We start from the raw sequence: 113942 nt of genomic DNA on the forward strand, positions 1-113942 counted from the left end.
TAAATGGCCCCTAAAAACACGTGCGTGTATGATACCCGAGCTCGTCTCCAATAAGCTAAATTCCTAGCTAAATCCGTGCCGTCCGGGGCTTTTCATGCAAGCGTACCAGCGCGACTTCATTCGTTTTGCCATTGAGCGCGGGGTTCTGCGCTTCGGTCAGTTCACCCTCAAGTCGGGGCGTACCAGCCCGTATTTCTTCAATGCCGGGCTGTTCGACAGCGGTCTGGCGCTGGCCCGGTTGGGGCGCTTTTACGCCGCGGCGGTGGTCGACAGCGGGATTCCCTTCGATGTGCTGTTTGGCCCGGCCTACAAGGGCATCCCGCTGGCGGCGACCACCGCGGTGGCGCTGGCCGAACATCATCAGCGCGATGTGCCCTGGTGTTTCAATCGCAAAGAGGCCAAGGATCACGGCGAAGGTGGCACGCTGGTCGGTGCGCCGCTGGCCGGTAAGGTGCTGATCGTCGACGACGTGATCACCGCCGGCACCGCGATCCGTGAGGTGATGCAGATCATCCTGGCCCAGGGTGCGCAGGCCGCAGGTGTGCTGATTGCGCTGAATCGTCAGGAGCGTGGTCAGGGCCAGCTGTCGGCGATCCAGGAAGTCGAGCGCGATTTCGGCATGCCGGTGGTGAGCATCGTGTCGCTCGAGCTGGTGCTGGAATACCTGGCAGACGATGCCGAACTCAAGCAGTATCTGCCGGCGGTGCAAGCCTACCGCGGCGAATATGGAATCTGACTCCTCGACCTAGGGTGCTGTCTCGATGCGCAAACCGACTCTGCTCCGCTGTTGGCTGTTGTTCGGTTCGCTGCTGCCGCTTGTTGTCGGCGCCACCGAGTTGTATCGCTATACCGATGATCAGGGCGTTACCGTGCTCGGTCGTCAGGGCGTGCCGCCGGAGTTCATCGGCAAGGGCTATGAGGTGCTCAATGATCAGGGGCGGGTGATCAAGGTCATCCCGCCGGCCCCGAGCGCCGAGGAAATGCAGCGTCTGCTGGCCGACAAGGCCCGCATCAGTTCCGATGCCCAACTGCTGCGCCTGTACAGCACGCCCGAGGACATCGACCGGGCCCGCGATCGCAAGCTGGTCGAGCTGGATGGGTTGATCGGTGTGGCGCGCAGCAACTTGCAATCGGCGCGCCTGCAGCAGGACAACTTGCAGAGCCAGGCGGCGGATCATGAGCGTGCCGGGCGGGCAGTGCCGGAGCACCTGCTGGCGCAGATCGACAACCAGAAAGATGAACAGCTGCGTCAGTACAAGGACATTGCCCGCTACCAGGAAGCGCGCAAACAGGCGCAGGCCAGCTTCGCGGCCGATCGCCAGCGGCTCGCCGAGCTGCTGGGCAAGCGGCGCTAGCTGGCGGTCCGAGCCGGCGATTTTTTTTGGCTCTTCGCATTATCGCGGGGACGTTGAGCTTGACACCGGACTGGCAAATAAGTGTGCGTTGCCGATGACTTGGCTCTATCCATTACCGTGCCGTCTGGCCTGATGGGTTTCGCCCCTCACGGGCGAGTCACTTTCTCTTGCTTGCCCAAGAGAAAGTAACCAAAGAGAAGGGCACCCCACCATCCGGCCCCGGCTGCGCCGGGGTTCCCTCTTTCCATCACCGCTCCAGGGGCACGCCGCGAAGGGCCATCCATGGCCCATCGCGGCTCTCGCGACATCCATGTCGCTCAACCCCTTACGCGGCGATTCCACTCGGCCTCCTGAAGGGGACTTGGGAGGTGTCTGCACGACCGCAGTTCAAGAACAAAAGCGCAGACGCCAGCAATCCAGTTCTTGCGCAAATCCTGCAAGCTCGCGACCCGGTCCCGTCAGCAGGCCGAGTGCAGGTGTTGCGCAGGGGGACGAGCCGCATGGATGCGGCGAGAGGCTTAATGGGCCAGGGATGGCCCTTGTAAGCCGGCCCCCGGAGCGGCGCCGGATGCCGGGTGCCCTTCTTTGGCACGCCTTTCTTGGGCAAGCAAGAAAGGTGTGGTGCCCGTGAGGGGCGCAACCCAAACGCCCAGTACACGCGATAATCGGCCATGCCGCGCCATTTGCCGCGCCGCACACAAACTTGCCAGTCCGGTGTCAACCGGCACTTTCCCCAAACTATGCGAAGAACCATTTTTTTGCAGCGTCGTAGCCCAATGAAAGAAGCCTGGGCGCAATCCGGGAAACCCTCTCCCGGATTGCGCTGGAGCTAATCCAGGCTACGTCTGCGCGAGCGGATGCGCTCAGCGACGCTTGCGGTTGCAGATCTGTGTGCCGACCCCGCTGTCGGTGAAGATTTCCAGCAGCACCGCGTTGGGCACCCGGCCGTCGATGATGTGCGCGCTGGTTACGCCACCCTGGACCGCTTCGAGGGCGCAGCGGATCTTCGGCAGCATGCCGCCGTTGATGGTGCCGTCGGCGATCAGGTCGTCGACCTGTTCGGTGGTCAGGCCGGTGAGCACCTCGCCCTGCTTGTCCAGCAGGCCGGCGATGTTGGTCAGCAGGATCAGTTTCTCGGCCTTCAAGGCTTCGGCCACCTTGCCGGCGACCAGGTCGGCGTTGATGTTGTAAGACTCGCCTTGCGCGCCGACGCCGATCGGCGCGATGACCGGGATGAAGTCACCCTTGACCAGCATGTTGAGCAGGTCGGTATTGACCCCGATGACTTCGCCGACGTGGCCGATGTCGATGATTTCCGGCTGGGTCATCTCCGGGGTCTGGCGGGTCACGGTGAGCTTCTTGGCGCGGATCAGTTCGGCGTCCTTGCCGGTCAGGCCGATGGCGCTGCCGCCGTGGCGGTTGATCAGGTTGACGATGTCCTTGTTGACCTGGCCGCCGAGGACCATTTCCACCACGTCCATGGTCTGCGCATCGGTCACGCGCATGCCGTCGATGAAGTGGCTCTCGATCGACAGGCGCTTGAGCAGGTCGCCGATCTGCGGACCGCCGCCATGCACCACCACCGGGTTGATGCCGACCGCTTTCATCAGCACGATATCGCGGGCGAAGTTGGTTTTCAGTTCGTCGCTTTCCATGGCGTTGCCACCGTACTTGACCACCAGGGTCTTGCCGACGAAGCGGCGAATATACGGCAACGCTTCGGACAGAACCTTGGCGATGTTACTGGCGGCATCACGTTCGAGGGTCATGCGGGGCTCCATGGCTAATCTCAATCAAAATGGCAAGGTGATATCGGGTGCAGCGCTGTACAGCTGGGCGCGGAAGACTTCCTTGATGCGCTCGAGCTCCTCCTCGCTGTCGGCCTCGAAGCGCAGCACCAGCATCGGCGTGGTGTTGGAGGCGCGTACCAGGCCCCAGCCCTTGGGGTAGTCGACGCGCACGCCGTCCAGGGTGGTGAGGTTGGCTTCGCCCCAGTGGCCGTCGCGCTGCAGGGTGTCGATGATGCTGAATTTGCTCTGTTCGGTAACCTGGATATTGATTTCCGGTGTGGATATATCACAGGGGAAGGCGGCGAACACTTGTTCGGCGTCACGCTTGTCCTGGCTGAGGATTTCCAGCAGGCGGGCGGCGCTGTAGACGCCGTCGTCGAAGCCGAACCAGCGCTCCTTGAAGAAGATATGCCCGCTCATCTCGCCGGCCAGCAGGGCGCCGGTTTCCTTCATCTTTTTCTTGATCAGCGAGTGGCCGGTTTTCCACATCACCGGTCGGCCGCCGTAGCCGCTGATCAGCGGGGTCAGGCGGCGGGTGCATTTGACGTCGAAGATGATGTCGGCGCCGGGATTGCGCGACACCACGTCCTTGGCGAACAGCATCAGCAGGCGGTCCGGGTAGATGATGGTGCCCTTGTTGGTCACCACGCCGACCCGGTCGCCGTCGCCGTCGAAGGCCAGGCCGAGGTCGGCCTGCTCTTCCTTGACCTTGGCGATCAGGTCAATCAGGTTCTCCGGCTTGCCCGGATCCGGGTGGTGGTTGGGGAAGGTGCCGTCGACCTCGCAGAACAGCGGAATCACCGTGCAGCCCAGGGCTTCGATCAGCTGTGGGGCGATTACCCCGGCGGCGCCGTTGCCGCAGTCGACCACCACCTTCAGCGGTTTGGCCGTGGCGATGTCGTCGCGGATATGATTGAAGTAGCGCTCCAGCACATCGACCTGCTCGACCGTGCCGACGCCGCTGACCAGATCGTTGTTGTCGATGCGGGTCTTGAGCGCCTGGATCTGTTCATTGGCCAGGGTGTCGCCGGCGATGACGATCTTGAAGCCGTTGTAATCCGGCGGATTGTGGCTGCCGGTGAGCATTACCGCGGATTTGCCCGCGAGGATATGGCCGGCGTAGTAGACCACCGGGGTCGGCACCATGCCGACATCGCTGACGTTGCAGCCGCAGTCGAGCAGACCCTGAATCAGTTGTTCGACCAGCTCCGGGCCGGACAGGCGGCCGTCGCGGCCTACCGCAATATTCGGTTCGCCCTGTGCCAGGCTCTGCGAGCCGATCGCGCGGCCGATCCAGTAGGCGGTTTGCGCGGTCAGGCTGCTGCCGACCACGCCACGAATGTCGTAGGCGCGAAAGATGTCGGCGGGCACTTTTGGTGCTGAATTTAGGCTGTTCATAACGGGGGGTTGCTCCAGTCCCAGGAGATCCTGGTCTTCGTCGAGAATGTCGATATCGAGGATATCGGTGTCTTGAAACAGCGGGTCGATCAACCCGGCCGTCTGGCTGGGTACCGCTGCGGGCGAAGCGCTGCCGGCGCTGTTGGGGTTTTCCGTTGTTTTGCTGGTGTGGCGCGAGAGGCGCGCCAGGGTTTTTACCAGGCTGTCGAGCGCCGGCAGGCTCAGGCTGAAAGCTTTGACGGCTTTACCGGCTGAGAGTTCTTTAACCAGTCGTTCGAGTTGCAATGCATCCTGATGCATGCGTCGTTGCTGGCCGCTGTACACCAGGTAGAGGCCGAGCAGGGCGCCCGCCAGTGCGAGCAGCGTCGCCAGGGCCGGCAAGGTGGGCGAGAAGGCCATCGCGCTCAGGCGCGGGCCGGGGGTGAAGCCAAGCTGCCAGTTCGGGTTGCCGCTATCGAAACGTTGTGCTTCGCCCTGGGCCTGGCCGCGTTGCGTCAACACCTGGTCGGCGTCATTGCCGAATTGCTGAAGCAGTTGCAGTTGGCCGACGTCGGCCGGTAGCGACGGCAAATTGGCCAGCAGGCGATTCAGCTCGACGGCCAGCAGCAGCGTGCCCTGCGCGGGTTGATCATCGCCCTGGCGCAGTGGCGCCACGCTGTAGACCAGCCAGCGCTGACCGATCTTGTAGGCCTCGGCAGCAGGCGTCTGGCCGTTTTCCGCGCGGCGCAGCATGTCCAGCGCGGCAAAGTTCATCGGCGCGTCCCGGCCCATGTCCTGAACAGCTTCGCCGCGGCCATTGAGGTGCGCATCGACCACGCCACCCCAGTAGCGCAGGTTGCGTTCGGCCGCCCGCAGCTGTTGGCTGTCCCGGCTTTGCACGGCCTGCAGCAACTCGGGATTGCGCGCCGCGGCGCCGGTGTCTGCGGCCAGTTGCAGCAACGCCTGTTGCAGCGCGGCGGCCTGGGCGCCTCCCCAGGCCTGGGTGAGTTGCTGCTGTTGCTGTTGCTGCACGTTGTTGAGCAGGCCGAACCAGAGCAGCGCGGCGGCCAGAGCCAGCCCGCCGATGACCGCCGGCAGGCCTGGCAACAGGGCGCTGGCGGTCTGTTTGCCGGTGCTGGTGGCGTTGGCATCCTTGGCAGTGCGCTTGAAGCGTTTCATCGAACGTCTCCCTGGCGGTTCATCCTGTTGGCGGTTCTTCCTGCCTGTTGGCGGTTCTTCTTGAAAGTGGTGCTCAGTGACTACCGGAATGGCCAAAACCGCCGCTGCCGCGCTGACTCTCGTCGAACTCCTCGACCAGCTCGAAGTGCGCCTGCACCACCGGCACCAGGATCAGCTGGGCGATGCGCTCGCCGACGGCCATGCTGAAGGCACTTTGCCCACGGTTCCAGCAGGACACCATCAGCTCGCCCTGGTAGTCCGAGTCGATCAGGCCGACCAGGTTGCCGAGGACGATGCCGTGTTTATGGCCGAGGCCCGAGCGCGGCAGGATCAGCGCCGCCAGGCCGGGGTCGCCGATATAGATCGACAGACCGGTGGGGATCAGCACGGTCTGCCCGGGCTCGAGGATCAGTTCCTGCTTGAGCATGGCGCGCAGGTCGAGACCGGCGGAACCCGGGGTGGCGTATTGCGGCAGGGGGAATTCGCTGCCCAGGCGCGGGTCGAGGATTTTGGCTTGTAAGGCGTGCATGTCAGGCTCTGCGGTCGGTGAATGGGGGCATCAGCTGCGCTGCAGGCGGTCGGCGATAAAGGCCAGCAGTTGGCGGGCGATCTTGCCTTTGCTGGTCTGCGCGAAGCTGCTTTGCTGGAGGTCGCGATCGATGATGGTGATGGCGTTTTCCTCGCTGTTGAAGCCGATGCTCGGGTTGGCCACGTCGTTGGCGACGATCAGGTCGAGGTTCTTGTCCTGCAGCTTGCGCGAGGCATAGCCCAGCAGGTTCTCGGTCTCGGCGGCGAAGCCGACGCTGAACGGTCGGTCGGTGCGTCCTGCCAGGGTGGCGAGGATATCCGGGTTGCGCACCATTTGCAGGAGCAGGCCGTCGCCGCTGGCCGGGTCTTTCTTCAATTTGTGCTGGGCAACCACTTCCGGGCGGTAATCGGCGACCGCGGCCGCGGCGATCAGCAGGTCGCAGGGCATGGCGGCTTCGCAGGCGGCGAGCATGTCGCGGGCGCTGACCACGTCGATGCGGCTGACCCGGTCCGGGGTCGGCAAGTGCACCGGGCCGCTGATCAGGGTGACCCTGGCGCCGGCTTCGGCGGCGGCCTCGGCGAGGGCGAAGCCCATCTTGCCGGAGCTGTGATTGGTGATGTAACGCACCGGGTCGATGTTTTCCTGGGTCGGCCCTGCAGTGATCAGCACATGCTTGCCGGTCAGGGCCTGATTCTGGAAACAATCGGCGGCGCATTGCGCCAGCTCGTCGGCTTCGAGCATGCGGCCGAGGCCGACGTCGCCGCAAGCCTGGCTGCCTGCGGCGGGGCCGAACAGACGGATGCCGCGCGCGCCGAGCAGTTGGGCGTTGGCCTGGGTGGCCGGATCGCGCCACATCGCCTGGTTCATCGCCGGCGCCAGGGCGACCGGGGCATCGGTGGCCAGCACCAGGGTGGTCAGCAAGTCATCGGCCACGCCCTGGGCCAGGCGCGCCATCAGGTCGGCAGTGGTCGGGGCGATCAGCACCAGGTCGGCCCAGCGCGCCAGCTCGATATGGCCCATGGCGGCTTCGGCGGCGGGATCGAGCAGATCCAGGTGCACCGGGTGGCCGGACAGGGCCTGCAGGGTCAGCGGGGTGATGAATTCGCGGCCGCCACGGGTCATGACCACATGCACGTCAGCGCCCAGATCGCGCAGGCGACGAACCAGCTCCGCGCTCTTGTAGGCGGCAATGCCGCCACCCACGCCGAGAACGATGCGTTTTCGATACAGCCGCTGCATAGGCCTGCCTTCTTATAGTTGGGTGGATGTGCGTCGCGGCGGTGACGCCTCCCCAGGCCCGTCGCCGCGTAAAAAGATGGGCTAAGATAGCACAGCCGCCGCAGTGGAAAAGCGGCGCAGGGTGCTTGCCGGACCAAGGCCGCAGGGCCGTTTCAGGTGGGCAGGCGCAGGGCTCGACAGGGAGGTGCTATGAGCATTCGTGATTGGCCCGCGGCGGAACGCCCGCGGGAGAAACTTTTGGCCCAGGGGGCCGCCAGCCTGACCGACGCCGAATTGCTGGCGATCTTCCTGCGCACCGGCGTGGCCGGGCAGAGCGCGGTGGATCTGGCGCGCCATCTGCTCGGCGATTTCGGCGGGCTGCGCGCCTTGATGCAGGCGGATTTGCCGTCCTTCAGCCGGCGTCTGGGGCTGGGGCCGGCCAAGTTCGCCCAGCTGCAGGCGGTGCTGGAGATGGCCCGCCGGCACCTGGCCGAACAGCTGCGGCGCGATTCGGCGCTGGAGAGTCCGCAGGCGGTACGCGACTACCTCAAGGCCCTGCTGCGGCATGAGCCGCATGAGGTGTTCGGTTGCCTGTTTCTCGATGCCAAGCATCGGGTGTTGGCCTTCGAGGCGCTGTTCCACGGCTCTATCGACAGCGCCAGCGTTTATCCCCGCCAGGTGGTCAAGCGTGCCCTGGCGCACAACGCCGCGGCGCTGATCCTGACCCATAACCATCCTTCGGGCGTGGCCGAGCCGAGTCAGGCGGACCGGGTGCTGACCAAGCGTCTGAAGGAAGCGCTGGAGCTGGTCGATGTGCGGGTGCTCGATCACTTCATCGTCGGCGACGGCGAGCCGCTGTCGATGGCCGAGTACGGCTGGTTATAGTCGGGGCTTGCAGCCCCTGTGGCAGCAGCCTTGGCCGCGAAATCCCTGAACTGCCTCGATTCGCGGTCAAGACTGCTCCAGCCGGGTTACTGCTGAGCGAGCTTGTGTGGGAGGGGCTTCAGCCGCGACACCCTGTTCGCGGCTGATAAAGGAGCGCCGCCCAGCCGCTCCCACAAAGGCAAGGCTATGGCGTGATCCGCACCTTGGCGAAATCCTGGCGACCGAAGGGACTGACCTGATAACCCTCGACTTCCTTGCGCAGCAGGGCGTAGGCGGTCGGGTGGGCCAGGGGCAGCCACAGTGCCTGCTGCTGGATGATCCGCTGCGCGTCCTGATAGATCTGGCTGCGCTGCGCCTGGTCGCTGGTGGTTTTGCCGGCGGCGATCAACTTGTCCAGTTGTGGCTCGCAGTAGCGGGCGAAGTTCAGCCCCGATTCGAGCGAGGCGCAGGCGAATTGCGGGGTGAGGAAGTTGTCCGGGTCGCCATTGTCGCCGGCCCAGCCCATGAACAGCAGGTCGTGTTCGCCAGCCTTGGCCCGGCGGATCAGTTCGCCCCATTCGATCACGCGGATCTCGGCCTGAATGCCGACTTTGCCCAGGTCGGCTTGCAGCAACTGGGCGCCGAGGCTCGGGTTGGGGTTGAGCAGGCTGCCGCTGGGGCGGGTCCAGATGCTGGTCTTGAAACCCTCGGGCAGACCGGCCTCGGCCAGCAAGGTGCGGGCCTTGACCGGATCAAAGGCATAACCGGGCAGTTCTGCGGCATAGCTCCAGGTGTTGGGCGGATAGGGGCCGTTGGCCGCCTCGGCGCTGTTCTCGAACACCGCTTGCAAATAGCTGGCTTTGTCGAAGGCTAGGTTGATCGCCTGGCGCACGGCGGTTTTATCCAGCGGCGCATGCTGGCTGTTGATGCCGACGAAGGCGGTCATGAAGGCCGCCGTGTGCACGCTCTTCAGCTCGGCATCGGCGGCGCTGGCTTGCACATCCTGCGGCTTGGGCGAGAGGGCGATATGGCATTCGCCGCGGCGCAGCTTCTGCAAGCGCACATTGGCGTCCGGGGTGATGGCGAACACCAGGCGCTCCACCGCGGGCTTGCCGGCAAAATACTCGGGGTTGGCGTCATAGCGCACCACTGCGTCTTTCTGGAAGCGCTTGAAGACGAAGGGCCCACTGCCGATCGGCTGGCTGTTGAGCCGCTGCGGAGTGCCAGCGGCGAGCAGCTGGTCGGCGTACTCGGCGGAATAGATCGAGGCGAAGCCCATGCTCAAGGTGGCGAGGAAGGTGGCGTCGGGGCGACTCAGGGTAAAGCGCACGGCGTGCTCGCCGAGCTTGTCGATGCTTTCGATCAGGCTGGGCAACTGCATCGATTGGGCGTGTGGGTAACCGCCGGGCGCAGTCTTGTGCCAGGGGTGGGCCGGGTCGAGCATGCGCCGGAAGCTGAACAATACGTCGTCGGCGGTCAGCGGGCGGCTGGGGCTGAAGTAGTCGGTTTCGTGAAAGGCGACATCTTCGCGCAAGACAAAGCTGTAGCTCAGGCCGTCCGCGCTGACCTCCCAGCTCTGCGCCAGGCTGGGCAGCAGCTGGCCGCTGCCGGCATCGAACTCCACCAGGCGATTCATCAGCACGTCGGCCGAGGCGTTGGTGGTGGTCAGCGAGTTGTATTGCACGACGTCGAAGCCGTCCGGGCTGGCTTCGGTACAGACACTGAGCGTGGCGGCCTGAACCAATAGCGGGCTCAGCAGGCCGGTCAATAGCAGCGTTTGGGTGGCGAGGCGCATGACAGACTCCTTGATAATGCGGTGTGCGCGCACCAGGCGCGCCGACAGAAGTTTCACCCTAGCCCATAACGCGCGGCCGCAACAGCAAACTTGTCGACGAGCGGTAGGCTGGCCCTGTCGCCTGCGCTGCCGGCCTGGAAGCCGCTGTTGCGCAGTCGGCGCATGCGGGTCGAAAGTGCGTTTAGCCTTGTTGCACCCTGGGCTTTCTGGTATAAAGCAGCGCTCTTTTGTAGGGGCCCGGTACTTGCGCTTTGCTGTGCAGCTGGTAAGACCCTCGAGATACGCGGCGCCGAGCGCCAATGATATTGAGTTTATGCGGCCAACCCATGCCGGGTTGGGCATGTGGTTTTAGAGGGCTGAGGCATGTCGAGAGTCTGTCAAGTTACCGGTAAGGGTCCGGTAACTGGGAACAACGTTTCCCACGCACACAACAAAACCCGTCGTCGTTTCCTGCCGAACCTGCAGCATCACCGCTTCTGGGTCGAGTCTGAGAACCGTTTCGTGCGTCTGCGCGTTTCTGCCAAGGGCATGCGTTGCATCGACAAGCGTGGTATTGACGTCGTTCTGTCCGAGCTGCGTGCTCGCGGCGAAAAGGTTTAAGGAGTAAGTCATGCGCGAACTGATCCGTTTGATCTCGAGTGCCGGTACTGGTCATTTCTACACTACCGACAAGAACAAGCGCACCACTCCGGACAAAATCGAAATCAAAAAATTCGATCCGGTAGTACGCAAGCACGTGATCTACAAGGAAGGCAAGATCAAGTAATTGATCCCCGCTCTTGTCGAAAAAGCCCGCCGCATGGCGGGCTTTTTCATGCCGGCGATTTATCGCCAGACTGCTTGGGTGGGTTGCGGCCGCACTGTCGCGCCCGCCATGCACAGGCGAAAAAAAGCCCGCTCAGCGCGGGCTAAAGGGTGACGCATGAATAGAGCCGGTCAGTGCGCTGCGGGTTCGAAGATCACGTAGACCTTGCGGCAGGCTTGCAGCACTTCCCAGGTGCCCTCGAACCCTGCAGGGATGACGAAGCGGTCACCGGCGCGCACGGTCTTGGCGTTGCCGCGCGCATCGCGCAGCACGGACACGCCCTCGAGGATTTCGCAGTATTCGTGTTCGCTGTAACTGACCGTCCACTGGCCGACCGCACCTTCCCAGATGCCGGCGTTGAACTGGCCGCACGGACTGCCGTAATGATTGCGCACACTTTGCTCGGGATCGCCCGCGAGGATTTTTTCCGGCGCCGGGTGGTAGTACTCGGGGGCGGTGCTGGCGTGGGCGAAGTCGAGGATCTGTTCGATAGTCATGCTGGGCTTCCGGGTCGGGGCGGTTAGCTGGCTTACTGGATCGAGGCTGCGAGATTTTCCACCAGGGTATCAAGCTGCGCCTTTGTCGCGATCAGTGCGGGTGAATACATGCCTTCGGTGCTGCCCTGCAGGCGTGGTTTGGCCTTGAATTGACGATTGGCGCTGAAGGCCGCCAGACCTCGTCGAGGTTGTTGGTTATTCTATTCACATGAGCGTTGTTGAGGGTCGTCATGCTAGTCGTCCAGACGCGCGAAGAAAGGGGCAGGTGAGCGATTTGGCGCAGTCTATGTTTAATAAAACGAACGTGACAAGGGGGTTTGCCACGCTTTGTAAAAAATATTGAAAAGGTGCAGCCCTCTGGTTTAGTGTGGCCGGCAGGATTTGGCCCTCGCCGGCCTTGCAGAATTATTGACAGTGCGCGTGCCGACGCCGCGGTACTTTTTACTGATAGAGGATGCTCGAATGACTAGCCTGACTCGTGCCGACTGGGAACAGCGCGGCAAAACCCTGAAAATCGAAGGCCGCGCCTTTATTCATGGCCAATACCGTGCGGCGGTTTCCGGGGCGACCTTCGAGTGCATCAGTCCGGTGGACGGGCGCCTGCTGGTAGCGGTCGCCAGTTGCGACCTGGCCGATGCCGAGCTGGCGGTGCAGGACGCTCGCAAAACCTTCGATTCCGGCATCTGGTCGCGCCTGGCGCCGGCCAAGCGCAAGGACGTGATGATCCGCTTCGCCGACCTGATCGAGCAGCATGGCGAAGAGCTGGCGCTGCTGGAAACCCTCGATATGGGCAAGCCGATCAGCGATGCCCTGAACATCGACGTTTCCAGTGCCGCCCGCTCGATCCGCTGGAGCGGCGAGGCGATCGACAAGATCTATGACGAAGTGGCCACCACCCCGCACGATCAACTGGGCCTGGTGACCCGCGAGCCGATCGGCGTGGTCGCCGCCATCGTGCCGTGGAATTTCCCGTTGCTGATGAGCTGCTGGAAGCTCGGCCCGGCACTGTCTACCGGCAACTCGGTGATCCTCAAGCCGTCCGAAAAATCGCCGCTGACGGGCATCCGTATCGCCCAGCTGGCCATCGAGGCCGGTATTCCGGCGGGCGTGTTCAACGTGCTACCGGGCTTCGGTCACACCGTCGGCAAGGCCCTGGCCCTGCACATGGACGTCGACACCCTGGTGTTCACCGGTTCGACCAAGATCGCCAAGCAGCTGATGGTCTACGCCGGCGAATCGAACATGAAACGCGTCTGGCTGGAAGCCGGCGGCAAGAGCCCGAATATCGTCTTCGCCGATGCGCCTGATCTGCAGGCCGCCGCCGAAGCCGCGGCCGGCGCCATTGCATTCAACCAGGGCGAAGTGTGCACCGCCGGCTCGCGCCTGCTGGTGGAAAATTCGATCAAGGAGCGCTTCGTGCCGATGGTGGTCGAGGCGATCAAGACCTGGAAACCGGGCAACCCGCTGGATCCGGCGACCAATGTCGGGGCGCTGGTCGACACCACCCAGATGAACAATGTGCTCGGCTACATCCAGGCCGGTCACGACGACGGCGCCAGGCTGGTGGCCGGCGGCAAGCGGGTGCTGGAGGAGAGCGGCGGCACCTACGTCGAGCCGACCGTGTTCGACGGGGTGAACAATGCCATGCGCATCGCCCGCGAGGAGATCTTCGGCCCGGTGCTCTCGGTGATCGGCTTCGACACGGCGGAAGAAGCGGTACAGATTGCCAACGACACACCTTATGGCTTGGCGGCGGCGGTATGGACCAGCAACCTGTCCAAGGCCCACCTGACCGCCAAGGCGCTGCGCGCCGGCAGCGTGTGGGTCAACCAGTACGACGGCGGCGACATGACTGCGCCGTTCGGCGGCTTCAAGCAGTCCGGTAACGGCCGCGACAAGTCGCTGCACGCCTTCGACAAGTACACCGAGTTGAAAGCCACCTGGATCAAGCTGTAACGTCGATAAGCGACAGGCGGGTAACTGCCTGAAGGTCCGCCCCTCGGGGCCGGCTCCTGATGAGCCACACCTGCGGCCGGGTTTCCTTGGGAAACCCGGCCGTTTTTTTTGTTCCGGGCCACGACATAAAGGAGTCTGGCAATGCGTTGGGGTACCTATTTCGCGGTCTGCTCGGCGGTCATCAGCATCGGTCTGGCCCTCGGGGTGACCATGCCGTTGGTGTCGCTGCGCCTGGATGGCTGGGGTTACGACTCCTTCGCCATCGGCGTGATGGCGGCGACTCCGGCGGTGGGCATCTTGCTCGGCGCGTCCCTGGCGGGCCGGCTGGCGGCGTACTTCGGCACCACCCGGCTGATGCAGCTGTGCCTGTTGGTCGGCGCCCTGTCCGTGGGGCTGCTGGCGCTGATGCAGAACTATGCGGTGTGGCTGCTGCTGCGCCTGCTGATCGGCGTGGCGCTGACCGTGGTGTTCATCCTCGGCGAAAGCTGGATCAACCAACTGGCCGTGGAGAAATGGCGCGGCCGCCTGGTCGCCCTGTATGGCACCGGCTATGCGTTGAGCCAGCTGTGCGGGCCGCTGCTGCTGACCGCGTTGGGCACAGCCACCGATAAGGGTTTCTGGTTCGGCGTCGGCCTGCTGATCGGTGGCTCGCTGCTCCTGCTGGGACGCACGGGCGCGCCGCGGGTGGATGGCCACAGCGCTTCGGGGCGTGGCCTGCTGGCGTTCTGCCGCAAGTTGCCGGCCATCGCCTGGGCGGTGATGCTGTTCGCCGGCTTCGAGGCGATGCTGCTGACGTTGCTGCCGATCTACGGCCTGCGTCAGGGCTTCACCCAGGAGGTGGCGCTGTTTATGGTCAGCGTGGTGGTGGTCGGAGATGCCGCCCTGCAACTGCCGATCGGTCTGCTGGCGGACCGCATGTCGCGGCGCAGCCTGTTCCGCGGGTGCGGGGTGATTCTGCTGTGCGCCAGTCTGGCGATTCCGCTGCTGCTGCACACGGCGTTGATCTGGCCGTTGCTGGTGCTGTTCGGCGCCAGCGCCGGCGGCCTGTTCACCCTGTCATTGATCCTGATCGGCGAGCGTTACCGTGACGATGCCCTGGTGCGCGCCAATGCCCATGTCGCGCAGCTGTGGGGCATCGGTTGCCTGATCGGCCCGCTGGCCACCGGTGCAGTCAGTCAGTGGGTCAGCGGCCATGCGCTGCCGCTGCTGATGGCGCTGGGCGCCGCCGTGTTCGTGGTGCTGGCCTGGCGCGGTCAGGGCGCCGACGACCAGTTTGGTTCGGCCGCGCCAGTGCGCGGCGATTAGCCCAGCTGCGCCAGCAGTTCGGCGGCGCTCTCGCCGACCCGGCGCACCGCCTGTTCGATCTCTGCGCTGGGCTTGGCCGCGTAGTTGATGCGCAGGCAGTTGCGGTACTTGCCGGCGGCGGAAAAGATGCTGCCCGGGGCGATCTGCACCTGGTGCGGGCGCAGCATTCGGTTCAGGCGTTGGCTGTCGAAGCCCGGGTCCAGCTCGACCCAGAGCATGAAACTCCCCTGCGGCCGGCTGACTCGCGTGCCGGGCGGAAAATAACGACTGACCCAGTCGACCATCTGCTCCAGACCGCGAGCGTATTGGCTGCGCATGCGCCGCAGGTGCGGCTGGTAGTGGCCGGCCTCGAGGTATTCGGCCAGGGCCAGTTGCGGCAGTTGCGCGGTGCTGCCGGTGCCCATGTATTTCATGTGCAGCACGCGATCCAGGTAGCGTCCGGGGGCGATCCAGCCGATGCGCAGGCCGGGCGCCAGGGTCTTGGAAAAGGAGCTGCAGAACAACACGCGGCCATCCTCGTCATAGGACTTGATGCTGCGCGGACGCGGGTAGCTGTAGGCCAGTTCGCCGTAGACGTCGTCCTCGATGATTGCCACGTCATAGCGTTGCGCCAGGGCCAGCAGGGCCCGCTTGTTGGCGTCCGGCATGATGTAGCCGAGCGGGTTGTTGCAGGTCGGCGTCAACTGTATGGCCTTGATCGGCCATTGTTCCAGGGCCAGCTCCAGGGCTTCCAGGCTGATCCCGGTGAGCGGGTCGGTGGGCAATTCCAGGGCCTTCATGCCGAAGCCTTTCAACGCCTGCATGACCCCGTGGAAGCTCGGCGAGTCCACCGCGACTATGTCGCCGGGTTGACAGATCGCGCGGATCGCGGCGGATAACGCTTCGTGGCAGCCCGTGGTGATGACGATGTCCTGATAGGGAATTTGGCAGCCCGAGTCGAGCATCAGTCGCGAGACCTGCTCGCGCAGGCCCTGGTCGCCATAAATGCAGCCGTAGGTGAGGCTGTTCAGGTCCTGCCTGCGGCCCAGGCGGGAAAGCGAACGCAGCAGGGGTTTGAGCGTCGGGCTGCTGACATCCGGGCGGCCGCGGCCCAGCTGGATCACCTCGCCGCCCGGCGGGACGCTGATCAGCTCGAGCACCTGATCCCATTGCGAGACATCCACCGGCCGTTGCGCCGTGCGGCTGACCATCGGCAACGCCGGCTTTTCGCGCGCGAGCGGCACGAAATAACCGGACTTCGGCCGTGGGATGGCCAGGCCCCGGTCTTCCAGGTAGCGATAGGCCTGTTGCACCGTGCTCAGGCTGACGCCGTGCTCGAGGCTGAGGGCACGCACCGAAGGCAATCGGTCGCCTGGGCGGTACAGACCTTGCTCGATACGGGCGCCGAGTTGGTCGGCCAGGTTGACGTAGAGGGTCATGACAGTTGCCCTGATTCTTTAGCGCTAATAAGACAAGCAATACAGATGCTGCATAAATCCACAATTCAGCGGCTTTAAAGCGCCACCTGTATGCAGTTAATAAGATATTTTTGAATCTGTCATGCTTTTTGTCCGGCGTTCATCATGATCTCCCAGGGTGCTTTCGAGCAGGAGAAAGGTGATGAACGGGCTTGGCGATGCAGGGCTGACAGTGGAGACGAATGAGCCGGCGAGCAGCCGTCCGGCGCCTGTGGCGGGTGAGTCGCGCTGGCTGCTGTTCTGGCGCCGGCTGGGTACCCGCCGGGCGCTGCTCAGGCTGACCGATGCGCAGCTGCGCGACATCGGCCTGACCCGGGTAGAGGCCAACCTCGAAGCCTTGCGGCCGATCTGGACGCTGTGGAAACCCTGAGAGGTTGTGAGCATCCCGCTCTGCAGCTTGGCAGGCGTACCGGCTGTGCCTACAACAGCTCCTTGAGGCGGTGCCAGAGCATGCCCAGGGCCAGCAGCGGCGAGCGCAGGTGCTTGCCGCCGGGGAAGGTCATGTGCGGCACTCGGGCGAACAGGTCGAAGCCCTGGCTGGCCTGGCCGGCGATGGCCTCGGCCAGCAGTTTGCCGGCCAGGTGGGTGGCGTTGACGCCGTGGCCGGAGTAGGCCTGGGCATAGTAGACGTTGGGCTGGCCCTTGAGCCGGCCGATCTGTGGCAGGCGGTTGGCGCCTATGCCGATCATCCCGCCCCACTGGTAGTCGATCTGCACATCCTGCAGGTGGGGGAACACGGCCAGCATTTTCGGGCGCATGTAGCCGGCGATGTCCGCCGGGTCGCGCCCCGAATAGTGGCAGGCGCCGCCGAACAGCAGGCGCCGGTCGGCGGACAGGCGGTAGTAGTCGAGCGCCACGCGCTGGTCGCACAGCGCCATATTCTGCGGAATGATTGCCCGCGCCTCTGCTTCGGACAGCGGCTCGGTGGCGATCACATAGCTGCCGGCGGGCAGCACCTTGCCGCCCAGGTTAGTGTTCAGTCCATTCAGGTAGGCGTTGCAGCCGAGCACCAGATGAGCCGCGCGCACCACGCCCTGGGCGGTGTGCACCTTGACCGTTGAGCCATAGTCGATGCGGCTGACCGCTGAGTCTTCGAACAGTTGCACGCCCAATGATTGAGCAGCGGCGGCTTCGCCCAGGGCCAGGTTGAGTGGGTGCAGATGGCCGGAACCCATATCGATCAGGCCGCCGACGTAGCGGTCGGAGCCGACCACCTCGTGCATCTGCTCCGGTTGCAGCAGGCGCAGCTCATGGCGATAGCCGAGGATCTGCAGCTCCGTCATCTCGGCGGCGAACGCATCGAGGTGGCTGGGTTTGTTGGCCAGGTCGCAATAGCCCCAGGTCAGGTCGCAATCGATAGTGTATTGCGCGATCCGGCGGCGGACGATTTCCACCGCCTCCAGGCCCATCAGTTTGAGTTCACGCACGCCGTCGGCGCCGATCACCGATTCGAACTGCTCGACGCCATGGCCGACCCCGCGAATCAGCTGGCCGCCGTTGCGCCCGCTGGCGCCCCAGCCGATCTTGTGCGCCTCTAGCAGCGCCACCGAAAAGCCTTTCTGCGCCAGTTCGATGGCCGTGTTCAGCCCGGAAAAACCGCCGCCGACGATGCACACATCGACGCTGAGTTCCCCGCGCAGCGGCGGGTAGGCCAGTTGCCGGTTGATGCTGGCGGCGTAGTAGGAAGCAGCGTGCTGGGTGTTGTGGACCGGTTGGCGAACGCGGGCGTTCATGTGTGAAATCCTGATTGTTATGTTTGGAAATTTTTACGCAGGATAAGCGCGGCCTTTGCTCGCCGCCAAGTGGGGAGAGGCAAAAAACATGGTTTCCGTCGGGATAACCGGTCATTCGGCGGCAAACTGACGGCAAGCGGGGTTAAGATGCGCGGAATTTCCACAGGACACTAGCGATGAGTTGTACCGGCCGCAAGATCGATCAGCTGCGTTTGCAGATTCCGCGTTTCGACTGCGTACCCGGCTGTCACGACTGCTGCGGACCGGTCACCGCCTCGTCCGAGGAGATGGCCCGCCTGCCGGTGAAAAGCGCCGCGGCGCACGACGCCGCGCTGGCCGAGCTGAACTGTGTGCACCTCGGGCCGCAGGGCTGTGAGGTGTATGAGCAGCGGCCGTTGATCTGCCGTCTGTTCGGCACGACTAAAAGCCTGCCCTGTCCCCATGGTCGCGGGCCGGAGACGCCGGTCGAGGCGCAGGTCGAGCGGCAGGTACATCAGCTGATCGCCAGCACCCGTCAGGTGCTGGTCTAGCAGCGGCCAGCCGCAAGCAATCAAGCGCGAACAGCTTGCGCCTGGATCACTCCGCAATCGGTAGCTTCAGCGATTCCTTGACCTCTTCCATGACGATATAACTCTTCGACTCGCGCACGTGTGGCAGCTTGAGCAGGATGTCGCCGAGCAGCTTGCGGTAGCTGGCCATCTCGTTGATCCGGGCCTTGACCAGGTAATCGAAGTCGCCGGAGACCAGGTGACACTCCAGCACATGCGGCAGCTTGAGCACGGCGCGACGGAACTCCTCGAAGGTGTCGCCGGACTTGTAGTCCAGGCTGATCTCGACGAACACCAGCAGGTTGGCCTTGAGGTACTGCGGGTTGAGGCGGGCGTGGTAGCCCATGATGATGCCTTCGCGCTCCAGGCGGCGTACCCGCTCGGTGCAGGGCGTGGTCGACAGGCCGACCCGCTCGCCCAGTTCGGTGAAGGATATGCGTCCGTCCTCCTGCAGCAGGCGCAGGATATTGCGGTCGATCTTGTCCAGTTCGCGACGGCTCTGGTGCTGGGTGCGCATGGGGGATGCTCCTCCGTTGAAGCGGTTATCGCCAAGAATTCTCGCCAAATATAGGCCTATATATAGTGAAAGGCACTGGTTAATGCTCAATATACTGCGCGCATCAACGCTCAATACAAAAAACGTCAGCGCATAGTCGCGGCGAGGAGATAACGATGCGGGTTCTGGTGCTTGGTAGTGGTGTGGTGGGTGTGGCCAGTGCGTATTACCTGGCGCGCCAGGGTTTCGAAGTGGTGGTGGTCGACCGTCAGGACGGTCCCGCCATGGAAACCAGTTGCGCCAACGCCGGCCAGGTTTCCCCGGGTTATGCCTCGCCCTGGGCGGCGCCGGGCGTGCCGCTGAAAGCCATCAAGTGGCTGCTGCAAAAGCACGCGCCGCTGGCGCTCAAGGTTACCGCCGATATCGACCAGTACCTGTGGATGGCGCAGATGCTGCGCAACTGCACCGCCAGCCGTTACGCGGTGAACAAGGAGCGCATGGTGCGCCTGTCCGAGTACAGTCGCGATTGCCTCGACGAACTGCGCGCCGAGACCGGCATTGGCTACGAAGGCCGCCGCCTGGGCACCACACAGCTGTTCCGCACCCAGGCCCAGGTCGACAACGCAGCCAAGGACATCGCCGTGCTCAAGCAGTCCGGGGTGCCTTTCGAGTTGCTCGACCGTGACGGTATCGCCCGCGTCGAACCGGCCCTGGCAGGGGTCAAGCACAAGCTGGCCGGCGCCTTGCGCCTGCCCAACGACCAGACCGGCGACTGCGAGATGTTCACCCTCAAGCTGGCCGAGATGGCCAAGCAATTGGGCGTCGAATTCCGCTTCGGCCAGACCATCGAGCGCCTGGATGTTAGCGGCGACCGGGTCAATGGCGTATGGATCGATGGCAAGCTGGAAACCGCCGATCGCTACGTGCTGGCGCTGGGCAGCTACAGCCCGCAACTGCTCAAACCGCTGGGCATTCGCGCGCCTATCTACCCGCTCAAGGGCTATTCGCTGACCGCGGCTATTACCAATGGCGATCTGGCGCCGACCTCGACCATTCTCGATGAAACCTACAAGGTCGCCATCACCCGCTTCGACAATCGTATCCGGGTGGGCGGCATGGCCGAGATCGCCGGTTTCGACCTGAGCCTCAACCCGAAGCGCCGCGCGACCCTGGAGATGGTCGCCGGCGACCTCTACCCGCAAGGTGGCGACTTCAAACAGGCGGAATTCTGGACCGGCCTGCGCCCGGCCACCCCGGACGGCACGCCGATCGTCGGCGCCACTGGTTTGCGCAATCTGTTCCTCAATACCGGCCACGGCACGCTGGGCTGGACCATGGCCTGCGGTTCCGGTCGTTTCCTCGCCGATCTGATGGCCTCGAAGCGCCCGCAGATCAGCACCGAGGGCCTGGACATCTTCCGTTACAGCAACTCCAAGGAGTCTTCCAAGCATGTCAGTCCAGCGCCTGCGCACTGAAACCCGTTACAGCGAAATCAACATCCACAACGGCACGGTCTACCTGGCCGGGCAGTTGGCAGATGATTACAGCGGCGACATCGTGCAGCAGACCCGCGAAACCCTGGCCAACATCGATGCGATGCTGGCCGAGGCCGGCAGCGACAAGTCGCGCATCCTCTCGGTGACCATCTACCTCAAGGACATGGCCCGCGACTACGCCGGCCTCAACCAGGTGTGGGACGCGTGGGTCGTACCCGGCGCCGCGCCGGGCCGCGCCTGCGTCGAGGCGGCGATGTATACCCCCGAGGTGTTGGTAGAAATGATGGTGGTGGCGGCCATTTAACAGGCTGTTGAAAAACTACCTGCGTTGCCGATACGGCGTTAAAAACAGGCTCGGAATGCTCATTTACAACTCGTAAACTCCGCTTCCTCGCCTGTTTTTGCCTTGTCTCGGCTGCCTCGCCTACGTTTTTCAACGGACTGTTAAGCCTGCGCTCGCCCGTTTTAGTTGGCTCTTGCCCGGCTGTCCCGCCGGGCTTTTTTAATCTGCAGTCCGTAGCCCGCGCGCCGGGTTGCCCCAGACTACCCTGCTACCCGGCCCACGGCCGATACTCGAGAAGACCATGCGTCCAGCCCGTGCCCTGATCGATCTGCAAGCCCTGCGTCACAATTATCAACTGGCCCGTGAAGTCGCCGGTGCGCGGGCGCTCGCGGTGATCAAGGCCGATGCCTACGGGCATGGCGCCGTGCGCTGCGCGCAAGCTTTGCAGGAGCAGGCCGATGGTTTTGCCGTGGCCTGCATCGAAGAGGCGTTGCAACTGCGCGAGGCCGGGATTCGTGGGCCCATCCTGTTGCTGGAAGGCTTCTTCGAGGTCGACGAGTTGGCGCTGATCGAGCAGCACGACCTCTGGTGCGTGGTGCATGCGCTCTGGCAGGTCGAGGCCATCGAACGCTCGGCCGTGCGCAAGCCGCTGACGGTGTGGCTCAAACTGGACTCTGGCATGCACCGCGTCGGCCTGCATCCGGCCGACTACCAGGCGGCCTATCGGCGCCTGCTGGCCAGCGGCAAGGTGGCGAAGATCGTGTTGATGAGCCACTTCGCCCGCGCTGACGAACTGGACTGCCCGCGCAGCAGCGAGCAACTGGCGGTGTTCGAGCAGGCACGGCAAGGCCTGGTGGCGGAAGTCAGCCTGCGTAATTCGCCGGCCGTGCTCGGCTGGCCCGGCATTCCCAGTGACTGGGTGCGCCCCGGTATCATGCTCTACGGCGCCACCCCGTTCGAGCAGGCGCAGGCCGTGGCCGCCCAGTTGCAGCCGGTCATGACTCTGGAATCGAAGATCATCAGCGTGCGCGAACTGCCGGCCGGCGAACCCGTGGGTTACGGCGCGCGCTTCGTCACCGAGCGGCCGACCCGGGTCGGCGTGGTCGCCATGGGCTATGCCGACGGCTACCCGCGGCATGCGCCGAGCGGCACACCGGTGGCGATCGATGGCCAGCGCAGTCGGCTGATCGGCCGGGTATCGATGGACATGCTCTGCGTCGATCTCAGCGACCTGCCGCAAGCCGGTCTCGGCAGTCGGGTCGAGCTCTGGGGCAAGCAGGTCCTCGCCAGCGACGTGGCGGCCTGCGCGGACACCATTCCTTATCAGCTTTTTTGTAACCTGCGCCGGGTGCCGCGGCTCTATTGCGAGGGCTGAGAGACCGGCTGGGCAGAATTTGCGATCAAGGCGTTGTAAATACTGAACGCTGTTGCCATGATACGGACACTTTTCCGTATCTTCCCGAGGGGGACTCCAGCATTGGACGTCGGTGTTCGACTGCAATCCATTCGCAAACTCAAGGGCCTGTCCCAGCGTGAACTCGCCAAACGGGCCGGCGTCACCAACAGCACCATTTCGATGATCGAGAAGAACAGCGTGAGCCCCTCGATCAGTTCGCTGAAAAAGGTGCTGGCGGGGATCCCCATGTCGTTGGTGGAGTTCTTCTCCCAGGACGCGGAGCCGGACAACTACCCCCAGGTGGTGTATCGCGCCGCCGAGCTCACCGATATCCACAGTGGTGCGATCAGCATGAAGCTGGTGGGCAAGACCCACCCGAATCGTGCCATTACCCTGCTCGACGAGACCTATCCGGCCGGCTCCGATACTGGCGACGATATGTACACCCATGAGGGCGAGGAAACCGGTCTGCTGGTGGAGGGGCGTCTCGAGCTGACCGTCGGCGCTGAGGTGTTCATCCTTGAGCCGGGCGACAGTTACTACTTCGAGAGCAGCAAGCCACACCGCTTTCGCAATCCGTTCGACCAGCCGGCCCGGCTGATCAGCGCCACCACCCCGGCGAACTTCTAGAAAGCCGTTACATGCTGCAAGCCACAAGTGAAGGCGTTCGACGCATGCTTTTACTTGATGCTTGTAGCTTGCCGCTGCTGCGCTGCGACAATCTGGGTTGTTTCAGCTTGGCAGGCTTCCCGTTATACTGTCGCCCGCTCGCGAAACCGTGGCCGCGGGCGTGACTAGCCACGATGAGGGTGTACCGTGAATCTGATTAAGAAAATGCTGGTAGCGCCGGCTGCCGTCTTGGCCCTGTGGGCAGTGACTGCTCAGGCCACGACCGATGAGGCCATTGCCGAGCGCCTGAAGCCGGTCGGTGAAGTTTGCATCATGGGTGAAGAGTGCAAGGGTGTTGGCGCCGTAGCTGTTGCTGCCGGCAGTGCCGCACGCTCTGCCGATGACATCATTGCCGCGCACTGTGGCGCCTGCCATACCGCAGGCGTGCTCGATGCACCGAAAATTGGTGATAGCGCTGCCTGGAAAGCGCGGGCCGAGGCCAAAGGCGGCCTGGATGGTATCCTCGCTACGGCCATTTCCGGCATCAACTCGATGCCGCCGAAGGGCACCTGTGGCGATTGCTCGGATGACGAGCTGCGTGCCGCCATCGAGAAGATGTCCGGCCTGTAAGGCGCCATCGAGACAAAAAACCGCCTGAGGGCGGTTTTTTTGTGCCTGGCGGCAGGGTACGCGGTGTTCAGCAACCAAGGCTACTCTGGTGCGCCGCAGCCCGGATCAGCCGTGCGCTGCGCGCCAGTGTCTCAGCTGTCAGGGCTCCGGGTTAGTCGAGAAAGCTGACCTGGCCGTTTTTGAGGGAGGCGATGCGCGCCAGCGATTCGACCCGGTAACCCTGGGCGTCCAGCTCGGCGCGGCCGCGCTGGAAGGATTTTTCGATCACTACGCCGATCCCGGCGATGCTCGCGCCGGCCTGCCGGATCAGGTCGATCAGCGCCTGGGCGGCATGGCCGTTGGCGAGGAAATCGTCGATCAGCAGCACATGATCGCTGGCCGTCAGGTGCTTGGCGGAGATGGCGATGGTGCTTTCGGTCTGCTTGGTGAAGGAAAACACCTTGGAGACATACAGATCGTCCTTGAGCGTCAGCGACTGGTACTTGCGCGCGAAGATCACCGGCACGCCCAGCTCCAGACCGGCCATGATCGCCGGAGCGATGCCCGAGGCCTCGATGGTGACGATCTTGCTAATGCCCAGGCCGGCGAAGCGTTGAGCGAACTCGTGGCCGATCTGCTGCATCAGGATCGGATCGATCTGGTGGTTGAGAAAGGCATCGACCTTGAGTACCTGCTCGGACAGCACGATGCCGTCCTGACGAATCTTCTGTTTCAGCGCTTGCACGTGGTTACCCTCGTTATGGGCTGCGGAATCGGTTTGTTTTTTATGGCCTGCCATCCCTGGCGGCCACCCTGCGGGCCGTCGCAAGCGACGTTAAAAATGGCTATGTACCAGTTATGTGTTGATGGCAATACGTAGGGTGGGCTTCAGCCCACCAAGGCGCCAATTTAGCGGCGGTGGGCTGAAGCGGATCGCCGCCCGGCCCACCCTACAAATCGGCTTACAACAGCTAACGAGTACAGAGCCTTAAAAATAGCTCCCGGTTATTTTTTCAGCATGGCGCGCATATTGGCCAGGGCCGAGTTGCCGGTGGCGGCCTTGACCTCCACCGGAGCATCGTCGATGCCTTCCCAGCGCAGGTCTTCGGGCGGCAACTCGTCGAGGAAACGGCTCGGCGCACAGTCGATGATTTCGCCGTACTGCTTGCGCTTGGCGGCGAAGGTCATGTTCAGGTTACGTTTTGCGCGGGTGATGACGACATAGGCCAGGCGGCGTTCTTCCTCGACGGTGTCGGCCTCGATGCTGGAGCGGTGCGGGAGGATTTCCTCCTCCACGCCGAGGATATACACGGAAGGGTATTCCAGGCCCTTGGAGGCGTGCAGGGTCATCATCTGCACGCCTTCGGCGCCTTCCTCTTCCTCCTGCTGACGTTCCAGCATGTCGCGCAGCACCAGCTTGCCGATGGCGTCCTCGATGGTCATCTCGCCGTCTTCGTCGCGCTCCAGGGTGTTCTTCAGCGCCTCGACCAGGAACCAGACGTTGCCCATGCGCGCATCGGCGACCTTGTCGTTGGAGGCGTTCTGCCGCAGCCAGTTTTCGTAGTCGATGTCCATGACCATGCTGCGGATCGCCGCGATCGGGTCGTTCTGCGCGCACTCCTGGCGCACCCGGTCCATCCACCTGGTGAAGCGCGCCAGGCGTTCGGTAAAGCGCGCGTCGAGGTGTTCGCCCAGGCCCATTTCGCCGGCGGCGGCGTACATGCTGATCTTGCGGCTGGTGGCGTAGTTGCCGAGCTTTTCCAGGGTGGTCGAGCCGATCTCGCGGCGCGGCACGTTGATTACCCGCAGGAAAGCGTTGTCGTCGTCCGGGTTGACCAGCAGGCGGAAGTAACTCATCAAATCCTTCACCTCCTGGCGGGCGAAGAAGCTGGTGCCGCCACTGAGGCGATAGGGAATCTGATGGTGCTGCAGTTTCAGCTCCATCAGCTTGGCCTGGTAGTTGCCGCGATAGAGGATGGCGTAGTCGCTGTAAGGGCGCTCGGTACGCAGGTGCTCGGTGAGGATTTCCAGGGCCACCCGCTCGCACTCGGCGTCTTCGTTCTTGCAGCGGATCACGCGGATCTCGTCGCCCATGCCCATCTCGCTCCACAGCTGTTTCTCGAACGCATGCGGGTTGTTGGCGATGAGGATGTTGGCGCATTTCAAGATGCGGCTGGTGGAGCGGTAGTTCTGCTCCAGCATCACCACCTTCAGCGAGGGGTAGTCCTCTTTGAGCAGCATCAGGTTTTCCGGGCGCGCGCCGCGCCAGGCGTAGATCGACTGGTCGTCATCACCGACCACGGTGAACTGGTTGCGCATGCCCACCAAGAGCTTCACCAGCAGGTACTGGCTGGCGTTGGTGTCCTGGTATTCGTCGACCAGCAGGTAGCGGATGCGGTTCTGCCACTTTTCCAGAATGTCGGGGTTGTCCTGGAACAGCTTCACCGGCATCAGGATCAGGTCGTCGAAGTCCACCGCGTTGTACGCCTTGAGCGTGCGCTGGTAGTGCAGGTAGACGATGGCGGCGGTCTGTTCCTTGGGGTTGCGCGACTCGGCCAGCGCCTGCTCAGGCAGGATCAGATCGTTTTTCCAGCTGCCGATGTAGTTCTTGATCTCGTCCGCGCCGTCATCGCCGGAGTATTCCTTCTGCATGATGTCCGACAACAGCGCCTTGATATCGCCCTCGTCGAAGATCGAGAAGCCCGGCTTGTAGCCCAGCGCCGCGTATTCCTTGCGGATGATGTTCATGCCCAGGTTGTGAAAGGTCGACACCGTCAGGCCGCGGGCTTCGGGGCCCTTGAGCAGGGTGCCGACACGTTCTTTCATCTCGCGCGCGGCCTTGTTGGTAAAGGTCATGGCGACGATATGGCGGGCCTGGATACCGCAGTTCTGCACCAGGTGGGCGATCTTGCGGGTAATCACGCTGGTTTTGCCGGAGCCTGCGCCGGCGAGCACCAAAAGTGGGCCGCCGACATAGTTCACGGCTTCCTGCTGCCGGGGGTTCAGTCGGGACATGGAGTCAATCGTCAGGCGGAATGGGCGCGCATTTTAACAGGCCTGGCGGTTTCTGCCGTGACCATCTGGAAGTGTGTCGCAGCGCACATAATGGCAAACCGCCAGGCTTGGTTAATTTTCCTAATCCAGTACTCTGGTGCCACTTTCGGGTCCTTGCCATGCCGCAGGGCGCGCGCCACTGACACAAGGATGTGCGTGATTAGACGTCGATTACGACGCATCCGAGCGGGTTCAATGCTCTTTATTTGTGCAGTGGGGGAAGTTGTTTGTCCGCGTTCGTCGAACCATTACGGTTGCTTTTGCTGGCGGAAACGCCGGGCTGGGCGCAATTGCTGCGCGAGCGTCTGAGTGCGCTTGGCAGTGGTTATGCGCTGATCACCGCACCGTCCTGGGAGGCGGCCAGCGCGCTGTTCGATAAACCCAGCAACGCCCTGCTCATGACCACCGCCAAATACCTGCCTGCCTCCGGGCGCTGCTCCCTGCCGATTGTCCTGCTGTTGGATGCCGAGCCCGCAGCCGAGCCTGAGGGCGTGTGCGACTGGCTGGTGCGCGACCAGCTCAGCGCCGAGGTGCTGCGCCGCTGCCTGCGCTATGCGCGCGAGCGCGGCAACCTCAACGACACCTTGCACCGCCTGGCCGAACAGGACGCGCTGACCGGGATTGCCAATCGCCAGGGCTTCCAGACCCTGCTGGCCGCGCGTCTGGCCGAGTACGAAGGCCGCGGCCTGACTCTCGGTCATCTCGACCTGGACAACTTCCGCCACGCCAACGATGCCCTCGGCTACCAGGGCGGCGATAGCCTGATTCTGCAGGTGGTGGCGCGGATCAAGGCGCAGTTGCAGGCTGGTGACCAGGTGGCGCGCCTGGGCAGCGATGAATTTGCCTTGTTACTCGACAGCCGCCGCGACCCACAGCGCGCCGAGCGTCTGGCCGCACAGATTACCGAAGCCCTCGGCGAGCCCTACTGGATCGACGGCGAAAGCCTGCTGATCGGTTGCAGCCTGGGCCTGGCGCATTCCCGCGCCGAGGGCAGCGCCGACCCGCTGATGTGGCATGCGCATATCGCCATGCAGCAGGCCAAGAGTCAGCAGGGCTGCACCTTTCATATCTATGACGAGCGGATCAACCGCAGCGCACGCAACCAGGCCGATCTGGAAAGCGAGCTGCGCCGCGCCCTGCGTCGCGACGAACTGGAACTGCATTACCAGCCGCGCCTGTGCCTGCAGACCGGACGCATAGTCGGCCTGGAAGCACTGGTGCGCTGGCGCCACAGTGTGCATGGCCTGCTGGCGCCGAATGAGTTTGTACCGCTGGCCGAGGAAAGCGGGCTGATCGTGCCGCTCGGTTACTGGGTGATCAGCCGTGCGCTACGCGATATGCAGTGGCTACGCGGGCGTGGCCTGCCGGCGCTGCATATGGCGGTTAACCTGTCGTTCCGCCAGTTTCAGGACAGCCAGCTGCTGCCGACCCTCAGCCGCCTGATCGAAGAGCGCGGGGTGGATGCGCAGTGGCTGGAGTTCGAGTTGACCGAAACTGCGGTGATGCGCCGCAGCGATCAGGTGCAGCAGACCATGCTGGCCCTCGGTCGCCTCGGCGTGCGCTTCTCGCTGGACGACTTTGGTACCGGTTTCTCTTCCTTCGTGCACCTGAACAACCTGCCGATCACCCTGCTGAAAATCGACAAGAGCTTTGTCGGCGGCATGAGCGAGCGCGCGGAAAATCGCCAGCTGGTGCGGGCGATGATCAACCTGGCGCACAACCTCAACCTGCAGGTGGTGGGCGAGGGCGTGGAAAACGCCGAACAACTGGCGCTGTTGCGCCAATACGGCTGCGATCAGGTGCAGGGCTACCTGATCAGCAAGGCCTTGCCGCTTGCCGAGCTGGCGCGCTTTCTGGTGTTTGGTATGCGTCAGCCGTTGTTTGGTCTGAGCAACAGCTGAGCTACTCGCTAATGCCAAAAGGCCCGCACTTGCTGCGGGCCTTTTTGTTTTCAGGCTTTACTGCGCAGCCTTGGCCTGGCGCTGCGCCAGTTTCTGCTGGCGGTAGCTGATGGCCGCTGGCGGCACAGCGGTGACTTTGCCGGTTTCCAGCCAGCGTTTGAGGCGGTTGGCGTCGGCCATATGGGTGTATTTGCCGAAGGCATCCAGCACCACGAACGCCACCGGGCGGTTATTCATCACGGTATTCATCACCAGGCAGCGGCCGGCTTCGCCGGTGTAGCCGGTTTTGCTCAGTTGTACGCTCCAACCGGGCTTGCGCACCAGGTTGTTGGTATTGCGAAAGCCCAGGGTGTAGTTGGGTTTGCGGAACGCCTGGGTCTTTTCCGAGGTGGTGCTGAACTGGCTGATCAGCGGGTACTGGCGCGCGGCTTTGAGCATCAGCACCAGGTCGCGGGCGCTGGAGACGTTGTGCTCCGACAGGCCGGTGGGCTCGACGAAGCGCGAATTCTTCATACCTAGGGCGCGGGCCTTGGCGTTCATCGCTGCGACAAAGGCCGCGTGACCGCCCGGGTAGTGATGCGCCAGGCTGGCTGCGGCGCGGTTTTCCGAGGCCATCAGGGCCAGCAGCAGCATGTCGCGGCGGCTCAGTTCGCTGCCCACGCGTACGCGGGAGAACACGCCGCGCATCTCATGGGTGTCGCGAATCATGATCGGCAGCTGCTGATCCAGCGGCAGCTTGGCGTCGAGGGTGACCATGGCGGTCATCAGCTTGGTTACCGAAGCAATCGGCACCACGCTGTCGGCATTGCGCTCGTAGAGCACCTGATTGGTCTGCAGATCGACCAGCAGCGCGCTGCCGGCGGCCAGGTCCTGTTGTTTGGCGGGGGCGGCCAGGGTGTTCGATGCAACTACAACGCAGCTGCAGATCAGCAGCAGGCTTACTATCGAATGGCGGATTTTCACGGAGAGCTTCACGGGCAGGTTGAAGGAGGGTGTAGCGCTGCCAAGTATACGGAAATCCGTGCCGGGGCTTGAGCCATGCTGGCTTAAATCGTCATGCACTCGCGCTATAGTGCGACCGTTTTTATCGCCGTGAGTTGCCCCATGTCCGAGTCATCAGTATCCACTGCACCGCCCGCGGTCAGCCTGGGCGAAGCCTTCTGGTTCTGGTTGAAACTGGGCCTGATCAGCTTCGGTGGGCCAGCCGGGCAGATTGCGATCATGCATCAGGAGTTGGTGGAGAAGCGCCGCTGGCTGTCCGAGCGGCGTTTTCTGCATGCGCTGAATTACTGCATGCTGCTGCCGGGGCCGGAGGCGCAACAGTTGGCCACCTATATCGGCTGGCTGCTGCACCGCACCTGGGGCGGGGTGATTGCCGGGGTGCTGTTTGTGCTGCCGTCGCTGTTTATCCTGATCGGCCTGTCCTGGCTGTATATCGCCTATGGTGATGTGCCGCTGGTGGCGGGGATTTTCTACGGGATCAAGCCGGCAGTCACCGCCATCGTCATGCAGGCGGCCTGGCGCATTGGCTCGCGGGCGTTGAAGAACAACTGGTTGTGGGGCATTGCTGGCGCGTCCTTTGTGGCGATTTTTGCCTTCAATCTGCCGTTTCCGTTGATCGTGATTGGCGCAGCCCTGCTCGGCTATCTGGGCGGTCGCCTGCTGCCGCAGCAGTTCAGTCTGGGCGGCGGGCATGCGCAACAGGGCAAATCTTATGGTCCGGCGCTGATCGATGATGACAGCGCGCCGCTGGCGCATACGCGCTTTCGCGCATCACGCCTGGCGCTGTTGCTGGCGGTGGGGGCGCTGCTTTGGTTGCTGCCGATGGGCCTGCTGACCTGGCTGTTCGGCTGGGACGGCACGCTGACGCAGATGGCCTGGTTCTTTACCAAGGCGGCGCTGCTGACCTTTGGCGGTGCCTATGCGGTGCTGCCGTATGTCTATCAGGGCGCCATCGGCCATTACGGCTGGCTAACCCCGACGCAGATGATCGACGGCCTGGCGCTGGGGGAAACCACGCCGGGGCCGCTGATCATGGTGGTGGCCTTCGTGGCGTTTGTCGGGGCTTATCTGCAGCCGGTGTTCGGCGGCGATTCGGGCTTTGTCAGTGGTGCGCTGGCGGCAGCGCTGGTCACCTGGTTCACCTTTTTACCGTCCTTTCTGTTCATCCTCGCCGGCGGGCCGCTGGTGGAATCCACCCACGGCGAGCTGAAATTCACCGCACCCCTGACCGCGATTACTGCGGCAGTGGTGGGTGTGATCCTTAATCTGGCGCTGTTCTTTGCCTACCACGTGCTCTGGCCGCAAGGCTTCGGCGGCACTTTCGACTGGCCGTCGGCGTTGCTGGCCATGGCGGCGGCGCTGGCGCTGCTGTACTTCAAACGTGGGGTGATGGAGGTGCTGCTGGTGTCGGCGTTGGCCGGGCTGGCGGTGTACCTGCTGCGTTGAAGTCGCGCGCCTGCTGCCGAGGCAACGGGCGCGCTGTTTGTTAGAGAAACCAGCGGTATTCCCGCGCACTGACTTCCTGCATAAAAGCTAGATGGTCCTGGCGCTTGTTCTCGCAGTAGACCATCACGAATTCCTCGCCCAGTCCCTGATTCACCACCGGATGATCGCGCATTGCGCTGACCGCGCCGAGCATGTCCTGGGGAAAGTCGATGCCGCTTTGGCGGTTTTCGTTCAGCGGCGCAATCGGCTCTTTACCCGCATCCAGGCCATGTTCCATGCCGGTGAGGATCGCCGCCAGCACCAGATAGGGGTTGGCGTCGGCGCCGGCCAGACGGTGTTCGATGCGCAGGTTCTTGCCGTCTGATTCGGGAATGCGGATGCACGCATCGCGGTCCTCAAAACCCCAGCTGGCGCGGCTGGCGGCGTTGACCATGGCACCGTAGCGGCGGAAGGCGTTGTGGTTGGCGGCGAAGATCGGCATGCAGTGCGGCAGCAACTCCAGGCAGCCGGCCACGGCGTGACGCAGAGGGCGCTGCTCGTCGGCGGCCAGCAGGTTGTGGCCGGCGGCGTCATACAGGCTGACATGCACATGCATGCCGCTGCCCGGCGCGTGCAGGTAGGGCTTGCTCATAAAGCTGGCGCGCTGGCCGTGCTTGAGCGCCACGCCACGGGTGCTGCGGCAGAACAGCGCGGCCCAGTCGGCGGCACGCAGGCCGTCGGCGCAGTGGCCGAAGTTGATCTCGAACTGGCCGGGGCCGAGTTCGGCGGTGATCACGTTGGCATCGATGCCTTGCTCATTGGCGGCGTCGACGATCTCATGCAGCACATCGGCAAAGCGCGACAGGCGCTCAATGTGCATATTCGGCTGGTCGTCGGCATCGCCGCACAGCGGGTCGCGGGGGAACTGCGGCATGCCGTCTTGCAGCTTGCGGTCGAACAGGTAGAACTCCAGCTCGAACGCCACCACCGGGCGGATACCACGCGCGGCCAGGCGCTTGAGCACGCGCGCGAGCACTTCACGCGGCTCGAACTCGATGGGTGCGGCGGTGCCGTCGGAGCTGATCAGCATCTGCCCCAGCGGCTGGCTTTCCCAGCGCACCGGCTTGAGCGTGCCGGGGATCAGCCGGCGCGGCGCATCCGGGTCGCCGTCGTTGAAGCAGTAGTCGCCAATCGGGTGCAGGCCGCCCTGCACGCCAAGTAGCACGCAGTTCTGTGGGATTTTCAGCGGGCTGCCGGCGGCGACCTTCTCGAGCATATCGATGGGGTAGCGCTTGCCGTAGAAATGCCCAGGTATATCCAGGCTGATCAGGTCGACATAACGCACTTCGGGGTGGGCGCTGCGGAAGGCACGGACTTCGCTGAGCAGGTCGGGGAATACTGTTGTTATTGTCATGGCGGCTATCTGCGCGGGTCAGGTGAAGACCCAGAGCACTCGTGTGGGGGAGTCGGAAAGGTTGGCGTAGCGAAACTGCGCATGCGGCGGCAGCTGGAAGCTGTCATTCGGGCCGAGGGTGACCGGCTCGGCGGCGTCGCCGTACCAGATCGTCAGCTCGCCTTCGAGGACAAAGCCGCCTTGCTCGGAACTGTCGTTCAAATGCCCGTCGCCGCTGGTGGCGCCTGGGTCCAAACGGCTTTCGAGCATGGAGAAGCCGCCAGCCATGGTTGGCGAGGCCAGCACGTCGGTGATGCCGCCGGCGTAATACAGCGTGCGGCGCTCGCCGGGGCGGGTGACCCAGGGCACGTCGCGCGGCTTGCTAAGGCTGTAGAAATAGGTGGTCGGCACGCCGAGGGTTTCGCTGATCGCGGTGAGGTCGGCCACGGTTGGGCGCGACAGGCCGCGCTCGACCTGGGACAGAAAGCCCACCGAACGGTCGATGCGCGCGGCCAGCTCGCCCAGGGTGAGGTTCTTGTGCTTGCGCAGGTCGCGGATCAGGATCGCCAGACCTTCGACTTCTTCCTGCATATCCATGGTCAACTTCCTTAAATTACATCGCGCAGGCGATACCAGGCTTTGCCCACGGCCTCGATCGGCGCCGCCAGCAGATCACCGCCGGGGAAGCGCGGGTTGCTCAGGCCCTGGTACAGATCGAGCAGGTCGGCGTCACCGAGGATCGCGTCGCTGACCGCGCGGGCGGCGGCCAAGGTCGGCAGGATGCCGTGGCCGGAGAAGCCCTGTAGCCAATACTTCTGCCTGCTGCGGCCGACATCCGGGGTGCGGTGCATGGTGCAGTCGATATGCCCGCCCCAGCCGTAGTCGATCTGCACGCCGCGCAGTTGCGGGAACACCCGCTCCAGATAAGGTCGTGTGGCTGCCGGCACGTCCGCGGGGATACCACCGAGGTAGGTGCAGCCGCCGCCGAACAGCAGGCGGTTGTCCGGGGTAACGCGGAAGTAGTCCGGTACGAACTGGTTGTCGATGGCGCAGGTGCCACGCGGGAACAGTGAGCGCGCCAGCTCCGGGTCCAGTGGCGCGGTGGCAACCTGGTAGGAACCGACCGGCAGCAGGCGTTTCGACAGTTGCGCATCGAGCTTGTCGATATAGGCATTGCAGGCCAGTACCAGCACATCGCTGCGAATTTCGCCCTGTTCCGTGCGGGCCAGGTAACCGTCAGCCGTTTCCTGATAGCTCAGCGCCTTGCTCTGCTCGAAGATTTTTCCGCCCGCCTTCTCGATGGCATCGGCCAGGCCCTGGGCCAGTTTCAGCGGGTTGAGATGCGCGGCGCCGCTGTCATGCAGGGCAGCGAGGTAGCGCGGGCTGGCGATCCACTGCGGCAGTTCGTCCTTGGGGATAAAGCTCAGCTGCGTATAGCCGTATTTCTGCTCGGCTTCTTCCAGGCTTTCCTGCAACTGGCGCACACGGCGCGGCAGCACGGCGGTGTAGATGGCGCCGGTGCGGTAGTCGATATCGAAGTTGTGCCGCTCGGGCAGCTCGCGCATTTCTTCGGCGGCCCAGACCATGCTGTCCCACAGGCGACGGGCGCGCTCCAGGCCTAATGCCTTCTCAAACGGCGGCATATCGCAGGACCAACCCGGCAGCGCCTGACCCCCGTTGCGCCCGGAGGCGGCCCAAGCCAGGCGGCTGGCTTCCAGCAGCACCACCTTCTTGCCCGCCAGCGCCAGGCGCAGCGCCGTGTGCAGCCCGCTGAAACCACCACCGATAATCAGCACATCACACTGCAACGCTTCCTGCAGGCGCGGGCGCAGGGGGATGGCGCCGGGGTAGGTGCCGGCGTAGTAAGTGCCGATATGTTGGGCGGATTGTTTGAACATGGCGCGCCTCATGAAATTATATTTGAATAATTTCATGAAAATCTACGCTATAAATTTCACAAAGCCAAGCGCGAAGACTTCTGGGCTCTAGAGATCAATGGCCAGACGCAGGCGATCCTTATGCTGCAACCCCTGCTCGAATAGCGGCTCGGGGTAGTGCTGAAGGAAGTAATCCGGCTCGACGGCGTACACCCGCAGGCCGGCGCGCTGGTAGAAGGTCAGCTGGTGGCCGAAGCTGCCGGTGGCCACTTCCAGGCGCGTAGCGCCCAGCTGTCTGGCGCTGTACAGGGCATGTTGCAGCAGTTGTGTGCCGATGCCTTGGGCCTGGCAGTGCGGTGCGACGGCGATATTCATCAGCTCCAGGGTGGCGGGGCTGCGCGCCTGTAGCACATAGACGCCGACGGCAAGGCCATCACGTTCGGCGAGGTAGCAGTGACCGTTCGCCAGGTAGGCTTGCACATACGGCAGATGCGGATCGGCCTCCAACAGCAGGTCCATGGGCAGCTGCGCGGCGTTGCAGGCGCGAATATCCAGGCTCATGGTCAGCTTCAGCGCACCTGATTGCGGCCGTTGTGTTTGGCCGCGTACAGCGCGCGGTCGGCCTTATCCAGCAGGTCGTCGGCACTCGCCGGGGCGTCTTCGGTGGAGGCAATGCCGGCGCTCAGGGTCACCGAGAACTGCTGGCCACCCGCAATAAAGTGCAGCTCGGCAAAGCGCTGGCGAATTTCATCGAGGATGCGCAAGGCCTGATCCGACGGGCAGTCCGGCAGCACCACGAGGAATTCCTCGCCGCCATAACGGCCCAGGCTGTCGATGCGCCGCAGGCGTTGGCGCAACAGGTTGGCCAGGGCGCGAATGACGTTGTCGCCAGCGGCATGGCCGTAGCTGTCGTTGACCTTCTTGAAGAAGTCGATATCCAGCATGGCCACGCTGGCCGGCTTGCCGCTGCGCTGCGCGCGCTCCAGCTCGACCGCTGCCTGTTCCTTGATATCGGCGTGTTTGAGCAGCCCGGTGAGGCTGTCGCGCGACAGTGCATTGCTCAGCAGGCGTGCGCGCTGGGCGCGGGAGAACACGGCGGCGACCAGGGCGTTGTCGGAAATCGGTTTGGTGACGAAGTCATCGCCGGCCTTGATCAGCGCGTTCATCTGCCGGTTGATATCGGTTTCCGCCGACAGGTAGACGATGGGCACGCGCAGCCAGTCGTCGTTCATGCGGATGATCTGCGCCAGCTCCGGGCCGGTGCAATCGGGCATGCTCACGTCCAGCAGCACCACCTCGGGGTTGAAGCCGCGCATACGGGCGAAGATCTCCGCCGGCTCGTGGAGCATCTCCACCAGCATATTGGCGCCGCGCAGAATCAGGCTGAAACGGCTGGCCAGCTCGCGGTCGTCGTCGATGATCAGCACTCGGTACGGCTCGCCCTGTTGCTGGGCGAAGCAGCGCTCCAGGCGGTTTTCCAGCTGCGGAATGTCCACCGGCTTGGTGAAAAAGCCCATGGCGCCGACGCGCACGGCCTCCAGGTAGGTGGCGAAATCATCCTGGGTGGTGATCACCAGCAGCGGCAGCGGCTCGTCCAGGCGTTGCTGCAGGCTGGCGGCATATTCCAGGCCGGTGAGGCTCTCGTCGGGCAGGTTGACGTCGACAATCAGCGCATCGGGCAGTTGTTGCTGCAGGGCGGCGTCGAGTTCGCTGATGCGGCTGAAGTGTTCGGCGTGGTAGCCGAAGTTGTTCAGCGTCAGGCGCATGTTCTCGCCAATCGACAACTGGTCTTCGAGGATATAGATGCGCCGCGCGCTGCTGTTTGGCCGTGGCGGCTTGACCGCGCGGGTGGCGGGTTCCTGGTTGCGTTCGGCGTGGAACTGCTGGCGCGCCAGTTGCTGCAGGCTGCGGCTGAAGTCTTGCAGGCTCTGCTGTTCCTTCTGCAGGGTTTCCAGCCATTGATCGGCTTCCTGCTCCAGCTCGCGGGCGCGCTGGCCAAGGCTGCTGAAACCGAAGGTGCCGGCGGCGCCAGCCAGCTTGTGCAGCTGGTCGCGCAGGCTCTGCAGGTGCTGCAGCTGCTCTTGCGGGTCGGCGGCGTGCAGCAGGCGTTCGGCGTTCTGCGCGAGGGCCGGCAGCTCCACCTGCAGGCGCACGGCGAAGGCATTGCTCAACTGCTGCAGGTGTTGCTGCAGCTCATCGGTGGCGCTCTTGCCGTTACTCATGGGCCAGGCTCCAGATCTTGCGCACCTGCGCGGCCAGCTGCATGGGGTCGAAGGGTTTGATGATCACATCGCGGGCGCCGAGGCTGCGGTAATGGGCGATTTCCGCCGGTTGCACCTTGGCGGTCATAAAGGCCACCGGCACCTGGTTGATGTCGATCATCCGGGCGATCTGCGCCAGGGTTTGCGGGCCGTCCATGTCCGGCATCATTACGTCCAGCAGGATAAAGTCCGGGGCAAAGCCCAGCAGTTGATCCAGGGCGTCTTGGCCGGATGAGCAGCTGAGCACCTGAAAGCCCCCCACCGCTTCCAGCGCCAGCTTGGCTACGGCCTGGATCGATGGATCGTCTTCCACGTGCAGGATGCGCTGTAGCTCAGACATGCTGGTTTTCCTCAGGGCTGGCCTCTAGGGCCAGGGTAGTCAGTTCGAACCAGAAAGTCGCGCCGTGGCCGGGACTGGAGTGGAAACCGATCTGCCCGCCCATGCGTTCGATGATTTCCTTGCTGATCGCCAGGCCCAGGCCGGTACCGCCTTTCTGCCGGGTGTCGGTGGCGTCGGCCTGGGAGAATTTGCTGAAAATCCGCGCCTGGAAACTTTCCGGTACACCGGGGCCGTGGTCGGTCACGCTGACGCGAATACGTTCGCCCAGCTGCTGCAGACTGATCTCCACGCTCTGGCCCTGGGGTGAGAACTTTGCCGCATTGGACAGCAGGTTGGCCAGCACCTGGGCCAGGCGCAGCCTGTCGACGCGCACCCGCGCTGGGGTCGCCGGGCCTTGCAGCTGCAGTTGCACCTGGTAGTGCTCGGCGTACGGCTGGTTTTCTTCGATGGCCTGTTCCAATAGTGGTTGCAGCGCTTGGTCGTGCAGCTCGAAGAGCATCTTGCCGGCCACCAGTTTGTCCATGTCGAGCAGGTCGTTGATCAGCAGGTTGAGGCGCTGGCTGTTGTCCTGAGCGATCTGCAGCATCTGTTGCATGCTCGCCGGCACCGCGCCGAGGGCGCCGCCGTTGACCAGGCCGAGGGAGCCGGCAATCGCGGTAAGCGGGGTGCGCAGTTCATGACTGACGGTGGAAACGAATTCGTTCTTCATCCGCTCGATGCGCTTGCGCTCTTCGATATCGCGAATCACCGCAATAAAGCGCCGCTCGCCCTGGTGGCTGATCTGCGAGATGGCCAGCTCGATGGTGAAGGTCTCGCCGTTGCTGCGCATGGCGGTCAGCTCGATTTCCTTGCCGAGCATCTGCTGGATGCCGGTTTTCAGGAAGTGGCTGAGGTAGCGTGCGCGCATCGAGCGCTGTGGTTCGGGCAGCAGCAGGGTCGCGCGGTGCCCGGAAACCTCCAGGTGGCTGTAGCCGAAGATGCGCTCGGCGGCATGGTTGAAGGTTTCGATATAGCCCTGCTGGTCGATGGTGATAATCGCGTCGAGCACGTTGTCGAGCAGGGCGCGTAGGTAATCCTCGCGCTCACGGATGGCCATCTCGGCGGCGATACGTTCGTTGAAGTCCTGAATCTGCACCACAAAGTGCACTGGCTTATCGTCGCTGTCGCGCACCAGCGATACGCTCAGCAGCACCCAGATGATCCGCCCCTGGCTGTCCAGGTAGCGTTTCTCCATCTGGTAGGAGCTGATCTCGCCGGCCAGCAGCTCCTCGACGTTCTGCAGGTCGGTCTCCAGATCGTCGGGGTGGGTGATCTGCTGGAAGTCGCTGCACAGCAATTGCTCGCGGCTGTAGCCGAGCATTTCGCAAAGCACTTCGTTGACCTCCAGCCACTGCCCTTGCAGCGACACCAGGGCCATGCCCTGCGGCGCGGTGCTGAAGGCGCTGCTGAAACGCTGCTGGCTGAGGCGCAGCTGGTCTTCCACGGCCTTGCGGTCGCTGATGTCCCAGATAAATCCGGAAATCCACTGCAGCTCGCCGTGGCTGTCGTATTCGCCGCGGCCTTTTTCCCGTACCCAGACGCTGTGGCCATCGGCGTGCTGCAGGCGGTAGGTCAGCTCGAAGGATTCCTGGCGCTCGATGGCGGCCACTGCGCGGAAGGTGATCGGCAGATCGTCGGGGTGCACCACGCTGGAAAAGCTGCGTACGCGGTTGTTGATAAAGTCGCTGGCCGGGTAGCCGCTGAGCGTCTGGATTTCTTCACTGAGGTAGCTCATCGACCAGCTTTCATCGTTGCGGCAGCGGTACACCGCGCCCGGCAAACTGCTGACCAGGCCGCGGAAGCGACTCTCGCTCTTTTGCAGGGCGCGGGTGGTCTGGTGCAGATCGTTGATATCGCTGGCGATCCCCAGGTAACCGGTGATTACGCCCTCGGCATCGTGCATGGCGCTGACGGTGAGGTTGACGATGCGCTGCTCGCCGTTCTTGCACCGGTAGGTCCACTGGCGGGTTTCCGGCTCGCCCTGGTCGGGGAGGCGGGTAAACACTGCAAAACCGCTGATTTCAGTGCCGAGTTGTTGGCTCAGTTGGCGGCCGCGGGCCTGGATTTCCTCGCTCAGGTGGAACATGGCCGGGCTCTGCTGGCCGATCACTTCCGCGCCGCGATAGCCCAGCAGGCGTTCGGCGCCGGAGTTGAACAGGGTGATCAGGCCGTCGGTATTGGTGGTGATGATGCTGACCCCGGTGGCCGAGTCGAGTACAGCCTGGAGGAAACGCCGTGCCTCGCGGGTCTGTTCTTCATGGCGCATGCGCTCCAGGGTGGCGCCGACCCAGCGGGCGAACAGGCGCATAAATTCTTCGTCGGCATCATCGAATGGCCTATCGCGCGCCGCGCTTGAGGCGAAGCACAGGGTGCCGAAGCGCTGGCCGGCGACCCAGATGCTGGTGCCGATATAACTTTCCAGGGCAAACAAGGGGTAGCAGGGGTGCGCGGCATATTGGCTCTGACCCATGGCGGCAATAGCCAGCACATCGTTGCTGCGCAGGGTGATGCTGCAGTAGGTATCGCCGAGGGTGAAACACTGGCCGTCCTGCAAGGTGTCGGGCGGCGACACCTGCACCCTGACCTGGTAACTGTCTGCATCGATCTGGCTGATGATGCCGATTGGCATGCCATAGAATTCGGCGCCCAGTTGCAGGGCCTGGCGCAGCTGTTCGTGGCTGCGCAGCTTGGGCAGCGCGGCAATCTCGTTGAGTGCGCGTAAGGCGGCTTGCTGGCGTTGCATATGTTGCTGGGTTTGCGCGCGCTGGGTATCGCGGCGCAGGGCTTCGAGCAACTGGCCGAGGGTGGTCAGCAGTGGTTGCAGTCGCGCGGCGAACTGCTCGTCGTAGCCACCTGCACGGTTGGCCAGGCCAAGCATGCCGCGCAGCTCGCCGTTGGCGTGAATGGGCAAGCCGGCAAACGCCAGCAAGGGCGGATGCCCCGGCGGCAGGCCGGCGCTGTGTGGGTGATGGCTCGGGTCGTTGCTGATCAGTGGCTGACCGCTGCGGATCACCTGGCCGAACAGGGTGTCGAGGTTGCGAAACTCCAGGCCCTGCGGCGCATGCTCGGCATAGAAGGCGCGGCTTTGTGCATCCCAGGCGATATTGCTGATGGCGAAGGTGCGCAGAAAGGGCGCGCCGGCATCGTCATGCAGGATTTCCCCGACAAAGCCGAACTGGCTGGCGCTGACTTCGAGAATCCGCCCGAGCAGGGTCTCGAAGGCCTCGCGCTGGTTGTCCGCGTTGATATAGGCCGCCTGCGTCTGGGTGATCAACGCCAGCAGCTGGCGCGATTCCTCGGTTTGCTGGTGCTTGTGCTGCAGCTCGGCGTGGTGACGGCGCATCACCTGCTGGCTGCTATGGCGGGTAGCCTGCAGCAGCAACAGCAAGAGCATTTCGGCGGCAAGCCAGGCCAGCAGCCATTTGACCACCAGCCAGCGTTTGTCGCGTTGGTGCAGGTTGTACAGCGCTGTGATGTCGCGCCAGGTCAGCGCCAGCAGCGGATTGCCGGTGCTGGCCGGGTCGGCCTGGTAGCCGTTCAAATTCACCTGATTGAGCAGATAGGTCTGGCCTTGATCGTCGAGCAGTTTGAAGGTGTTGCCCGCCTCTGGTGCGGGCAAACGATGTTGTGCCTGCCAGTGCTGCACCTGCACCTGGGAGAACCCGGCCAGGTGCCAGTATTCGGGTTCTGTAGTCGGGGTGCGCAGCGCTTCGCCGCTGCTGCCTGGCGTTTGTAGCTGGCGTTTGAGCAACAGGGCTACCCCGGCATCCAGTTCGCGGTCCAGCTGTTGCAGGTTGCTCAGCACATCCAGGCTGACCTCCAGTGCGCCGACATTAAGCAGGCCCTCGGGGCTTTCCACCTGCAGTGGCACGATGGCGCGCATGCTCAGGCTGTCGCCATTGGCCGCCAGGCCGGCGGCTGCCGAGCCCTGGCTCAGGCTGTCGAGCAGCATGGGCCGCTGTGCGGCGGGGAAGTCGGCAAACCACTGCGGCTCATGCACCCGCAGCAGCACTTCGGCGCTAGGCGCCAGGTGGATATACAGGGCGAATGGACGAATGCCTTGCAGGGTGCGCCAGCGCGGGGCGAGCCGGGTGTACAGCTGGCTGCGGATGGCGTTGAGGCTCTGCGTATCTACCGGTTGATGGCTTTGCAGCGCCTGGGCCTGGCGCACCAGCTCGACCAGCCAGGCGTCGGCGGCGATGGTTTCGGCCAGCAGCTGCGCCTGTTGCTGCAGCTCCTGCTGGCTGTTGCGCAGGGTCAGGCTTTGTAGCTCGTGCTGCTTGGCGATTTGCAGGTTCCACAGGGTTTCCCGCTCATTCAGGGCAAAACCGCCGAGCACGCTGAAGAAGATCGCCAGGCCCAGGCTGCCGAGGCCGACGATCCAGGTAATTGCCGAGTTATTCATCAATCAGGGTCCTGCGCGCCAAGGGCGCCATCAGGTCAGCCCCGCCAGCCGGCGTAGGCGGGCCTGCTCAGGGTCATCCGTTGCGTTGTTGAGTTCACAGGCGGCCAGGCGCATGAGGATATTCTCGCGTTTGACGTTGTTGGCCGGCAGGTTGTAGCACGCGCCGATCAGCTCGCGTAGCGGCATCGGTAATTGCCACTGCGCCTTGATGCTGATGGCAAAGGGGCTGCTGAACTGATCGAGCGCCTGCATCACCTGGGCCTCGTTGAAGCTCTGCCCGCTGTCCTGCCACGCCTGCGCCAGATAAAGCACACTGAGCTCGCCCATGCGGTGCAACAGGGCGGCGGTATGGAAGGGCGCAGGGTCCATGGCGCACTGGCGAGCAAGGTAGGTGCTGCGTTCGATCAGTTGCTCGGTGCTGTCCAGGTGCGCCAGGGCAAACAGGCGCAGCAGGGCGTTATCCAGCGCGCTGCATTGGCGCAATGCCAGACCCATGGCCAGATTCAGGCTGTTGGCCGCGCCGAGTTTGTGCAGCGCCTCAAGCAGGCTGGTGCAGGGCTTGCCGGCTTGGTTGTAGGCACTGCTATTGGCCACGGCGAGCAGGCGCGCACTGAGCGCGGGATCGTGTTGCCATTCGCTGGCCAGCTCGCGCAGGTCGATCTGCTCGCCTTTGAAACTCTGCAGCAATCGATCACGCACATGTGCCTTGAGCGGTAATTGCAAGGCGCTGCTGGGCAGGCTGCGCAGGTGATCGAGCAGGTCATGCGGGGTATCGCTGATCGGGCGTTGTTGCTCGCCGTTGTCTGCGGGCAGCAGGGTTTCCAGGCTGGCGGCGACATGCGCGGCTTGAAACGGCTTGCTGATAAAAGCGCTGATTTTCAGGGCGCGCACGGCCAGTACGCTGGCGCGGTCGGAGCGGCCGGTGATCACCACCAGCGGCGTGCTGCTGTTGTCGCGGCGCACTTGTTCCAGCAGGCGGGTGCCGGGGCCGTCCGGCAGGTTCCAGTCGCAGATGACCATCTGCGCCGGGCGCTGCTGCCATTCGCGCAGGGCCGCGCTGACGCTGTCCAGGCACACCACCTGGCTGCTGGGCCGCAGGCTGAGGACGATCTGCTTGAGCAGATCGGCAATCCAGCTGTCGTCCTCAAGAATCATTACTCGCATGCTGTCTGCCTTAGTCTGTCATTGCGACGCTGAGTGCCAGGTGGCTGGTCAGTTGTTCTGCCGGTTGCGGGCGCCCGAAATAGTAGCCCTGGGCGTGATCGCAGCCGAGTTGCTGCAGCAATTCGACCTGTTCGAGCTGCTCAATCCCTTCTGCCAGCACCTTGAGCCCCATGCTGTGGCCGAGGGCGATTACTGCGCGGGTGATGGCTACATCATCCTGATCATGCGGCAGGCCGCTGACAAAGCTCTGGTCGAGTTTGAGTTTGTGTACCGGCAGGCGTTTGAGGCGCGCCAGGGAGCTGTAGCCGGTGCCGAAGTCATCAATCGCCAGGCGAATGCCGAGGGCGCGCAGGCGTTCGAGCAAGGCCAGGGCTGCGTCGGGGTTTTCCATCACCGCGCTTTCGGTGACTTCCAGCTCCAGGTGTGCCGGGGCGAGGCCGCTATCGCGCAGCACCTCGGCCACCCGCAGGTCGAGCTCGCCACGGCTGAACAGGCGACTGGAGACATTTACCGCGACAAACCTCAGCTTAGATCCGGCGATTTGCCAGGCAACCATCTGCCGGCAACTCTGTTCCAGCACCCAGGCGTCGATGGCGCCGATCAATCCGGTTTCTTCGGCAATCGGGATAAATTCGCCAGGCGCAACCAGCCCGCGTTGCGGATGCTGCCAGCGCACCAGAGCCTCGACGCCGATCATCTCCTGGCTGCGCAGGCAGATCAGCGGTTGGTAATAGACGCGCAGCTCCTGGTGATCCAGGGCATGGCGCAGGGCGCTGGCCAGTTCGACGCGCTGGTGGGCCTGCTCGGTCAGCTCCTGGCTGTAGAACGCGTAGCTCTCACGGCCGCTGCTCTTGGCCTTGAACAGCGCTGAATCAGCGTTGCGCAGCACCTGGCCGACATCCGCAGCCTCAGCGGGGTAGAGGCTGATGCCAATGCTGGCGGTGACGAACAGCTCCTGCTGGTTGATGTTGAAGGCCTGGGTCAGGCACGCCTGCAGACGCTGCGCAATCACTGCCGCCTGTTCGGCGCTGCTGCAGCTTTCATCAAGCAGGCCGAACTCGTCACCGCCCAGGCGCGCCAGGGTCATGCGCTTACCGAGTTGTTGGCCGAGACGCTCGCCGACGTCCTTGAGCAGCAGGTCGCCAATGTTGTGGCCGAGGCTTTCGTTGATGTTCTTGAAATGGTCGAGGTCGATCAGCAGCACTGCGCCGCCTTGCTCATCGTTTTTTGCGCGTTCGAGGGCTCGCTCGACGCGTTCGGTAAACAGCAGGCGGTTGGGCAGGTTGCTCAGCGGGTCGTGGTGCGCCAGGTAATCCAGCTCACGTTGCGAGCGTTTCAGTGCGCTGATATCGGAGAACACCGCGACGTAATGGCTGATCTCGCCCAGTTCATCGTGAATCACCCGGATGCATTGCCACTGCGGGTAAATCTCGCCGCTCTTGCGCCGGTTCCACACCTCGCCGCTCCACGCGCCGCGGTTTTGCAGGGCACTCCAGAGGCTGTCATAGAAGCTTTTGTCGTGCCGTCCGGATTTCAGCATGCTCGGTGACTGGCCGAGGATTTCCGCCTGGCTGTAGCCGGTGATGCGGCTAAAGGCCGGGTTGCAGTGGACGATATGCTGCTGCGCATCGGTGACCAGCACGCCTTCCTGGGTGGCATCGAATACCGCCGCAGCCTGGCGCAGGCGCTTTTCGTGACGTTGCAGGGCCTGATGGGCCTGGCTGTGCTGCTGCCGATGAGTGCGCAGCACGGCATACAGCAAACCTGCGGTGAGCAGTACAAAGCCCAGCCCCTTGAGCAGTTGCGCACGTTCCAGTTGCGCCAGCGATAGCCCGATGGCGATCAGCAGGCCGTCGCTGAACAGCACCCAAAGGGCGGCGCCGAGCATATAGCCGAGAGTCAGGCGCCAAGCGCCTTGTGGAGCATTCATGGGATAAAAGTCAGTCCTTTGCCTAAGACCGGCAGTATAGATGTTGATAAGGGCGCGGCATTCTTATGCAAAAGACCAACTGGTTTTCTGATCCTGGTCAGGGATAATGTGTACAGATGTGCGCTAAAAAGCGGCCATGTCTTTCCTTTTCCATGAGGCACGTGATCCATGTGGTACAACGGTTTTCTTGACTTGTCGGTCTGGCAGTTGATCGCAGTCACCCTGCTGATGACGCATGTGACCATCGTCAGCGTCACGGTTTATCTGCATCGCTACTCGGCGCATCGCGCGCTCGAATTGCACCCGGCGCTGAAGCACTTCTTCCGTTTCTGGCTGTGGCTGACCACGGCGCAGAACACCCGCGAGTGGACCGCGATCCACCGTAAGCACCATGCCAAATGCGAAACCGTGGATGATCCGCACAGCCCGGTGATCAAGGGCCTGAGCACCGTGTTGCGTACCGGTGCCGAGCTCTACCGCGAAGAGGCGAAGAACCCGGAAACCCTGCGTATTTACGGCAAGAACTGCCCGGAAGACTGGATCGAGCGCAACCTCTACTCGCGCTTCCCGGTTGGCGGTGTGGCATTGATGGGCGCCATCGACCTGGCGTTGTTTGGTGCTGCCGGTATCACCATCTGGGCGATCCAGATGATGTGGATTCCGGTGTGGGCGGCGGGCGTGATCAACGGCCTCGGTCATGCCGTTGGCTACCGCAACTTCGAATGCCGTGATGCTGCGACCAACCTGCTGCCTTGGGGCATCCTGATCGGCGGCGAAGAGCTGCATAACAATCACCACACCTACCCCAACAGCGCCAAGCTGTCGGTGAAGAAGTGGGAGTTCGACATGGGCTGGTTCTGGATCAAGCTGTTCAGCCTGCTCGGCCTGGCCCAGGTGCAGCGTGTCGCGCCGATTGCCCACCGGGTGGAAGGCAAGCGCAGCCTGGACATGGACACCGCCATGGCCATCCTCAACAACCGTTTTCAGATCATGGCGCAATACCGCAAGCTGGTGATCGCGCCGCTGGTGCAGCAGGAGCTGGCCAAGGCCGATGCCTCGGTTCGCCATCACTTCCACCGCGCCAAGCGTCTGCTTTCGCGTGAGCCGAGCCTGCTTGATGAAACCCACCAGGCGCGTATCCAGCGCATGCTGGAGCAAAGCCAGGCGCTCAAGGTGATCTACGAGAAGCGCCTTGCCCTGCAGCAGATCTGGGTAAAAACCAGCGCCAATGGCCACGACATGCTTGAAGCCATCAAGCACTGGGTCAGTGATGCTGAAGCCAGTGGTATTCAGTCGCTGCGCGAGTTTGCCGAGCAGCTGAAGACCTATTCATTGCGGCCGGCAACCGCCTGACGGTCTGCAGCACCAAGGAAGCCCGCCTATTGGCGGGCTTTTTAATTTCTGGCGTATGCTGCTGTCATATCCCCGTTATCTGAGCGCAGCGGCGGTGTTTATGGATGAAGTCAGCAGACAGCAGCTCGAACAGGAAGAGTTGACCCTGGCGTTGTTGCACACCCGCGCCGAGGTGGCGCGTCTGCAGGAGCGCGAGCAGTTGTTCAGCACCCTGCTGGGCAGCGTCAATGCGGTGCTCTGGGCGTTTGATTGGGATGCCCAGCGGGTGATCTACGTCAGCCCCGCCTACGAGCGGATCTTCGGCCGCTCTGCCGCGCTGCTGCTGGCCGGCTACGAAGAGTGGCGCAACAATATCTACCCGGATGATCTGGATTACGCCGCCGAAAGCTTCGCCCAGGTGCTGGAAACTGGCGCGGTCGAGGCCCGCGAGTACCGCATTATTCGTGGTGATGGTCAGGTTCGCTGGCTCAGCGACAAGTGTTTTGTCAGCCGTGAAAGCTCGCCAGGCAAGCCACATATCATCGTCGGCATCGCCGAAGACATCACCGAGAAGAAGCAGCTGGAAGGCGAGTTGCACCGCCTGGCCACCACCGATGTGCTGACCCAGAGCAGCAACCGTCGGCACTTCTTCGAATGCGCTCAGCGTGAGTTCGAGCAGGCCCGCGAATACGGCAGCCCGCTGGCCTTTCTACTGCTCGACCTCGACGACTTCAAACAGATCAACGACCGTTACGGCCACCAGATGGGCGATCAGGTGCTGCAGCGCCTGGCCTACAGCGGCGCCACCACGTTACGCCGGGGTGATCTGTTCGGGCGTATCGGTGGTGAAGAGTTTGCCGCGCTGTTTCCACGCTGCGAGCCGGAGTTGGCCGAGCAGATTGCCGAGCGCCTGCAGCGCGAGGTGCGCCGCTTGAGTTTTAACCACGAAGGCACAACCTTCGGTGTGACCCTGAGTCAGGGCCTGACCAGCCTGCGCCCTGACGATGCCAGCCTGGATGCCCTGTACGCGCGCGCCGATGCCGCGATGTACCGGGCCAAACGCCAGGGCAAGAATCAGATTGTGCTGGACTGACCATGCGCCCTGGCCCGCCGTTGGCGCGGCCTGTTGGCGATAACCCGCCTTTTTGCTTTTTGCCATAGGCAAAAAACCGCTTATTGCCTCTTCAGTAGACCTGCAGAAAACCTCCTGTAAACCCGGAAATCCTTGTAATAGAGGCTTTGGCGGGCTGTTTTTGGTAGCTGGCACAGTATCTGCGTAGGGCTCAGCACATAACGGCCAGGGTTATTGGCCGAGAATAAAAACGAAGAGACCTGCGCCATGATTCTTACCTGTCCGCTGCTATGTCCTCATTCCCCAGCTCGCGCTGACTGCCTTCACGCGCTCACCTGATTTTCTGTATTGCACGGCCGGCCCCGGCTGCGGCGCTCGTTCGCCTGCCTGGCCTGCAATACATCCCGAATTCGGTGCGCGCCTGCCACTTCATAGGCTGAAGACAGTACCCGCGCCGATGTGCAACCACACACAACTGGAGAACACATAATGAGAAAGACCTCCCTGGCCCTGGCCGTCGCTGCCAGCACCCTGGGCTTGTCCCTGAGCCAAGTGGCCCATGCTGATTTGATCGGTGACAGCAAAGCCACGATCGAAGCGCGTAACTTCTACTTCAACCGCGATTTCCGTGAAGACGCAGGCCAGAATAAGCAAGAAGAATGGGCACAGGGCTTTATCCTGCGTATGGATTCCGGATACACCGAAGGCACTGTCGGCTTCGGCGCCGACGCCATTGGCATGTTTGGCTTCAAGCTGGACTCCGGTGACGGCACTGCAGGCAGCGGCCTGCTGGTTCCGGATCGTTCCGGTGGTTCCCAGGATAACTACTCTGGTCTGGCCGTAGCCGCCAAAGCCAAGGTCTCCAAAAGCACCCTGCGCGTCGGCCAGATGCAGTTCAAGAATCAGGCGATTGCCTCCAGCGACGGTCGTTTGCTGCCGCAAATTTTCCGCGGCGGTAACCTGGTATCCCAGGAAATTGACGGTCTGACCCTGGACGCGGGTTACCTTGACGAGGTTAACAACCGCAACTCGCAAGACTATGAAGACATGACCCTGAACACTTATACCCATAGCGGTATCAGCTTCAAGGGTGGCAGCAGCGCTAACAATGCCAATGAGTTTGTCTTTGCCGGCGGTAGCTACAAGCTCACCAAAGACCTGACTGCTGGTTATTACTATTCCAATCTGGAAGACCTGTACAAGCAGCATTCCTTCAACCTGGTACATGTGCTGCCGCTGGGCGACAAGCAAAGCCTGAAGACCGACGTACGTTATGCCCGCTCCACCGATGACGGCCTGAGCAATGTCGATAACAAGGCCTTTGGCGCGATGGTTACCTACAGCCTGAGTGCTCATAAGTTTGGCCTGGGCTACCAGAAGATGAGCGGTGACACGGGTTTCGCCTATGTCGGCGGTACTGATCCGTTCCTGGTCAACTATGTGCAGATCGGCAACTTCGCGGCCAAGGACGAGAAGTCCTACCAGGCCCGTTACGACTTCGACTTCGCTTCTGTTGGTGTGCCGGGTCTGACCTTTATGACGCGCTTCCTGACGGGCGACAACATCGACCGTGGCCGTAACGTTTCCGAGGGTAAGGAGCGTGAGCGCAACACCGAGCTGATGTACGTGTTCCAAGAAGGCGCCCTGAAGAATCTGGGTGTGCGCTGGCGCAATGCCACCGTGCGCAACAACTTCAGCCGTGACATCGACGAAAACCGTCTGATCGTCAGCTACACCCTGCCACTGCTCTGATTGTGGTCGTTTCAGGCTGAGCTGTTGCATCCAGCTTGGCCTGGCTCACACAAGAAACCCGGACTCTGTTCCGGGTTTTTTATCGCCTGCGATTTACCGCTGGGCGGTCTGAAGGGCGGGGGTTGTTATTCAATATATAAAAGAATAGATTGTTTTTATCTTAACTGAGCTACCTGCCATGACACCTGTACATCCGCCACTCGATATCCAGCAACTGCGCGCCAATGCCGATGCGGCGGGGCAGTTGCTCAAGGCCCTGGGCAATCCGGATCGCCTGTTGTTGCTGTGCCAGCTGTCCCAGGGCGAACGCAATGTCAGCGAGCTGGAAACCCTGCTGGGTATTCAACAGCCGACCCTGTCGCAGCAACTGGCGGTGTTGCGCCGCGAAGGGCTGGTGGCGACCCGTCGTGAGGGCAAGCAGATTTATTACTGCATCAGCAGCCCGGCCGCGCTGGCCGTGATCAATACCCTGTATCAGCTGTTCTGCGCCGGTGAGCATTGATGAGCATCGATTGGTACAACTTCACGCCCTGGAGCTCCCTGGCCGGCGGCGCGCTGATCGGCCTGGCAGCCAGCTTGTTTGTCGTGATGAATGGCCGGGTGGCCGGCATCAGCGGCCTGATAGGCAGCCTGTTGGAAAGGGGGGAAGGGTGGGGCGAGAAGGGCCTGTTTCTGCTCGGTGTGTTGCTCGCGCCGCTGTTCTGGCAGCTGTTTACTCGTCTGCCCGAGATTCACATCGACAGCGGCTGGCTGGCGCTGATCATTGCCGGTTTGCTGGTCGGCGTCGGTACCCGCTATGGCGCGGGTTGTACCAGCGGGCATGGCGTCTGCGGTTTGTCGCGGCTGTCACCGCGCTCCCTGGCCGCCACCTTGAGCTTTATGGCTGCCGGTTTCGTCACGGTGTTTGTCCTGCGTCATCTACTGGGGGCCTGAACATGCGCAAACTGATGGCGTTTCTTGCCGGGCTGATTTTCGGCATCGGCCTGCTTAGCGCAGGCATGGCCAACCCGGCCAAGGTGCTGGCGTTTCTCGACCTGGCCGGCGCCTGGGACCCGTCGCTGGCACTGGTGATGGTGGCGGCGATTGGCGTGGCGTTTCTGCCGTTCAGTTGGGCGCGCGCGCAGCGCAGCAGTCTGCTCGGCGCGCCGATGCAGTTGCCGGGCAAGCGTGAGCTGGATCGCCGGTTGATCGGCGGCAGCCTGCTGTTCGGTGTTGGCTGGGGGATTGCCGGTATTTGTCCGGGGCCAGCCGTGGCGATTCTGCTCACCGGGCGCTGGCAGGTGCTGCTGTTTGTGGCGGCGATGCTGGTGGGAATGGTGGTGTTTGCTGCGCTGGAACGCCGGCGCGGCTAATTGATGATCGGGAGATCACTATGCAAGCAAATGTTGGCACCCTCGACCGTAGCCTGCGCATTGCCGCGGGTCTGATTCTGATTGGCTTGAGCCTGAGCGGGGTGATCGGCCTATGGGGCCTGATAGGCATCGTGCCGCTGGCCACCGGCCTGTTTCGCTTCTGTCCGCTGTACCCGCTGCTGGGTATCAGTACCTGCAAGACCAAGACCTAACGCTGGAGTGCCGAGCGGCCTTTTGGCCGGTCGGCTGGAGCTGCCATGTCCCCGCTAATTCAGGCTTTTTTCGACCCTGCCAGCTCGACCTATAGCTATGTGGTCAGCGACCCGGCCACCGCGCAGTGCGCCATTATCGATTCGGTGCTGGATTACGACGCGGCTGCCGGGCGTACCGCCCACGACAGTGCCGACCGCTTGATCGCCTACGTGCGCGAGCAGAACCTGAGCGTGCAGTGGCTGCTGGAAACCCATGTGCATGCCGATCACCTTTCCGCTGCGCCCTATCTAAAGGCTGCTCTAGGCGGGCAGCTGGCAATCGGCGAGCAGATTCGCGTGGTACAGAACACCTTCGGCAAGCTGTTCAATGCCGGCAGCGAGTTTGCTGTCGATGGTCGGCAGTTCGATCAGCTGTTCCGCGATGAGCAGGCGTTTCAGATCGGTTCGCTCAACGCCCGTGCCCTGCACACGCCAGGGCATACCCCGGCCTGTATGACCTACCTGATCGGCGATGCAGCGTTTGTTGGCGACACCCTGTTTATGCCGGATTACGGCACCGCGCGCTGCGACTTCCCCGGTGGCGATGCGCGGGCGCTGTACCGTTCGATTGCCCGGCTGTTTGCCCTGCCAGACAGCACTCGGCTGTTTATGTGCCACGATTACCTGGCGCCGGGGCGCGAGCAGCATTGCTACCAGACCACAGTGGCCGAGCAGCGCGCGCATAACGTGCATGTGCATCAGGACGTGGGTGAAGAGGCGTTTGTCGCCATGCGTCAGGCCCGTGATGCCAGACTGGGCATGCCCGCGCTGATGCTGCCAGCGGTACAGGTGAATATGCGCGCCGGCCATCTGCCGCCCGCTGAAGACAATGGCGTGCGTTACCTCAAGGTGCCGTTGAATGTTCTCTAAGTGGCCATTGCTGAATACCTTGCGCGGTTATGACCGCGACCAGGCCGGTCGCGATCTGCTGGCTGCGTGCCTGGTCTGCCTGCTGCTGGTGCCGCAAGCGTTGGCCTATGCGCAACTGGCCGGTTTGCCGGCGGTGGTGGGCTTGTACGCGAGCATTCTGCCGCTGGTGGTTTATGCCTTGATCGGCGCCAGCCCTGGGGTGGCGCTGTCGTTCGGCCCGGTGGCAGTATTGTCGCTGATGACTGCAGCGGCCTTGGCCCCAGTGGCTGCCGCCGGTAGCGCGGCTTATCTGGCGGCGGCCACCAGCCTGACCCTGCTGGTCGGCGTATTGCTGTTGCTGATGGGCCTGCTGCGCATGGGCTTTGTCGCCAATTTTCTTAGTCATCCGGTGATTTCCGGTTTTGTCAGCGGCTCGGCATTGCTGATTGCGGTCAGCCAGCTCAAGCATCTATTGGGCGTGCGCGCCGACGGGCTGACGCTGTTGCAGGTGCTGCCCGCGCTGTATGCGCAGGTGCCGGCGCTGCACCTGCCGACGCTGCTGCTGGGCCTTGGCAGCCTGGCGTTGCTGGTGCTGCTGCGTAATCTCGGCCTGTTCGGCTTGCCTGAAACCCTGGCGCTGCGCATTCGGCAGTTGAGTGCATTGCTGCTGATGCTACTGGCAATGGCCTTGGGTGCGCTGCTGCAACTGGAGGCCTACGGCGTGCGCGTGGTCGGTACGGTGGCCGCGGGCTTGCCGCCATTGGCGCTGCCGAGCCTGGAGTTGGGCTTGCTGCGCGAGCTGCTGCCGGCGGCCGTGCTGATTGCCCTGGTGGGCTTTGTCGAGTCGGTGTCCATCGCCCAGAGCCTGGCGATGCGCAAGCGCCAGTCGATCAATCCTGATCAGGAACTGCTCGGCCAGGGTGCGGCCAATATCGCTGCCGCCTGCAGTGGCGGCATGCCGGTGGCGGCGAGTTTTTCTCGCTCGGCGTTGGCGCTGCAAAGCAATGTCGCTACGCCGCTGGTTGGCGTGTTTGCTGCGGGGTTGATGCTGGCAGCGGTGCTCGGCCTGGCGCCGTTGTTGCAGCACCTGCCGCAGGCGGTATTAGCCGCGAGCATTATCGTCGCCGTAGTCGGGCTGATCGACTTCACTGGTCTGCGGCGCACCTGGCGCTACTCGCCGCAGGAAGGAATGGCGCAGCTGGCAACGCTGCTCGGCGTGCTGCTGTACGGTGTCGAGGCCGGCATTCTGCTTGGGGTAAGTCTGTCGATACTGTTGTTTCTCTGGCGTACCAGCCGGCCGCATATGGCGGTGGTCGGCCAGCTGCCCGGCAGCGAGCACTTTCGCAATGTCGAACGCTATCAGGTGGTGGAAAGCCCCAGCGTGCTGTCGCTGCGCGTCGATGAAAGTCTGTACTTCCCCAATGCGCGCTACCTGGAAGAGCGCATTGCTGCGCTGATCGCCAAGCGTCCTGGCGTGCGTCATCTGGTGCTGATGTGCTCCGGGGTTAATCAGATCGATGCCAGTGCCCTGGATACCCTGGAGGCCATCAGCGAGCGTCTGCAGAGCGCCGGCGTGCAGTTGCACCTGGCGGAGGTGAAGGGCCCGGTGATGGACCGGCTGCTGCGCGCGGATTTTCTGCAACGCTTCGGTGGGCAGGTATTTGTCAGCCAGTACCAGGCTTTGCATACCCTCGATGCAGAAAGCACAGCGCGGGCCATGCGCTCGCAGTGAAACTGAACTAAATGTTAACCACCGCGTGTCGATACGCTGGTTGGATCAGGGATGAACTAACGTGCCGTGTGCCCTGAGCAAATATTGCCCTTTCTGAGGCGCTTCATATGTTCGGATCACAGCTTCGCAGTGAATTGCAGCAGTGCCTGGTGCAACTGGCAACCAGTCAACAGGTTATCGGGGCCATCCGACAAACCTTCGCCATGATCGAGTTCACCGCCCAGGGCGAGATTCTCGATGCCAACCCGCCATTTCTCGCCACCATGGGCTATCGCCTGGAAGAGATTCGTGGCCAACACCACCGTATGTTCTGCAGCAAAGAGCAGGTGGCGAGCCCTGCTTATGCGCAATTCTGGCGGCGCCTGGCCGATGGCGAGAGCTTCAGTGACCGCTATATGCGCATTGCCAAGGGCGGCCGCGAGATTTGGCTGGAAGCCAGCTACTTGCCGGTGCGTGATGCCCAGGGCAAGGTCATCTCGGTGATCAAACTGGCCGCCGACATCACCGAGCGCATGCATGCCGAGCATCAGCATGGCAGCTACCTGCAGGCGATCAACCGCTCCACCGCGGTGATCGAATTCAACCTGGCCGGCGAGGTGCAGGAGGCCAATGAAAACTTCCTCAGCACCATGGGCTATCGCATTGAGGAGGTGCGTGGCGTGCATCACCGCCAGTTCTGCACCCATGAAGATGCGGCGAGTGATGAATATCGGCGGTTCTGGCAGCGCCTGAATCAGGGCGAGTTTATTGCCGACCGCTTCAAGCGCGTTGCCAAAGGCGGTCGCCTGGTGTGGCTGCGCGCCACCTATAACCCGCTGTATGACGCTGCTGGCCGCCTGTATGGGGTGGTCAAGTTTGCCAGTGATATCACCAACCAGGTGGAGCACCGCGAGGCCGAATCGGCTGCCGCCCAGCTGGCTTTTGATATCGCTCGGGAAACCGATGAGAGCGCGATCAAGGGCGCTGAAACGGTCGAGGAGACTGTGCAGGTGGTGCGCGGCATCGCCGCTGAGCTGGCGCATGTTTCCGAGAATATTGGCGCTTTGAGCACCCAGTCCGAGCGTATTAGCAGCATTGTCCAAGTTATTCGCGGTATCGCCGAGCAGACCAATTTGCTGGCCCTTAACGCGGCCATCGAAGCGGCGCGTGCCGGCGAGCAGGGGCGCGGCTTTGCCGTGGTGGCCGATGAAGTGCGCAATCTGGCCGCGCGCACCAGCCAGGCCACGGTGGAAATCAATGAAGTGGTGCGCCTCAACCATGACCTGGCCTTACAGGCCGTTGGCGGTATGGAAGGCAGCAAGCAGAAAACAGAACAGGGCGTGCTGTTGGCTAACAAGGCTGGCGAGGTGATGCTGGAAATCCGCGATGAAGCGCAGCGCGTGGTGGATGCTATTGGGCAGTTTACCCAGGCCATGCAGGACTAAGAACGCCTGACCAGTCTCTGGCCAGGCGTTCGTTATCAGCGCTGTTGCGGCGCAGGTTGCTGCTGGGTGATGCAGTGGATATTGCCGCCGCCGAGCAGAATCTCGCGCCCCGGCACCATTACCACGCGGTGCTCGGGGAACAGGCGACGCAGGATTGCTTCGGCTTCGGCATCCTTGGGGTCGTCGAACTTGGGCGCGATGATGCCGCCGTTGACGATCAGAAAGTTGACGTAGGAGCCGGCCAGGCGGATCGACGGATCACGCTCCTGGGTGCCGGCCGCCAGATCGACCCCGGCGCATTCTTCATCTGTCGCATACAGCGGGCCGGGAATCGGCATCTTGTGCACGATCAACTGACGGCCCTTGGCATCCCGCACGCTTTCCAGTACGCGCATGGCCGCCTGGCAGCGCGGATAGTTAGGGTCAGTGGCATCGTCGGTCCAGGCCAACAGCACTTCGCCAGGGCGTACGTAGCAGCAGAAGTTGTCGACGTGGCCGTCGGTTTCGTCATTGAACAGGCCGTCCGGCAGCCAGATCACGCTGTCGATGGCCAGATGATCGGCCAGGTACTGCTCGATCTGCTCGCGGCTCAGGTGCGGGTTGCGGTTGGGGTTGAGCAGGCATTCCTCGGTGGTGATCAGGGTGCCTTCGCCGTCGACATGGATCGAGCCTCCTTCGAGGATCAGCTCATCGGTGCGATAACGCGCGCAGCCTTCGATCTGCAGAATCTTGCGGGCTACCTGGTCATCACGTACCCAGTTGGCGTACAGGCCGCCATTCAGGCCGCCCCAGGCGTTGAATGCCCAATCCACACCGCGCACTTCGCCGCTGTTGTTGGTGACAAAGGTCGGCCCGGTGTCGCGCACCCAGGCGTCGTCGGTGGTGATTTCCACCACACGGATATTGGCGTGGGTCAGGCGCTCGCAGGCGTTCTCGTACTGGCCGGCGGACACGCACACGGTCACTGGTTCGAATTCGGCAATCGCCCTGGCCACGGCGGTAAACGCGGCTTGCGCAGGCTTGCCGCCCAGGCGCCAGTTGTCCGGGCGCTCGGGCCAGACCATCCAGGTTTGGCTATGGCTTTCCCACTCGGCGGGCATGCGGAAGCCGTCGGCGCGTGGAGTAGTCGTCAGGGTTGTCATAAATTCACCAAAACATTGAGCGGGGACGGATGGGCATTAACGCTGCGCGTCGCCACCCATCTTATAGGGGCGTTCTTACAGGGGCGTTTTTACTCGGAGGCCAGATGGCCGTCGAGGGTTTTTAGCGGGCCGTAGAGGTTCGGGCGGCGGTCACGGAAGCTGCCCCAGGCGCTGCGAATATGCTCCAGCTGATCCAAATCGAAGCTGTGCATCAGCACTGCCTCGTCGGTTTCGTTGGCTTCCTGCACCTTGGCGCCGAACTGGTCGGCGATAAACGACGAGCCATAGAAGTTGATGTGGTAATCGCTCTGGTCTTCACGGCCGATGCGGTTGCTGGCGATTAGCGGCATCAGGTTGGCGCCGGCGTGGCCCTGCTGCACGCGCTGCCAATGGTCGCGCGAGCTGATGCTCGGGTCATGCGGCTCGCTGCCGATGGCGGTTGGGTAGAACAGAATTTCGGCGCCGAGCAGTGCCATGCTGCGCGCGCACTCGGGGAACCACTGGTCCCAGCAGATGCCCACGCCGATCTTGGCGTAGCGGGTGTTCCACACCTTGAAGCCGGTGTCGCCGGGGTTGAAGTAGTACTTCTCGTGGTAGCCCGGGCCGTCCGGGATATGGCTTTTCCGATAAATCCCGAGGTTGCTGCCGTCGGCGTCGATGATCGCGATGCTGTTGAAGCGCGCGCGGCCGGCCAGTTCATAGAAGCTGATCGGCAGCACCACCTGCAGCTCCTTGGCGATTTTCTGGAAGTGCAGGATTGCCGGGTTGCTCTCGGCCGGGGTGGCCAGTTGCAGATAGTCCGGGTTGGGCTTCTGGCAGAAGTACGGCGCCTCGAACAGCTCTTGCAGCAGGATGATCTGCGCGCCCTTGCCGGCGGCCTGACGCACCAAGCGCTCGGCGTTGGCGAGATTCGCAGCGGTGTCCCAGGAGCAGGCCATCTGGGTGGCGGCGACGGTAACGATACGGGGCATGGTTTGGCACCTCAAGAGCAGTTGGGGCGGTCATCTGACACTAGCAGAGGCCGGCGACTGTGCCATGCCTCGCGGGTGAGTCATGGCAGTGGATGGCCTATTTATATCCGATAAAAATCGGCTTTAAAAGCAAAATATACGGAGATAAACGATTTTTTACCGATTTATATCGAATAAAAATCGAACTATTCTGCGCGGGCAAAATGAAGGTCGATCAAAGGCAAGGCGATACGCCGCCGCGCAGGCTGAAGTGCTGTGGGCGTTAACGGTGTGGGCAGGTGAGGGTTAGAGCGAGGGATCAGGCGCTGTAGCGTTTGTGCAGCTCGAATTGCTCGTGGCCGTCGTCCCAGCCGGCTTCCCAGGCGGCGATCAGCACATCGGCGGCGAGCCCGCGCGGGGTGTTGGCTTGTCCGGTCAGCCCGGCCATGTAGCCTTGTTGGTAAGCCTTGTTGAGGCTTTCCAGGCTCCAGTGCTGGTCATCTTCCGTGTTGAGGTCGGCGCAGGCCATGGTGGCAGCTCGCAGTGGATTTACCTGTGCAATGCTAGCCGCATCGCCTGGGCAGGGCTGCGCCGCTGATCCCGCTTTTGCCACCGCTGGCGGTTTATGTGATGCAGTTGGCGAAATACCGGCTGCGCGCGAGCCGGCATTCTTCGCAGTTATACAGCTAACGCCAGAATGCTGGCCTGATAGGCCGCAGCAAAGCTGTCGAAGTCGCCTTGTTCCTGGGCTTCCAGTTCGGCTTGGTCCTGCAGCGACTGGGCGGCGCTGGCCTCAAAGGCCGCTTGCTGCTCGGCGCTTAACGGTTGGCTGCGGAAGTATTCGGCGTGCAGCTTGCTCTGGCGCAGGGCGAACTCGGTAAAGCTCAGGCCCTGTTGCAGTTGTGCCAGTACCTGGGCGGACGGCGTCAGGCTGGTATCGGCGACCTTCGCCTGTTGCGCCTGCAAGGCCAGGCTATGGGCATTGTCGCCCTGGTTCTGGTCGAGCAGTTCGGCCAGCGGGCGGATTTGTTCGAGCAACTCATCGGCCCAGGTTTGCAGCGCTACCGCTTGGCCATTGCGTTGCAGCTGTAGCCCCGGCCGGCGACCTTCCTTGACCACGGTCAGGAAGTTGTCGGTGCAGGCATGGCATTCGCGGTTTTCCAGCAGCGGGCTGTCGGCCAGCGCGCAGAACAGCAGGAAGGCGTCGAGGAAGCGCGATTCGCTCAGGTCGATGCCCAGCGGCAGGAACGGGTTGATGTCCAGGCAGCGCACTTCGACGTACTGCACGCCACGGGCCATCAGCGCCTGGATCGGTCGTTCGCCGCTGTAGGTAACCCGCTTGGGGCGGATATTGGAGTAGTACTCGTTTTCGATCTGCAGGATGTTGGTGTTCAGCTGCAGCCACTCGCCATCCTTCTTCGCGCCGATGTCCACATAGGGCGGGTAGGGCGTGCCGACAGCCTGGCGCAGGCTGTCGGTGTAGCTGGCCAGGTCGTTGTAGCAGGGCGTCAGGCCGGATTGGGCGGTGCTCTGGTAACCCAGGTCGCTCATGCGCAGGCTGGTGGCAAAAGGCAGGTAGAGGGTTTCTGCATCCAGCTCCTGCAGCTGGTGCGGACGGCCGCGCATAAAGCCTTTGTGCAGCGCTGGCGAGGCGCCAAACAGGTACATCAGCAGCCAGCTGTAACGGCGGAAGTTGCGGATCAACGCGATATAGCGCGCCGACTGGTAATCCCGCGCGCTGCGCGTATCGCCTTCGGCCTGCTGCTGCAGTTGCCACAGCGCTTCCGGCAGGGAGAAGTTGTAGTGGATGCCGGCAATGCACTGCATGGTTTTGCCGTAACGCAGGGCCAGGCCCTTGCGGTAGACGTACTTGAGTTCGCCGATATGCGAGCTGCCGTAACGGGCGATCGGGATCGTCTCTTCGTCCGGTAGGGCGCAGGGCATCGACGGGCTCCACAGGTATTCGCCATCCAGCTTGCTGTAGGCGAAGCGGTGGATCTGCTCCAGGTCGGCCAAGGTCGCCGCCGGATCAGGCTCGGCCGGAGTAATAAATTCCAGCAACGATTCGGAATAGTCGGTGGTGATCTGCGTGTGGGTCAGCGCCGAGCCGAGGGCGGCCGGGTGCGGGGTCAGCGCCAGCTGGCCGTCGCCATCGACGCGCAAGCATTCGCGCTCGATACCGTGCAGGCATTGGGAAAGCAGGGAGAGGTTGGCGCGCTCGCCAAGCTGGGCCAGGCGGCGGGGTAACAGGTCGCTCAAGATTGCATTCCTTCACGCATCGGTCGCCTCAATATGGGGACGACACGCATGCTCTACAAGGGGGCGAGAAAACCGCGCTCAGCGGTCGATAGCGCTTTATAACCCGAGGCGGGTGAAGAAGGTTATAGCTGGGCGCAGTGCATTTGCGTCAGGGCGACGCGGCAGGGGCGGGCGCGCGGCCCACGGACATAGTGCCTATGTCCGTGGGCGTTGGCTTATTTCTTCAGCTGCTTGGCATTGGCAAACAGCGCTGCCATGCCGCCGCTGGCCGGCGCCGGCTTTTCCTGGCTGGAATGGCGTTCGCTGCGCGGTGCGTTGCCGGCCGGCTTGCCGCCACGTGCACCGCCACGCGGGCCTTCGATCTTCTCGCCAGGCGTGTCACCCATGCGCATCGACAGGGCGATGCGGTTGCGCGGGATGTCGACTTCCATGACCTTGACCTTGACCACGTCGCCGGCCTTGACCGCTTCGTGTGGGTCCTTGATGAACTTCTCCGACAGCGCCGAGATATGCACCAGACCGTCCTGGTGTACGCCGATGTCGACGAAGGCGCCGAAGTTGGTCACGTTGGTCACCACGCCTTCGAGCATCATGCCCAGCTTGAGGTCGTTAAGGGTTTCCACACCTTCCTGGAACTCGGCGGTCTTGAACTCCGGGCGTGGGTCGCGGCCGGGTTTTTCCAGCTCGCTCAAGATATCGCCGATGGTCACCAGACCGAACTTGTCGTCGGTGAACTGTTTCGGGTCGAGGCGCTTGAGGAAACCTGAGTCGCCGATCAGCGAGCGGATATCGCGGCCGGTGTCGGCGGCAATGCGCTGCACCAGCGGGTAGGTTTCCGGGTGCACGGCGGAGGCATCCAGCGGGTTGCTGCCGTTCATTACACGCAGGAAGCCGGCGGCCTGTTCGAAGGTCTTGTCGCCCAGGCGCGGTACTTTCAGCAGGTCGGCGCGGCTGTTGAATGCGCCGTTGGCGTCGCGGAAGGCGACGATATTCTGCGCCAGGGTGGTGTTCAGCCCTGAGATGCGTGCCAGCAGTGCGGCGGAAGCGGTATTCACATCCACGCCGACGGCGTTTACGCAGTCCTCGACCACCGCATCCAGCGAGCGCGCCAGTTTCAGCTGGGATACGTCGTGCTGGTACTGGCCAACACCGATGGATTTCGGGTCGATCTTCACCAGCTCGGCCAGCGGGTCCTGCAGGCGGCGGGCGATGGACACGGCGCCGCGCAGCGACACGTCCATGTCCGGGAACTCCTTGGCAGCCAGTTCCGAGGCGGAGTACACCGAGGCACCGGCCTCAGACACCATGACTTTGGTCAGATTCAAGCCCGGCAGCTTCTTGATCAGGTCAGCGGCCAGCTTGTCGGTCTCACGGCTGGCGGTGCCGTTGCCGATGGAGATCAGGTCGACCGCGTGCTTGGCGCAGAGTTTGGCGAGGATCGCCAATGTGCCGTCCCAGTCATTGCGCGGCGCATGCGGGTAAACGGTGGCGGTTTCCAGCACCTTGCCGGTGGCATCCACCACCGCCACTTTGCAGCCGGTGCGTAGGCCCGGGTCCAGCGCCAGGGTGGCGCGCGGGCCAGCCGGGGCGGCCAGCAGCAGGTCGTGTAGGTTGCGGGCGAACACGTTGATTGCTTCGTCTTCCGCCGCTTCGCGCAGCTCGCCGAACAGGTCGGTTTCCAGGTGGGTGTAGAGCTTGACCTTCCAGGTCCAGCGCACCACTTCGCCCAGCCATTTATCGGCGGCGCGGCCACGGGCGCTGATGCCGAAGCGCTTGCCGATCATGCCTTCGCAGGGGTGCATGCTGCCTGGGGCCTCATCGCCGACCTTCAGGCTGGCGCTGAGGATGCCTTCGTTACGCCCGCGGAAGATCGCCAGGGCGCGGTGCGAGGGCGCGCCCTTGAGCTTCTCGTCGTGTTCGAAGTAATCGCGGAACTTGGCGCCTTCGTTCTCTTTGCCGGCAACTACGCGGGCGCTGAGGATGGCGTTGTCCTTGAGGTAGCTGCGCAGGCTGGCCAGCAGATTGGCGTCCTCGGCGAAGCGCTCCATCAGGATGTATTTAGCGCCTTCGAGTACAGCCTTGACGTCGGCAAAGCCTTTTTCGGCGTCGATAAAACGCTCGGCTTCGCTTTCGGGAGTCAGCTCGGGGTCGTTAAACAGTGCGTCGGCCAGCTCGCCGAGGCCGGCTTCCAGGGCGATCTGGCCCTTGGTGCGGCGCTTTTGCTTGAACGGCAGGTAGAGGTCTTCCAGGCGGGTCTTGGTTTCGGCCAGGTTGATCTCGCGGGTCAGCTCCGGGGTCAGCTTGCCCTGTTCCTCGATGCTGGCGAGGATGCTGGCGCGGCGCTCGTCGAGTTCGCGCAGGTAGCGCAGGCGCTCTTCCAGGTTGCGCAGCTGGGTGTCGTCGAGGCTGCCGGTTACCTCTTTACGATAGCGTGCGATAAACGGCACGGTGGAGCCTTCATCGAGCAGCGCCACGGCGGCGGCGACCTGTTGCGGGCGTACGCCCAGTTCTTCGGCGATGCGGTTGTTGATGCTGAGCATAGAAAAAGCTACCCACACTGAAACGAAAAACCAGCCACGCAGACCACGGGCCAGACACGAAAGCCGCGCATTATAAACACTGCCCGGCAGCGCGCCGGGAACCAGTCGGGGAAAAATCTGCTAACAATGGGCTGCACGTCGGCTGCGGCTCCTGAGCCATAATGCCGGCCATTGCACACTGCCAGCGCGTCCGCGCCCGGCGGATGCCCGGACAAGGAGCCCTGAATGAGCAGCACTGCACTTCCCGCTGAAGGCGAAAAAATCCTTATCGTCGACGACGACGCCCGCCTGCGTCGCCTGCTTGAGCGCTTCTTTGACGAGCAGGGCTACCGCGTGCGTGCGGTGGAAAACGTCGAGCAGATGGACCGTCTGCTGGCCCGCGAGCTGTTCAATCTGGTGGTGCTCGACCTGATGCTGCCGGGCGAGGACGGCCTGTCCGCCTGCCGCCGCCTGCGTGAGGCGAACAATCAGGTGCCGATCATCATGCTCACCGCCAAGGGCGATGAGGCCAGCCGCATCCAGGGCCTGGAGCTGGGCGCTGACGATTACCTGGCCAAGCCGTTCAACCCGCGCGAGCTGCTGGCGCGGATCAAGGCCGTGCTGCGCCGCCAGGCCCCGGTAGTACCGGGCGCGCCGGGCAGCGAGGACGAAAGCGTGAGCTTTGGCGAGTACGAACTGAGCCTGGCCACCCGCGAGCTGAAGAAGGGTGATGAGGTGCATATGCTCACCACCGGCGAGTTCGCCGTGCTCAAGGCGCTGGTGCAACACGCCCGCGAGCCGCTGACCCGCGACAAGCTGATGAACCTGGCCCGTGGCCGCGAGTGGGACGCCCTGGAGCGCTCCATCGACGTGCAGATTTCCCGCCTGCGCCGGCTGATCGAGCCGGACCCGTCCAAGCCGCGCTATATCCAGACGGTCTGGGGCGTGGGTTATGTGTTTGTGCCGGACGGTAATAAATAGATCTTGATGAAAACCCCTCTCTGGTTCCCGCAAAGCTTCTTCGCCCGCACGCTGTGGCTGGTGCTGATCGTGGTGCTGTTCTCCAAGGCGCTGACCCTGGTTTATCTGATGATGAACGAGGATGTGCTGGTCGACCGCCAGTACAGCCATGGCGCGGCGCTGACCCTGCGCGCCTATTGGGCGGCGGACCCGGAAGATCGCGCGACCATCGCCGAGGCCGCCGGGCTCAAGCGCGTGCCGCACGAGCAGGTGCCGGCCACCGAGCAACACTGGCCGTATAGCGAGATTTTTGCCCGGCAGATGCAGACCGAACTGGGCCCGGACACCGAAGTGCGGGTGCGCGCCAAGAGCCCGCCTGCGCTCTGGGTACATGCGCCGGCACTGGGCGAGGACTGGCTGCGGGTGCCGCTGTATCCGCATCCACTGCGTGGGCAGAAAATCTGGAGTGTGCTGGGCTGGTTCCTGGCGATTGGGCTGCTGTCGACGGCGGCGGCGTGGATTTTCGTCCGTCAGCTCAGCGCGCCCTTGAATCGCCTGGTGTTTGCCGCCCGGCAGATCGGTAAGGGCCGCAGCGTGCGCCTGCCAGTGGGCGATACACCGAACGAGATGGCCGAGGTGTACCGCGCCTTCAACCAGATGGCCGAAGACGTCGAACAAGCCGCGCGCGAGCGTGAACTGATGCTCGCCGGGGTGTCGCACGACCTGCGTACGCCACTGACTCGCCTGCGCCTGTCCATGGAATTTCTCCACACCGACTCGGAGCTGACCGAGGACATGGTCCGTGATATCGAGGACATGGATGCGATCCTCGACCAGTTCCTCGCCTTTATCCGCGACGGCCGTGACGAGCCGTTGGAGCAGCTCGACCTGCGCGAACTGATCAGCGAAGTGGTCGCACCCTACAACCAGAAGCAGGAAATGGTGCGCCTGTGCATGGAGCCGGTGCCGGCTTTCCCATTGCGCCGGGTGTCGCTCAAGCGGCTCCTGGTCAACCTGATCGAAAATGCCCTGCGTTACGGCGGCAACGCGGTGGAAGTGGCGGTGTCCTTGTCTGGCGACCACAGCGCGCCGTATGTGGTGCTGAGTGTGCTGGACCGTGGCGCGGGCATTGATCCGGCCGAGTTGGGCAGCATCTTCAACCCCTTTATCCGTGGCGACCGCGCCCGTGGCGGCCAGGGCGCCGGGTTGGGCTTGGCCATCGTCAAGCGCATCGCCGCCTTGCACGGCGGCAGCGTCGAATTGCGTAACCGCTCCGGCGGTGGCCTGGAAGCGCGGGTTTGCCTGCCGTTGGGGCTGCTGTTGCCGCGCGACGCGGTCTAGAGGGCACTGGCATACTGTCATCACTGCGCTGAACTATGCTTTATCAGCGCGATGACATGAGGTCAGCATGCCTGCAGTTCCCCACCGCCTCTCACCATGGACCTGGTTGCTGCCGCTGCCATTGCTCCATCTGGCCACCTGGCTTTCCCTGGCGACCCAGTTCACCGATGGGGCGGCGCTGTGGTACCCACCGTTTGCCCTGGCGCTGGTGTTTGCCCTGTGGTGGGGGCCGCGCGTATTGCTTGCGGTGTACCTCAATGCCGCGTTGTCGATTCCGTTGTGGGGCCTGGAATGGCAGTGGGCGCCGCTCTATGCCCTGCCGGAAACCCTCGGTGTAGCGCTGGCCTGGCTGTTGCTGCGGCAGCGGCCGTTTGATCCGGCGTTGCCCGACCTCAGTCATTTGCTGCGTTTTATGCTGCTTGGCGTGCTGCTGCCGATTGTGCCCATGTCGCTGGGTGTGCAGGGTAATCTCTGGTTGTTTGGTCATGCGCCACTGGAGGAATTGCCCTCGGGCAGCATGACCCTGTGGCTGGCCGATAGCCTTACCGCCCTGGCCATCGCCATTCCCTTGCTGGTGTATCTGACCCCCTGGTTGCGGCGCCACGGCTGGTTGGCAGGGCCCGTGCGCAGCGGCTGTGAGCAGGTGCCCGAGGTGCTGCGCCAGTTGCCGCCCTGGCCGCTGCTGGTGCTGCTGTTGATCGGCATGCCCTGGCTCCTTGGGGTGCTGCCACTGACCCTCAATCTGCCGCTGATTGGCGTGATGCTACTGGGCCTGGCGTTGGTCTGGGGTTTTGCTGGCGGTCTCTGTGGCGCGGTGCTCAGCGTATTGATGGTGTTGATCCTGCCGCTGCTGCGCGGCCTGGTGAATAGCGCGGCCTGGCTCGACCCGCAACGCATGGAGCTGCACTTCAGCGTGCTGCTATTTATGCTCGCCACCCTCCTGGTGGGGCGCAGCCTGAGCGATCTGCGCCAGGCGCTGGCGCGCAGTGCGCAGATGCAGCAGCAACTGGCCCTGGCCAACTTGGCGCTGGAGGCCAGCCCTCTGGGGGTGATCATTGCCGATGCGCGCCAGCCGGCATTGCCGCTGATCTACTGCAACCCGGCCTTCGAGCAGATTACCGGCTACAGCCGCGAGGAGGCCCTGGGCAACAATTGGAACTTCCTCCTGCGCGATGACCAGCAGCAACAGGGCTTGAGCCGCTTGCAGCAGGCCGTGCGCGAGGGTATGGGCTGCGATGTGGTGCTGCGTAACTACCGCAAGAACGGCCAGCAATTCTGGAACGAATTTACCCTGGCGCCGATGCGCGATGACCAGGGCATCAGCCATTTTGTCGCCCTGCAGAGCGATGTCACCGCCCGCGAGCAACTGGCCACCCAGGTGCGCTCACAGAGCGACGAGCTGCTCAAACAGAGCTATCTGTTCAGCCAGACCGAGCACATCGCCAACCTCGGCGGCTGGGTGCTGAACCTGCCAGAGCAGGATATGGACTGGAGCGCCGGCTGCTTTCGCATCTACGAGCTGGACCCGAAAAACGGCACGCCTAACCTCAATGGCGCCCTGAGTTACCTGGATGCCAGCGGCCGCGTGCTGGCCGAACAGGTGTTGCAGCAGTTGATCGATGGGCTGGAGCAATTCGATATCGAGGTGCGCCTGCTTACCGCCAAGGGCAAGACGCGTTGGCTGCGTATTCGTGGCATTACCGAGCGCGATGGCGCCGAGTTGGTGCGCGTGTATGGCGCGTTGCAGGATGTCAGCGCGCGTAAATACGCCGAACAGCAATTGCGCGAACGGGATGAGCGCCTGCGCCTGTTCTTCGAGGCGCCGCTGATCGGCATGGCCCTGACCAGCCCGAACTTTGCCTGGGAGGAGGTCAACCACAAGCTCTGCAGCATTCTCGGGCGTTCGCGCGAACAGCTGCTGGCGTCGAGCTGGGAAGAGCTGTCGCTGGAAGACGACCTGCACAACGAGCTGCCGCTACTCGACCAGGTGCTCAGCGGCCGCCGTGAAGGTTTTGAGCTGGAAAAACGCTTTCGCCGCGCCGACGACAGCCTGGTACATACCCGCGTCAGCCTGCGCGCGGTGCGCCACAGCACCGGCCGGGTGCGCATGTTTCTGCTGCTGGTGGAAGACATCAGCGAGCGCCTGCAGGCCGAGGCGCGCTACCGCACCATTGTCGAGAATGCGCCCGAGGCGATCATGCTGTTCGATCTGCACGGCACGCTGGTCGAGTGCAATGACAACGCCTTGCGCCTGCTGCGTTACAGCCGTGAAGAGATTGCCAGCAAGCGCGTGTTTGATCTAAGCCCGAGCAAGCAGGCGGACGGCCAGCTGACCGCCGAGCTGGGCCAGGTCTACCTGCAACGGGCGATGTCCGGCGAGGCGCCGGTATTCGACTGGCTGCACCGCGACAGCAAGGGCCGGCAGATTCCTTGCGAGGTGCGCCTGGTGCGCATGCCGGGTGAGCCGGTGCTGATTCGCGGCAGCGTCACCGATATTTCCGAGCGTCAGCGTTATCAGCGCGAGATCGAGCGGCTGGCCTTCAGTGATGAACTCACCGGCCTGCCCAATCGGCGTTTGCTGCTCGACCGTCTGCAGCACGCGATGGACCGCGAGCAGCGCGAAAATACCCTGGGCGCCCTGCTGTTTATCGACCTCGATCACTTCAAAACGGTCAACGACAGCCTCGGCCACCTGGTCGGCGATGGCCTCCTGCGTGAGGTTACGGCGCGCCTGGCCAGCGGCTTGCGCGCCGAAGACACACTGGCGCGGATGGGCGGAGACGAGTTTGTGGTGCTGCTCGAAGGGCTCGACAGCAACCCGCAACTGGCGGCGGAAGCGGCAGCAGTCACTGCAGAAAAACTGCTGAAAAGCCTGGTGGGCACCTGCTGGATTGATGGCCATGAGCTGTCGATCAGCGCCAGCATCGGCATCGCCCTGCACCCTTTCGGCAGTCAGGTGGCCGCCGACGTGCTGAAACAGGCGGACACCGCCATGTACCGGGCCAAGCAGGGCGGGCGCAACGCCTTGCACTTCTTCGCCCCGGAAATGCAGGCGGCCATCGACCAGCGGCTGCAGATGCAGAGCGAGCTGCGTCAGGCGGTGCAGCGCAACCAGCTGTATCTGGTGTTTCAGCCGCAACTGGCGCTGGCCACCGAGCGCATTGCTGGTGCGGAAGTGCTACTGCGCTGGGTGCATCCAGAGCGCGGCGAAGTGATGCCCGGCGACTTTATCCCGCTGGCTGAAGAAACCGGCTTGATCGAGGAACTCGGTGCCTGGGTGCTGGAACAGGCCTGCGCGGCATTAGCGCGCTGGTTACCGCAGTGGCCGCAGCTGGTGCTGGCGGTCAACCTCAGCCCGCGCGAGCTGCGCCAACGCAGTTGTGTGGCGCGCATCAGCGAGTGCCTGCAGCGCCATCAGGTGCCGGCCACGGCGTTGGAGCTGGAAATCACTGAGGGCGTGCTGCTGGAGGAGGTCGAGCAGTGCATCAGCAATATGCAGGCGCTCAAGGCGCTGGGCGTGCGTTTCGCCATCGATGATTTCGGCACCGGCTACTCCTCGCTGACTTACCTCAAGCGTCTGCCGCTGGATCGCCTGAAGATCGACCGCAGCTTTACCTGGGACATGGACGGTGAGGACGGCAGCGGCCTGATGCTGGTGCAGACCATTCTGGTAATCGCCCGCAACCTGGGCCTGGAATGCGTGGCCGAAGGCATCGAAAGCCAGTGGCAGCTCGACTGTTTGCGTCAGCATGGCTGTTCGCTGGGTCAGGGGTATTACTTTAGCCGGCCGCTAAAAGAGGCGGACTTCCAGGCTTGGATGGCGGCTCATCACGGTTAGGCGCGGTCGAGACAAGGTTCAGGTGTAGGGTGGATGACGTTTCACCCATCCACCAGCGGCTGTCTCATGGTGGATGAAAAGAGCGTCATCCACCCTACAGCCTGCAGCGTTTCGCAATTCTTGACCGGGCTTCGCCTATGCCCGGCTCACCCCTTGCCCTTAGTACGGGTTAGGTTCGGGCCGCTATTCTTCTCCAGATGCTGAATCACCAGGCTGGCGACATCCTTGCCGGTGGTGGTTTCAATGCCTTCCAGGCCCGGCGATGAGTTCACTTCCATCACCAGCGGGCCGTGGTTGGAGCGCAGGATATCCACGCCGGCCACCGACAGGCCCATCACCTTGGCGGCGCGGATGGCGGTCATGCGTTCTTCCGGGGTGATCTTGATCAGGCTGGCGCTGCCGCCACGGTGCAGGTTGGAGCGGAATTCGCCCGGCTTGGCCTGGCGCTTCATTGCGGCAATCACCTTGTCGCCGACCACAAAGCAGCGGATGTCCGCGCCGCCGGCTTCCTTGATGTATTCCTGCACCATGATGTCCTGCTTGAGGCCCATAAAGGCCTCGATCACCGACTCGGCGGCAGTGGCTGTTTCACACAGCACCACGCCGATGCCCTGGGTGCCTTCCAGCACCTTGATCACCAGCGGCGCGCCGTTGACCATGTCGATCAGGTCGGCGATGTCATCCGGTGAGTGGGCAAAACCGGTCACCGGCAGGCCGATACCGCGTCGCGACAAGAGTTGCAGCGAGCGCAGTTTGTCCCGCGAGCGGGCAATGGCCACCGACTCGTTAAGCGGGAATACGCCCATCATCTCGAACTGGCGCAGCACCGCGCAGCCATAAAAGGTCACCGACGCGCCAATCCGTGGGATCACCGCGTCAAAGCCTTCCAGCGGCTTGCCACGGTAGTGGATCTGCGGCTTGTGGCTGGCGATGTTCATATAGGCCCGCAGGGTGTCGATCACCACCATCTCGTGGCCCCGCAGCTGCCCGGCTTCGACCAGGCGGCGGGTGGAATACAGGCGCGGGTTGCGCGACAGCACAGCGATCTTCATTGGGCACCAGGGGAGTCAGCGAGGGTGGGTTTGTTCTGTACGTAGGTCAGCGCCGGGTTGACCAGCAACTGCCCGGCAATCAGCGCCTTGGAGCCAAGCAACACGCGGTAGCGCATGGTTTTGCGGCAGGTCAGGGTGAACTCCACCGGCCATTCGCGCTCGCCCAGAGTCAGGTTGGTGCGGATCACATAACGCGACTGCGTGTGGCCATTTGAGCTTTTGATGGTTTTCACAGAAACCAGCTGCGCCTCGCAGCGATGACGGCGCTGCACCAGGGTGCCGAGGTGCGCGGTAAAGCGTACCCAGGGTTCGCCATCGCGGTCGAACGGCTGGATCTCGCTGGCGTGCAGGCTGGAGGTGCTGGCGCCGGTATCAATCTTGGCGCGCAGGCCGACCATGCCCAGTTCCGGCAGGTTGATCCATTCACGCAGGCCGATTACGCCAAGTTGGTCGAAAGTCTTCAAAGGGCGATCCATGGTATTTGCGGGCATTCTAGTTGGCCCTTATGACAACTGCATCAGGCAAAATGTCCGCCTGCACAGTGGGCATCAGTGGGGATCAGATGAGCGATAAAGACGACGACAAGGTACGCCTGGATAAATGGCTGTGGGCCGCGCGCTTTTATAAAACCCGTGCCCTGGCCAAGGCGGCTATCGAAGGCGGCAAGGTGCACCATCGCGGTGAGCGCTGCAAACCGGGCAAGGAGCCGAGAGTCGGTGATGTCTACGTGATCCGTACCGGCTTCGAGGAGCGCAGCGTGGTGGTGCAGGCGCTTTCAGTAGTGCGCCGTGGCGCGCCCGAGGCGCAGGCGTTGTATGCCGAAACGGCGGAAAGCATCGAGCGCCGCGAGCAAGCGGCGGCGCAGCGCAAGGCAGGGGCGCTGGGTATGCAGACCGATGGCCGGCCGAGCAAGAAACAGCGCCGGCAGATGCACGACTTCAATGATCGGCAAGACGGCGGCCTGCGCCATCCCTGGGCTGACGAAGAAGCCTAGGGGCGTGGCGCCTTTATTTAGCGCCCGCTGATAACGCTCAGGCGGCCCAGCAGTGGCAGCTTGGCCAGGCTCTTGAGCAGCGGCTGGGTGACGTATTCCAGCCACTCACTGGTTTTGTAGGCAAACGGCGTAAAGCAGCCCCAGGCCAGCGCCAGCAGGGCGAGGAATACGCCGCCAACCAGGGCGTCCGAGCCCCAATGTGCGCCGGCTACCAGGCGCGGCAGCATAAAAATCACCGCCATCGTCCAGACCAGCAGCAGGCGCCAATTGCGCGCGAAGAAGCTCATAAACATCGCCCAGATCAGCAGCACCGAGGCGTGATCGCCAGGGAAGCTGCGGGTGGCGCTGTCCTTCATGTCCCAGCGCTCTTCCCAGGTTGGGAACAGCTCAGTCAGCCGCGCGGCGCCTTCCACCACCAGCGATGCACTTGGTCGCTGCCAGCCCATCAGCTTGACCAGCTCGGCGAAGCCGACGCGAAACAGCAACATCACGATCAGCGCCGCGAGAAAGGCATACAGCGCCTTGCGCACCTGAGCGCCGCTGAACACCAGGTCAGCCTTGAGCATCACGGCCAGCATCAGCACACCAACACCCATGTCCACCGGGCGCATGCTGCCGATTGCCCAGGTCTGCGCCCACAAGCCGGCGCTATGCACGGGTTCGTTGAGCAGGGTAAACAGCTGCAGATCGAACTGGTCCCACAGCGCGCGGCTGGGCGCCCACAGCCAGCTGGCGAGCAGCAGCAGGGCGACGATATGGCAGGCAACCAGCGGGCGGATACGCCACTGGTCGTTAATAAAAGAAGGGGTCATGCAGTGGCATCCTTGTCATCTGTAAGGGATTAAGGCGGCGGGCATGCTAGGTATTCTGTCTTCTGATTGCAAAGATTCGCTCTGCCTTTTGTCGGCAACTGTGACCCGGGTTGGTATCGATAGCTTCCGCCCGCAGCGCTGATAGATAAGAGGCGCTTGGTCGGACGGGCGTTTGCGCCTAAAATCGCGGGCCGAGTCACATTCAGTGAAGTTGGCATGTCTGATTTTTCCCAACGCTTCTTGTTCGACGACAGCGATATCCGTGGCGAACTGGTCGGTCTGACCGACAGCTACAGCCATGTGCTGGCCAAACACACCTACCCGCAACCGGTCGCTCAACTGCTGGGTGAGCTGCTGGCCGCTGCCTCGCTGCTGATCGGTACACTGAAGTTCGAAGGCCTGCTGATTCTCCAGGCGCGCTCCTCCGGTGCGGTGCCGCTGCTGATGGTCGAGTGCTCCAGCGAAGGCGAACTGCGCGGTATCGCCCGCTACCACGCTGAACAGATCACTGCCGATGCCAACCTGCGTGAGCTGATGCCCGATGGCGTGCTGGCCATGACCGTCGACCCGAAATCCGGGCAGCGTTATCAGGGCATCGTCGATCTGGAAGGGGACACCCTGGCCGATTGCCTGACCAATTACTTCGCCACCTCCGAGCAGTTGCCCACCCGTTTCTGGCTCAGTGCCGATGGCCAACGTGCCCGCGGCCTGTTGTTGCAGCAGCTGCCGGCCGACCGTTTGAAGGAAGCCGATGAGCGTGAAGCCAGCTGGCAGCACGCCATGGCCCTGGCCGATACCCTGAAGGCTGAAGAACTGCTGGGGTTGGATAACGAAACCCTGCTGCACCGCCTGTATCACCAGGAAGCGCTGCGCCTGTTTGACCCGCGCGCCCTGCAGTTCCGCTGCAGCTGCTCGCGTGAACGTTCCAGCCGCGCGCTGATCAGCCTCGGCCAGGCCGATGCCGAGGTGCTGGTGCAGGAACACGGCGGCAGCGTGGAAATAGATTGCCAGTTCTGCAACGAGCGCTATCTCTTCGATGCCGCCGATGTGTTGCAACTGTTTATCGATGGGAGCATCGAAGCTCCATCGGATACGCGCCACTGATTTACGATCTGCTGTGCGTCGGCCCTGCTGCGTTAAAAACAGGCTCGGAATGCTCATGTACAAAAGTACACTCCGCTTCCTCTCCTGTTTTTGCCTTGCAAGGCTCTAGCTCGCTAGATCGTAAGCAGGTTAGTGGGTAAATAGCACGTAAACCGTGCCGGAATGATCTGATCAGAGGCTGCACCCGCAGCCGGCTTTTTCTGGCATAATCCGGCGCACTTTTTTCGCTGTAGTAGTGCTTGATTTTCTACTACAAAACGTTCGGAAGACTCGGCCGCTTGGCCGACGGGGACCCACATGACGCAAGCCAACAACGCCGTGTACACCGACATCAGCGCTGCCCAACTGGTCGAAGAAGCCCTTCGTCGCGGTGAAGGCGAGCTGGCCGCCAACGGCTCCCTGGTCGTACGCACAGGCCATCGCACGGGTCGTTCGCCGGCAGATCGCTTCATCGTGCAAGAGCCGAGCACCGAGGCGAAAATCGCCTGGGGCGCGATCAACCGTCCGTTCCCGGCTGACAAGTTCGATGCCCTGTGGGACCGCGTGCAGGCGTTCTCCGACGCGCAGGACAGCTTCGTTTCCTACGTTCATGTAGGTTCTGCCGACGCGCACTACCTGCCGGTCAAGATGACCACTGCCACCGCCTGGCAGAACCTGTTCGGCCGTTGCCTGTTTATCAACCCGGAGCAGTACAACCCGGCTGGCAAAGGTGAGTGGCAAGTGCTCAACGTCGCCAACTTCGAGTGCGATCCTGCGCGTGACGGCACCAATTCCGATGGCTGTGTGATCCTCAACTTCGCCGCCAAGAAAGTCCTGATCGCCGGCATGCGTTACGCCGGTGAAATGAAGAAAGCCATGTTCAGCGTGCAGAATTTCCTGCTGCCGGACGCCGACGTGCTGCCGATGCACTGCGCGGCCAACATCGGTGAAGAAGGCGACGTGACCCTGTTCTTCGGTCTGTCCGGTACCGGCAAGACCACCCTGTCGGCCGACGAAAGCCGCTACCTGATCGGCGACGACGAGCACGGCTGGGGCGTGGGCGTGGTGTTCAACATCGAAGGCGGTTGCTATGCCAAGTGCATCGACCTGTCCGAGAAGAACGAGCCGGTGATCTGGAAAGCCATCCAGTTCGGCGCCGTGCTGGAAAACGTCGTCCTAGATGAAAACCGTGTACCGAACTACGCCGACGACAGCCTGACCCAGAACAGCCGCGCGGCTTACCCGCTGGAGCTGGTTGAGAAGCGCAGTGAGAAGAACCTCGGCGGCGAGCCGAACGCCGTAATCTTCCTGACCTGCGACCTGACTGGCGTACTGCCGCCGGTGTCGATCCTCAACGAAGAGCAAGCGGCTTACCACTTCCTCTCCGGCTACACCGCGCTGGTCGGTTCCACCGAAATGGGTTCGGGCGGCGGCATCAAGTCGACCTTCTCCACCTGCTTCGGCGCGCCGTTCTTCCCGCGTCCGGCTGGCGAATACGCTGAGCTGCTGATCAAGCGTATCCGCGGCTTCGGTTCTAAGGTCTACCTGGTCAATACCGGCTGGACCGGCGGCGGCTACGGCGTTGGCAAGCGCTTCAATATCCCGACCACCCGTGGCGTGATCGCAGCGATCCAGAGCGGCGCGCTGATCGGCACCGAAACCGAGCTGCTGCCGATCATCAACCTGAGCGTGCCGAAGTCGGTACCGGGCGTTGAAACCAACCTGCTCAACCCGCGCAACACCTGGGAAGACAAAAACGCCTACGACGAAGCCGCCAAAGGCCTGGCCAAGCTGTTTATCGAAAACTTCCAGAAGTTCGATGTCAGCGACGCCATCAAGAATGCCGGCCCGCAGCTCTAAGCTGTATCCGAAGCGTTGAAAAAACCGCCGTTAATCGGCGGTTTTTTTATGCATGGGAAATCAAGCATCAATCCGTAGGAGGCGCTTTAGCGGCGAGCTTTTAATAAGTTGTCGCGGCTAAAGCCCCTCCCACGGTGCTTTGCATGTGCGATAAGAAACGGAAAAGCCGCCCGGAGGCGGCTTTGGGTGCGTATCTGCTAACAGATCAGGCACGTTTGCGACGTGTTGCGCGTTGCACTCTTGCTCAGGTGGCCGCTCTGCACGGCCTGGCTGTTGCTATATGGCTGTCTCGGGCCACAGCGCTAACGGGGTTGGCAACTCAGGCGATTTCCAGGGCCATTGTCTGCGGCTGTCGACTTCAGCATGACTGGCGAGTGCCAGGTAGGTGTCGATATGTCGCGGGTGGCCGCTGGCGCTTTCGAGTTGTGTGGCGGCGTTAGGTCTATGGTTTGGCATAACTCACGGCGAACCTGAGTTGTCCCGCCAGACTGCGCATCGGCCTGTGGTTCGCATCAGCTACTCCGGTTCTTCCGGGGTCTATGCTGCGCGGCCATCTGGCCTGGGTGGTGAGCGATCTAGTGGGTAACCGGCAAGCTGCCGCTGAAACCAGATACCTGCATACTCATCTCCTTTTTTATTTGCATGGTTTGAATGTACGCCTGTGTGGCCCGTGGTGTTAGTTGGATTGGCAATAGCAGCGCGGCTTGTAGGAATTAATCATTGTTTGCCGCCAGTGCGGTCAATGGAGTGACAGCTATGAGTACCCTTGAGCGTGTGTTTGGTTTTCAGCAACTGCGTCCTGGCCAGGAGCGGGTGGTGACGGCCGTGCTGGCGGGCCGTTCGGCGGCGGCGATCTTCCCCACAGGTTCGGGCAAGTCGCTGTGCTACCAGCTGCCGGCGCTGCATCTGCCGCACCTGACGTTGGTGGTCTCGCCCTTGCTGGCGCTGATGCAGGATCAGTTGGCGTTTCTGCATAGCCGTGGCATCAGCGCCGCCAGTATCGATTCGGCGCAAAGCCGCGAGGAGGCCAGCGCGGTGATGACGCGGGCGAAATCCGGCGAGCTGAAGATTCTGATGATCTCGGTCGAACGCCTGAAAAATGAGCGTTTTCGCAACTTTATCGCCCAGGTACCGATCTCGTTGCTGGTGATCGACGAGGCCCACTGCATTTCCGAGTGGGGGCACAACTTCCGTCCGGATTACCTCAAGCTGCCGGATTACCAGCGCCAGTTCGGCATCCCGCAGGTGCTGCTGCTCACCGCCACGGCCACGCCGCCGGTGATTGCCGATATGCAGCAGAAGTTCGCCATCGCCGCCGATGATGTGGTCACTACCGGTTTCTATCGCGCCAACCTCAACCTGCTGGTCGAGCCGGTCAGTGGTGCTGACAAGCAGCGCCGTCTGGAGCAGTGGCTGGGTGCCAAGGCCGGGCAGCCGAGTATTGTCTACGTGACCCAGCAGAAGACCGCCGAGCAGGTGGCTGCGCGCCTGAGCCAGCGCGGCATTGCTGCCAGTGCCTACCACGCCGGTATGCCACATGAGGCCCGTGAGGCGATTCAGCGCCAGTTTATGGCCGGGCAGATCAACTGCATCGTCGCCACCATCGCCTTTGGCATGGGTATCGATAAGTCGGACATCCGCAATGTGCTGCACTTCGACCTGCCGAAATCCATCGAGAATTACAGCCAGGAAATCGGCCGCGCCGGCCGCGATGGTCAGCCCTCCGATTGCCTGGTGCTGGCCAACCGCGACAGCCTCAACGTGCTGGAAAACTTCGTTTACGGCGACACGCCGGAGCTGGACGGCATTCGTTGTGTACTGGATGAGTTGCTGGGCAGCACTGCGCCTGGAAACAATGGCAGCGGCGAATGGGAGCTGATGCTCAACCAGCTTTCCGAGCAGAGCAATATTCGCCAGTTGCCGCTGAAAACCCTGCTGGTGCAGCTGGAGTTACGCGGCATCATTGCTCCGCGTTACGCCTATTTCGCCGAATATCGCTTCAAATTCCTCTTGGAGCCCGAAGCGCTGCTGGAAAAGTTCGAGGGTGAGCGGCGGCAGTTTGTCGAGGCGCTGGTCGCTACCTCACAACGCGCACGCACCTGGTGCACGGTGGACTTCGACCAGCTCTACCAACAGCACCAGGCTGAGCGCGGCCGGGTGATCAAGGCCCTGGATTACTTCCAGGAAAAGGGCTGGATTGAGCTGGAAAGCAAGCAGATGACTGAGGTCTACGCGCTGCTCGACCCAGGCTTCGACCCAGTTGCCCTGAGCGGCGAATTGCACGGCTATTTCAGCCAGCAGGAAGCCAGCGAAATCCGTCGGATTCACGCCATGCTCGCGCTTTTTGCCAGCGAACAGTGCCTGAGCCAGCGCTTGGCCGCCTATTTCGGCGACGCCAACGCGCCGCAGCAATGTGGGCATTGTTCAGTATGCCGTGGGCAAGTGGCCCAGTTACCTGCGCCACCGGCCTTACCGCCGCTGGTGGAGAAGGATGTGCACGGGCTATGCGACGGCTTTGTGCGCAAGCATCAGGAGCTCAAAGGCAGCGCACCAAGCGCCGAGTGCCTGACGCGCTTTCTCTGCGGTATCAGCGTGCCGCTGTTTACCAAGCTCAAGGCGCGCCAGCTCGGCGGGTTTGCCGCGTTGGAAGATTATCCCTACGCCGAGGTGCGCACTTGGTTGGCGGGGCAGCAGGGATAGCCGCTACTCGCCGATATCCTCGTTCCACAGCGTCGGCTGGGCGGCGATAAAGTCCTGCATCAGGTGCAGGCATTCGCTGTTGTGCAGCACATCGAGCTGCACGCCGCGCTCGCGCAGCAGCGCTTCTTCGCCGAGGAAGGTCTGGTTCTCGCCGATGATCACCTTGGGGATGCCATACAGCAGGATCGCCCCGCTGCACATCGCGCAGGGTGAGAGGGTGGTGTAGAGCACCGACTCGCGGTAGGTCTGCGCGCTCTGCCGGCCGGCGTTTTCCAGGGCGTCCATTTCACCATGGCGAATGGCGCTGCCCTGTTGCACGCGGCGGTTGTGTCCGCGGCCGATAATCTGGCCGTTGTGCACCAGCACCGAACCGATCGGGATGCCGCCTTCGGCCAGGCCCTGACGGGCTTCGTCGATGGCTGCTTGCATAAACATGTCCATGGTTCGCCCCTCGCTAGAACAACTCAGTTCATTTTTGCTGCGCGCTCTGTCCCTGGTTCAGGGTCCATTCCAGCACCTCGCGGGCCAGTTGGTCGCCGGCTTGGCCGAAGGCGTTGACCACCGCTGGCACCGAGGTGTCGCTGGCCGCCTGGCTGACTTCGAAACGCCGGCTGGCGAGGATGCGCAGGCTGCCGCTCTGCACCAAGCGGGCCTCGAACAGGATGCGCGCGGCCGGGCGGCCGTTCTGGTATTCGCTGTGGAAGGCGCGCAGGTCGCCGTCCAGTTCCAGGTCGGCCTGCAGGCGGCTTTCATCGCTGCTCACCGCTTTGAGGCGGCCGTCGTCGAGGAAGGCATCGATCAGCCGGTCGCGCAGCAGCAGCGGTGCGCGGTCGCTCCAGCGCACGCCTTGGTAGGCGCTGATCTGATCGCCTGGCGGCAATACGGCAATCCGCGTGCTGTCGAGCAGCTGGCTGCTGTAGGGCTTGTTCACCCGCAGCGCCCAGTCGGCGCTGGCGTCATGGCTGGGCAGGCTGCTGGCCGGCAGGCGGTAGATGCTCAGCACCTGGCTTTTCGGCAAGACCGAGCAGGCGGCCAGGCTGCCGATCAGCAAGAGGGCGGCGAGCAGGCGAAGACGGCTCATGGTTGAAACTCCTTGATGGTGTCGCTGCGCAGCAGGTAGCCGGCCGGGTCTTCCTCCAGGCGGCGGGCGAAGGAGCGCAGGGCGCTGAGGGTTTCGCGCAGTTCGATAATGGTCGGGCCCAGTTCGCCGATGCCCTGCATGCCGCCGTCGAGGGCGGCGCGGTTGTCGCTGAGCAGGCGCTCGACGTTGTTGCTGCTGCGCTCCAGTGAGGCCATCAGGCGGCTGGCGCTGTCCAGCGCTTCGCGGCCCTGGCCGCTGAGCAGCTGGTTGGCGTTGCGCATCAGGTCGGCGGCTTCCTGGCTGGCCGTGCTCATCTGTTGCAGGGCGGTACGCAGCTCGTCGCGCTGCTCGGCGACGCTGGCGCTGGTCTGTTCGATGTTTTCCAGGGTGCGCGAGATGCGCCCGATATTGTCGCGGGAGAACAGCTGGTTGGCGCGGTTGAGCAGGCGCGTGACGCTGAGCACCAGGTCTTCGCCATTGGACATCAGGCGTGACAGCGGAGAAGGATCGGCGATGATTTCCGCTCGTTGATCGCCCTTGCTGACCAGCATGGGGCTTTCCGGCGAGCCGCTGTGCAGCTGGATCAGCGAGGCGCCGGTGATCCCGGTGATCGACAGACGGGCGCGGGTGTCTTCTTTGATCGGCGTGTTGGCGTTGACGCGGATATGCGCGCGCACTTTGCGTGGGTCATTCGGGTCGAGGCGCAGGCTGATCACATCGCCGACCTTGATTCCGCTGTATTGCACGGCACTGCCCTGGGACAGGCCGCTGACGGCCTCGGTGAAGATCACATCGTAGTCGTTGATTTCCTGGTCCGAGCTGGCTTTGCTCAGCCACAGGGCAAAGCCCAGTGCGGCGGCGACCATCAGCACGGTAAACAGGCCGATCAATACGTGGTGGGCGCGTGGTTCCATTCAATTTCTCCCTGGCGCGCTGTTAGCGGCCTGTTCGGCTGCGCGTCCGCGCGGGCCGTGAAAATACTCGTGAATCCAAGGGTTGTCGGTGGCGGTCACGACATCCAGGCGGTCGGCCACCAGCACGCGTTTTTCTGCGAGCACGGCCACTCGGTCGCAGATGGTATAGAGGGTGTCCAGGTCATGGGTGACCAGAAACACGCTAAGCCCCAGGGCATCGCGCAGGGTCAGGATCAGTTGATCGAAGGCCGCCGCGCCAATCGGGTCGAGCCCGGCGGTGGGCTCGTCGAGAAACAGGATGTCCGGCTCCAGAGCTAGCGCCCGCCCCAGCGCTGCACGTTTGATCATGCCGCCGGACAACTCGGTCGGGTATTTGTCGCCGGCTTCACGCGGCAGACCGACCAGCGCCAGTTTGACCTGGGCCAGGCGTTCGGCGGCAGCGCGGGTGAGGCCGGCATGTTCGAGCAGCGGCAGGGCGATATTTTCGGTCACCGTCAGCGAAGAAAACAGCGCGCCGCGTTGATACAGCACGCCGAAACGCCGCTCCAGCTGCGAGCGCTGCTCGGGCGGCAGGCTCAGCAACTCCTCGCCAAATACCCGCACGGTGCCGGCGTTGGCGCGGCGCAGGCCGAGAATACTGCGCAGCAGCACCGACTTGCCGGTGCCCGAGCCGCCGACCACGCCGAGCACTTCGCCGCGGTACAGGTCCAGTGCCAGGTCCTGGTGCACGGTCTGCGCGCCGAAGCGGTTGACCAGGTTGCGTACCTCGATAATCGCTTCGCCCGTCACCAGCCCATCTCCATCAGAAACAGCGCGGCCAGGGCATCGAGCACGATCACCACGAAAATCGACTGGACCACGCTGGAGGTGGTGCGCTCGCCCACCGATTGCGCGCTGCCGGTGACCTTGAAGCCTTCCAGGCAGCCGATCACGGCGATCAGGAAGGCAAACAGCGGCGCCTTGGCCATGCCCACGACAAAGTGCTTGAGGGCGATATTTTCTTGCAGCATGGCCAGGTACATGGTCGGCGAGATGTCCAGACTCAGGGCGCAGACCACCGCGCCGCCGAGGATGCCGCTGAGCATGGCGATAAAGGTGAGGATCGGCAGGGCGATCAGCAGGGCGAACACCCGTGGCAGCACCAGCAGCTCCATGGGGCTCAGGCCCAGGGTACGGATGGCGTCGATTTCCTCGTTGGCCTTCATCGAGCCGATCTGCGCGGTAAAGGCGCTGGCGGTGCGTCCGGCCATCAGAATGGCGGTGAGCAGCACGCCGAACTCACGCAAGAAGGAGAACGCCACCAGGTCGACCGTATAGATACTCGCGCCAAAATCGGCGAGCACCGTGGCGCCGAGAAAGGCCACTACCGCGCCGACCAGAAAGGTCAGCAGGGCGACGATGGGCACGGCATTCAGGCCGCTCTGCTGTAAATGCGCGACCAGCGAGGTGATGCGCCAGCGGCCGGGGCGCAGGAGGATGGCGAACATTGCCGCCAGGGTCATGCCGATAAAGCCGAGCAGCGCCACACCTTGCTGCCAGAGTTCTTCCACGGCCTGGCCGATCTGCCCGAAAAATTCGCGCCAGGCGGGGATACGCTTGGTTGGCAGCGCGTCACCGGCATCGGCGATGGCGTTACCTACCGCCTGCAACAACGCGCGGCGCTCGCTGGCCAGGCCCGGTGCGTCGTTGGCCAGTTGCGCCAGGCGCTGGCTGCCGAGTAACTCCACCAACAGCGCGGCGCCGGCGGTGTCCAGCGCGCCAAGGTCTTGCAGGTCAATACTGGCGGCACTGTTCAGCGTGCCGCGCAGTGCCAGTACCTCGGTTTCCAGGCTGGCGTAGTGAGGCAGCGTCCAGTCGCCGCCGATGCGCAAGCCAGAAGGCGCATCCGTGCGGCTGGATTCAAGCGGCGTAATAAAGGGGGCTGTGCTCATGGGCCACAGCTTAACCTTCTAGCCGAGGCTACGCCCAGCCTACTGCGGGGTTTAACCGTCAGCAGTGATTTCAGCGATCAGCTCACGCAGCGCCGCCTCGGCATCCTCGTTGGCCACCTGGCAGGTGCCGGCGTTGGCGTGGCCGCCGCCGTTGTAGCTCAGGCACAGTTCGCCGACATTGGTATTGGAACTGCGGTCGAGGATCGATTTGCCAATGGCGAACACGGTGTTCTGCTGTTTAACGCCCCACATCACGTGGATTGAGATATTGCACTGCGGATACAGCGCATAGATGACGAAGCGGTTGACCGCGTAGATCGTCTCCTCGTTACGCAGATCCAGCACCACCAGGTTGTGGTAGACCGTGGCGCAGCGCTGGATCTGCGCCTTGGCTTCGCGTTGGTGCTCCAGATAGAGCGCCACGCGCTCATCGACATCCGGCAGTTCGAGGATTTCCGCAATGCCGTGGGTCTGGCAGAAGTCGATCAGCTGCATCATCAGTTGGTAGTTGGAGATGCGGAAGTCGCGGAAACGCCCGAGGCCGGTGCGTGCATCCATGATAAAGCTCAGCAGTTCCCAGCCCTGCGGGTCGAGGATGTCGTCGCGGCTGAATTGTGCGGCATCGGCCTTGTCCACGGCCTCCATCATTTCGTCCCAGTCCCGTGGGAAGGCGTCGTGGCCGCCGTAGTGCTTCCACACCACCCTGGCTGCAGACGGCGCATCGGCATCAATCAGGTGATTGCTCGCTGGCTGGTTGCGGATGGTCTCGCTGAGGTGGTGGTCAAAGGCCAGGTAACAGCCGGGCACGTAGGGCAGGTTGGTGGTGATGTCGTTGCTGGTGATCGCCACTTTGCCGTCCTGCATGTCCTTGGGGTGGACGAAGAGGATGTCGTCGATCAGGTTGAGGTGTTTGAGCAGGGCGGCGCATACCAGGCCGTCAAAATCACTGCGGGTGACCAAGCGGTAAAGACTGGACATAAAGCATCTCCGGATCGGGCAAGCGGCGGGAATAAACCAACAGGCCCCCTTCAAGGTAGCACGCGGTTTGCGCATCAGCCTGGGCGAAGGGGCTGCGTTTCCAGGCAGTTGCAGGTCGACCTCAGGACAGTCGCGGCACGATGGCGGCCCTAGGCTGGCGTCTGTTGTTCTACCGACCTCAGGAGCCACCCATGTCACCGATTACCGTACTGCGTGATACCCAGCCGACTCCGCTGCTGGATGCCTGCAAATGGACGCGCATCGCCGGCGAGCCGCACACCGTCAACCTCAACGCCTACACCTCGGCGGACGGCAGCAAGATCATGGGCACTTGGATCTGCACACCCGGCAAATGGCAGGTGGCCTATGAAAAATGGGAGTACTGCCACTTTCAGGAGGGCTACTGCATCATCACCCCAGAGGGCCAGGCGCCGATTCACCTGCGCGCCGGCGATATTTTTATCGTCGAGCCCGGGATGAAGGGCACCTGGGAAGTGATCGAGACGGTGCGCAAATACTTTGTCTTTGCCTGACCCGTCAGGCCTTAGGGCTTAAAGTTGCGCGCATCCTTGGCCCATTCATCCAGCGCCGGCTTGATGTCCTTGAGGCGTAACTGGGCGCTGTCGTTCTCCAGTTGCAGGCCGTGGCCCTTGCGCACCACGCGGGTCATCGGCTGGCTGGTGCGGCCGTCGATGGCTTCCAGCTCGACATAAATACTGCTGTTGAGGTCGCGGGTGCCGGCGGCGGTGCTGGCGGCTGCGGCTACCAGGGCAATCGGCACCACTTCATAGACTTTCAGCCCTTCCGGCGACAGGTTGACCGCAGTGATCGCCGAGCGCAGCACCAGGGTGTCGCGATCAGCATATTCGACAACCTTTAGTCGTCCGGCCAGCTCCAGGCGCATGGCCTGCTGCAGATAGAGGGCGATTTCGTCCAGGGTCTGCTGGCTAACTTGCGCATTCGGGGTCGGCGCGGGGTAGAACACCGGCCTTTCCACCAACACCGAGCGGTAGCTTTCCGGTTTGAAATCCGCTGATACCCAGCGCATTACCGGCGCGCCGCTGGCTGACTGCGCCGGCTGCAGCTGCGAGTAATCACTGAGGAAGCCGGAATACTGCGAGGGTTGCGTGGTGTTGCTGGCGCAGGCGGCCAGTAACAGGGTGGCGGACAAGGCCAGACCAAGGGTTTTCAGCGTCATTGCGGTGATCTCGCGAGGGGTGGTTGCCTAACTGTAGACCAGTTTGCGATAGGCAATGCTCTGCCCTGGCGAGCCCTCTAAGTCGGGGCTTGAGGGCCTTGTTCGCGGCGAAACACCAGGGCCTTCAGCGCGCTGTCCGGCTGGCTGTCAGGGAATTCCGGCGGGTTCTGCAGGCGTTCGCTAAAGCGCAGGGCCGGCGCTTCGCTGGCCATGGTCTGGATCAGATAATCCGGGCCGATTTCCGGCTCGTTGCTGCAGGCCAGGACCACCCCGTTCGCGCTCAAAAGTTCGGGCAAGCGGCGCAGAACCTTCGGGTAATCCTTACTCAGCACAAAGCTGCCGCGCTGGAAAGACGGCGGGTCGATGATGATCAGGTCATAGGGGCCGTACTTGCCGACCTTGCCCCAGGACTTGAACAGGTCGTGGCCGAGAAATACCACCTGGCTGAGATCGTGCTGGTTCAGCCGATGATTATCGCGCCCCCGGCTGAGCGCGGCCCTGGCCATATCCAGATTGACCACCTGACGCGCGCCGCCGGCCAGCGCCGCCACCGAGAAGCCGCAGGTGTAGGCAAACAGGTTGAGCACGCGCTTGCCCGCCGCCTGCGCCTGCACCCATTGGCGGCCATAGCGCATATCGAGGAACAGCCCGCTGTTCTGCTTTTTACCCAAGTCTAGGCGGTAGTGCAGAGCGTGCTCGCAGATATCCCAATGCTCCACCGGCTCGCCGAGCAGCCACTGTGTCGGGCTTTCGGGCAGGTAGCGCTGCTGCAGCAACAGGCTGTGCGCGCCGCTCTGCTGCCAGGCCGCGGATTGGCTGAGATCGAGCAGCATCTGCTGCAGCGCGGCCAGTTCGGCATCGCTCACCGGCTTGAACAGCGCCACCAGCAACACGCCTTGCAGCCAATCCACGGTGATCTGTTCCAGCCCCGGCCAGCAGCGGCCACGGCCGTGAAACAGGCGACGGGTTTCACTCGGCGCGCTATTCAGGGCGGTGAGCAGGTGCTGCTGCAGGGTAGCGAGGGCGATTGGGGTCATGGTCTGTGGTCGATTTGGCGAGGCGGCGATTTTAACAGGCGACCGCCTAGAATCGTCTGTGTCGATCATTGTTATCGGTAAAGGCGTTTGGCGTTACGCCCGGCAAGTGCCTAGCATTGCCCTCTTTCACACCCTGCTTTCACACCTAAATAGAAGGAATGCCCATGCACATCGACGAAGCCATCCGTAGCCGCCGCGCCGTCAAAGGTTATGACCCGGCATTTACCCTGAGTGATGCCGAGAAGGATGAACTGCTGCAACTGGCGCTGCTCGCACCGTCGGCGTTCAACCTGCAGCATGTGCGCCTGGTCGAAGTCAGCGATCCGGCGCAGCGTCAGCAGCTGCGCGAAGTGGCTTGGGGCCAGGCGCAGGTGACCGATGCGTCGATGCTGGTGGTGGTGTGCGCCAAGCTCGATAGTTGGCAGGAGGATGTCGGCCGCGTCTGGGACGGCGCGCCCGCGGAAGTGCAGGCCTATATGGCCGGCGCCATCGACACCTATTACCGCGACAAACCACAGGTGCAGCGCGACGAAACTATGCGCAGCTGCGGCCTGATGGCACAGACCCTGATGCTCGCCGCACGCGGCAAGGGTCTGGATTCCTGCCCGATGGACGGCTTCGATTTCGATGCGGTGGCCAAGTTGATCAACCTGCCTGAAAACCATGTGATTGCCCTGATGGTCGCCGTCGGCAAGAAGACCATCGAGCCCAAGCCGCGCATCGGCAAACTGCCGTACAACGAAGTGGTGTTGCGTAATCGCTTCTGATCGCTGAGCAGGTTGCTGAGCGCTTTTGTCATTCTTCAGCCATAACTGTGGTCAGCCTGCGCCTGATCACACCACTAAAGGTTGGATGACAAACGCGTTGTAGGGGGTGAATCTGGCGGGCACACGGGCGCTACACATTGCCCTGCAGCCATAACAAGAAGCCTGAGGAGCCCCCATGTCTGCCGAACATCTGGACGTCTTGATCATTGGTGCCGGCCTGTCCGGCATCGGTGCGGCCTATCACCTGATGAAGCACTGCCCTGGCAAACGCTTCGCCATCCTCGAAGGCCGTGCGGCCCTCGGCGGCACCTGGGACCTGTTCCGCTATCCGGGCATTCGCTCCGACTCGGATATGTTCACCCTCGGCTACAACTTCAAACCCTGGACCAACCCGCTGGCGATTGCCGACGGCCCGTCGATCCGCAGTTATATCGAAGAAACCGCGCAGGAAAACGGCATTCAGGAAACCATCCGCTTTCAGCACAAGGTGCTCAAGGCCGACTGGTGCAGCGAGCGCGCCACCTGGACCCTGCAGGTGCAGCGCGGCGATGAGCCCGAACCGATCAAGTTGAGTTGCCAGCACCTGCTGATGTGCACCGGCTATTACCGCTACGAAGCGGGCTACACCCCAGAATTCAAAGGCCGCGAGCAATTCCAGGGCGAATTTATTCACCCGCAGTTGTGGCCGGACAACTTCGATTACAGCGGCAAGAACGTGGTGGTAATCGGCAGCGGCGCGACGGCGGTCACCCTGGTGCCGGCGATGACCGACAAGGCCAAGCACGTGACCATGCTGCAACGCTCGCCGACCTATGTGGTGAGCCTGCCGCAGGGTGATCCGATTTCTGCCTTCCTGCGCCGTTTTCTGCCGGAAACCTGGGTCTATCGTCTGGCCCGCACTCGTCAGGTGGCCATACAGCTGGGCTTCTACAAGCTCGCCAAGGCGTTCCCCAACCTGGTGCGCAAGGCGTTGCTCGGTATGGCCCGGCATCAGTTGGGCAAGGACTTCGACATGCGCCACTTCAGCCCACGCTACAAACCCTGGGATGAACGGGTGTGTGCGGTACCCAACGGCGATCTGTTCAAGGTGCTGCGCCAGGGCAAGGCCTCGGTGGTGACGGAGCATATCGATGGCTTTACCGCCAAGGGTATTCGCCTGAAGTCCGGTCAGGAGTTGCCGGCGGATGTGATCATCAGCGCCACCGGTCTGGAATTGCAGCTGTTTGGTGGCATGCAGGTGGCCGTGGATGGGGTGCCCTTCGATGCGGCCAAGAGCATGGGTTATCGCGGCATTATGCTGCGCGACCTGCCCAACGCTGCGGTGGTGCTGGGCTACACCAATGCCAGCTGGACGCTCAAGGCGGACCTTTCCAGCGAATACTTCTGCCGATTGATCAACCATATGGATGCCAACGGCATGCGCCAGTGCACCCCGCGCGACACGGCGCGGCAGGTCAAGGACGCACCCTTCCTCGATCTGGCTAGCGGCTATATCAAGCGCGCGGCCGACAAGATCCCCAGCCAGGGGGATCGTGCGCCGTGGAAGCTCTACCAGAACTACCTGCTGGACCTGGCGCTGCTGCGTTACGGCAAGGTTGAGGACGGTTACCTGGAGTTCAGTTCACCGCATGTCGGCGAACCCGCCACCACGGCTACAGCGGTCTAAACTGCAAAACAATGTAAGCCAAACGCTATAGCCGCTTGACGCGTTATGCCTACAGAGATGTGGCCATTTGCCGCTTTAGAAGCAGGCACAGGGCCACTATGCTTTTGTGACAGCTTTCACGGATGAACGGGCCGGTATACCTGGCTGCTGTCACAAAGGAGTCCTCTAGAGGATGAGCAGAATGGAATCGCTTCAGCAAGAGCAACGCTACCTGCCAGAGCTGCGGGCGCATATCGACAAACTGCTGGCCAAAGGCTGGGTAATTGCCGAGCGCAGCCCGCTGACCCTGCAGTCCGGGCGCAAGACCTATATGGTTATGCACGGGATGTTGATTGGCGATAACGCGTTTTAAGAGCCTGCTGCGCGTCGGTCCTGCGGCGTTGAAAACAGGCTCGGAATGCTCATTTACAACTCGTAAACTCCGCTTCCTCGCCTGTTTTCGCCTTGCATGACTCTAGCTCGCGAGCCTCTTAACAGGCTCTTTGTTTCAAGACACCGTTTTCCCGGGCCGCTGCTGATCGAATGATCGGCAGCGGCCTTTTTTCTGGCCTGGATTAGCCCGTATGGCGGGGTAGTTGCCATTGGGTCGCGGCCAGCCAGTCGGCAAACGCCGCCGGTGGTAGCGGTTTGCTGAGCAGGTAGCCTTGGGCGATATCGCAGCCGAGCTGGTCCAGGCGTTCGAGAATGGCCTCGGTTTCCACCCCTTCGGCAACGATTTTCAAGCCCATGTTGTGCCCCAGTTCGATGGTCGAGCGGACGATGATGTCGTCATCAGGGTTGCTCAGCAGGTCGAGGACGAAGGACTTGTCGATCTTCAGCTCATGCACCGGCAGGCGCTTGAGCTGGGCCATGCTCGAATAGCCGGTGCCGTAGTCGTCGATCGACAGCTGCACGCCCAGTTCGCACAGCTGCTGCAATTGCCCCATGGCCAGCTCCGGGTCGGCCATCACCGCGCTCTCGGTGATTTCCACGATCAAACTACCCGGCGCGACGCCATGCTCACCCAGCTGCGCGGCGATAAAACCGGCAAAGCCAGGGTCAGCCAGGTCCAGTGCCGAGATGTTGATCGCGGTCTTCAGGTCCAGGCCCTGCTCATGCCAGGCGCGGCTCTGCGCCACGGCGGTACGCACCACCCAGCGGGTCAGGGCGCAGACGTTGCCGGTCTGCTCGGCCAGGGGAATAAATTCGTCCGGCGGAATAAACCCGTGCACCGGGTGAATCCAGCGCACCAGGCACTCCACGCCATACAGGCTGCGCGCGCGAATATTCAGTTTTGGCTGGAAGTACAGGCTGAGCTGGCCGCCTTCCACCGCGCCTTTTAGCTCGCTCATCAGCGCCAGGCGCAGCAGACTGTGGCGGTCCAGCTCCGGGCGGTAGAGGGCGTAGGGCGAGCGCTGTTGCTTGCCCAGGTACATCGCCACTTCGGCATGCTGCAGCAGGCTGCCGGCGCTTTCACCGTGATCCGGATACAGGGCGATACCCACCGTGGCATTGAGGGTCATGCTGATGCCACGCACGGCGAATGGCTCGTGCAGGGCGGCGCGGTAATGCTCGGCGGCGGGGATCAGCCACCCCGGCTGGCAGGGGCTGATCAGCAGGGCAAACTCGTCACCGCCGAGGCGTGCCAGCTGCTCGTCCGGGCGTAGTAGAGCCTGCAGGCGGGCGGCGAGCTGGCAGAGCAAGTGGTCACCGGCGTCATGGCCGAGGGTGTCGTTAAGGTCCTTGAAGTTGTCCAGGTCCATCAGCAGCACTGCTACGCCTTCACCCGGTGCGCAGTGCGCCAAAGCTTGTTGCAGCTCGGCGACAAAACGGTTGCGGTTGGCCAGTTCGGTCAGCGGGTCGCGGTAAGCGAGAAAGCTGATGGTGGTTTCGCGCTCGGCAATACCTTGTTGCATGGCGACGAACTCGCGGGCGAGCAAGCCGACTTCGCCGCTGGCCTGTGTGGACATCGGCACTTGATAGTCGCCGCTGGCGATACGCCGCACGTTATCGACCATCTGACTGAGCGGGCGACTGACGGTATTGGCGATCCACAGCGCGCCGAGGCCGGCCAACAGCAGAGCGATGGCGAAGATGGCTGCCAGTTGCCATTGCAGCGGCTGGTAATCGGCCAATTCGGCGGACAGCGAGCGCATCAGCAGCACCTGCAATTCGCTGCTGGTGCCGATCAGTGGCGCACGCAGTGCCACCTGTTCCAACCCCTGTAATTCGAAGCGAAATACCCCAGCGGCATTTGGCAGCAACTGGCCGGCCAGCTCGGCCCGTGGCAGCGCTTGCAGGTTGCTGGCGAGCACCCGGTATTGGCCAGGACTGCCATCGAGCAGGGCGACATCGGCGCCGCTGAGTCGGGCCAAATGTGCGGTGGCCTGATCGTCCAGTTCGAAAGCCATCAGCAGCCAGCCCATCAGGTTGGGTCGTGGCGCGAAGATCGGCGTGGCATTGATATGCAGCACCCGCTCGCCAAATACCACCAGGCGGTCGGCGCTTTGCGGGTCGTCTGCATCCAGCAGGTCATCCCACGGCAGTGGCGCACCGGGCAGCAGCTCGCCGCTGGTGCCGGCCAGAATCAGCCCTTCGGGCGCGCTGACCAGGGCAAAGCTGGCCTGGCTGCGCGAGGCGAAGGATTCCAGCGCGGCAGACAGCGACTGCGCCTCCTGCTGCGGACTGGCGATCAGGTCGGCGATTTCGCCGAGTAGGGTGAAATCCTTGGCGATCAGATCGGCCATGGCGCTTTGCGCCTGACGGCGGCTCTGCAGCTCGTTGCTCAACACCGCGTGGGCAAAGTTCAGCTGCCCCGCCACCTGGCTCAGGGTGTGCTGATACGTGGAGCGATAGACCAGCGCCAACAGCAGCACCATGACCGCCAGCAACAACAGCAGAAAGAAGCCGAGAATCTTGCCGCGCAGGGTCATGGCATGTGCCTATGCTTGTGGATAATCGGGCTTGTGGATAGTCGGCTCGCCGATGGCGAAATGCTTCGAGTATAGAAAAACCTCGGGCGGGCGCAGCACCTGGTATGCACAAGGGGGCGTGGATGCAAATAGCGCGGGCATGGCGCATGCCCTTGAAGCTGCTGGCGCTGGTGTTGCTCAGCGTCGCGCTGGTCGAATGGCTGGTGCGCGCCGGCCTGCTCGACGGCAGCGAACGGCGCTTGCTGGATCTGCAATTTCAGCTGCAGGGGCAGCGTGATGCACCGCAGCAGGTCGCCATCGTGGCCATCGACGAAGACAGCCTGGCTCGTTACCCGGACGACCCTATGCTGTTCTGGACCGACCGGCTCGCCGTGGCGGTCGAGCGTTTGCGCCAGGTCGGGGTGCCGCTGGTGGGGCTGGATATGCTCTACAGCATCAGCCCCGAACGCTGGCTGAGCACGCTGGGTAATGGTCAGTTTCCGGGTGCCAGGGACTATGATCGGGCCTTCCGCGAGCAGCTGGCCAGCGGTCAATTGCTGCTGGTGGCCAGTCGTTCCGGCAGCGGGGCGGCGGTGAGCGACTACCTGCTGCCGAGCCCGGATTATCTGTTGGCGCTGCCTGATTATGACCTGCAGGCGCATGTTGGTCTGGCTGATCTGCTGGTCGAAGGCGATGGTCTGGTGCGGCGCTTTCGTCTGGCTCCAGTGGATGCGGCGCAGCGGGCGCAGTTGCAGGATGAATTGCCGCACCTGAGCCTGCCGGCGCTGCTGGCGGTACGCGCAGCGGGGCAGGATGTGCGTGGCACCGCTTGGCAATTGGGCGGACGCGCCATACAGCTGGATCAGCCGGCAGCGGTCATCCCTTACCTGGGGCCGCCTGGTACCTTCCACAGCCTGCCTCTGCACCAGCTGTTGGCGGACGACGCCCTGAATGATCCCGAAGTACAGGCCTTGCGCGGCAAACTGGTGCTGCTCGGCGCCACGGCCGCTGGGCTCAACGATGCCCATTTCACCCCGTTCAGCAGCGATTGGTTGGGCGGGCGCAGCCTGCTGATGAGTGGGGTTGAGGTGCATGCCAATGTGCTGCAGGCATTGCTCGACGGTCGCCAGTTGCGTAGCCCTGAAACTGTTTGGCAAGTATTCGGCCTGCTGGCCCTGAGCTTGCTGGGGGTGTGTTGTGTGTTGCGCCTGCCGGTGTGGACAACCCTGCTGGCCTGGCTGCTGGGGCTGGCGCTGTTGCTGGTGCTGGGCCAGTGGTTGTTCCGGCTGGGCTGGTTATTGCCGCAGAGTGCTGCGGGGCTGGTTCTGTCGCTGAGCTTTTTGGGTGTGCTGGGGCTGCGTCTGACTGGCGAAGAGCGTGAACGCAATCGCCTGCGGCAGATGTTCGGCCGCTATGTCTCGGAGCAGGTGGTCGAAGCCCTGCTCAGCTCTGGTGAGCGGCCGGAGTTGGGCGGTCAGGCGCAGCGAGTGACCGTGCTGTTTTCCGATATCCGCAACTTCACCAGTATCAGCGAGCGGCTCACGGCCAAGGAGGTGGTGGAGATGCTCAATGCCTATTTCGCCCGCGCCTGTGAGCCCTTGCTGGCCGAGGGCGGCAGTATCGATAAATTTATTGGCGATGCGGTGATGGTCGAGTTTGGCTCCCCGGTACCGTTGGGCGACCACGCGCAACGGGCCATTCGCGCTGCGCTAGCCTTGAAGAAAGTCTCCGAGGAATTCGCCGGCTGGATGCAGCAGCGTTTTCCCGGCCGAGACCTGCCGGCTTTTGCCGTAGGCATCGGGTTACACAGTGGTGAGGTGGTGCTGGGCAATATCGGCTCACCGGTGCGCATGGAGTTCACCGCCATTGGCGATACGGTGAACCTGGCTTCGCGCCTGGAAGGCATGACCAAGGAACTTGGCTGCGCCATTCTGGCCAGCGCAGAGTGCATTGCTGAGGCAGGCACGCTTGTGCGATGCGGGCGCAGCGAGGTGATTCGGGTCAAGGGCCGCGAAGCACCGATTCGCGTCTTTGAGGTCATCGGGCTACATCAGGAAGACCATGAAAATGCTTAGACAGTGGTGTCGCTTGGGACTGTGTTCTTTGCTGTGGCTACCTGGCCTGGCGCTGGCGCTTGAGGTCGGCTTGGTCACTGGCCTGAGCGGCACGGTTGCTTTGAATGTGCCGACGCAGACGGATAGCAGGACGCTGCAGGTGTTCAGCAAACTACATGAAGGCGATCGACTGATTCTGCCGGAGAAAACCAGTCTGCAACTGGTGCTTTTCCACAGTGGCGAAGAGCAGGTCTGGCAGGGGCCGGGCGAGTTGCAGGTGCATCGCAGCGGCATCACTGCTCAGAGTGCGGCATTACAGCCTCAGGTACGTCAGCTGCCGAAGTTATTGGTCAAGCAACTGGCCAAGACCCCTGCCCCGGATGCTCAGGTCAAGGCCGGGATGGTGCGGCTACGCAGCATGCCGAGTGGCGGCACCCTGGCGTCGCTGGAAAAGAATTATGCGCAGCTACGTGAAACGGCAACGGCGACAGATCGAACGCCGGAGTTATACCTGTTGGCCGGGTATTTCGAATTGCGTGAGTTTGATCTGTTGCAGCAGACGCTGGTGCGGATGGAGAAGCAATCCCCTGGTGATAAGGAAGTGGCGCAACTCCACGCCCTTTATGCGCGCGCGGTGAAGGACGCCAAGCAGGCTGCCAAACCTTAGCCAGAACAAGCAGAGCCGCGCGTGGCGCTGTTGATCCGAAATCAAGGCACGTAGCCGCCTTTCCCCTGTGGCCGCATGGCGGGTGCTTTCGGTCGTGGGTCGCGTTTTAGTGCGCCGGTCAGCTGCCAGGTCAGTGCGCCGTCGCTGGGTACGGCGCGGCTCAGGGCTTCCTGCGGGTCGGCGATGCGCGGGTGCCAGAGCTGCAGGGTTTGCCCAGCGGCAGCATCGAATTGCAGGCGGGTCTTGCCCTGGCTGTCGGTCTGGGCGAACCAGGGGGTGTCGAGCACCAGAATAAAACCGAGCATCCAGTCATGGATATTGCAGCCCAGGGTGACCAGGCCGGGCTGGTCGAAGCGCATCTCCTGCGGTGCGGCCTTCTGTTGGTGCAGGCGCAGTTCGAAGCGTTTGGCCGGGGAGAAGGAATAGACGTGGTGGTTGATCGGGTCGGAGTTGGGGAAGCTCACCGTGGTGCCGACCTGCACTGGCAGGATATAGGGGCTGAACTGGCGCTTCTGCTGGTCCATCAGTGCCGTAGCGGGTTGGCTTTGCGTCGGCCCCGGCTCGATCCACAGCACCGCATCGCTGAGCGGTTTGCCCTGGTTGTCGAGTAGCACGATCTCCAGCGTTTGGGCTTGCGCCAGGGTGCCCAGCAGCATCAACAGCAGTGCCAACGCCGATTTCAGCATGATCGATTCCCCAAGACTGCACGACAGTAGCCGTCAGTATAGGAAGGCTTTGCCCGGCTGCCGGGTGATCAGCGCTGGGCGATCTGCTGGATCTGTGCGATCAGCCAGTGCAGCGCCGGGTCGCGCTGGCGCTGGGCCAGGCTGACGATTTCCAGGTGAAACGGGCCCAGGGCGAACGGCAGTTCGAACAGTTGCAGCGGCAGCAGGCTGGCGAAGTGGCGCGCCAGTTGGGTCGGCAGCACCGCAGCCAGCTCGCTGCTGGCGACGATATGCGCGGCCTGCAGGTAGTTGGGGGTGGTGTAGAGAATCTCCCGGCACAGGCCCTGTTCGCCCAGCCACTGGTCGACCATGCCGCGGGTCTGGCCGCCATGCACCCAGAGATGGCGCAGCTGCAGAAAGGTCGGCAAGTCCATGGGCCCGCTGACCAGAGGATGATCGCGACGCAGCGCCAGTTGCAGGGTTTCGCTCATCCAGTGCTGGCGGGCAAAGCGCGCAGGGATTTCTTCGAAGCGCCCCAGCACCAGATCCAGCTCGCCCTTGTCCAGCGCCTCGGCCGGCAGGCTGGGGCTCAGGTGGCGGATGTCGATGCGCATACCGGGTGCCTGCTGGCTGAGTTGCTTGAGCAGGCGCGGCATGCAGATCAGCTCGACATAGTCGGTGACGGCGATGCTGAAGTGCTGGCGGCTGCTGGCCGGGTCGAACACTTCCCCGGCGCTGAGGCTCTGCTCGATCTGCTGCAGGGCGGCGCGGATCGGTGTTTCCAGCGCCTGGGCGCGCGGCGTCGGCTGCATGCTGCGGCCCACCCGAACCAGCAGCGGGTCGTCGAGCAGTTCGCGCAGACGATTGAGGGCGTTGCTCACCGCCGGCTGGCTGAGCGACAGCCGTTCGGCGGCGCGGGAGACATTCTGCTCGCGCATCAGCGCATCGAACACGCGCAGCAGGTTGAGGTCGAAGGTTGAGATATTCATTGGCTGAATACGACTTATCACAAGACTAAATTTCAAAAATAGTAACGCCTTGCTTATGGTGGTGGGCGATTTTCTATACGACAGCAGGTACCCGTGCCGGATGACGCACGCCCTGCATCCTGTAGGAGCGGGCCATGCCAGCGATTCGCGGCCATGGGCCGCTCCTACGGGAATCACATCCAAGCGACATATCCATTTATTCTCCAGCCAGAGGATCCTCGATGAGCAACTCCGTTTTCACCATTCAGCAGGCCGCCGTGATCGGCGCGGGCACCATGGGCCGGGGTATCGTCATGAGCCTGGCCAACGCCGGTATTCAGGTGCTGTGGCTGGACAACAACCCGCAGATGCTCGAGCAGGCCATGACCGTGGTGGCTGAGACCAATGCCCACAACCTCAAGCTGGGGCGCATCAGCGCCGAGCAGTCGGCCGCGCGTATGGCCTGCGTCACCCCGGTGGGCGAATACGCGGCGCTGGCCGACGCTGATCTGGTGATCGAGGCGGTGTACGAGAACCTTGAACTCAAGCAGCAGATCTTCCGCACGCTCGACGCCACCTTGAAGCCAGGCGCGATTCTCGCCAGCAACACCTCGGCGCTGGATATCGATGCGATTGCCGCCGTCACGGCGCGCCCGCAGGACGTGCTCGGTCTGCACTTCTTCAGCCCGGCGCACATCATGAAGCTGCTGGAAATCGTCCGTGGCGCCAAGACTGCCCCAGCAGTGCTGGACGCGGCCGTGGCCCTGGGCCAGCGCATCGGTAAGGTCAGTGTGGTGGCCGGTAACTGCGACGGTTTTATCGGCAACCGCATGCTGCATACCTATGTGCGTGAGGCACGCATGCTGCTGCTCGAAGGAGCTTATCCGCATCAGGTCGACGCCGCGTTACAGGGCTTTGGTTTCGCCATGGGCCCGTTCCGCATGTACGACGTGGTTGGCATCGACCTGGAATGGCGCGCCCGAGAGCTGGCCGGCAAGGGCCAGGATGATCCGGCGGTACAGGTGGACAATCGCCTGTGCGGCCTCGGCCGTTTTGGCCAGAAGGCGCGCATGGGCTATTACCGCTACGCCGAAGGCAGTCGGCAGGCCGAGCACGACCCTGAAGTGGATGCGCTGGTGCTGCAGGTGTCCGAGCAGCTGGGCTTCAAGCGCCGCGACATTGATCCTTCGGAGATTCTCGAACGCTGCCTGCTGGCGCTGGTCAACGAGGGCGCGAAGATCCTCGAAGAGAATATCGCTGCCAATAGTCACGACATCGATCTGGTCTACCTCAACGGCTACGGCTTCCCCGCCGACAAAGGCGGGCCGATGAGCTGGGCGGATAGCCAGGGTGTGGCGGCGATTCATGACCGCTTGAAGGCGCTGCAGGCGGCGTTCGGTGAGCACTGGCTGCCGGCACGCCTGATTGAAAAACTTGCCAGCAACGGCCAGCGCTTCGCCGACGTGCAGGAGGGCCGGGTATGAGTTATCAGGCCCCGCTGCGCGATATGCGTTTTGTGCTGCACGAGCTGTTCGATATCAGCGGCCACTGCGAGCTGCTTGGCAACGGTCTTGACCGCGAGCTGATCGACGGCGTGCTGGAAGAGGGCGCGCGTTACGCCGCCGAGGTGGTCGCGCCGCTTAATCGCCACAGCGACGAGCAGGGTTGTCAGCTGAATGACGGCCAGGTAAGCACGCCGGACGGCTTTGCCGAGGCCTATCAGCAATATGTCGATAACGGCTGGGCGAGTATGACCGGGCCGAGCGAATACGGCGGCCAGGCGCTGCCGCAGATGCTTGCGTGCAACTTCCACGAGATGCTGATGGGCGCTTCGCTGTCGTTCCGGGTGTATTCCGGGCTCACCGAAGGCGCGGTGCTGGCGCTGTACAAGCACGGCAGCGAGTCGCTGAAAGACACCTACCTGCACAAACTGGTCAGTGGCCAATGGGCCGGCACCATGTGTCTCACCGAACCCCAGGCCGGTACCGACCTGGCCCTGCTGCGCACCAAGGCCGAGCCGCAAGCCGACGGCAGCTTCAAGGTCAGCGGCAGCAAGATTTTTATCAGTGGCGGCGAGCAGGACCTGTCGGAAAACATCATCCACTTGGTGCTCGCCCGTCTGCCGGATGCGCCGGCCGGGGTGACGGGCATCAGCCTGCTGCTGGTGCCGAAATTTATCGCCACTGCCGACGGCACGCCTGGCGAGCGCAACGCGCTGTCCTGTGGCGCGATTGAGCACAAGATGGGCATCAAGGGCGCGTCCACCTGCGTGATGAACTTCGACGGCGCCACCGGCTGGCTGATCGGTGAAGCCAACCGGGGCCTGGCCTGCATGTTCACCATGATGAACGACGCGCGCTTTCAGGTCGGTTTGCAGGGCTTAGGGATAGGCGAGGCGGCCTTTCAGGGTGCGCTGCGTTATGCCCGTGAACGTTTGCAGTCGCGCGCGCTGAGCGGGCCGGCGGAGCCGGGCAAGGCGGCCGATCCGATCATCCATCACCCCGATGTGCGGCGCATGCTGCTGACGCAGAAGAGCCTGGTCGAAGGCAGCCGTATGCTCGCCGCCTACTGCGCGCGCCAGCTCGACTTGGAGCACGGTCACCCGGACGCAAGCGCACGCAAGGCCGCTGGCAAGCGTGCGGCGCTGCTGATCCCGATCGTCAAAGCCTTCTTTACCGATATGGGCCAGGAGGTGGCCAGCCATGCCGTGCAGGTGTATGGCGGTCACGGCTTTATCCGCGAGTGGGGCATCGAGCAGCTGATGCGCGACAGCCGTATCACCCAGCTGTATGAAGGCACCAACGGTATTCAGGCGCTGGACTATATCCGCCGCAAGGTGCTCGGCGACGGCGGTGCCGAACTGTCGGCGCTGCAGGCCGAATATAGCGAGCTGTGCGATGCCCAGGCGGGCCGTCCGGCGTTGGCCGCCTTGGCTAAAACGGTGCAGGCGCGTCTGGGCGAATGGCGCGAGCTAAGCAGCGAAGTGATCGCCGCCAGCCAGCGCGATGTGCAGGAGATCGGCGCGGTTTCGGTGGATTTTCTCCAGTATTCGGCCTATGTGCTGTTGGCCGGCTTCTGGCTGCAGGCGGCGGCACGGGCGCAGGATGCGCTGGAGGCTGGTAGCGGCGAGGCCGCGTTCTACCAGGCCAAACTGCAGTCGGCCGACTTCTACCTGCGCCGGGTGTTGCCACGGGCCAGCGCTCATCGCGAGTCCCTGCTGGGCGGTGCCGACTGCCTGATGGCCATGGATGAGGCGAGTTTCGCCTTCTGACCGAAGCGCGTAGCGTGGGTGCAATCCACGCTACTACGCGAGCCAATAATTACAACAAGAGGATCACCCCCATGCTGCCCTTTAGCTTTGCCACCACGGCGCAGATTCTTTGCGAGATTGGTGCGTCCCGGCGTCTGGCCGAGCTGTGCCGCGAGCGCGGCGCGCAACGGGTGCTGATCGTCACCGATCCAGGCATCAGCAAGCTCGGCCTGCTGGCGGATGTGCTGCCAGGTTTTGCCCGCACGGAGCTGACCGTCGAGGTATTCGATCAGGTGGTCGCCGACCCGCCCGAGGCGATTCTGCTGGCGGCCGTGGAACAGGCCCGCGCACTCAAGGCGCAGCTGATCGTCGGTTTCGGCGGCGGCAGTTCGATGGATGTGGCCAAGCTGGTGGCGTTGCTGGCCCATCCCGAGTGCGGTCAGGAACTGGCGCAGATTTACGGCGTTGGCAATGTCCGAGGCCAGCGCCTGCCGCTGATTCTGGTGCCGACCACCGCAGGAACCGGTTCGGAAGTCACGCAGATTTCCATCATCACCACCGGCGAAACCACCAAGATGGGCGTGGTTTCGCCGCTGCTGCTGCCGGACCTGGCGCTGCTCGATGCTGAGCTGACCCTCGGCCTACCGCCGGCAGTCACCGCCGCCACCGGTATCGACGCCATGGTGCATGCCATCGAGGCCTACACCAGCGCGCTGAAAAAGAACCCGCTCTCCGACCTGCTGGCCCGCGAAGCGTTGCGCCTGCTGGCGGCCAATCTGGATGAAGTGGTGCACAACGGCGGCAACCGCGAGGCGCGTCAGGCCATGCTGCTGGGTTCCTGCCTGGCCGGCCAGGCGTTTGCCAACGCGCCGGTGGCGGCGGTGCATGCGCTGGCCTATCCGCTGGGCGGGCATTTCCATATTCCCCACGGCCTGTCGAATGCTCTGGTTTTGCCGCATGTGTTGGGTTTTAACGCCAATGCGGCGGCGCCGCTGTATGCCGAGTTGGCGCCGCTGGTGCTGGGTGATCAGCTGCGCGCGGGCAGCGTGTTGCAGCAGACCGAGCAGTTTATCGGCGCACTGGCCGATTTCAGCGTACGCAGCGGCCTGCCGACGCGTCTGCGGGATGCCGGGGTGCCGCAAGACATGCTGCCGACCCTGGCGCGCGACGCCATGCAGCAACAGCGCCTGCTGGTGAACAACCCACGGGAAATGACCGAGGCCCATGCCCTGGCCATCTACCAGGTGGCCTATTAAGCCGCCTCGCTAACCTCAAGGACTCCCGATGAGCCAACCCCAGCACCTGCGCAGCGATTACCGGCATTTTCAGCCAATCACCACGCGCTGGCATGACAACGATGTCTACGGCCACGTCAATAACGTCACCTACTACAGCTTCTTCGACAGCGCGGTGAACACTTACCTGATCGAGGTTGGCGGCCTGGATATCCATAACGGTGAGGTGGTGGGTTTTGTGGTCAGCTCCAGCTGCGATTACTTCGCCTCTATCGCCTTCCCCGAACGCATCGAGATCGGCCTGCGTGTCGGCAAGCTGGGCAACAGTTCGGTGCAGTATGAGTTGGCAGTGTTCAAGGCGGATGAAGACGAGGCCTGTGCAGCCGGGCGCTTTGTGCATGTCTTCGTCGACCGCAACAGCAACCGCCCGGTCAGCATTCCCGAGAATCTGCGCGCAGCGCTGACGGTGCTGCTGATGGAGCCAGCGACATAGCTGAGTAGGATGGGTGCCATACGCAAAAAGCCGCTGTTAGGCGGCTTTTTGCTGTCAGCACTCGGCACTTAGTGATGTTTGTGCTTTTTATGCTTCTTGTGTTTCTTGCCTTTGTCGTGGCCGCGATCACGTTCGCTGCCGCCGGCGTATTCATTGGCCAGTGCGCCACCGGCTGCACCGCCCAGGCCGGCACCGATGGTCGAACCGGTGCTGCCGCCGACCTTGTTGCCCAGTACCGAGCCACCCGCCGCGCCCAGGCCACCGCCTAATGCGGCTTCGGTCTTGTTGCCGTCGCGTGCGGTAATCACGCCGCCGGCTGCGCCACCCAGGCCCGCGCCAATCGCCGCGCCGGTGCTGCCACCGACCTGTTGACCGATCACATTGCCCAGGGCGCCACCCACACCGCCACCAATGGCGACTTTGCCGGTATCGCCGGCGAAGGCGAGGGGGGAGGCCAGGGCGCTGAATAGCAGCGCAGAAAATAATGTACGCATACGGCAGACCTTCTCGACTAAATGGGTGTGCGAACCTAGGCCTTTGTTTTTAAAGGACGAATGATCCACACACAGTCTTAGAGGGCGTTTCGCCGAAAAATTCCCTGCCGCTGGTCGCCATTGTGATCGTTGCCACAGATACGCATCAAAGGATGCGCGCTTTAGCCTGATGCGCCTGCAGGCGAATCGCCACGTACTTCGAGGTCGGGGTAAAGCTGCCCGCACCAAAACTCTGCAATGGCACCAGGGGGTTGGCTTCCGGGTAGTAGGCGGCGGCCTGGCCAGCGGGAATGTCGAAAGCCAGCAGGGTAAAGCCAGCAACCTTGCGCTCGATGCCGTCATCCCAGATGGACTGAATATCGACCTGCTGCCCCGGTTGAAAGCCCAGGCGCAGAATGTCCGCTTCGTTGACGAACAGCACCTGGCGTTGGCCCTTGACCCCACGGTAGCGGTCATCCAGGCCATAAATGGTGGTGTTGTACTGATCGTGGGAGCGCAGCGTCTGCAGGATCAGGTCCGGCGTTTGCCCGGTGCTGCGCACTTGCGGCGGTAGCAGATCGGTGGGCAGCGGGTTGGCCTTAAAGTTGGCCTTGTGGCTGGCAGTGAGCCAGCGCCGTTCGGCAGCGGCGTTGCCCAGGTAGAAACCACCGGGGTGTTGCAGGCGCTGGTTGAAGTCGCTGAAGCCGGGAATGGTCTCGGCAATCAGCTCGCGGATGCGCCGGTAATCGGCAATCAGCGCGTCCCAGTCGACCGGGTGGTTACCCAGGGCGGCCTTGGCGATACCGGCGATGATCGCCGGCTCCGAACGCATCTGCGGCGACAGCGGTTCGAGCTGGCCGTAGGAAGCGTGGATCATGCTGAATGAGTCTTCCACGGTCACCGCCTGCGGACCGTCGGCCTGGTGGTCAATATCGGTACGGCCCAGGCACGGCAGAATCAGCGCATCGCTGCCGGTGGTCAGATGGCTACGGTTGAGCTTGGTGCTGATCTGCACGGTCAGCGCGCAGCGGCTCAGTGCGGCGTGGCTGCGCGGGCTGTCCGGAGTGGCCTGGGCAAAGTTGCCGCCCAGGCCGATAAACACCTTGGCCTGGCCATCGAGCATGGCGTTGATCGCCTCGACGGTGTTGTGGCCCTGGGCGCGCGGCACCTGGAATTTAAAGCGCTGCTCCAGCGCATCGAGAAAGGCTGCCGATGGGCGCTCATTGATGCCCATGGTGCGGTCGCCCTGCACGTTGCTGTGGCCGCGCACCGGGCACAGGCCGGCACCGGCGCGGCCGAGGTTGCCGCGCAGCAGTTGCAGGTTGACGATTTCCTGAATGGTCGCCACCGAGTTGTGGTGCTGGGTGATGCCCATGGCCCAGCAGATGATCACCCGTTCGGCGCGGCGGTAGAGCAGAGCGGCGTGCTGCAACTCATCCAGGCTCAGGCCGGATTGCTCGACCAGCGAATCCCAACTGCTGGCATCCAGCAGCGCTAGATAATCATCCACGCCGTTCGTGTGTTCGGCGATAAATGCCAGGTCGAAGATTGCCGGTTCGCCCTTGGCCAGCGCTTCGCGGTGCCATTGCAGAAGGAACTTGGCCATACCGCGCAGAGCGGCTAAATCACCGCCCAGAGCCGGGCGGAAGAACGCGGTGTTCAGCGGCTCGGAGCCGTTGCTAAGCATTTCCAGGGCATGTTGCGGGTGCTGAAAGCGCTCCAGGCCACGCTCCTTTAGCGGGTTGAAGCACACCACCTGCGCCCCACGTTTAACCGCCTCACGCAGCGGTTCGAGCATGCGCGGGTGGTTGGTGCCGGGGTTCTGCCCAAGCACGAAGATCGCATCGCTGTGCTCGAAATCGGCGAAGGTTACGCTGCCTTTGCCGACGCCCACGCTCTGCCCGAGGGCCACGCCGCTGGCTTCGTGGCACATGTTCGAGCAGTCGGGAAAGTTGTTGCTGCCAAAGGCGCGGACAAACAGTTGATAGAGGTAGGCCGCCTCGTTGCTGGCGCGGCCGGAGGTGTAGAACTCGGCCTGATTGGGGCTTTCCAGTGCCTGCAGATGCTCGGCGATCAGGGCGAAGGCGGCCTCCCAGCTGATCGACCGGTAGTGATCGCTGGCGGCGTCATAACGCATTGGCTCGGTCAGGCGGCCCTGGTATTCGAGCCAGTAATCGCTTTGTTCACGCAGCTGGCTGACGCTGTAGCGAGCGAAGAAGGCGGCATCCACGCGGCGTTTGGTGGCTTCCCAGTTGACTGCCTTGGCGCCGTTTTCGCAGAACTTGATCCGCCCGTCTTCCGGCGAATCGCCCCAGGCACAGCCGGGGCAGTCGAAGCCGCCGTGCTGGTTGGTCTTGAGCAGGGCACGCAGGTTCTTGAACGGCTGCTTACTGTCCAGCCAGAAGCGCGTCACGCTGCGCAGTGCGCCCCAGCCGGCGGCCGGCCCGCCGTAGGGTTTATAGCGTGGATTGATCGGTTGCAGGCTCATGACTGGGCGACTCCGGGCGCGGCCGGGCTGTACACCCGTGGCGCGCTTTGCTGGGGCAGGTGGATCAGGTTGAGGTTGTGCTGGCGCGCCCACTGCACGCTGAGGGTGGTCGGTGCAGACAGGCTGACCAGGGTGCCGATGCCGGCGCGCAGGGCCTTGTGGATCAGCTCCAGGCTGCAGCGGCTGGTGACCACGGCAAAGCCCTGGCGCAGGTTTTCCCCTTCGCGATGCAGGGCGCCGAGCAGCTTGTCGAGGGCGTTATGCCGGCCGATATCTTCGCGGCACAGGCGGATCTGCCCCTGGCCATCAACAAACAGCGCGGCATGTACCGCGCCGCTATGGCGGGCCATGGTCTGTACGGTCTGAATGCGCTGACGCAGGCCCTGCAGATGGGCGGCAGCAGGTAGCGGACTGGGCGTGAGGCTTTGCAGCTGTGGCAGGGCTTGCTCCAGAGCCTCGACCCCACACAAACCGCAACCGCTGTTGCCGGCCAGGGTGCGGTGCTGCTGCTTGAGCGCCCAGAATGCGCGGTTGCTGACCTGCACCTCGGCGCTGATGGCGCTGGCATGCTGCTGCAGGCGGATGTCGTAGATCTCATCGAAGCTGTCAATCAGGCCGGCACTCAGGCTGAAACCGTAGATAAAGTCTTCAAGATCACTGGGCGAAACCATCATCACGCTGTGGCTGATGCCGTTGTAGCTGATCGCCAGGGCGGTTTCGCTGGCCAGTGCGGCGGCGCCATCCTGCTGTGCGTCAGCCAGTTCGACATAGCTATAAGTGGGTGCTGGCAGCAGTACCGGGGCGGCATCTTGGGCGATAGACGGGACGTGACGTGGCATGGACAGGCTTCCCGGCGACGAGGTGATAGCGCCAGCCTAGGCCGCTGTGCCGGGTGCGTCTAATCGCTGTTACTGATCTTGTGATCGATGCGCTCTATCAAGGCGTTAAGCGCAAGCCTTTCACTCTGCTAGAGGTGGCAAGAGTTTCTGCGCTTCGGCAAAGCAGGCTTCGGCCAGGGCCGAGCGCGGCGCGCTGCGGCGCAGAATCAGGCCCAGCGGAGCGAGGGTGTGGGCGTCCTCGATGGGCGTTAACGCTAAGTGTTCGGTGAACTCGGCGAGGCCACCGTTGAGGGGCATGATCGCGCAGCACAGCCCGGCGCTGACCGCTTGCAGCAGTTGATGCACGGCATCGGTTTCCAACCGTGGGCTGGGCGTCAGGCCACGGGAGCGAAAGCTGTGGTCGATCGACTGACGAAAGTGCATGCCGGCCGAGAGCAGACCAAGCGGCAGATCGATCAGGCTCTCCCAGCGCAGGGCCGGGCGGGTGAACTGAAAATGCCGGCGGTCATACAGCAGGCCCATGCGCGTTTCCGCCAGCTCCAGGCTGTCGAAATGCTCAGGGTTGAGGCGGTCGAGATAGGACAGGCCAAGGTCGAGCTGATTGCGTCCCAGGCGCTCGAGAATCTCTTCGCTGCTCAAGGCAAACAGCTGAAAGCGCAGCCCGGCATGCTGCTCGGCAAAGAACTGCACCAGGCGCATCGGATCAAAGCCGGCCAGCGGCACTACGCCCAGGCGCAGGGTGCCGACCAGCTGGCCACGGCAGGCGGCCGCTTCCGCATACAGGCCGTCATGTGCGGCCATCAGGCTACGCGCCCAGGCCAGAATGCGCTCGCCCTCGGCGCTGAAACCCTCGAAACGCTGGCCACGTCGCACCAGCTCCAGGCCGAGTTCATCTTCCAGCTGACGCAGGCGCATCGACAGGGTCGGCTGGGTGATATGGCAACGCGCGGCGGCCTGGCCGAAGTGGCGAGTTTCATCCAGGGCGATCAGGAACTTCAGCTGTTTGATATCCATGATGATCCTTCAACGCTCTGAATTCTGCCGATTCTAGCAGGCAGTTGCGCGCGGCCAGGCGCTGAATACGGCCTATGGCGCGGCCTCCAGCGACAGCGCCGGGCCTGGCACCTTTGTCACGAATCAGGGTCTAGACTTCTGGCTCCGGGCGGCGTCGCCCGGCCACTTTCCAAGGAATAAGAGGAAACCTTATGAGTCTGTTTGCCTTTGTTAAAGAAGCGGGTACGAAACTCTGGGAATCACTGGTCGGCCAGGAGGCCCAAGCGGCCGAATCACTGACCGCGCACGTCGCCAAGGTGGGCTTGGGTAACCCGAATATTCAGGTCAGTGTCGAGGGCGATAAAGTCACCGCTCGCGGTGAGGTGGCGAGCCAGGAGGAGAAGGAGAAAATCCTTCTGGCCCTGGGTAACGTCGCCGGTGTGGCTTCTGTGGAGGACCATATCAGCGTGACCACGCCGGCCCCGGCAGCGCGCTTTGTCACAGTGAAGAAGGGCGACACCCTGAGCGCGATTGCCAAGGCCGAATACGGCAACGCCAATGCCTACCCGAAAATCTTCGAAGCCAACAAACCGATGCTCAGCCATCCGGACAAGATCTATCCGGGCCAGGTGCTGCGTATTCCCGAGTAGGTGACACCTGTGGGAGGGGCTGGGCGGCACTCCGCTTCAGCGGCGACAGTCGCGGCTAAAGCCCCTCCCACAAATTATCAGTCGCTTCCCTCAAGGTTGCGCAACAACTCCCGATAATCCTCCACCGCAGCAAACTCCTCGGTGTCCTTCGGTGCCGCCTGGCTATCGGGCTGGCGCACGGCGAGCAGGTGGCCGACGCCATAACGGCCGGCGCTGCGCAGGATCGGCAGGCTGTCGTCGATAAACAGGCTGCGCGCAGGCGTGAAGCTGATGTCCTGCTGCAGGGCGTGCCAGAACTGCTGGTCTTCCTTGGGGAAGCCATAGTCGTGGGAGCTGATCAGCCGGTCGAAATAGGGCGCCAGTTCGATGCGTTCCAGCTTCAGCGACAGCGAGTCGCGGTGCGCGTTGGTGATCAGCACCACCTGCTTGCCAGCTTGGCGCAGGGCCTGGATAAAGGTGTCGGCGTCCGGGCGCAGGGCGATCAGGTGCGCCACCTCGCGCTTGAGGTCGCGAATCGACAGGTTGAGCTCGCGGCTCCAGAAGTCCGTGCAGTACCAGTTGAGGGTGCCTGCGTGTTCGCGAAACAGCGGCAGCAGCTCGGCTTCGGCCAGCGCACGGCTGACGCCGTGGTGCTCGGCATAGCGCTGCGGCAGGTGCTGCAACCAGAAGTGGTTGTCGAAGTGCAGGTCGAGCAGGGTGCCGTCCATATCCAGCAGGACGGTGTCGATGGCGTTCCAGGGCAACGAGGGCATGCGCAGTTCTTCGGGCTGATGCGTAGGGCGTCGCGATTTGCGCCATCGGCGTCGTGATCGCGCAATCTCCTACGCAGATAATAGGAAAAGCCGCGTTATGATAACCCGCTATGTCCTGCCCAGGAGCCGCCCCATGCGTCAGAAACCCACCGTACTCGCTCGCGAAATCGTCGCCAGCAGCCGCCTGTTCCGTGTCGAGGAGCTGCAGCTGCGCTTCAGCAACGGCGTGGAACGCACCTATGAGCGACTGGTGGGCAAGGGCGCAGGTTATGGCGCGGTGATGGTGGTGGCGATGGTCGATGACGAGCACGCGCTGCTGGTCGAGGAGTATTGCGGCGGCACCGATGACTACCAGCTGTCGCTGCCCAAGGGCCTGATCGAACCGGGAGAAGACGTGCTGGAAGCGGCCAACCGCGAGCTCAAGGAAGAAGCCGGCTTTGGCGCGCAGCACCTGGAACTGCTGGCCGAGCTAAGCCTGTCGCCGGGTTATATGAGCCAGAAGATTCAGGTGGTGCTGGCATCGGGGCTGTATGAAGAACGCCTGCCTGGCGATGAGCCGGAGCCGATGCGCGTCGATAAGACCAGCCTGCGCGAGCTGTCGAGCCTGATCCAGCATCCGCAATTTACCGAAGGTCGCGCCCTGGCCGCGCTGTACTTGGCCCGCGATGTGCTGACTCAGCGTGGGATCTTTAAACCATGAGCCAAGGTATGAGCCAAGCCATGAGTCATCCGCTGATTCCTGCCGTGATTGAGCTGGTGCGTCAGGCGGGCGCGGCGACGCTGCCGTACTGGCGCGCCGATGTGACTGTGAATGAAAAAGCCGACGCCTCGCCGGTGACCGCCGCCGATATGGCCGCGCACCATATCCTCAACGATGGCCTGCTAGCCCTTGCCGCAGATATTCCGGTGCTTTCCGAAGAGGCGGCGGATATTGCCCTGAGCGAGCGTGGGCAGTGGAGCCGCTGGTGGCTGGTCGACCCGCTGGATGGTACCAAGGAATTTATCGCCGGCAGCGAAGAGTTCACCGTTAACGTCGCGCTGATCGAACAGGGTCGCGTGGTCTTTGGTGTGGTCGGTATTCCGGCCACGGGTCTGTGTTATTACGGCGGCACCGGCCTGGGCGCCTGGCGCGCCGATGCGTTTGGCGCGGCCGAGCCGATCAGCGTGCGTCTGGCTCCGCTGGAGGCCTTTACTCTGGTGGCCAGCAAACGCCATTCCAGCCCGGCGCAGGAAGCCTTGCTGGCCGGGTTGAGTGAGCGTTTTGGTGATCTGCAACTGGCCAGTGTCGGCAGCTCGCTGAAGTTCTGCCTGCTGGCCGAGGGCAATGCTGATTGCTACCCGCGTTTGGCGCCGACCTCGCAATGGGACACCGCGGCGGCGCAGGGCGTGCTGGAAGGGGCGGGGGGCGAGGTGCTGACGCTCAAGGGCGAGGCGCTGACCTATGAGGCGCGCGAGTCGCTGCTTAATCCGTACTTTCTGGCGCTGCCGGCTGCAGCAGCCTGGCGCGCCGAGCTGATTCAGCTGGCCCGCGCGCTGGATTAAGCGACGAGTCTAGCGTTGTGGGCAGGCACAATCGCTGCTAAAGCCCCTCCCACAAATCGCGGCGCTATATGCAGCCCGTAGCCCGGATGTAATCCGGGGATAAAGCCACAGAAGCCCCGGATTGCATCCGGGCTACGTCGCGGAGTATTCGGCGGTGGCTCGGCTTACTCGAGCATATCGCCGTAGCGCTCATCCTTCTTGAACAGCAGCGGCTGGGCGAAGCCCGGCACCTTGATCTGCTCGCAGTTGATCTCGATCTGCTGGTCGTCGATCAGGTCGTTGCCAAAGTTATAGATAATCCCCAGATCCCCCAACAGTGCCTGCGCGTCGTAGGCCTGAGCAGCAGCGCGCGTGACTTCGCGGCGCTGCAGGTAGGCGGCAAAGGCCGCTTCGCCGTGGCGCTTGCGCAGCATACGTTCGGCCACATGCGGGGCCAGCAGCAGGGCGCTGGCGTTGTTGCCGCCAAAACCCTTGGAGTTGATAAAGCACAGGTCCAGCTGCTCGGGGGCGCGCGTACGGTCGGCGGTGGCGAAGCTGAGGTGCTGTTGGTGCACATCTTCGGCCACCGCGTCGATGGTCTTGATCCCCGGGATGATGCCGTACTTGAAGCTGCCCAGGGCGGAGATCACCTGGTCACCACTGGCGGTGGCCAGGGAGTGGCCGACAAAGGCCTTCACTGCTGTGACTGGCCACTGCTTGATGGCGAAGGCGCTGGCGATGCGGTCGAGAATTTCCGACTCAGTCACTCGGTTGGCCGGGGTGCTGGAGCCGTGGGCATGCACAAAGCTGCGCTCGCGCACCGCGTCGATGCCCAGCAGTTGCACGGCGCTGGCCACGGCTTTGGCCACGGTCAGGTAGTTGCCGGGGCCAGGGGCGGAAATGGACTTCTTGAAGCCATCGGCGTTGATAAATACATCCGGCACCGCGCCATGGATATCTGCACCCAGTTCCAGGGCTAGAGCGTCGTCCATCAGCACCACGAACTGGCAGGCTTCGGCCAGGGTAAAGCCGCAGTTCTCGCCAAATGGGCGGCTGGCGCGGCGGAAGTCGACCTGCTCCTGGGCCATCTCGGTCTTGCCTTCGATCTGGCGTAGGCCATCTTCGGTGGCCAGCGCACCCATGGCGCCGTAACCCTCGATGCATTCCTGATTGATTGGCGCTTCGCTGCTGCCGATTATCACTACCCGCGCTTTGCCACTGGCAATCTGTTCGATGCCCTTCTGCAGGTTATAGAGGAAGGTGGCGCAGGCGCCGGTGATGGCGCCGGTGGTGCCAACGCTGCCCAGCACATAGGCGTTGATAAAGTCCGCCGACATGGTGTTGAGGCCCAGGGCCAGTTGCTTGGCGGTGACGCGGCCGCCCTTAAGGCGCGACTGCATCAGGCCGCCGAAGCCGTTTTCATCCAGCTGGCTCATGATGCAACTGGAGAACACCGCGACTTCGTCCGGGGCCACATGCTGCATGATGGTCTGCCAGTCGATACCGGTGGCGCGCAGCGCATCGGTGACGCCGGCGATGGTCATGGCCAGGCCGCGCGGGTGGAAGCGCGCGTTGTACAGCTCGCTCGGCTCGAAGCCGCTGGGCAGCTGGCCTGCGGATTTCACCGGCAGGGCGCGGTAGCTGTCGACCTTGAATTCACAGTTGTCGTGCAGGGTCACCAGTACTTCGCTGGCGTTCAGCTCGTCCACCGTCCAGTCGGATGGCAGCGGCTCGGGCAGGTGCTTGCGCAGGGTGATAAAGCTCAGCGGCTGGCCGGCGGTGGCGCTGATATCGATGGTCTTCTGCCAGTGCGCGGCGTCGACATCCAGGTGCTGCTTCTCGATGCGTCGTACCAGGGTCGAGGCGAGAATCTGCTCGGCGAAGCGGGCGTCGATTTCGTCCAGGCTCAGGGCATTGCCAGCATCATCCTGATAGCCGCCATCGACCACCTTGACCAGCTTCATCATCACCGCCAGGCCCGCGAGAGTTTGCTGGCGCGCGGGCGTGTCCATCGACTCGATTACGGTACGGCGGAAACCATGGTGAAAGGAGCTGCGCCCAGCCGCGTTATAGCCACCAAAACCAACGATCACAGGTAAACGTGAAGTCACTCGATAACTCCTTGAAAAGAGGGCGCCAGACAAACCGAGATAAAACTATGGAGGCTTGTCATACAGGCCAAAGCGCTCTGCGGCGGTTATTGCGCCGCGATCAAGCACCCAGCATGGCTGTTCGGATGCCTATGCTGACGTGATTGCTGACTTGCAAGTCACGGTTTCGACCAAGGTAGCGCATCGCTAAAACCCTACGACTGTTATGGTTTCTGCGTACATCTGCCCAGCTGGAGAACAACAATGCACAGCGTCAATCCTTACGAATACGGCATGCCCCGTGATGCGGCAAATTTTCAGGCGCTCAGCCCGCTGAGTTTTCTTGAGCGCGCTGCCAGCGTCTATCCGCAGCGCCTGGCGCTGATCAATGGCAGTCTGCGCCAGACCTGGGGCGAAACCTACAGCCGCAGTATTCGTCTGGCCTCGGCCCTGGCCCAGCGCGGCATTGGCCTGGGCGACACGGTGGCAGTGATCGCGCCCAACGGCCCGGCGATGTTCGAGGCGCACTTTGGCGTGCCGATGTGTGGCGCCGTGCTGAATGCCATCAATACCCGCCTGGATGCCGAAGCCATTGCCTTTATCCTGCAGCACGGCGAAGCCAAGGTTCTGCTGGTGGACAAGGAGTTCGGCGAGCTGGCGCAGCGTGTGGTCGGTCACCTGCCGCAGCCGCCGCTGGTGATTGGCATCGACGATCCGGAATATGCCGAGGGTCTGCTGATCGGTCAGCTGGATTACGAGGCGCTGCTCGCCGAAGGTGACGCCGATTACCCCTGGCAGTTGCCCGCCGATGAGTGGCAGGCGATCTCCCTCAATTACACCTCCGGCACCACCGGCAACCCCAAGGGCGTGGTCTATCACCATCGCGGTGCGCACCTGAATGCGCTGTCCAACGCCATGTGCTGGGACATGAGCCGCTTCCCGGTGTACCTGTGGACGCTGCCGATGTTCCACTGCAACGGCTGGTGCTTCCCCTGGGCGTTGGCCGCCTATGTCGGGGTCAATGTGTGCCTGCGCCATGTGCGCGCCGAAGCCATCTACCCTGCCATCGCCGAGCATGGCGTCGACCATTTCTGCGGCGCGCCGATCGTGTTGAATATGCTGGCTAACGCCGATGACGCACTGAAAGCCCTGAAAACCCGTCCGGTAAAAGTCCTCACCGCCGGCGCCGCGCCACCCGCTGCGGTGATCGAAGCCATGGAAGCCCTGGAGTTTCGCGTTACTCACGTTTACGGCCTGACCGAAACCTACGGCCCCAGCGTGGCCTGCGAGTGGAAAAGCGAGTGGGACAGCGAAAGCCCGGAGCAGCGCGCGCGCCTGAAATCCCGTCAGGGCGTGCGAGCGCCGCTGCTCGACGGCCTGATGGTGGCCGACCCCGACACCCTGCAACCGGTGCCGAAAGACGGTCAGACCATCGGCGAGATCATGATGCGCGGCAACGTGGTGATGAAGGGTTACCTGAAGAACCCCTCGGCCACCGCCGAGGCGTTTGCCGGTGGCTGGTTCCACTCCGGCGACCTGGCGGTGTGGCATGCCGACGGCTATGTGGAGATCAAGGATCGCAGCAAGGACATCATCATTTCCGGCGGCGAGAACATCTCCTCCATCGAGGTGGAAGACGTGCTGTATCGCCATCCGCAGATCCTTGAAGCCGCTGTGGTGGCCATGGCCCACGCCAAATGGGGCGAAACCCCCTGCGCATTTGTCACCCTCAAGCCGGGTGCCGAGCTGACGGCCGAGGAAGTAATCGCTTTTTGTCAGCAGCGCATGGCGCGCTTCAAGGTGCCGGGCTGCGTGGTGTTTACCAGCCTGCCGAAAACCAGCACCGGCAAGGTGCAGAAGTTTGTGTTGCGTGAGCAAGCCAAGCAGTTGGCCGCGCAGCAGGCGGTGGCCTAAGGAGGATTGAAGGCACTTGTTACAGGTTTAAATGGATAACGAGTTGAGAACCTAAATGCCATTCACTAGTATTTGGCACCTTAACTCGTCTATACCAAGAGGCACTATCCATGCAGGTAAGCAAAGGCTTGTTCGCCGCACTCTCTCTCACCGCGTTGGCCAGCACTGCGCAGGCCGCCGATGAAGTGGTGGTTTATTCCTCGCGTATCGACGAGCTGATCAAGCCGGTGTTCGATGCCTACACCGCCAAAACCGGGGTCAAGGTCAAGTTCATCACCGACAAGGAAGCGCCGCTGATCGCCCGTTTGAAAGCCGAGGGTGCCAATACCCCGGCTGACCTGCTGATCACCGTAGACGCCGGTAACCTCTGGCAAGCCGAGCAGGAAGGCGTGCTGCAGCCGACCAAATCCGAGCTGATCACTGCCAATATCCCCGCCCAGTATCGCTCCAGCACCGACAGCTGGACCGGCCTGTCGCTGCGCGCGCGGACCATCTTCTACTCCACCGAACGGGTTAAACCGAGCGAGCTGAGCACCTACGAAGCCCTGGCTGACAAGAACTGGGAAGGTCGCCTGTGCCTGCGTACCAGCAAGAAGGTCTACAACCAGTCGCTGACCGCCACCCTGATCGAAACCCATGGCGCGGCCAAGACCGAAGAAATCGTCAAGGGCTGGGTCAACAACTTGGCCACTGACGTATTCGCCGATGACACCGCGCTGCTGCAGGCCATCGACGCCGGTCAGTGCGACGTGGGCATCACCAACACCTACTACTATGGCCGCCTGCACCAGCAGCAACCTGATCTGAAAGTGAAGCCGTACTGGCCAAACCAGAACGACCGTGGCGTGCACGTCAACCTGGCCGGTGCCGGTGTGACCAAACACGCGCCAAACGCCGAAGCAGCCCGCAAGCTGCTGGAGTGGATGACCACCGAAGAAGCGCAGACCATCTTCGCCGGCGTTAACCAGGAGTTCCCGGCCAACCCGGCGGTTGCACCGTCCAAGGAAGTCGCTGCTTGGGGCACCTTCAAGGCTGACTCGATCGCCACCGAAGTGGCTGGCAAGCGCCAGGCCGAAGCGACCATGTTGATGGATCGCGCCGGCTGGAACTAAGCCAGGGCTAAGCCGGCAGGTGGAAAAGCCGTCACGGTTTTCCACCCTGTAACGCGCTGGCTTTATACTGCCGACGCCCCGCACTTGCGGGGCGTTGTCTTTTCCGCTGTAGAGGACTCTGCGTGGCCCATCCTGCCCAGCACCGCTGGTATCCCATCGCCTTTGCCGTTGCCTTGCTGGTGCTGCTGCCGCTGAGCGTGCTGATGTTTAGCTGGCACGAGGTCGACCAGCAGATCTGGGCGCACCTGTGGCAAACCCAGTTGCCGCGTCTGCTCGGCAATACCCTGGTGCTGGTATTGGGTGTCGGCGTGGGTGTGACGCTGCTCGGCGTCAGCCTGGCTTGGCTCACCAGCCTCTGTGAGTTCCCCGGCAGGCGCTGGCTGGACTGGGCGCTGATGCTGCCGTTTGCCATTCCCGCCTATGTACTGGCGTTCGTGTTTGTCGGCCTGCTGGATTTCGCCGGCCCACTGCAGACCCTGCTGCGCGAGTGGTTTGGCAGTGACGTGCGCTTTCCCCGGGTGCGCTCCACCGGCGGGGTGATCATCGTGCTGGTGCTGGTGTTCTACCCCTACGTTTACCTGCTGGCGCGCAATGCCTTCCTGGCCCAGGGCAAGGGCCTGATGGAAGCGGCGCGGGTGCTTGGTCTGAGCCCGTGGCGCGCGTTCTGGCGCGTCGCCCTGCCAATGGCACGCCCGGCGATTGGCGCCGGCCTGGCCCTGGCGATCATGGAAACCCTGGCGGATTTCGGTGCGGTCTCGGTGTTCAATTTCGACACCTTTACCACCGCCATCTACAAGACCTGGTACAGCTTCTACAGCCTGACCAGCGCCACCCAGCTGGCCAGCTTGTTGTTGCTGGCAGTGATGCTGGTGCTCTATGGCGAGCGCCGCGCCCGTGGTGCAGTGCGTCCGGTAAATGAACGGCCGCGTGGCAAGGCGCTGTATCACCTCAAGGGTGGCCAGGCGCTGGCCGCCACTGCCTGGTGCGGCCTGGTATTCGCCTGCGGCTTTGTTATCCCGGTGCTGCAGCTGATCGTCTGGTTCTGGCAGCGCGGCCGTTTTGATCTGGATGAGCGCTACAGCGCCCTGATTCTGCACACCCTGTATCTGGGCGCGATGGCGGCGCTGATCACCGTGAGCGTGGCTTTGCTGTTGGCCTTCTCCCGGCGTCTGGCGCCGACCCGGCTAATGCGTTCAACCGTCGGCGTGGCCAACCTCGGTTATGCCCTGCCGGGCTCGATGCTGGCGGTGGCGATCATGCTGGCCTTCAGTTACCTCGACCGCGAACTGGTGATGCCGCTGTCCAGCTGGCTGGGTGGCGCAGGCAAACCGGTGCTGCTGGGTAGCCTCTCGGCACTGCTGCTGGCCTATATGATCCGCTTTATGGCGGTGGCCTACGGGCCACTGGAAAACAGCCTGGCGCGTATCCGCCCGTCCTTGCCGGAAGCCTCGCGCAGCCTGGGCGTGGGCGGCGTCGGGTTGTTCTTTAAGGTCTATCTGCCGCTGCTGGTGCCGGGTGCGTTGTCGGCGGCGTTGCTGGTGTTTGTCGATGTGCTCAAGGAAATGCCCGCCACCCTGCTGATGCGCCCCTTTGGTTGGGACACGCTGTCGGTACGGGTGTTTGAAATGACCAGTGAAGGCGAGTGGGCGCGCGCCGCGCTGCCAGCCCTGACGCTGGTGCTGGTCGGTCTGCTGCCGGTGATTTTGCTGATCCGCCGTTCGGCGCGGCGTCACGGGTAGGGTGGGTTAGCCGCGTAGCGGCGTAACCCGCCAGGCTCCTTCAGTACAGCCAAGACCAAGATGACCGCCCCCGGTGTTGCGGCTACAATGCGCGCCATTCGCAGCGGCCGATCATCTTGATAGCCCGTGCCAGTGCCCGATTGTCTGGGCTCAGCCAGGTTGCCGCTGCACTGCCCAGCCCGCAAGGAGACACTTATGGGACAGCGCACACCGCTCTATGACCTGCACCTCGCCTTGGGTGCCAAGATGGTCGACTTCGGCGGTTGGGACATGCCGTTGCACTATGGCTCGCAGGTCGAGGAGCACCATCAGGTGCGTCGCGACTGCGGCGTGTTCGATGTGTCGCACATGACCGTGGTGGATGTCAGCGGCAGCCAGGCCAAGGCCTATCTGCAGCACTTGCTGGCCAACGACATCGAGCGCCTGCAAAGCATCGGCAAAGCGCTGTACAGCGGCATGCTCAACGAGCAGGGCGGGGTGGTGGATGACCTGATCGTTTACCTCACCTGCTCTACTAATGAAGAGCAAGGTTATCGCGTGGTGGTGAATGCCTCGACCCGCGACAAGGACCTGGCCTGGATGCACCTGCAGAGCGTCGACTTCGACGTGCAATTGCATGAACGTGCCGAGCTGGCGATGCTGGCCATTCAAGGCCCGCATGCACGCAGCAAGACTGCCGAACTGGTCAGCCAATCGCGCGCCAACCTGATTCAGAGTCTCAAGTCGTTCGAAGGCCAGCCCGATGGCGAGTGGTTTATCGCTCGCACTGGCTACACCGGCGAAGACGGCCTGGAGATCATGCTGCCCGCCAGCGAAGTGGTGGCCTTCCTTAATGAGCTGGTTGGTGCCGGTATTTCTCCGATTGGCCTCGGGGCGCGCGATACCCTGCGCCTGGAAGCCGGGATGAACCTTTACGGCCAGGATATGGACGAAAGTGTTACCCCACTGGCCGCCAACATGGCCTGGACCATCGCCTGGGAGCCGGCCAGCCGTAGCTTCGTTGGCCGTGCCGCGCTGCAGAAGCAGAAGGTTGAAGGCGTCGCCTCCAAGCTGGTCGGCCTGGTGCTGGAAGAACGCGGCGTGCTGCGTGCGCATCAGGTGGTGCGGGTTGAAGGGGTGGGCGAAGGCGAAATCACCAGCGGCAGCTTCTCGCCGACCCTGGGCAAATCCATCGCACTGGCCCGCGTCCCGGCGTCGACTCAGGAGCGCGCCGAGGTTGAGATTCGCGGCAAGTGGTACCCGGTGCGAGTGGTCAAGCCGACGTTTGTGCGTAATGGCAAGGCCCTGATCTGAGTATTGAGTTGGCCATGGATGGTCGAGAGCGCCCGTTTTGGAGCGGCTCACTAGGTTTTTAAAGACTTTCTTTCGGTATGGCCAAGGCCTGCTAAATTTCCATGACGGCGTGGTCGCCGTCATGTCAGATGAGGAACGACACATGAGCAATATCCCCGCCGATCTGCGTTACGCCGCCAGCCACGAGTGGGCGCGCCTGGAAGCTGATGGCAGCGTTACCGTAGGCATTTCCGATCACGCGCAGGAAGCCCTGGGTGATGTGGTGTTCATCGAGCTGCCGGAAGTCGGTAAGACCCTGAATGCCGGTCAGGAAGCCGGGGTGGTGGAATCGGTCAAGGCCGCCTCCGACATCTACGCACCGGTCTCCGGTGAAGTGATCGCGATCAACGACGGCCTGGCCGACAGCCCGGAAAGCGTCAACAGCGATCCGTACGGCAGCTGGTTCTTCAAGCTCAAGCCGAGCGATGCCAGCGAGCTGGACAAGCTGCTGGATGCGGCCGCTTACAAGGCCACCGCTGACAGCGACGCCTGAGTGCCAGCGCTCAAGCAGTAAACCAAGCCTCGCATTGTCGAGGCTTAGTTTTTTAGGGGGTTGGCCAGCTTTGCTGCAGGTAGTGCTGCTGCAGCCCCGGCAGGTGTAGGTGGCCGCTTGGCTGAAAGCCGTGGCGCTGGTACAGGGCAAGATTGCGCGCCTCACCGGTTTCCAATGCCACCCCGGGGCAAGCCTGCTGCCGGCAGTCGGCCAGGGTTTGCGCCAACAAGGCGCTGCCTATGCCGCGGCCTTGCTGGCCGCTGGCCACGCCAATAAATTCGATCAGGGCGAAGGACGTGGCGCCGAGATGCCGTTCGAAGCTTTCGATCAGTAGATCGAGTTGCTCCAGGCAGGCTACGCCGCAGTGTTCGGCGATGGCCTGGCCGGCT

General features: G+C 63.0%; 97 protein-coding genes and 2 pseudogenes (1 of these 99 running past the window's edge). 52 read left to right on the top strand and 47 right to left on the bottom strand.

Annotated features, from left to right (window positions below; translation table 11 throughout):
- The first annotated feature begins 94 nt into the window (after window positions 1–94).
- Window positions 95–736: an orotate phosphoribosyltransferase gene (pyrE, locus tag Q8O69_RS00420; protein ID WP_305588907.1), complete on the top strand. Its 642-nt coding sequence runs from the start codon at window positions 95–97 to the stop codon at window positions 734–736.
- A gap of 25 nt (window positions 737–761) precedes the next feature.
- Window positions 762–1355, top strand: coding sequence for a DUF4124 domain-containing protein (locus tag Q8O69_RS00425; protein ID WP_305588909.1), 594 nt, complete (start codon window positions 762–764; stop codon window positions 1353–1355).
- A gap of 863 nt (window positions 1356–2218) precedes the next feature.
- Here Q8O69_RS00425 and argB read toward each other — a convergent pair.
- The 4 genes from argB to coaBC all read right to left on the bottom strand — a co-directional run bounded on the left by argB (window position 2219) and on the right by coaBC (window position 7469).
- Window positions 2219–3124, bottom strand: coding sequence for an acetylglutamate kinase (gene argB / locus Q8O69_RS00430; RefSeq protein WP_305588911.1), 906 nt, complete (start codon window positions 3122–3124; stop codon window positions 2219–2221).
- A 24-nt stretch (window positions 3125–3148) separates the two neighbouring features.
- Entirely contained in the window at window positions 3149–4543 is a 1395-nt protein-coding gene (algC, locus tag Q8O69_RS00435; RefSeq protein ID WP_305589106.1) for a phosphomannomutase/phosphoglucomutase, read from the bottom strand.
- Window positions 4544–5774: 1231 nt separating this feature from the next.
- Window positions 5775–6230 (bottom strand): dUTP diphosphatase, encoded by a 456-nt coding sequence (gene dut / locus Q8O69_RS00440; RefSeq protein WP_305588913.1) that lies wholly within the window; start codon window positions 6228–6230, stop codon window positions 5775–5777.
- A 30-nt stretch (window positions 6231–6260) separates the two neighbouring features.
- Window positions 6261–7469: a bifunctional phosphopantothenoylcysteine decarboxylase/phosphopantothenate--cysteine ligase CoaBC gene (gene coaBC / locus Q8O69_RS00445; protein WP_305588915.1), complete on the bottom strand. Its 1209-nt coding sequence runs from the start codon at window positions 7467–7469 to the stop codon at window positions 6261–6263.
- A gap of 189 nt (window positions 7470–7658) precedes the next feature.
- Between coaBC and radC the strand changes: the two genes are divergently transcribed.
- Window positions 7659–8333 (top strand): DNA repair protein RadC, encoded by a 675-nt coding sequence (gene radC / locus Q8O69_RS00450; RefSeq protein ID WP_305588916.1) that lies wholly within the window; start codon window positions 7659–7661, stop codon window positions 8331–8333.
- A 184-nt stretch (window positions 8334–8517) separates the two neighbouring features.
- Here the strand turns inward: radC and Q8O69_RS00455 are convergent, their stop codons facing one another.
- Window positions 8518–10107 (bottom strand): ABC transporter substrate-binding protein, encoded by a 1590-nt coding sequence (locus Q8O69_RS00455; protein WP_305588917.1) that lies wholly within the window; start codon window positions 10105–10107, stop codon window positions 8518–8520.
- A gap of 363 nt (window positions 10108–10470) precedes the next feature.
- Between Q8O69_RS00455 and rpmB the strand changes: the two genes are divergently transcribed.
- Both rpmB and rpmG read left to right on the top strand, forming a co-directional pair.
- On the top strand, window positions 10471–10707 hold the full coding sequence (rpmB, locus tag Q8O69_RS00460) for a 50S ribosomal protein L28 (protein ID WP_010489195.1): 237 nt from the start codon (window positions 10471–10473) through the stop codon (window positions 10705–10707).
- Window positions 10708–10717: 10 nt separating this feature from the next.
- Window positions 10718–10873 carry a 50S ribosomal protein L33 gene (rpmG, locus tag Q8O69_RS00465; protein ID WP_007894709.1) on the top strand — a complete coding sequence of 52 codons (156 nt, stop codon included), beginning with the start codon at window positions 10718–10720 and terminating at the stop codon, window positions 10871–10873.
- 170 nt (window positions 10874–11043) lie between these two features.
- Here the strand turns inward: rpmG and Q8O69_RS00470 are convergent, their stop codons facing one another.
- Window positions 11044–11409, bottom strand: coding sequence for a cupin domain-containing protein (locus Q8O69_RS00470; protein ID WP_305588918.1), 366 nt, complete (start codon window positions 11407–11409; stop codon window positions 11044–11046).
- A gap of 462 nt (window positions 11410–11871) precedes the next feature.
- On the opposite strand from Q8O69_RS00470, the gene Q8O69_RS00475 reads away from it, so the two are divergent.
- Window positions 11872–13365, top strand: a complete 1494-nt coding sequence (locus tag Q8O69_RS00475; RefSeq protein WP_305588919.1) for an aldehyde dehydrogenase — start codon at window positions 11872–11874, stop codon at window positions 13363–13365.
- A 141-nt stretch (window positions 13366–13506) separates the two neighbouring features.
- Window positions 13507–14670, top strand: a complete 1164-nt coding sequence (locus tag Q8O69_RS00480) for an MFS transporter (RefSeq protein WP_305588920.1) — start codon at window positions 13507–13509, stop codon at window positions 14668–14670.
- Here Q8O69_RS00480 and Q8O69_RS00485 read toward each other — a convergent pair.
- The gene (locus Q8O69_RS00485) at window positions 14667–16088 is read right to left on the bottom strand and encodes a PLP-dependent aminotransferase family protein (protein WP_305588922.1); all 1422 of its coding nucleotides are present in this window, start codon (window positions 16086–16088) and stop codon (window positions 14667–14669) included. The genes Q8O69_RS00480 and Q8O69_RS00485 overlap by 4 nt on opposite strands.
- Window positions 16089–16269: 181 nt before the next feature.
- Here Q8O69_RS00485 and Q8O69_RS00490 point away from each other — a divergent pair, with 181 nt between their 5' ends.
- On the top strand, window positions 16270–16497 hold the full coding sequence (locus tag Q8O69_RS00490) for a DUF1127 domain-containing protein (protein ID WP_305588923.1): 228 nt from the start codon (window positions 16270–16272) through the stop codon (window positions 16495–16497).
- 49 nt (window positions 16498–16546) lie between these two features.
- Here Q8O69_RS00490 and Q8O69_RS00495 read toward each other — a convergent pair whose 3' ends face one another.
- Window positions 16547–17860, bottom strand: a complete 1314-nt coding sequence (locus Q8O69_RS00495; RefSeq protein WP_305588924.1) for an FAD-binding oxidoreductase — start codon at window positions 17858–17860, stop codon at window positions 16547–16549.
- 176 nt (window positions 17861–18036) lie between these two features.
- Between Q8O69_RS00495 and Q8O69_RS00500 the strand changes: the two genes are divergently transcribed.
- On the top strand, window positions 18037–18390 hold the full coding sequence (locus Q8O69_RS00500; protein WP_305588925.1) for a YkgJ family cysteine cluster protein: 354 nt from the start codon (window positions 18037–18039) through the stop codon (window positions 18388–18390).
- A gap of 46 nt (window positions 18391–18436) precedes the next feature.
- On the opposite strand, the gene Q8O69_RS00505 is transcribed toward Q8O69_RS00500, so the two are convergent.
- Window positions 18437–18925: an Lrp/AsnC ligand binding domain-containing protein gene (locus tag Q8O69_RS00505; protein ID WP_305588927.1), complete on the bottom strand. Its 489-nt coding sequence runs from the start codon at window positions 18923–18925 to the stop codon at window positions 18437–18439.
- A gap of 155 nt (window positions 18926–19080) precedes the next feature.
- On the opposite strand from Q8O69_RS00505, the gene dadA reads away from it, so the two are divergent.
- From dadA to Q8O69_RS00530, 5 genes are all read left to right on the top strand, one after another.
- Window positions 19081–20379: a D-amino acid dehydrogenase gene (gene dadA, locus Q8O69_RS00510; protein WP_305588929.1), complete on the top strand. Its 1299-nt coding sequence runs from the start codon at window positions 19081–19083 to the stop codon at window positions 20377–20379.
- Window positions 20354–20704 carry a RidA family protein gene (locus tag Q8O69_RS00515; protein ID WP_305588931.1) on the top strand — a complete coding sequence of 117 codons (351 nt, stop codon included), beginning with the start codon at window positions 20354–20356 and terminating at the stop codon, window positions 20702–20704. Before dadA ends, Q8O69_RS00515 begins: the two co-directional genes overlap by 26 nt.
- Before the next feature lie 280 nt (window positions 20705–20984).
- Window positions 20985–22058: an alanine racemase gene (gene alr, locus Q8O69_RS00520; RefSeq protein ID WP_305588933.1), complete on the top strand. Its 1074-nt coding sequence runs from the start codon at window positions 20985–20987 to the stop codon at window positions 22056–22058.
- 102 nt (window positions 22059–22160) lie between these two features.
- Entirely contained in the window at window positions 22161–22709 is a 549-nt protein-coding gene (locus Q8O69_RS00525; protein ID WP_305589108.1) for a cupin domain-containing protein, read from the top strand.
- 186 nt (window positions 22710–22895) lie between these two features.
- Window positions 22896–23318 carry a cytochrome c5 family protein gene (locus Q8O69_RS00530; RefSeq protein ID WP_305588935.1) on the top strand — a complete coding sequence of 141 codons (423 nt, stop codon included), beginning with the start codon at window positions 22896–22898 and terminating at the stop codon, window positions 23316–23318.
- Between the two features lie 151 nt (window positions 23319–23469).
- Here Q8O69_RS00530 and Q8O69_RS00535 read toward each other — a convergent pair whose 3' ends face one another.
- Window positions 23470–24042 (bottom strand): xanthine phosphoribosyltransferase, encoded by a 573-nt coding sequence (locus tag Q8O69_RS00535; protein ID WP_305588936.1) that lies wholly within the window; start codon window positions 24040–24042, stop codon window positions 23470–23472.
- A 260-nt stretch (window positions 24043–24302) separates the two neighbouring features.
- On the bottom strand, window positions 24303–26312 hold the full coding sequence (gene rep / locus Q8O69_RS00540; RefSeq protein ID WP_305588937.1) for a DNA helicase Rep: 2010 nt from the start codon (window positions 26310–26312) through the stop codon (window positions 24303–24305).
- Window positions 26313–26578: 266 nt separating this feature from the next.
- Between rep and Q8O69_RS00545 the strand changes: the two genes are divergently transcribed.
- Window positions 26579–28252, top strand: coding sequence for a bifunctional diguanylate cyclase/phosphodiesterase (locus tag Q8O69_RS00545; protein ID WP_305588939.1), 1674 nt, complete (start codon window positions 26579–26581; stop codon window positions 28250–28252).
- 57 nt (window positions 28253–28309) lie between these two features.
- Here Q8O69_RS00545 and pbpG read toward each other — a convergent pair whose 3' ends face one another.
- Window positions 28310–29215 (bottom strand): D-alanyl-D-alanine endopeptidase, encoded by a 906-nt coding sequence (gene pbpG / locus Q8O69_RS00550; protein WP_305588940.1) that lies wholly within the window; start codon window positions 29213–29215, stop codon window positions 28310–28312.
- A 141-nt stretch (window positions 29216–29356) separates the two neighbouring features.
- On the opposite strand from pbpG, the gene chrA reads away from it, so the two are divergent.
- On the top strand, window positions 29357–30700 hold the full coding sequence (chrA, locus tag Q8O69_RS00555) for a chromate efflux transporter (RefSeq protein ID WP_305588941.1): 1344 nt from the start codon (window positions 29357–29359) through the stop codon (window positions 30698–30700).
- Window positions 30701–30740: 40 nt separating this feature from the next.
- Here the strand turns inward: chrA and Q8O69_RS00560 are convergent, their stop codons facing one another.
- From Q8O69_RS00560 to dibA, 9 genes are all read right to left on the bottom strand, one after another.
- Window positions 30741–32087 (bottom strand): glutamine synthetase family protein, encoded by a 1347-nt coding sequence (locus Q8O69_RS00560; RefSeq protein ID WP_305589110.1) that lies wholly within the window; start codon window positions 32085–32087, stop codon window positions 30741–30743.
- A 24-nt stretch (window positions 32088–32111) separates the two neighbouring features.
- A complete protein-coding gene (locus Q8O69_RS00565) occupies window positions 32112–32669 on the bottom strand; it encodes a helix-turn-helix domain-containing protein (protein WP_160085955.1) in 558 nt (185 codons plus the stop codon).
- Between the two features lie 11 nt (window positions 32670–32680).
- Window positions 32681–33970: an FAD-binding oxidoreductase gene (locus Q8O69_RS00570; protein WP_305588942.1), complete on the bottom strand. Its 1290-nt coding sequence runs from the start codon at window positions 33968–33970 to the stop codon at window positions 32681–32683.
- An 87-nt stretch (window positions 33971–34057) separates the two neighbouring features.
- Window positions 34058–34510, bottom strand: coding sequence for a GNAT family N-acetyltransferase (locus Q8O69_RS00575; protein WP_305588943.1), 453 nt, complete (start codon window positions 34508–34510; stop codon window positions 34058–34060).
- Window positions 34511–34518: 8 nt separating this feature from the next.
- Entirely contained in the window at window positions 34519–36171 is a 1653-nt protein-coding gene (locus Q8O69_RS00580) for a diguanylate cyclase (RefSeq protein WP_305588944.1), read from the bottom strand.
- Window positions 36164–36550: a response regulator gene (locus Q8O69_RS00585; RefSeq protein ID WP_305588946.1), complete on the bottom strand. Its 387-nt coding sequence runs from the start codon at window positions 36548–36550 to the stop codon at window positions 36164–36166. Before Q8O69_RS00585 ends, Q8O69_RS00580 begins: the two co-directional genes overlap by 8 nt.
- Complete coding sequence (locus Q8O69_RS00590; protein WP_305588948.1) at window positions 36543–40994, bottom strand: PAS domain S-box protein; 4452 nt, start codon at window positions 40992–40994, stop codon at window positions 36543–36545. The genes Q8O69_RS00585 and Q8O69_RS00590 overlap by 8 nt, the downstream gene beginning before the upstream one ends.
- Window positions 40995–41024: 30 nt before the next feature.
- Window positions 41025–42158, bottom strand: coding sequence for an HDOD domain-containing protein (locus Q8O69_RS00595; RefSeq protein ID WP_305588950.1), 1134 nt, complete (start codon window positions 42156–42158; stop codon window positions 41025–41027).
- A gap of 10 nt (window positions 42159–42168) precedes the next feature.
- Entirely contained in the window at window positions 42169–44088 is a 1920-nt protein-coding gene (dibA, locus tag Q8O69_RS00600; protein WP_305588952.1) for a phosphodiesterase DibA, read from the bottom strand.
- A gap of 168 nt (window positions 44089–44256) precedes the next feature.
- Between dibA and desA the strand changes: the two genes are divergently transcribed.
- The 11 genes and pseudogenes from desA to Q8O69_RS22005 all read left to right on the top strand — a co-directional run.
- Window positions 44257–45441: a delta-9 fatty acid desaturase DesA gene (desA, locus tag Q8O69_RS00605; protein WP_305588953.1), complete on the top strand. Its 1185-nt coding sequence runs from the start codon at window positions 44257–44259 to the stop codon at window positions 45439–45441.
- A 100-nt stretch (window positions 45442–45541) separates the two neighbouring features.
- Window positions 45542–46513, top strand: a complete 972-nt coding sequence (locus Q8O69_RS00610) for a sensor domain-containing diguanylate cyclase (RefSeq protein WP_275960251.1) — start codon at window positions 45542–45544, stop codon at window positions 46511–46513.
- A 468-nt stretch (window positions 46514–46981) separates the two neighbouring features.
- Window positions 46982–48244: an OprD family porin gene (locus tag Q8O69_RS00615; protein ID WP_305588955.1), complete on the top strand. Its 1263-nt coding sequence runs from the start codon at window positions 46982–46984 to the stop codon at window positions 48242–48244.
- Between the two features lie 178 nt (window positions 48245–48422).
- Window positions 48423–48746 carry a helix-turn-helix transcriptional regulator gene (locus tag Q8O69_RS00620; RefSeq protein ID WP_305588956.1) on the top strand — a complete coding sequence of 108 codons (324 nt, stop codon included), beginning with the start codon at window positions 48423–48425 and terminating at the stop codon, window positions 48744–48746.
- On the top strand, window positions 48746–49177 hold the full coding sequence (locus Q8O69_RS00625) for a YeeE/YedE family protein (RefSeq protein ID WP_305588957.1): 432 nt from the start codon (window positions 48746–48748) through the stop codon (window positions 49175–49177). The genes Q8O69_RS00620 and Q8O69_RS00625 overlap by 1 nt, the downstream gene beginning before the upstream one ends.
- Window positions 49178–49179: 2 nt before the next feature.
- A complete protein-coding gene (locus Q8O69_RS00630) occupies window positions 49180–49596 on the top strand; it encodes a DUF6691 family protein (protein WP_305588958.1) in 417 nt (138 codons plus the stop codon).
- 20 nt (window positions 49597–49616) lie between these two features.
- The gene (locus tag Q8O69_RS00635; protein WP_305588959.1) at window positions 49617–49808 is read left to right on the top strand and encodes a DUF2892 domain-containing protein; all 192 of its coding nucleotides are present in this window, start codon (window positions 49617–49619) and stop codon (window positions 49806–49808) included.
- 45 nt (window positions 49809–49853) lie between these two features.
- Window positions 49854–50717, top strand: a complete 864-nt coding sequence (locus tag Q8O69_RS00640) for an MBL fold metallo-hydrolase (RefSeq protein WP_305588960.1) — start codon at window positions 49854–49856, stop codon at window positions 50715–50717.
- A complete protein-coding gene (locus Q8O69_RS00645; RefSeq protein ID WP_305588961.1) occupies window positions 50707–52428 on the top strand; it encodes a SulP family inorganic anion transporter in 1722 nt (573 codons plus the stop codon). The genes Q8O69_RS00640 and Q8O69_RS00645 overlap by 11 nt, the downstream gene beginning before the upstream one ends.
- A 203-nt stretch (window positions 52429–52631) precedes the next feature.
- Window positions 52632–53312: pseudogene (locus Q8O69_RS22000) on the top strand (PAS domain-containing protein); the annotation flags it as partial.
- Between the two features lie 99 nt (window positions 53313–53411).
- A pseudogene (locus tag Q8O69_RS22005) lies at window positions 53412–53852 on the top strand (methyl-accepting chemotaxis protein); the annotation flags it as partial.
- 35 nt (window positions 53853–53887) lie between these two features.
- Here the strand turns inward: Q8O69_RS22005 and aguA are convergent.
- The 5 genes from aguA to Q8O69_RS00675 all read right to left on the bottom strand — a co-directional run bounded on the left by aguA (window position 53888) and on the right by Q8O69_RS00675 (window position 60743).
- Complete coding sequence (gene aguA / locus Q8O69_RS00655) at window positions 53888–54994, bottom strand: agmatine deiminase (protein ID WP_305588964.1); 1107 nt, start codon at window positions 54992–54994, stop codon at window positions 53888–53890.
- 89 nt (window positions 54995–55083) lie between these two features.
- A complete protein-coding gene (gene aguB / locus Q8O69_RS00660; RefSeq protein WP_305588965.1) occupies window positions 55084–55965 on the bottom strand; it encodes an N-carbamoylputrescine amidase in 882 nt (293 codons plus the stop codon).
- A gap of 298 nt (window positions 55966–56263) precedes the next feature.
- Entirely contained in the window at window positions 56264–56473 is a 210-nt protein-coding gene (gene rmf / locus Q8O69_RS00665; RefSeq protein ID WP_305588967.1) for a ribosome modulation factor, read from the bottom strand.
- A gap of 149 nt (window positions 56474–56622) precedes the next feature.
- Window positions 56623–58203 (bottom strand): glutamate--cysteine ligase, encoded by a 1581-nt coding sequence (gene gshA, locus Q8O69_RS00670; protein WP_305588969.1) that lies wholly within the window; start codon window positions 58201–58203, stop codon window positions 56623–56625.
- 215 nt (window positions 58204–58418) lie between these two features.
- Window positions 58419–60743 carry a Tex family protein gene (locus Q8O69_RS00675; RefSeq protein ID WP_305588971.1) on the bottom strand — a complete coding sequence of 775 codons (2325 nt, stop codon included), beginning with the start codon at window positions 60741–60743 and terminating at the stop codon, window positions 58419–58421.
- A gap of 225 nt (window positions 60744–60968) precedes the next feature.
- On the opposite strand from Q8O69_RS00675, the gene ompR reads away from it, so the two are divergent.
- The 3 genes from ompR (at window position 60969) to Q8O69_RS00690 (ending at window position 66861) form a co-directional block, all read left to right on the top strand.
- Window positions 60969–61703 carry a two-component system response regulator OmpR gene (gene ompR / locus Q8O69_RS00680; RefSeq protein WP_275960265.1) on the top strand — a complete coding sequence of 245 codons (735 nt, stop codon included), beginning with the start codon at window positions 60969–60971 and terminating at the stop codon, window positions 61701–61703.
- A 6-nt stretch (window positions 61704–61709) separates the two neighbouring features.
- Window positions 61710–63023 carry an ATP-binding protein gene (locus Q8O69_RS00685; RefSeq protein WP_275960266.1) on the top strand — a complete coding sequence of 438 codons (1314 nt, stop codon included), beginning with the start codon at window positions 61710–61712 and terminating at the stop codon, window positions 63021–63023.
- Between the two features lie 67 nt (window positions 63024–63090).
- Entirely contained in the window at window positions 63091–66861 is a 3771-nt protein-coding gene (locus Q8O69_RS00690; protein ID WP_305588973.1) for an EAL domain-containing protein, read from the top strand.
- 146 nt (window positions 66862–67007) lie between these two features.
- Here the strand turns inward: Q8O69_RS00690 and rimK are convergent, their stop codons facing one another.
- Window positions 67008–67913: a 30S ribosomal protein S6--L-glutamate ligase gene (gene rimK / locus Q8O69_RS00695; protein ID WP_275960268.1), complete on the bottom strand. Its 906-nt coding sequence runs from the start codon at window positions 67911–67913 to the stop codon at window positions 67008–67010.
- Entirely contained in the window at window positions 67910–68344 is a 435-nt protein-coding gene (locus Q8O69_RS00700) for an ATP-dependent zinc protease (protein WP_305589112.1), read from the bottom strand. The genes rimK and Q8O69_RS00700 overlap by 4 nt, the downstream gene beginning before the upstream one ends.
- A gap of 131 nt (window positions 68345–68475) precedes the next feature.
- Between Q8O69_RS00700 and Q8O69_RS00705 the strand changes: the two genes are divergently transcribed.
- Entirely contained in the window at window positions 68476–68907 is a 432-nt protein-coding gene (locus Q8O69_RS00705; protein WP_305588974.1) for an RNA-binding S4 domain-containing protein, read from the top strand.
- Between the two features lie 17 nt (window positions 68908–68924).
- Here the strand turns inward: Q8O69_RS00705 and Q8O69_RS00710 are convergent, their stop codons facing one another.
- Window positions 68925–69719 (bottom strand): phosphatase PAP2 family protein, encoded by a 795-nt coding sequence (locus tag Q8O69_RS00710; RefSeq protein WP_305588975.1) that lies wholly within the window; start codon window positions 69717–69719, stop codon window positions 68925–68927.
- A gap of 216 nt (window positions 69720–69935) precedes the next feature.
- Here Q8O69_RS00710 and hslO point away from each other — a divergent pair, with 216 nt between their 5' ends.
- The 3 genes from hslO (at window position 69936) to Q8O69_RS00725 (ending at window position 75362) form a co-directional block, all read left to right on the top strand.
- Entirely contained in the window at window positions 69936–70823 is an 888-nt protein-coding gene (gene hslO / locus Q8O69_RS00715) for an Hsp33 family molecular chaperone HslO (protein ID WP_305588976.1), read from the top strand.
- Window positions 70824–71120: 297 nt separating this feature from the next.
- Window positions 71121–72662: a phosphoenolpyruvate carboxykinase gene (locus tag Q8O69_RS00720; protein ID WP_305588978.1), complete on the top strand. Its 1542-nt coding sequence runs from the start codon at window positions 71121–71123 to the stop codon at window positions 72660–72662.
- 756 nt (window positions 72663–73418) lie between these two features.
- Window positions 73419–75362, top strand: a complete 1944-nt coding sequence (locus Q8O69_RS00725) for an ATP-dependent DNA helicase RecQ (protein ID WP_305588979.1) — start codon at window positions 73419–73421, stop codon at window positions 75360–75362.
- A 3-nt stretch (window positions 75363–75365) separates the two neighbouring features.
- Here the strand turns inward: Q8O69_RS00725 and Q8O69_RS00730 are convergent, their stop codons facing one another.
- Genes Q8O69_RS00730 through Q8O69_RS00755 form a run of 6 tightly spaced genes read right to left on the bottom strand, consistent with a single transcriptional unit; the run spans window position 75366 to window position 80266 of the window.
- Window positions 75366–75803 carry a nucleoside deaminase gene (locus tag Q8O69_RS00730; RefSeq protein WP_305588980.1) on the bottom strand — a complete coding sequence of 146 codons (438 nt, stop codon included), beginning with the start codon at window positions 75801–75803 and terminating at the stop codon, window positions 75366–75368.
- 28 nt (window positions 75804–75831) lie between these two features.
- On the bottom strand, window positions 75832–76443 hold the full coding sequence (locus Q8O69_RS00735) for an ABC-type transport auxiliary lipoprotein family protein (protein ID WP_275960275.1): 612 nt from the start codon (window positions 76441–76443) through the stop codon (window positions 75832–75834).
- Window positions 76440–77357: an MlaD family protein gene (locus Q8O69_RS00740; protein ID WP_305588981.1), complete on the bottom strand. Its 918-nt coding sequence runs from the start codon at window positions 77355–77357 to the stop codon at window positions 76440–76442. Before Q8O69_RS00740 ends, Q8O69_RS00735 begins: the two co-directional genes overlap by 4 nt.
- Window positions 77358–78146 carry an ABC transporter ATP-binding protein gene (locus Q8O69_RS00745; RefSeq protein WP_305588982.1) on the bottom strand — a complete coding sequence of 263 codons (789 nt, stop codon included), beginning with the start codon at window positions 78144–78146 and terminating at the stop codon, window positions 77358–77360. It abuts the gene before it with no gap.
- The gene (locus Q8O69_RS00750) at window positions 78143–79288 is read right to left on the bottom strand and encodes an ABC transporter permease (protein WP_305588983.1); all 1146 of its coding nucleotides are present in this window, start codon (window positions 79286–79288) and stop codon (window positions 78143–78145) included. The genes Q8O69_RS00745 and Q8O69_RS00750 overlap by 4 nt, the downstream gene beginning before the upstream one ends.
- A gap of 51 nt (window positions 79289–79339) precedes the next feature.
- Entirely contained in the window at window positions 79340–80266 is a 927-nt protein-coding gene (locus tag Q8O69_RS00755) for an exopolyphosphatase (RefSeq protein ID WP_305588985.1), read from the bottom strand.
- Between the two features lie 191 nt (window positions 80267–80457).
- Here Q8O69_RS00755 and Q8O69_RS00760 point away from each other — a divergent pair, with 191 nt between their 5' ends.
- Window positions 80458–80799 (top strand): cupin domain-containing protein, encoded by a 342-nt coding sequence (locus Q8O69_RS00760; protein ID WP_305588987.1) that lies wholly within the window; start codon window positions 80458–80460, stop codon window positions 80797–80799.
- 11 nt (window positions 80800–80810) lie between these two features.
- Here the strand turns inward: Q8O69_RS00760 and Q8O69_RS00765 are convergent, their stop codons facing one another.
- Window positions 80811–81464: a DUF3313 domain-containing protein gene (locus Q8O69_RS00765; protein ID WP_305588989.1), complete on the bottom strand. Its 654-nt coding sequence runs from the start codon at window positions 81462–81464 to the stop codon at window positions 80811–80813.
- A gap of 77 nt (window positions 81465–81541) precedes the next feature.
- Entirely contained in the window at window positions 81542–82501 is a 960-nt protein-coding gene (locus tag Q8O69_RS00770; RefSeq protein ID WP_305588991.1) for a class I SAM-dependent methyltransferase, read from the bottom strand.
- Window positions 82502–82665: 164 nt separating this feature from the next.
- Between Q8O69_RS00770 and Q8O69_RS00775 the strand changes: the two genes are divergently transcribed.
- The 3 genes from Q8O69_RS00775 to Q8O69_RS00785 all read left to right on the top strand — a co-directional run bounded on the left by Q8O69_RS00775 (window position 82666) and on the right by Q8O69_RS00785 (window position 85286).
- Window positions 82666–83268 carry a nitroreductase family protein gene (locus tag Q8O69_RS00775; RefSeq protein ID WP_305588993.1) on the top strand — a complete coding sequence of 201 codons (603 nt, stop codon included), beginning with the start codon at window positions 82666–82668 and terminating at the stop codon, window positions 83266–83268.
- Window positions 83269–83443: 175 nt separating this feature from the next.
- Window positions 83444–84934: an NAD(P)/FAD-dependent oxidoreductase gene (locus Q8O69_RS00780; protein ID WP_305588994.1), complete on the top strand. Its 1491-nt coding sequence runs from the start codon at window positions 83444–83446 to the stop codon at window positions 84932–84934.
- 181 nt (window positions 84935–85115) lie between these two features.
- Window positions 85116–85286 (top strand): hypothetical protein, encoded by a 171-nt coding sequence (locus Q8O69_RS00785; RefSeq protein WP_178124327.1) that lies wholly within the window; start codon window positions 85116–85118, stop codon window positions 85284–85286.
- 202 nt (window positions 85287–85488) lie between these two features.
- Here Q8O69_RS00785 and Q8O69_RS00790 read toward each other — a convergent pair whose 3' ends face one another.
- Window positions 85489–87846 (bottom strand): bifunctional diguanylate cyclase/phosphodiesterase, encoded by a 2358-nt coding sequence (locus Q8O69_RS00790; RefSeq protein WP_305588995.1) that lies wholly within the window; start codon window positions 87844–87846, stop codon window positions 85489–85491.
- A 146-nt stretch (window positions 87847–87992) separates the two neighbouring features.
- Here Q8O69_RS00790 and Q8O69_RS00795 point away from each other — a divergent pair, with 146 nt between their 5' ends.
- Both Q8O69_RS00795 and Q8O69_RS00800 read left to right on the top strand, forming a co-directional pair.
- On the top strand, window positions 87993–89900 hold the full coding sequence (locus tag Q8O69_RS00795; protein ID WP_305588996.1) for an adenylate/guanylate cyclase domain-containing protein: 1908 nt from the start codon (window positions 87993–87995) through the stop codon (window positions 89898–89900).
- Entirely contained in the window at window positions 89887–90546 is a 660-nt protein-coding gene (locus tag Q8O69_RS00800) for a hypothetical protein (protein ID WP_305588997.1), read from the top strand. Before Q8O69_RS00795 ends, Q8O69_RS00800 begins: the two co-directional genes overlap by 14 nt.
- 41 nt (window positions 90547–90587) lie before the next feature.
- Here Q8O69_RS00800 and Q8O69_RS00805 read toward each other — a convergent pair whose 3' ends face one another.
- Entirely contained in the window at window positions 90588–91232 is a 645-nt protein-coding gene (locus Q8O69_RS00805) for a methylamine utilization protein (RefSeq protein WP_305588998.1), read from the bottom strand.
- A gap of 68 nt (window positions 91233–91300) precedes the next feature.
- Window positions 91301–92200: a LysR family transcriptional regulator gene (locus tag Q8O69_RS00810; RefSeq protein WP_305588999.1), complete on the bottom strand. Its 900-nt coding sequence runs from the start codon at window positions 92198–92200 to the stop codon at window positions 91301–91303.
- A gap of 221 nt (window positions 92201–92421) precedes the next feature.
- Here Q8O69_RS00810 and Q8O69_RS00815 point away from each other — a divergent pair, with 221 nt between their 5' ends.
- The 4 genes from Q8O69_RS00815 to Q8O69_RS00830 all read left to right on the top strand — a co-directional run bounded on the left by Q8O69_RS00815 (window position 92422) and on the right by Q8O69_RS00830 (window position 97157).
- Window positions 92422–93663 carry a 3-hydroxyacyl-CoA dehydrogenase gene (locus tag Q8O69_RS00815; RefSeq protein WP_305589000.1) on the top strand — a complete coding sequence of 414 codons (1242 nt, stop codon included), beginning with the start codon at window positions 92422–92424 and terminating at the stop codon, window positions 93661–93663.
- Window positions 93660–95450 (top strand): acyl-CoA dehydrogenase C-terminal domain-containing protein, encoded by a 1791-nt coding sequence (locus tag Q8O69_RS00820; protein WP_305589001.1) that lies wholly within the window; start codon window positions 93660–93662, stop codon window positions 95448–95450. The genes Q8O69_RS00815 and Q8O69_RS00820 overlap by 4 nt, the downstream gene beginning before the upstream one ends.
- A gap of 71 nt (window positions 95451–95521) precedes the next feature.
- Entirely contained in the window at window positions 95522–96685 is a 1164-nt protein-coding gene (locus tag Q8O69_RS00825) for an iron-containing alcohol dehydrogenase (protein ID WP_305589002.1), read from the top strand.
- A gap of 28 nt (window positions 96686–96713) precedes the next feature.
- On the top strand, window positions 96714–97157 hold the full coding sequence (locus Q8O69_RS00830) for a thioesterase family protein (RefSeq protein ID WP_305589003.1): 444 nt from the start codon (window positions 96714–96716) through the stop codon (window positions 97155–97157).
- A gap of 68 nt (window positions 97158–97225) precedes the next feature.
- Here the strand turns inward: Q8O69_RS00830 and Q8O69_RS00835 are convergent, their stop codons facing one another.
- The 4 genes from Q8O69_RS00835 to Q8O69_RS00850 form a co-directional block, all read right to left on the bottom strand.
- Window positions 97226–97651 carry a glycine zipper domain-containing protein gene (locus Q8O69_RS00835; RefSeq protein WP_305589004.1) on the bottom strand — a complete coding sequence of 142 codons (426 nt, stop codon included), beginning with the start codon at window positions 97649–97651 and terminating at the stop codon, window positions 97226–97228.
- A 145-nt stretch (window positions 97652–97796) separates the two neighbouring features.
- Entirely contained in the window at window positions 97797–100118 is a 2322-nt protein-coding gene (locus Q8O69_RS00840; RefSeq protein ID WP_305589005.1) for an FdhF/YdeP family oxidoreductase, read from the bottom strand.
- Window positions 100115–100957, bottom strand: coding sequence for a formate dehydrogenase accessory sulfurtransferase FdhD (gene fdhD / locus Q8O69_RS00845; protein WP_305589006.1), 843 nt, complete (start codon window positions 100955–100957; stop codon window positions 100115–100117). The genes Q8O69_RS00840 and fdhD overlap by 4 nt, the downstream gene beginning before the upstream one ends.
- 120 nt (window positions 100958–101077) lie before the next feature.
- On the bottom strand, window positions 101078–101971 hold the full coding sequence (locus Q8O69_RS00850) for a LysR family transcriptional regulator (RefSeq protein ID WP_305589007.1): 894 nt from the start codon (window positions 101969–101971) through the stop codon (window positions 101078–101080).
- Between the two features lie 191 nt (window positions 101972–102162).
- On the opposite strand from Q8O69_RS00850, the gene lysM reads away from it, so the two are divergent.
- Window positions 102163–102600: a peptidoglycan-binding protein LysM gene (gene lysM / locus Q8O69_RS00855; RefSeq protein ID WP_305589008.1), complete on the top strand. Its 438-nt coding sequence runs from the start codon at window positions 102163–102165 to the stop codon at window positions 102598–102600.
- Window positions 102601–102677: 77 nt separating this feature from the next.
- On the opposite strand, the gene yrfG is transcribed toward lysM, so the two are convergent.
- The gene (gene yrfG / locus Q8O69_RS00860; RefSeq protein ID WP_305589009.1) at window positions 102678–103352 is read right to left on the bottom strand and encodes a GMP/IMP nucleotidase; all 675 of its coding nucleotides are present in this window, start codon (window positions 103350–103352) and stop codon (window positions 102678–102680) included.
- 133 nt (window positions 103353–103485) lie between these two features.
- On the opposite strand from yrfG, the gene nudE reads away from it, so the two are divergent.
- Both nudE and cysQ read left to right on the top strand, forming a co-directional pair.
- On the top strand, window positions 103486–104052 hold the full coding sequence (nudE, locus tag Q8O69_RS00865) for an ADP compounds hydrolase NudE (protein ID WP_305589010.1): 567 nt from the start codon (window positions 103486–103488) through the stop codon (window positions 104050–104052).
- Window positions 104053–104072: 20 nt separating this feature from the next.
- Entirely contained in the window at window positions 104073–104894 is an 822-nt protein-coding gene (gene cysQ / locus Q8O69_RS00870) for a 3'(2'),5'-bisphosphate nucleotidase CysQ (RefSeq protein ID WP_305589114.1), read from the top strand.
- A 164-nt stretch (window positions 104895–105058) separates the two neighbouring features.
- Here the strand turns inward: cysQ and Q8O69_RS00875 are convergent, their stop codons facing one another.
- The gene (locus tag Q8O69_RS00875; RefSeq protein ID WP_305589012.1) at window positions 105059–106984 is read right to left on the bottom strand and encodes a beta-ketoacyl synthase; all 1926 of its coding nucleotides are present in this window, start codon (window positions 106982–106984) and stop codon (window positions 105059–105061) included.
- A gap of 243 nt (window positions 106985–107227) precedes the next feature.
- Here Q8O69_RS00875 and Q8O69_RS00880 point away from each other — a divergent pair, with 243 nt between their 5' ends.
- The 5 genes from Q8O69_RS00880 to gcvH all read left to right on the top strand — a co-directional run bounded on the left by Q8O69_RS00880 (window position 107228) and on the right by gcvH (window position 113553).
- Window positions 107228–108877 (top strand): acyl-CoA synthetase, encoded by a 1650-nt coding sequence (locus Q8O69_RS00880; RefSeq protein ID WP_305589013.1) that lies wholly within the window; start codon window positions 107228–107230, stop codon window positions 108875–108877.
- Between the two features lie 110 nt (window positions 108878–108987).
- Entirely contained in the window at window positions 108988–109989 is a 1002-nt protein-coding gene (locus Q8O69_RS00885) for an extracellular solute-binding protein (protein WP_305589014.1), read from the top strand.
- A 122-nt stretch (window positions 109990–110111) separates the two neighbouring features.
- Window positions 110112–111728, top strand: coding sequence for an iron ABC transporter permease (locus tag Q8O69_RS00890; protein ID WP_305589015.1), 1617 nt, complete (start codon window positions 110112–110114; stop codon window positions 111726–111728).
- 195 nt (window positions 111729–111923) lie between these two features.
- Window positions 111924–113021, top strand: a complete 1098-nt coding sequence (gene gcvT, locus Q8O69_RS00895; protein ID WP_305589016.1) for a glycine cleavage system aminomethyltransferase GcvT — start codon at window positions 111924–111926, stop codon at window positions 113019–113021.
- A 142-nt stretch (window positions 113022–113163) separates the two neighbouring features.
- Window positions 113164–113553, top strand: a complete 390-nt coding sequence (gene gcvH / locus Q8O69_RS00900; RefSeq protein WP_305589017.1) for a glycine cleavage system protein GcvH — start codon at window positions 113164–113166, stop codon at window positions 113551–113553.
- 52 nt (window positions 113554–113605) lie between these two features.
- Here gcvH and Q8O69_RS00905 read toward each other — a convergent pair whose 3' ends face one another.
- Window positions 113606–113942 carry the 3' portion of a GNAT family N-acetyltransferase gene (locus Q8O69_RS00905; RefSeq protein WP_305589018.1) on the bottom strand. 278 nt of this gene lie beyond the right edge of the window, so the window shows 337 of its 615 coding nt (coding positions 279–615); its start codon lies off the right edge, out of view; it ends in the stop codon at window positions 113606–113608.

This window comes from Pseudomonas sp. (assembly GCF_030690725.1).
Lineage (GTDB): Bacteria > Pseudomonadota > Gammaproteobacteria > Pseudomonadales > Pseudomonadaceae > Aquipseudomonas.

Excerpts from the sequence above, each read along its gene's own strand:
- pyrE (WP_305588907.1), top strand. The coding sequence starts at position 95 with ATGCAAGCGTACCAGCGCGACTTCATTCGTTTTGCCATTGAGCGCGGG.
- Q8O69_RS00425 (WP_305588909.1), top strand. The coding sequence starts at position 762 with ATGCGCAAACCGACTCTGCTCCGCTGTTGGCTGTTGTTCGGTTCGCTG.
- argB (WP_305588911.1), bottom strand. The coding sequence starts at position 3,124 with ATGACCCTCGAACGTGATGCCGCCAGTAACATCGCCAAGGTTCTGTCC.
- algC (WP_305589106.1), bottom strand. The coding sequence starts at position 4,543 with ATGAACAGCCTAAATTCAGCACCAAAAGTGCCCGCCGACATCTTTCGC.
- dut (WP_305588913.1), bottom strand. The coding sequence starts at position 6,230 with ATGCACGCCTTACAAGCCAAAATCCTCGACCCGCGCCTGGGCAGCGAA.
- coaBC (WP_305588915.1), bottom strand. The coding sequence starts at position 7,469 with ATGCAGCGGCTGTATCGAAAACGCATCGTTCTCGGCGTGGGTGGCGGC.
- radC (WP_305588916.1), top strand. The coding sequence starts at position 7,659 with ATGAGCATTCGTGATTGGCCCGCGGCGGAACGCCCGCGGGAGAAACTT.
- Q8O69_RS00455 (WP_305588917.1), bottom strand. The coding sequence starts at position 10,107 with ATGCGCCTCGCCACCCAAACGCTGCTATTGACCGGCCTGCTGAGCCCG.
- rpmB (WP_010489195.1), top strand. The coding sequence starts at position 10,471 with ATGTCGAGAGTCTGTCAAGTTACCGGTAAGGGTCCGGTAACTGGGAAC.
- rpmG (WP_007894709.1), top strand. The coding sequence starts at position 10,718 with ATGCGCGAACTGATCCGTTTGATCTCGAGTGCCGGTACTGGTCATTTC.
- Q8O69_RS00470 (WP_305588918.1), bottom strand. The coding sequence starts at position 11,409 with ATGACTATCGAACAGATCCTCGACTTCGCCCACGCCAGCACCGCCCCC.
- Q8O69_RS00475 (WP_305588919.1), top strand. The coding sequence starts at position 11,872 with ATGACTAGCCTGACTCGTGCCGACTGGGAACAGCGCGGCAAAACCCTG.
- Q8O69_RS00480 (WP_305588920.1), top strand. The coding sequence starts at position 13,507 with ATGCGTTGGGGTACCTATTTCGCGGTCTGCTCGGCGGTCATCAGCATC.
- Q8O69_RS00485 (WP_305588922.1), bottom strand. The coding sequence starts at position 16,088 with ATGACCCTCTACGTCAACCTGGCCGACCAACTCGGCGCCCGTATCGAG.
- Q8O69_RS00490 (WP_305588923.1), top strand. The coding sequence starts at position 16,270 with ATGAACGGGCTTGGCGATGCAGGGCTGACAGTGGAGACGAATGAGCCG.
- Q8O69_RS00495 (WP_305588924.1), bottom strand. The coding sequence starts at position 17,860 with ATGAACGCCCGCGTTCGCCAACCGGTCCACAACACCCAGCACGCTGCT.
- Q8O69_RS00500 (WP_305588925.1), top strand. The coding sequence starts at position 18,037 with ATGAGTTGTACCGGCCGCAAGATCGATCAGCTGCGTTTGCAGATTCCG.
- Q8O69_RS00505 (WP_305588927.1), bottom strand. The coding sequence starts at position 18,925 with ATGCGCACCCAGCACCAGAGCCGTCGCGAACTGGACAAGATCGACCGC.
- dadA (WP_305588929.1), top strand. The coding sequence starts at position 19,081 with ATGCGGGTTCTGGTGCTTGGTAGTGGTGTGGTGGGTGTGGCCAGTGCG.
- Q8O69_RS00515 (WP_305588931.1), top strand. The coding sequence starts at position 20,354 with ATGTCAGTCCAGCGCCTGCGCACTGAAACCCGTTACAGCGAAATCAAC.
- alr (WP_305588933.1), top strand. The coding sequence starts at position 20,985 with ATGCGTCCAGCCCGTGCCCTGATCGATCTGCAAGCCCTGCGTCACAAT.
- rep (WP_305588937.1), bottom strand. The coding sequence starts at position 26,312 with ATGTCCCGACTGAACCCCCGGCAGCAGGAAGCCGTGAACTATGTCGGC.
- chrA (WP_305588941.1), top strand. The coding sequence starts at position 29,357 with ATGTCCGAGTCATCAGTATCCACTGCACCGCCCGCGGTCAGCCTGGGC.
- Q8O69_RS00565 (WP_160085955.1), bottom strand. The coding sequence starts at position 32,669 with ATGGATATGCAGGAAGAAGTCGAAGGTCTGGCGATCCTGATCCGCGAC.
- Q8O69_RS00570 (WP_305588942.1), bottom strand. The coding sequence starts at position 33,970 with ATGTTCAAACAATCCGCCCAACATATCGGCACTTACTACGCCGGCACC.
- Q8O69_RS00575 (WP_305588943.1), bottom strand. The coding sequence starts at position 34,510 with ATGAGCCTGGATATTCGCGCCTGCAACGCCGCGCAGCTGCCCATGGAC.
- Q8O69_RS00580 (WP_305588944.1), bottom strand. The coding sequence starts at position 36,171 with ATGAGTAACGGCAAGAGCGCCACCGATGAGCTGCAGCAACACCTGCAG.
- Q8O69_RS00585 (WP_305588946.1), bottom strand. The coding sequence starts at position 36,550 with ATGTCTGAGCTACAGCGCATCCTGCACGTGGAAGACGATCCATCGATC.
- Q8O69_RS00590 (WP_305588948.1), bottom strand. The coding sequence starts at position 40,994 with ATGAATAACTCGGCAATTACCTGGATCGTCGGCCTCGGCAGCCTGGGC.
- Q8O69_RS00595 (WP_305588950.1), bottom strand. The coding sequence starts at position 42,158 with ATGCGAGTAATGATTCTTGAGGACGACAGCTGGATTGCCGATCTGCTC.
- dibA (WP_305588952.1), bottom strand. The coding sequence starts at position 44,088 with ATGAATGCTCCACAAGGCGCTTGGCGCCTGACTCTCGGCTATATGCTC.
- desA (WP_305588953.1), top strand. The coding sequence starts at position 44,257 with ATGTGGTACAACGGTTTTCTTGACTTGTCGGTCTGGCAGTTGATCGCA.
- Q8O69_RS00610 (WP_275960251.1), top strand. The coding sequence starts at position 45,542 with ATGGATGAAGTCAGCAGACAGCAGCTCGAACAGGAAGAGTTGACCCTG.
- Q8O69_RS00615 (WP_305588955.1), top strand. The coding sequence starts at position 46,982 with ATGAGAAAGACCTCCCTGGCCCTGGCCGTCGCTGCCAGCACCCTGGGC.
- Q8O69_RS00620 (WP_305588956.1), top strand. The coding sequence starts at position 48,423 with ATGACACCTGTACATCCGCCACTCGATATCCAGCAACTGCGCGCCAAT.
- Q8O69_RS00625 (WP_305588957.1), top strand. The coding sequence starts at position 48,746 with ATGAGCATCGATTGGTACAACTTCACGCCCTGGAGCTCCCTGGCCGGC.
- Q8O69_RS00630 (WP_305588958.1), top strand. The coding sequence starts at position 49,180 with ATGCGCAAACTGATGGCGTTTCTTGCCGGGCTGATTTTCGGCATCGGC.
- Q8O69_RS00635 (WP_305588959.1), top strand. The coding sequence starts at position 49,617 with ATGCAAGCAAATGTTGGCACCCTCGACCGTAGCCTGCGCATTGCCGCG.
- Q8O69_RS00640 (WP_305588960.1), top strand. The coding sequence starts at position 49,854 with ATGTCCCCGCTAATTCAGGCTTTTTTCGACCCTGCCAGCTCGACCTAT.
- Q8O69_RS00645 (WP_305588961.1), top strand. The coding sequence starts at position 50,707 with ATGTTCTCTAAGTGGCCATTGCTGAATACCTTGCGCGGTTATGACCGC.
- aguA (WP_305588964.1), bottom strand. The coding sequence starts at position 54,994 with ATGACAACCCTGACGACTACTCCACGCGCCGACGGCTTCCGCATGCCC.
- aguB (WP_305588965.1), bottom strand. The coding sequence starts at position 55,965 with ATGCCCCGTATCGTTACCGTCGCCGCCACCCAGATGGCCTGCTCCTGG.
- rmf (WP_305588967.1), bottom strand. The coding sequence starts at position 56,473 with ATGGCCTGCGCCGACCTCAACACGGAAGATGACCAGCACTGGAGCCTG.
- Q8O69_RS00675 (WP_305588971.1), bottom strand. The coding sequence starts at position 60,743 with ATGCTCAGCATCAACAACCGCATCGCCGAAGAACTGGGCGTACGCCCG.
- ompR (WP_275960265.1), top strand. The coding sequence starts at position 60,969 with ATGAGCAGCACTGCACTTCCCGCTGAAGGCGAAAAAATCCTTATCGTC.
- Q8O69_RS00685 (WP_275960266.1), top strand. The coding sequence starts at position 61,710 with ATGAAAACCCCTCTCTGGTTCCCGCAAAGCTTCTTCGCCCGCACGCTG.
- Q8O69_RS00690 (WP_305588973.1), top strand. The coding sequence starts at position 63,091 with ATGCCTGCAGTTCCCCACCGCCTCTCACCATGGACCTGGTTGCTGCCG.
- rimK (WP_275960268.1), bottom strand. The coding sequence starts at position 67,913 with ATGAAGATCGCTGTGCTGTCGCGCAACCCGCGCCTGTATTCCACCCGC.
- Q8O69_RS00705 (WP_305588974.1), top strand. The coding sequence starts at position 68,476 with ATGAGCGATAAAGACGACGACAAGGTACGCCTGGATAAATGGCTGTGG.
- Q8O69_RS00710 (WP_305588975.1), bottom strand. The coding sequence starts at position 69,719 with ATGACCCCTTCTTTTATTAACGACCAGTGGCGTATCCGCCCGCTGGTT.
- hslO (WP_305588976.1), top strand. The coding sequence starts at position 69,936 with ATGTCTGATTTTTCCCAACGCTTCTTGTTCGACGACAGCGATATCCGT.
- Q8O69_RS00720 (WP_305588978.1), top strand. The coding sequence starts at position 71,121 with ATGACGCAAGCCAACAACGCCGTGTACACCGACATCAGCGCTGCCCAA.
- Q8O69_RS00725 (WP_305588979.1), top strand. The coding sequence starts at position 73,419 with ATGAGTACCCTTGAGCGTGTGTTTGGTTTTCAGCAACTGCGTCCTGGC.
- Q8O69_RS00730 (WP_305588980.1), bottom strand. The coding sequence starts at position 75,803 with ATGGACATGTTTATGCAAGCAGCCATCGACGAAGCCCGTCAGGGCCTG.
- Q8O69_RS00735 (WP_275960275.1), bottom strand. The coding sequence starts at position 76,443 with ATGAGCCGTCTTCGCCTGCTCGCCGCCCTCTTGCTGATCGGCAGCCTG.
- Q8O69_RS00740 (WP_305588981.1), bottom strand. The coding sequence starts at position 77,357 with ATGGAACCACGCGCCCACCACGTATTGATCGGCCTGTTTACCGTGCTG.
- Q8O69_RS00750 (WP_305588983.1), bottom strand. The coding sequence starts at position 79,288 with ATGAGCACAGCCCCCTTTATTACGCCGCTTGAATCCAGCCGCACGGAT.
- Q8O69_RS00755 (WP_305588985.1), bottom strand. The coding sequence starts at position 80,266 with ATGTCCAGTCTTTACCGCTTGGTCACCCGCAGTGATTTTGACGGCCTG.
- Q8O69_RS00760 (WP_305588987.1), top strand. The coding sequence starts at position 80,458 with ATGTCACCGATTACCGTACTGCGTGATACCCAGCCGACTCCGCTGCTG.
- Q8O69_RS00765 (WP_305588989.1), bottom strand. The coding sequence starts at position 81,464 with ATGACGCTGAAAACCCTTGGTCTGGCCTTGTCCGCCACCCTGTTACTG.
- Q8O69_RS00770 (WP_305588991.1), bottom strand. The coding sequence starts at position 82,501 with ATGACCCCAATCGCCCTCGCTACCCTGCAGCAGCACCTGCTCACCGCC.
- Q8O69_RS00775 (WP_305588993.1), top strand. The coding sequence starts at position 82,666 with ATGCACATCGACGAAGCCATCCGTAGCCGCCGCGCCGTCAAAGGTTAT.
- Q8O69_RS00780 (WP_305588994.1), top strand. The coding sequence starts at position 83,444 with ATGTCTGCCGAACATCTGGACGTCTTGATCATTGGTGCCGGCCTGTCC.
- Q8O69_RS00785 (WP_178124327.1), top strand. The coding sequence starts at position 85,116 with ATGGAATCGCTTCAGCAAGAGCAACGCTACCTGCCAGAGCTGCGGGCG.
- Q8O69_RS00790 (WP_305588995.1), bottom strand. The coding sequence starts at position 87,846 with ATGACCCTGCGCGGCAAGATTCTCGGCTTCTTTCTGCTGTTGTTGCTG.
- Q8O69_RS00795 (WP_305588996.1), top strand. The coding sequence starts at position 87,993 with ATGCCCTTGAAGCTGCTGGCGCTGGTGTTGCTCAGCGTCGCGCTGGTC.
- Q8O69_RS00800 (WP_305588997.1), top strand. The coding sequence starts at position 89,887 with ATGAAAATGCTTAGACAGTGGTGTCGCTTGGGACTGTGTTCTTTGCTG.
- Q8O69_RS00805 (WP_305588998.1), bottom strand. The coding sequence starts at position 91,232 with ATGCTGAAATCGGCGTTGGCACTGCTGTTGATGCTGCTGGGCACCCTG.
- Q8O69_RS00810 (WP_305588999.1), bottom strand. The coding sequence starts at position 92,200 with ATGAATATCTCAACCTTCGACCTCAACCTGCTGCGCGTGTTCGATGCG.
- Q8O69_RS00815 (WP_305589000.1), top strand. The coding sequence starts at position 92,422 with ATGAGCAACTCCGTTTTCACCATTCAGCAGGCCGCCGTGATCGGCGCG.
- Q8O69_RS00820 (WP_305589001.1), top strand. The coding sequence starts at position 93,660 with ATGAGTTATCAGGCCCCGCTGCGCGATATGCGTTTTGTGCTGCACGAG.
- Q8O69_RS00825 (WP_305589002.1), top strand. The coding sequence starts at position 95,522 with ATGCTGCCCTTTAGCTTTGCCACCACGGCGCAGATTCTTTGCGAGATT.
- Q8O69_RS00830 (WP_305589003.1), top strand. The coding sequence starts at position 96,714 with ATGAGCCAACCCCAGCACCTGCGCAGCGATTACCGGCATTTTCAGCCA.
- Q8O69_RS00835 (WP_305589004.1), bottom strand. The coding sequence starts at position 97,651 with ATGCGTACATTATTTTCTGCGCTGCTATTCAGCGCCCTGGCCTCCCCC.
- Q8O69_RS00840 (WP_305589005.1), bottom strand. The coding sequence starts at position 100,118 with ATGAGCCTGCAACCGATCAATCCACGCTATAAACCCTACGGCGGGCCG.
- fdhD (WP_305589006.1), bottom strand. The coding sequence starts at position 100,957 with ATGCCACGTCACGTCCCGTCTATCGCCCAAGATGCCGCCCCGGTACTG.
- Q8O69_RS00850 (WP_305589007.1), bottom strand. The coding sequence starts at position 101,971 with ATGGATATCAAACAGCTGAAGTTCCTGATCGCCCTGGATGAAACTCGC.
- lysM (WP_305589008.1), top strand. The coding sequence starts at position 102,163 with ATGAGTCTGTTTGCCTTTGTTAAAGAAGCGGGTACGAAACTCTGGGAA.
- yrfG (WP_305589009.1), bottom strand. The coding sequence starts at position 103,352 with ATGCCCTCGTTGCCCTGGAACGCCATCGACACCGTCCTGCTGGATATG.
- nudE (WP_305589010.1), top strand. The coding sequence starts at position 103,486 with ATGCGTCAGAAACCCACCGTACTCGCTCGCGAAATCGTCGCCAGCAGC.
- cysQ (WP_305589114.1), top strand. The coding sequence starts at position 104,073 with ATGAGTCATCCGCTGATTCCTGCCGTGATTGAGCTGGTGCGTCAGGCG.
- Q8O69_RS00880 (WP_305589013.1), top strand. The coding sequence starts at position 107,228 with ATGCACAGCGTCAATCCTTACGAATACGGCATGCCCCGTGATGCGGCA.
- Q8O69_RS00885 (WP_305589014.1), top strand. The coding sequence starts at position 108,988 with ATGCAGGTAAGCAAAGGCTTGTTCGCCGCACTCTCTCTCACCGCGTTG.
- gcvT (WP_305589016.1), top strand. The coding sequence starts at position 111,924 with ATGGGACAGCGCACACCGCTCTATGACCTGCACCTCGCCTTGGGTGCC.
- gcvH (WP_305589017.1), top strand. The coding sequence starts at position 113,164 with ATGAGCAATATCCCCGCCGATCTGCGTTACGCCGCCAGCCACGAGTGG.